This is a genomic window from Streptomyces sp. NPDC096079 (assembly GCF_040303145.1).
Taxonomy (GTDB): domain Bacteria; phylum Actinomycetota; class Actinomycetes; order Streptomycetales; family Streptomycetaceae; genus Streptomyces.
In genome coordinates this window covers 185476-300818 of the sequence record NZ_JBEOST010000004.1, presented here as the reverse complement: position 1 = coordinate 300818, position 115343 = coordinate 185476, and the positions used below count along the sequence as shown (strand labels likewise).

The window sequence follows — 115343 nt, the reverse complement described above, 5'->3', positions numbered from 1 at the left end:
GCGGCGGACATCTTCTCGCCCGCGACCTTCGGGTCCCACTCGCCGGAGGCCTCGTAGGCGATCTTGCCGACCTTGCCGTCGAGGGCGGTGTGGGCGCCCTTCTTGAAGAGGGCGGCGTTCGGGTCCTTCTCGTCGCCGTTGATCATCACGACGTTGGCGGTGGCGGCCTTCGCGCCGAGCGCGATCAGCAGGGCCTGGCCCTGGAGCTCGCCGACCTTGTTGTTGTCGTGGCTGACGTAGGCGTCGGCACCCGGGACGGCGCGGTCGTACGCGACGACCTTGACGCCCTTGGCCTTCGCGTCCTTGACCCAGCCCTCGGCCTTGGCGGCGTCGACCGGGTCGAGGGCGATGACCTTCACGCCGTCGGCGATCAGCTGGTCGAACTGCTGCTTCTGCTTCACGACGTCGGAGACCGCGTTGTTGTAGACGATCTCGCAGTCGGAGCAGGCGGCCTTGACGGCCTTCTCGAACTGGGGCTTGTCCAGGGCCTCGTAGCGCGAGGTCTTGTTCTCCGGCAGGAGCAGACCGATCTTGGTCGAGCTGCCCTTGTCGCCGCTGTCGTCGCCGCCGGCCTTACCGCAGGCGGCGAGCGAGAGGGCCATCGAGACCGCGGCCGTGGCTATGACGGCGCGGCGCGTCACTGCGTTCATGTGGGGTTGCCTCCCTGACGAGGCCGCGACGTTGCGGCCGAGGTGGCACGAAGTCAACTCGGCTGCAACGTTGACGTCAAGAAGTAAATTCTTAACGAGATGACAACGACGGTGTTCGTTATCTAAGTGAAGGCAAGACGGGAGGTCGGCGCCGCAGCGGGCAGCGCACTCTCCAACAGGGTCGAATCGCCCATTTCGCTCAGTACGAGGGCGAGCGCGCCGAGCACCTCGGCGCGGCCGCCGAGGGCCCCCTGGGCCAGCGAGAGCTGACGGGCGGCGCTGGGGATCGCGTACCGCGAGACGGAGTCCCTGATGGGTGCGAGGACCAGCTCACCGGCCTCGGCGAGGTCGCCGCCGAGCACCACCCTGCTGGGGTTGAGGAGGTTGCAGAGGTTGGCGACGCCGCTGCCGATGTGCCGTCCGACGTCGGCGATCACCCGGCGGCAGCCGGGGTCGCCCTCGCGGGCCAGCTGGACGACCCGCTCCATGGTCAGATCGGGGCCGTGGCTCGGCTGGAGCAGCGGCAGGACGTAGCGCGCGGCCGTGAAGGTCTCCAGGCAGCCGCGGTTGCCGCAGCGGCAGACCGGGCCCGACTCGTCCAGCGTGATGTGCCCGATCTCGCCCGCGGTGCCGCCGGGCCCCCGGTAGACCCGCCCGTCGATGACGAGCCCGGCGCCGACGCCGCTGGCCACCTTGATGTAGGCCAGGTCCTTGACGCCCCGGCCGCTGCCCCAGACGAGCTCGCCGAGCGCGCCGAGGTTGGCGTCGTTGTCCACGTGCACCGGGACGCCGAGCCGCCCGGAGAGCTCGTCGGCGGGGTTGATGCCGCTCCAGCCCGGCAGGATCGAGGTCGACCCGAGCGTCCCGGAGGAGACGTCGATCGGGCCCGGCACGCCGAGGCCGACGCCGATCACCTTGTCGTAGCCGATGCCGGTGGCCCGGATCAGCCGTTTGACCAGCTGCTCGGCCCGGTCGAAGCCCTCGGCCGCAGAGGCGTCCACGTCGAGCGGTTCGGCCTCCTCGGCCAGCACCTGGTGGGCGAGGTTCCCGACGGCGACCCGGAGGTGGGTGTGGCCGAAGTCCACGCCGATCACGATGCCGGCGTCGCCGGAGAGCGAGACGCTGCGGGCCCGGCGGCCGCCCGCGGAGGTGGGCGTGACCTCGACGGTGCCGCCGTCCTTCAACTCCCGCACGATGTTGGAGACCGTCGCGGCGGAGAGGCCCGTCGTCCGGGCGATCTCCGCCTGGGTGAGCGACCCGGCCATGCGTACGGCCCGGACGACCCGTTCGAGATTGGCCCTGTGCAGAGACGTCTGCGACCCCGGAGTCTCCATCGACTCACTCACTCCCACCGTTTTCTCCAACATGTGAACTCTAAGGGGACGCTTTCGCCTTGGTCCCCGTCAAGACCTTGAGTGTCGGACGGTGAGTGTCACACGACGCGGCGGGCCCCCGCCGCGGCTGCGGCGGGGGCCCGGAGAACGCGGGAGCGGGGCTACTTCACGGCGCCGGCGGTCAGGCCGGCCACCACCTGCCGCTGGAAGATGATGTACGCGGCGAGGACCGGGAGCATCGCCATCACGAGGCCGGCGAAGAGCCCTGACCAGTCGCCCTTGTAGCCCTGGCTGACGGCGAGCTGGACGAGGCCCTGCGAGAGCACCTTCCGGTCCGGCTCGGTGTTGAGCACGGTCGGCAGCAGGTACTGGTTCCACTGGCCGAGGAAGTTGAAGATGCCGACGCTGATGAGGCCCGGCTTGGCCATCGGCAGCATCACCTGGAAGAAGGTCCGGGTGTGCGAGGCGCCGTCGACGAAGGCCGCTTCCGCCACCGAGGTCGGCAGGGTGCGGAAGAAGGCCGTGAGGAAGAAGACGGTGAAGGGCAGCGAGTACGCGATGTAGACCAGGATCAGGCCGTGCAGCGTGTTGAGCAGGGCCATGTTCTGCATCACGTAGAACAGCGGCACGAGCGCCAGGATGATCGGGAAGCTCATCCCTCCGATGAAGAGGAAGTAGATGAAGCGGTTGCCCGGGAACTCGAAGCGTGCCAGGACGTACGCCGCCATCGATCCGAAGAGGAGCGTGCCGAGGAGCGAGCCGCCGACCACCAGCAGGGTGTTCAGGAAGTAGTCGCTCATGTGCGCCTCGGTCCAGGCGCGCGACCAGTTCTCGAAGTGCAGTCCGTCGGGCAGCGACCACGGCGAGGTGAAGATCGCCTTGTCGGTCTTGAAGGAGGTCATGACCGCCCAGAGCAGCGGCATGACGACCATGATCGCCCAGATGATCAGGACGCCGTGCGAGAAGACGTTGAGGGTGGCGCCCTCGGCCTTGGCGGTCCTGCGCGGGGAGGACGGCGCCGTCCTGGTCGCCGCGGGGCCCGGTCCCGCCGGGGAGCCGGGGGTCTCGACGCCGGTGGAGGCGGTGTCGGTCGTCTTCATCAGAACTCCAGCCGCTCGCGTCGGCCCAGCTTCATCACGACGGCCGCGAAGGCGAGCGTGACGACGAGGAGCGCGACACCGATGGTCGTTGCGTAGGCGGCCTGACCGTCCCGGAACGCCTTCTGGTACACGTACAGCGGAAGGACGATGGTGGAGAAGTCCGGCCCGCCGCCGTTGGGGCCGACGGTCATGATCTGCACGACGGCGAAGGACTCCGCGCCGAGCGCGAGGATGCCCATGTAGATCCAGCCCGACTGCACGGTGTCCCAGAGCAGTGGCAGGGTGATCTTGAAGAAGGTCGTGAAGCGGTTCGCGCCGTCGAGCAGGGCCGCCTCGTAGAAGTCCCTCGGAATGGACGCCATGCCCGCCGAGAAGAGGACGACGAAGAAACCGACCGTGGACCAGACGAGGACCGCCATCACGCAGATCAGGGCGAGGTCCGGGTCACCGAGCCAGTCCGGCTGGACGCTGCCGAGGCCGACGCCCTTCAATACGGAATTGATGGCTCCGCTGTTCGGGTTGTACGCGAACTGGAACAGCAGCGCGACGATCGCGATCGACAGCACCTGCGGGAAGAAATAGACGATCTTGTAGAACGAGGACCCGCGCACACCCGAGATCGCGGCGCCCTTGCGACTCCGTCCGCCGACATTCAGCATGAACGCGAAGAAAAGCGCAAGCCCGACGGTCACGAGCGGCAGCACCACCGCGAAGATCAGGCTGTGCTGGAGCGATTTCCAGAAGATCTCGTCGTCCAGCATGCGGCTGTAGTTGTCGAATCCGACCATCCCGAATTCGGGACTCAGCCCGGTCCAGTCCGTGAACGAGTAGTAGATGGCCTGGATGAACGGCCAGATCACGAACAGCGCGTAGAGCGCGAGGGGGACCACCAGGAACCCCACGATGAAACGGTACTTGCCGTGTTGCATTCCTACCGACCCCGATCTTTCCCGCGCCAGGCGCGCCGCGGGTGCCGCGCGCGAAGGAGCCGGGGCCCGCTCCCGGTCGGCGGGAAGGGGCCCCGGCGCTGTGCGTCAGTGCTTGTAGTGCTTGATGCTCGAGTCCTTGGCGGCCTCGTCGGCGTACTTCTGGATCTTCTTGATCGTCTCGGCCGGGGTCGCGCGGCCGGCCATCATCTCGCCGAGGCCGGCGACGCCGATCTTCTCCTTCTGGAGGGCGACGTACCAGTCCTGGAGGCGCGGGTTGACGACGTTCTGGCCGGCCTTCTCCAGGGCGGCGACACCGGACTTGAGGCCCGGGGTCAGCTCGATGCCGTCGGTGCCGCCGTTGAAGGCCGTCAGGGACTTCACGGACTGCGTGAAGTTCTTGGACGAGGCCTCGCTGAGCATGATGCGCAGCTGCTCCAGGCCGCCCTCCGGGTTCTTCGCCTTCGCCGGGACGATGAAGGGCTCGCCGCCGGAGGCCCAGATGGTGCCGAAGGGCAGCTTGTCGGAGGAGTCGATGCCGGTCGGGGCCGAGACGGCCAGGTTGAAGTCGGCCGGCATGGTCTTCGCGGCCTCGTTCTCGACCCAGGAGCCGTTCGGGATGAACAGCGCCTTGCCCTCGGTCCAGGCGGTCTGCGACTGGATGTGGTCGAGGCCGGGGGTGCCCTGGAGGATGTACCCCTTCTTCACCAGCTCGTAGTAGGCCTCGAAACAGGCCTTGACCGCGGGGTGCTCCCAGGCTTTCGGCTCCAGGTTGTCGATGGCGTCGAGGACCTCGCGGCCGCCGACCTTGCCGATCATCGGGTAGAGCGAGAAGGGGACGTAGTACGGGTACTTGCCGGCGTACGTCCAGCCCGCGATGCCCTTCTTCTTGGCCTTCTCGCAGACGGCCAGCATCTCGTCCCAGGTCTCGGGGTACTTGGCATCGAGGGAGTCGAGCAGCTTCTGCGAGTACCAGACGCCGTAGACCGTGTACGCGTAGTACATGATCCACACCGGGTCGCCCTCGAACTGGCCCATCTCGATGATGCCGGGCCGCAGGGTTTCGCGGACCTTCTTGGCGGGGTCGTCGATGGACGGCGCGTCCAGGAGCGGGGTGAGGTCCATCAGCTGCTTCTGGCCGACGAGGACACCCATGTCCATCTGCTCGGCGCCGGAGTTGTCGATGAGGTCCGGCGGGGTGCCGCCGTTGAAGCGCGGCTGCAGCGTGGTGGTGATCTTCTGGGTCGGGGTGAACTTGACCTTCGCCTTGGGGTAATTGGTCTCGTAGACCTTGATCGCGTCCTTGGCGTACTGCTGGCCGAATCCGCCGTCGAAGAGGACGAACTCCATCGGGGCCGAGTCGTTCACCCCGAGCGGGTTCTTGTCGGACTTCGTGCCCTTTTCGACCTTCTCGTTGCCGCCGTCACCGCTGCTCGCGCAGGCCGACAGGAAGCTCATCGTCGGTACGGAGATCAGACCGATAGCGGCGGAACGCTTGATCAGATCGCGACGGCCGAGGCCCTCACCGTTGTGTGCGGAGGTGGATCCCATGCTCAAGTCCTCGCCTTCATTCAGGACTCAGGCGGTGTACCGGTCGCCCGTTTCTCACTCGCCACAGGCGAAGGGCCCCGCCACCGCGGTCATTTGCAGCCGGGTCGTGCACGCGTCGGGCCGTCGTCGGATTGCTCCGACTGGCTGGACGCCGACAGGTATAGTCCACTTCCCTTCACGGGAGCAAGATCGAAACCAGGTTTGCACGACCATCTTTCCCGAGTTGAGACCTCCGGGATAAGCACGCTGGATCTGCGGCGTTTCGTCCAACCATTCGCCACGCAACACCCTTGACAGAACATCAGCCTCACCCCTTCTCGCGGGCGGGCGACGGAGGCGCGCGAAGGCCCACAGGAGGGAAAGGGCAAAGCGGACAAATGATCGAGATCGAAACAGTTGTGTCACAAACCAGTTGCCCGGTGAAGATCTCGTGAGAAGGATCCTGGATCATAGAGATCCCGCCGCCCCTGCCCCCGGCACGCGTGCGCGGTGGGACCTGCCCTATTCCACACGGATCTGGAGTACTACGTGGCCAACTCTTCTGGCCTGAACCGCACGGGCGTCCTGTCCCGTGTCACGGTCGCGGCGATAACGGCCGCCCTCGTCGGCACCACGACCGCCGCGGTCGCCGCTGACGCTCCGCAGGGCGCCACCGCCGCCCGCTCGACCCTCAGCGCCCCGTCCGCCTCCGCGGCGAGCGCCTTCGCGGCCTCCTCGGCCGTGGAGCACCGCACCCTGCAGGGTGTCGACGGCCAGTACCTGTACTGGTACAAGCCGAACGGCTCCGGCGGCTACGAGGGCCGCCAGTACGACAACAGCACCTGGGGCAGCGTCAAGTACGCCCAGCAGGCGGACAACGACGGAGACGGCTACGCCGACGACGCCTGGGTCTGGTACACCAACGGTGTCCTCGGCTACGTCGCCAGCGAGTCGCCCTCCAGCACGTTCGTGAACGTCGGCAGCGGCTGGAACGCATACAACAAGGTGCTCTCGCCGGGCTCGCTCGGTGGCGCCGCCGCCGCGGACATCATCGCCCGCGACGCCTCCGGCAACCTGTGGCTGTACCTCGGCTACGGGAACGGCAAGCTCGCGACGCGCGTCAAGGTCGGCACCGGCTGGAACGCCTACGGTCAGATCGCCGGCGTCGGCGATCTGAGCGGCGACGGCAAGGCCGACATCGTCGCCCGCGACGGCAGTGGCATCCTGTGGCTCTACAAGGGCACGGGCGACTACAAGAAGCCCTTCGCCGGCCGCGTCAAGATCGGCACCAACTGGGGCTCTTACAACCTCCTCCTGGGTGTCGGCGACCTCGACTGGGACGGCAACAGCGACCTGCTCGCGCGGGACACCGCCGGCAGGCTGTACCGCTACAGCGGCACCGGCAACGCGGCCTCGCCGTTCAAGCAGCGCGCCCTCATCGGCACCAGCGGCTGGAACACCTACCGCATCATGTTCTGATCGCCCACGGGCAGCACAAGGGCCCCGCTCCTCTTCCGAGGAGCGGGGCCCTTGCCGTTCAGCAGGTGTGTCAGCCGCGGATCAGGTTGCGGAGCACGTACTGCATGATGCCGCCGTTGCGGTAGTAGTCCGCCTCACCGGGGGTGTCGATGCGGACGACCGCGTCGAACTCGACACCGGTGTCGGTGGTGACCTTGACCGTGCTCGGCGTGGTGCCCTCGTTCAGCTCCGTGACGCCGGTGATGGAGAAGGTCTCCTCGCCGGTCAGGCCGAGCGAGTCGGCCGACTGGCCGGCCGGGAACTGGAGCGGGAGGACGCCCATGCCGATGAGGTTCGAGCGGTGGATGCGCTCGTACGACTCGGTGATGACGGCCTTGACGCCGAGGAGCGCGGTGCCCTTGGCGGCCCAGTCGCGGGACGAACCGGAGCCGTACTCCTTGCCGCCCAGGATGACCAGCGGGGTGCCGGCGGCCTGGTAGTTCTGCGAGGCGTCGTAGATGAACGACACGGGCGCGCCCTCGACGGTGAAGTCGCGGGTGTAGCCGCCCTCGGTGCCCGGCGCGATCTGGTTGCGCAGGCGGATGTTGGCGAAGGTGCCGCGGATCATGACCTCGTGGTTGCCTCGGCGCGAGCCGTAGGAGTTGAAGTCACGACGCTCCACACCGTGCTCGGTGAGGTACTTGCCGGCCGGGGTGTCGGCCTTGATGGCGCCGGCCGGGGAGATGTGGTCGGTGGTGACCGAGTCGCCCAGCTTGGCCAGGACGCGGGCGCCGGTGATGTCGGTGACCGGGGTGGTCTCCATCGTCATGCCCTCGAAGTACGGGGGCTTCCGGACGTAGGTGGACTCGGCGTCCCACTCGAAGGTGCTGCCGGTCGGGATCGACAGCGCCTGCCACTGGGCGTCACCCGCGAAGACGTCCTGGTAGGACTTGCTGAACATGTCCTCGCCGATGGCACCGGCGACGACGTCGTTGACCTCGGCCTCCGACGGCCAGATGTCGGCCAGGTAGACGGGCTTGCCGTCCTGGTCGACGCCGAGGGCGTCCTTGGTGATGTCCACCTTCATGGAACCCGCGAGGGCGTACGCGACGACCAGCGGCGGGGAGGCCAGGTAGTTCATCTTGACGTCGGGGTTGATGCGACCCTCGAAGTTGCGGTTGCCCGAGAGCACCGAGGTCACGGCCAGGTCGTGCTCGTTGACGGCCTTGGAGACCTCCTCCGGCAGCGGGCCGGAGTTGCCGATGCAGGTGGTGCAGCCGTAGCCGACGAGGTTGAAGCCGACCTTGTCGAGGTACGGGGTGAGGCCCGCCTTGTCGAAGTAGTCGGTGACGACCTTCGAGCCCGGGGCGAGGGTGGTCTTGACCCACGGCTTGCGGGTCAGGCCCTTCTCGACGGCCTTCTTCGCGACGAGCGCGGCGGCGACCATCACGTACGGGTTCGACGTGTTGGTGCAGGAGGTGATCGCGGCGACGGTGACGGCGCCGTGGTCGAGGGTGTAGGTGGAGCCGTCGGGGGCGGTCACCTCGACCGGGTTCGACGGGACGCCGTTGCTGACGGCCGGGGCGTCGGAGGCCGGGAAGGACTCCTCGCCCGCCTCGTCGGCGGTGGCGACGTAGTTGCGGACGTCCTGGGCGAACTGCGCGGCGGCGTTCGCGAGGACGATGCGGTCCTGCGGGCGCTTCGGGCCGGCGATGGACGGGACGACCGTGGAGAGGTCGAGCTCCAGCTTCTCGGAGAAGTCGGGCTCGGCGGCCGGGTCGAGCCAGAGGCCCTGCTCCTTGGCGTACGCCTCGACGAGCGCGACCTGCTCCTCGGAGCGGCCGGTGAGCTTGAGGTAGTTCAGGGTCTCGCCGTCGATCGGGAAGACCGCGGCGGTGGAGCCGAACTCCGGCGACATGTTGCCGATGGTGGCGCGGTTCGCGAGGGAGGTGGCGGCGACGCCCTCACCGTAGAACTCGACGAACTTGCCGACGACACCGTGCTTGCGCAGCATCTCGGTGATGGTCAGCACCAGGTCGGTGGCGGTGGTGCCGGTGGGCAGCTCGCCGGTCAGCTTGAAGCCGACGACGCGCGGGATGAGCATGGAGACCGGCTGGCCGAGCATGGCGGCCTCGGCCTCGATGCCGCCGACGCCCCAGCCGAGCACACCGAGGCCGTTGACCATGGTGGTGTGCGAGTCGGTGCCGACGAGGGTGTCGGGGTACGCCTGGCCGTTGCGGACCATGACCGTGCGGGCCAGGTGCTCGATGTTCACCTGGTGGACGATGCCGGTGCCCGGCGGGACGACCTTGAAGTCGTCGAAGGCGGTCTGGCCCCAGCGCAGGAACTGGTAGCGCTCCTTGTTGCGGCCGTACTCCAGCTCGACGTTCTGCGCGAAGGCGTCGTTGGTGCCGAACTTGTCGGCGATGACGGAGTGGTCGATGACCATCTCGGCCGGGGACAGCGGGTTGATCTTCGCCGGGTCGCCGCCGAGCGCGGCGACGGCCTCACGCATGGTGGCGAGGTCGACGACGCAGGGCACGCCGGTGAAGTCCTGCATGATCACGCGCGCCGGCGTGAACTGGATCTCCTGGCTCGGCTGGGCCTGCGAGTCCCAGCTGCCGAGGGCCCGGATGTGGTCGGCGGTGATGTTCGCGCCGTCCTCGGTGCGGAGCAGGTTCTCCAGAAGGACCTTCAGGCTGTAAGGGAGGCGCGCGGAGCCCTCGACCTTGTCCAGCTTGAAGATCTCGTACGACTTGTCGCCCACGCGCAGCGTGCTGCGGGCGTCGAAGCTGTTCGCCGACACGACAGTCTCCTTCATATATGTGCGCGTTTCACCACATCCTGCCGCCACGTACACGTCGTCGATCCGCTAAGGTAAGGCTAAGTTAGGTATCCCTTACCAGGGTGGCGGCAGCGGTGCGCCTCGGCAGATATCTCGATGTCGAGATAACTCTAGTACATCACCGCCGCTCGGTCATGCCTGGCATGCCCCGAAGCCTGTGGACGTTCGCCGCCGCCAGGACGGCGCGCACACGGTCCACGTCGGCGGGGTCCGCGGCGCCGCGCTTGGGCAGGACGAAGTAGATGCGCATGCGCCTGGGCATGAAGACGAACAGCTCGTCGGTCTCGATGCACCGGGGGAACGCCCGCCAGTCGATGGTGCTGGTCAGACCGCCACCGGTGGTGGTCATCCCGTCGTCGCCGACGACGGTCGTACAGGTTCCGTAATCCGCCATTCCGGAGTACTGCTCGCGCGCGACGCGCGCCAGGATCCGAGGGAGGATCACACCCAGGGCGACCAGTGCACAGGCACCCACCACGGCCGATGTGGCGGGCGAGAAGCCCTTGCGCCACGCATAGAAACACGCGATCAGGAGACCTACGGCCACCGGGACGAGCACGCCCGCGAGTCCGGACGGCGTCCCGAACGAATAGCGCCGCACGGCCGACCGGTAGTCGGCCTCGGTCGGCGTGTAGACGAAGGCGACGGCGCCGTCCTGCGCGGCCGCGTCCTGCATGTGATCCCCACCCGTGTACATGGCGGCAGATCCTAGCCAGGGCCGACCGCACCCCGTACGGACGCCTCCCGATTGCCGTGCTCGGCAGGTCGGACGACGATCGGGGCATGTTCAGCGGCGCGCATGTGATCCTCTACTCCCGGGACGCGGAGGCCGACCGGGCCTTCCTCAGGGACGTCGTCGGCTTCGAGCACGTGGACGCCGGGGGCGGCTGGCTCATCTTCAGGCTGCCGCCCGCCGAGATCGCGGTGCACCCGACGGAGGGCGAACCGAAGCACGAGGTGTACCTCATGTGCGACGACCTCGCGCAGACCCTGACAAGCCTGGACAAGAAGGGCGCCGACATCTCACGGGCCATCACCGAGGAGCGCTGGGGCCTCCTTGCGGCCGTCCGGCTGCCGAGCGGCACCGAACTCGCCCTGTACGAACCGCGCCACCCGACCGCGCTCGGCCTCGGTTCACCCTGACGGCCCACCCCGATGACACGTCACATCTCATATCTGAGATAACGTGACGCTCATGGCAGACGACTACCTCGTACGCATCGGCAAGCTCATCCGTGACGCCCGGCAGCACCGCGGCTGGACGCAGACGCAGCTCGCCGAAGCACTGGCCACGAGCCAGAGCGCCGTCAACCGGATCGAGCGCGGCAACCAGAACATCAGCCTTGAGATGATCGCCCGTATCGGCGAAGCCCTCGACAGCGAGATCGTCTCACTCGGCTACGCCGGCCCCATGCACCTCCGGGTCGTCGGCCGCCGTCGCCTCTCCGGCGCCATCGACGTCAAGACGAGCAAGAACGCCTGTGTCGCGCTGCTCTGCGCCTCGCTCCTCAACAAGGGCCGCACCGTCCTGCGCCGCGTCGCCCGCATCGAGGAGGTCTTCCGGCTCCTGGAGGTCCTGGGCTCCATCGGCGTCCGCACCCGCTGGATCAACGACGGCATGGACCTGGAGATCGTGCCGCCGGCCGAGCTGGACATGGAGTCCATCGACGCCGAGGCCGCGATCCGCACCCGCTCGATCATCATGTTCCTCGGCCCGCTGCTGCACCGCATGGACCGCTTCAAACTGCCGTACGCCGGCGGCTGCGACCTCGGTACGCGCACGATCGAGCCGCACATGATCGCGCTGCGCCGCTTCGGCCTTGAGGTCACGGCCACCGAAGGCATCTACCACGCCCAGGTCGAGCGCTCCGTCTCCCCCGACCGCCCGATCGTCCTGACCGAGCGCGGGGACACGGTCACCGAGAACGCGCTCCTCGCCGCCGCCCGGCACGACGGCGTGACCGTCATCCGCAACGCCTCCTCCAACTACATGGTCCAGGACCTGTGCTTCTTCCTGGAGGCCCTCGGCGTCCGGGTCGACGGCATCGGCACCACCACCCTGACCGTGCACGGCGTGCCGCAGATCGACGTGGACGTCGACTACTCCCCCTCCGAGGACCCGGTCGAGGCGATGAGCCTGGTCGCGGCAGCGGTGGTCACGGAGTCCGAGCTGACGATCCGCCGGGTCCCGATCGAGTTCATGGAGATCGAGCTCGCGGTCCTGGAGGAGATGGGCCTCGACCACGACCGCTCGGCGGAGTACGCCGCGGACAACGGCCGCACCCGCCTGGTCGACCTGACGGTCCGCCCCTCCAAGCTGGAGGCGCCGATCGACAAGATCCACCCGATGCCGTTCCCGGGCCTGAACATCGACAACGTCCCCTTCTTCGCGGCAATCGCGGCGACGGCCCAGGGCAAGACCCTCATCCACGACTGGGTCTACGACAACCGCGCCATCTACCTCACCGACCTCAACCGCCTCGGCGGCCGCCTCCAGCTCCTCGACCCCCACCGGGTCCTGGTGGAGGGCCCGACCCGCTGGCGCGCCGCCGAGATGATGTGCCCGCCGGCCCTGCGCCCTGCCGTGGTCGTCCTCCTCGCGATGATGGCGGCGGAGGGCACCTCGGTCCTCCGCAACGTCTACGTCATCAACCGCGGCTACGAGGACCTGGCGGAGCGCCTGAACTCGATCGGCGCGCAGATCGAGATCTTCCGGGACATCTGAGGACGTCACACGAGGTGAGCCGCCGGTCGACGGACTGACGGGTCGCCACATCGACCGAGGCCCCGCCACCCCGACACGGGGTGACGGGGCCTCCTTCGTCGGTTCCGGGGTCGGTCGCGCACGGGTTCAGGACGATCCCATGAAGTCCCACCGTGTAGCTGTGACACGGTTTGCCACCCACCTAGGCTGCGTGTGTCCGCCCACCGTCTCCCAGGAGTCACGCGTGTCCACGCCCCCGCACCAGCCCGGCCGCTCCAGCGATCCCGTGGTCAAGAAACACGTGAAGTTCATGGCGGTGCACTACGTCGAGGTCCACCGGCCGCGCGCACTGGCCCAGTTGCAGGCGTACGCGGCCATCGAGCCGTTCGCGCGGAGGGCCGCTGTCGTGGGCGGCGGCCACCTCCCGGACGGCGTGACGCTGCACGATCACCAGCGGCGGATCCCCGTACCGCCCAACGCGTTCCCCGACGCCCTGCCCCAGTGCTCGGAGCGCCTCGGGTCGCTGGCTCCGCACCTGGCGGCCGCGGAGACGTTCGAGCGGCTTCACTCCATGATCCGGCGGGCCACGAGCGGCGAGTTCGACATCCGCGGCATCGGCGACCTCTCGGTGTACGACTTCGCCCAACGCCTCGGCCATCCGCGGCTGCTGCCACAGGAGGTCTACCTCCACACCGGCGCGGCGGTGGGCGCGCGGCATCTGGCGACGGTCATGGGGCGGGACCCGTGGGAGGGCACGATCCCCATGAAGGAGCTGCCGAAGGTCTGGCAGAAGCGCCTGGACGCGGCGGACGTCGAGGACGTGCTGTGCCACTTCAAGGACGCCTTGCGGCAGCTCGCCGAGCACCACGTCCCCGTCTACGGCAAGAGCTGCGGCTGCCCGGGCGGGCCGGCGGCCAACGGTTACGACGTGCCCTGAGCCTTTCGCGCAGTGCTGTTTAGAATGCGCCTCTCGGATCCATTCGGAAGAGAGCGTCGTGAAGAAAGCGCGTATATGCCTCGTGGCCGCCTGCATGCTCATGGTCGCCGCATGCGGGGGAGAAAGTCCCACTGTCGACACTTCCCGGCTGACCGACCGCCAGAAGGAATGGGTCGAATTCTCCTACGCGCACGAGAAGAACCAGGACATCAAGGAGAAATGGGAGCGACTGCCGGCCGACGGCGTCAAGTCCTACCTCGATGAGCAGCTCCCCCTGCTGTGCGGCGACACCGCGGCGCTGATGGACAGCCTGCAGAAGGCGGGGCATTCGGCGGAGGAGATGCGGGACTACAAGCGGAAGACGTCCGAGCTCATCTGCTGACGCACGGCGAAGGTCCCCGCCGGTGACGGCGGGGACCTTCGTGTTCCGGGGCGCGGGGGCTATGCCGCCGCGCCGCCGAGGATCCTCAGCGAGTACGTGCCGTAGGCCCGGTGCAGGACCATCACCACGGGGCCCGAGGTGAGGACTCCGCTGACGACGTACTCCTTCTTGTTGCCGGTCTGGGCGACCTTCTTCTCGTACAGGGAATCGGTCTCCTTCCTCGCCTGTACGAGCCAGGAGGCGGCCTTGGCGTGGTCGACTCCCGTGACGTCGAGCCGGGTGCAGGCCGTGAGGAAGGCGAAGTCCCCGGAGCGGTTCGCGTCCGTACGGCACAGGAGTGACGACATGTTCTCGTGATCGGCGTATCCGGCCGATATCGATATGCCGTTTCCGCCGGTTCCGTTGACGTACGTCTTCTTCTTCCCGTCGGGCATCTCCTGCTCGACGGGCTCACCCAGTTTCAGCTTCCAGTCGGCCGAGAGCCCGGTGAGGAATTCCCTGCCGGTGTATCCGGCGGCCATCGTGCCCGCGGCCCCGAAGGCGGGCCGCTCCTCGCCGGCCACCGCGTGCCGCGGCAGGTCGGCGGCGCGCGGAACCGCCCGCGTCGTGGGGGACGGAGCGGGCCGCGTGGCCGTCGCCGCAGCCGTGGTCCTCGGACGCTCGGGCGCCGCCGTCGTGGCGGTGCCGTCCGCGCCGCAGGCGGCGGCTCCCGCCGTGCCGACGACGAGCGTCGTCAGCACGACGGGAACGCGGAAGGCGGCGCGGATCACAGGCCACCGTCGACGAGACCGCACGGACCGGGCTCGGCGTAGTTGTACGGGACGAACGCGATGGCGTCGAACACCACGTTCTTGTCGCCGGTGCCGTCCTTCTGGATGTTGTCCATCTCGATCCGTCCCCCCTTCCAGAAGCTGAAGGTGCCCATCTCGAACCAGGTGTCCTTGCCCGCGGCGCGGGTGCCCTGGTTCACGTTGCAGTAGTCGGGCTTGGCGCCCGCCGTGTTGTCGCCGGGGATGAAGTCGTACCGGACGGTCGCCTCCGCGCCGTGGCTGGGCAGGTGGAGGTAGATCTTGTACCGCTGTCCGGGCTGGTCGCCGGACGGCAGCTTCCTCTGGTTGACCTGCCACCGGCCGGTGACCTTGTGGAACGGCTCGGTGTACGGGTAGCTGTGCGTGAAGTAGACGTGGTGGTCGTACCCCGCGCCGAGCTGGTGCAGGTCGAGCCCGGCGATGTACGGGGTGGCGCGCCAGGTGCCGTCCTCCCGCGACATGGTGACGTTGTCGCCGAGCTGGAGGGTGAACTTGCCGTCGTCGGCGCCCTCGAAGTCCCCGCAGTCGTACGTGTCCTCGTGCTCTCCGAGGTCGTCGACGATGATGGCGTTGGTGTAGACGCTCGGGTGGTTGATGCACGGGCCGTGGCCGTACTTGCTCTGGAGCGCCGGTTCTCCCGATCCGAGCGAGTAGCTGAGGTGCTCGGTGGTGGAGTTCGAGCTGCTCTGCCCGCCCATCCAGTCCGCGCTGCCGCTCCAGCGGCACTGCTCGTTCCAGCTCGGGCACGGGTCGGCCGCGGCCGGGTCGCACGCGTTGTTGGACGGGGAGCAGAACAGGGTCCGCGGCGGGATCTTGATGACGCCCATCGGCATGTTCGGCTCGGCGTACGACTCCGTGGCGTTCCAGGTCAGCTGGGGCGTCTCCGCCCAGCCGAGGATCTTCTCCGAGTAGTTCCACTCGCCGGGACGCGAGGCGTCGTTGTAGCTGTAGCGGAGGAACGGCTGCCGGTCGGCCGGGTAGCTCGGGTTGATCGGGTTGTTGAAGAAGCCGAGGCCGACGGTGCCGGAGGTGTAGACGCCGGAGTTGTAGCCCCAGAGCGCCATGTACCAGTTCTCGATGTAGGCCGGGTTGCCCGAGTTGGCCTGCATGCCGAGGGCCTTGAGCTGGTTCCACTTCTCGGCCAGGATGCCGAGACCGGCGGCGATGTTCGCGGCGTAGTCCGTGGTGACCGCTCCGGCGCGCAGCGGGTCGAGCTGCGTGTCGTGCTTCTCCGACATGCCGGTCGTCACCTGCGCGATGCCGTAGCCGCAGTCGGCCTTCTCACGGTCGGGGTAGCCGTGGATGCCGTTCAGGTTGCCGAACCAGTCGGACCGGGTCACGTTGCCCGAGTCGCCGTTCATGGAGTGCCAGGAGGCCTGCTTGAAGTTGGACTCCTGGGCGAGGATGCCGAGCATGACCTGCGCGGGGATCTCGCCGCCGCCGGTCAGCGCCGGCTTGGGGAACAGGCCCTGCGGGGTGTAGGCGGCGAGGCCGGTGTCGTGCCAGTTCTGCGGCCGCGACACGTACAGCTGGCCGTGGACGGCCTGGTCGACCGCCCACTCGACCTGGTTCGCGCTGGCCTGGAGCGCCTGGCGCTTGGGGTCGTTGCGCCGGACGATGCAGGGCGTCTCCATCGTGCCGACCTTGCCCCAGACGGGCACGCCGGAGCCGGAGAGGCACTTCGTCTCGACGTCGCCCTCACCGCAGTTGCGCGGATCGTCGTCGTCGTCCATGGGCAGGGCGAACGCGGCCGGGCCCATCGGCAGCGAGGAGTCCTGCTTCGGCCGCTTGCGGTCGGCGTCCACGAGCTTCGTGGCCTTGGCGCCGGTCCTGAGCGCGGTGGCCTGGACGGTCAGCGACCCGGCGCCCTCGGCGGAGGCCGCGCCGATCCGCGTGGTGACGCCCTTCATCTGCTCGGAGAACACCGAGTGGGTCACCAGGTGCCCGTGCCGGGAGATGCCCGCCACGCGGCCGGTCACCGCGTGCTTGGCGAGCCCCGGGGCCTTGCGGGTGTCGATCCCCTTCACGTCGCCGACCACCGCGGCGCCGTCGGCGACGGGAAGCAGCTTGACGTTGCCCTTCGGGGCGCGGCCCAGCTCGGTGAAGCCCTTGCCGTCGAAGTGGGAGATGACGCTCTTCTCGCCGTCGACCGTGCCGACGTCCACGCCGTCCTTCGAGGCGGTCAGCGCGAACATCGGGCCGGGCACGGCGGCGAGCTTGGCCGCGGTCAGCTTCCTGCCGTTGCCCTTCAGGTCCACGAGGTTGCCGTCGAGCACGCCGACGGACCCCTTCTGCGTGGGCGTGACGTGCGTCAGGTAGCCGTCGACCGTGCGGCGGGAGGAGACCGATCCGGTGGCCGCGTCGACGGAGATCACCGTCGTCGTGCCGACGTTCGTGTCGGTGGCCGAGCTGGAGGTGAAGGCCACCTCGTCGCCCGTTCCGCACCCCGGCGTGAAGTAGGCCAGCTTGACCCGGTCGGGAAGCTCGGTGACCTTGCCGTCGGAGAGCCGGACGACCGCGGCGAAGGCGCCGCGCTCGTAGGCCCCGGGCTGGTTGGACCAGACCGAGGGGGCGTAGACGGCTGCCGCGTAGTTGCCCGAACCGGTGGTGCAGACGTAGCCCGTCCACGGACCGATGTCGGACAGTTCCTTGCGGTTGAGGCGGGCGATCTCGTAGAAGGAGAACCCGTCGTTCTCCTTGGCCGCGAGGATGTGCAGTCCCTCGGCGTCGCCGGTGGCCTGCACGATCGCGTCCGACGAGGCCGCGTAGTCCGCTCCCAGGTCCTTGCCGGGGGTGGCGAAGAGGCGGGGCGTCGTGGTGTCCGCCGCGGCGGGGGCGACCGGGGTGTCCGTGGAGGCCAGGGGAACGAGGGCCGCGGACGCGGCCAGCACGCTCATGACGACCAGCGGGTTGGTGGCGAAGTATCGTCCAAGGCGTCGCTTGCGCATGGTCATCCCTACATCCAGTCCGTGCAGCTGCCGTGGAGCGGCGGGAGGCTCACGTCGACCGGCTTGTCCCCGCTGGCCGTGGGGTCCTGGATGACGTACTTCATCGGCTCGGGGTCGTACTGGGCGTTGACGTCGTTCCAGCACGCCTTCGCGGTCGTCTTCTTCCAGTTCCGCATCACCGTGTAGGCGCCCGCCACACCGGTTCCGAGCTTGCCCGCCGTGTCGTACGTCTGGACGCCGCCGTCGGGGTCACCGGTCGACCACAGCGTCAGGTACACGTAGTCCGGCGAGGTGTCGAGGTCGCGCGACACCTTCGCCCAGACCGCCTGGCACTGGGGGGACCACATCAGCCGCACCGCGACCGACTGGTCCGGCTCGGTCACCTGCTGAAGGATCTCCGCGTCGGCGTCACACCCCATCTGGATGGGGTCCTTGTCCGTACAGGAGGCCCGCCAGCACCCGGCCGCGGAAGCCGGAGTCGCCTGCATTCCCTGAAAGAATCCCGCCAGCAGCGTCAGAGCGACCGCTGCCGGCCCCCATCTACGTATGCTGCGCACTCACATCACCTTCACAATTCTTCGCGACGCTCTTTCGAAGGCGCCGCGAATGGCTTGATCAACACGGTGACGATACGCCAACAACCGTGTCTTCAAACCGGTTTGATCGGCCCTTGAACAGCAGCGATACCGAAGGCGGACATGTCGTGGCAGTGCATCCCATCAGTGGTGCTGAGCCCCAGAGCGGGATGTGTCCGGCGGCTTTTCCGCAGCGCGGAAAAGGGAAATTTGCCCGCCGCTTCGGCCATTCAGAGCGGCGTGGAAGAATTGCTCCACGAAGGGCGATTCCCTTTCACCGGCGGCCGGCACACGACTGTTCGGCGCCGGGGGCGGCGACTACGATCCGGCCGTGGACTCGTACGCGTACGCCCCGCCCCCGCCCCCGCTGCCTCCCCGGGCGGCTCCTCGGCGCTGGTGGCGGCATCCGGGGGTCGTCGTCGGGGCGTTGGTCGTGTTGCCGCCCGTCGGGATCGCTCTCGCGTGGGTGAGCCCCTGGGGCCGGAAGCGGAGGATCCTCGCCACCGTGCTCGCCGCCGTCTGGTTCGTCCTGCCCTTCCTCGGCGGGGGTTCGCCGCAGGAGAAGCCGGCGGTACGGGACGACGCGCGGGCCCCGAAGGCCGGCGGCCCGGTCTCCCCGTCCGCGTCCCCCTCGCCCTCCGGGCCTCCCGCGCTCGTGGGGAAGGGTCTCAAGGAGGCGAAGGGGGCCGCCTCCGCCGCCGGGTTCGACGTCGTGTCCCACGACGCCTCCGACCAGGACGCCGGGCAGTGGGACGCGGACGACTGGAAGGTGTGCTTCCAGACTGCCGCCGGGCAGCGGAACGGGGGCAGGCCCTCACTCGATCTCGGCGTGGTCCGTGTCGAGGCCCCCTGCCCCGCCGCCGACGGCGAGGCGATCCCCTGGCCGAGGATGCCCGCCGTCACCGGCATGACCTTCGCGCGGGCCGGGGAGGCCCTGAAGCCCATCGGTTTCAGGAAGGTCGAGCCGGAGAGCGCGTACTCCGATGTGACGCCGCCCGGCGTCCCCGACCCCTGGAAGGTCTGCTTCCAGGACCCCCGGCCCGGCGAGGAGGTCGAGAACCCGCAGTACGGGACCGTCTACCTCAAGCTCGCCCCGCCCGACGCGCCCTGCCCGGAGCGGCCGTACGACCGGCTGCGCCCCGAACCGACGCAGGCCCCCGCCCCCGCGCCGAAGCGCACGCCGGTCCCCGGGCCGACGCCCGACCGGGAGACCGAGGGCGGCAGCTGACCCGATCGCCTGCGGCACGTGACCCGCACCGGGAGCGCTCAGGCTCCTGGCATCACGCCGCCGCCCTTGAGGCGTTCGAGGTCCGAGGCGCGGACCTGGATCACGAAGAGGGCGACGAGCGCGCCGACGACGGCGAAGATCGCCGCGGTGACGAAGCCGGCGGAGACGCCGGAGGTGAGGACCTGGTCGCCCCAGGGGGGCGGAAGCTGTCCGGTCCTCGCGAACTGGGCCTTCTCCAGCGGCCCGGCCTGCGAGAGGAAGGCCGGGACCTGCTTCTCCGCCTCGTTGCGGCTGGCCGTGCCGAAGACCGTCACCAGGATCGACAGGCCCAGTGAACCGCCCACCTGCTGCATGGCGTTGAGCAGGCCGGACGCGGCGCCCGACTCCTGCTGCGGGACGTTCGACAGCGCCATGATGGTGAGCGAGACGAACATCAGGCCCATGCCCATGCCGAAGACGAGGATCGGTCCGAGGATGCTGCCCGCGTAGGTGGAGTTCACATCGGTGAGCGTCAGCCAGGACAGGCCGGCCGCGGCGAGCACCGATCCCACCACCATGAAGGGCTTCGGGCCGTACCGGGGCAGCAGGTTGGACGTGAGGCCGGCACCGACCGCGATGATCGCGCTGACCGGCAGGAACGCGAGGCCCGTCGTCAGGGGACTGAAGCCCAGTACCTGCTGCACGAACAGGGTGAGGAAGAAGAACATCCCGAAGATGGCCGCCGCCAGGCAGAGCATGATGACGTAGGTGCCCGAGCGGTTGCGGTCGGCGAACATGTGCAGCGGCGTGATGGGTTGCTGGGAGCGCCGCTCGATGAGGATGAACGTGGCCAGGAGGACGACCGCGGCGACGAACGAGGCGATCGTGTAGGGGTCGCTCCAGCCTTCCTGCGCGGCGCGGATGAATCCGTACACCAGCGCCACCATGCCGAGCGTCGAGGTCAGCGCTCCGGCGAGGTCGAAGTGGCCCGGGTGCCGCTCGGACTCCTTGACGTGCCGGGGCGTGAGCAGGGCGATCACCACGGCGATCGGGACGTTGACGAAGAAGATCCAGCGCCAGTCGAGCCATTGGACGAGCATGCCTCCGGCCACCAGGCCGATCGCGCCGCCGCCGGCCGAGACGCCGGCGAAGACGCCGAACGCCCGGTTGCGTTCCGGGCCTTCGTCGAACGTGGTGGTGATGAGGGAGAGCGAGGTCGGCGAGGCGATCGCGCCGCCGACGCCCTGCAGCGACCGGGCCGCGAGCAGCTGCCACTCGGTCTGCGCCAGTCCGCAGAAGAGGGAGGCGAGTCCGAAGAGCAGCACACCGAAGATGAAGACCCGTCGTCGGCCCAGGATGTCACCGGTGCGGCCGCCGAGGAGCAGCAGGCCTCCGAAGGTGAGCGTGTAGGCGTTGACGACCCAGGACAGGCTGGTGGTCGAGAAGTCCAGCGCGGTCTGGATGTGCGGGAGCGCGATGTTGACGATCGTGATGTCGAGCACGACCATCAGCTGGCAGGAGGCGATCACGAACAGGGCGATGCCCTTGCCGTCGCCACCCTTCTTCGCGGGGGCGGTCGGTACGGGGGTCGTCGGCTTGGGTGTACTCATGGGGCGCCTCGTGCCTCGCCTTGCGAGTGATCCGTGGGCCGGTCAGTCCACCTTTCGACACTAAGCCCGGCCTACCGGGGTGACCAGTTGATCAAGTGGTCACGCGTGCGCCGGCTCGTCGAGGACCGCGAAGCCGTCGAGCTCCACCAGGGCCTGCTCGTCCCAGAGCCGTACGACTCCGATGACCGCCATCGCCGGGTAGTCGCGGCCCGCCAAGCGCCGCCAGATCCGGCCCAGTTCATGGGCGTGCTCGCGGTAGCCGGGGACGTCGGTGGTGTAGACGGTGACGCGGGCGAGGTCGGCGGGGGTGCCGCCGGCGTGCCGGAGGGCGGTGAGCAGATTGCCGAGGGCGAGGCCGAACTGCTCGGTGAGGTCCTCCCCCACGACCTTCCCCTCGGTGTCGAGCGCGGTCTGCCCGGCGAGGAAGACGAGCCGGGATCCGGTGGCGGTGACGGCGTGCGAGAAGCCGGTGGGCGGGGAGAGTTCAGCGGGGTTGTGGCGGTGCAGGCTCATGGGGTCGGCTCCTTCGTCGTCTCGTCCGCGGGCGGCACCTTCGCGTACAGCTCCTTCGCGATGATCGTGCGCTGGACCTCCGTCGCGCCCTCGTAGATCCGGGGTGCGCGGACCTCGCGGTAGAGGTGCTCCAGGAGGTGGCCCCGCTGGAGCGCGAGGGCGCCGTGCAGCTGGACCGCGGCGTCGACGACGTACTGGGCGGTCTCGGTGGCGAGGAGCTTGGCCATGGCGGAGCGCCGGGGGACGTCCGGGTCGCCCTCGTCGTACGCCACGGCCGCCGCGTACACGAGCAGACGGGCGGCCTCGGTGCGGGTGGCCATCTCGGCGACGCGGTGCGAGACGGCCTGGAGGTCGGCGAGGACCCCGCCGAAGGCGGGGCGGGCGGCGGTGTGGGCGAGGGCCGCGTCGAGGGCGGCTTGGGCCATGCCGACGGCGAAGGCGCCGACGCTGGGCCGGAAGAGGTTGAGGGTGTTCATGGCGACGCGGAAGCCGCGGTCGGGTTCCCCGAGCAGGTCCTCCGGGCCGACGGGGACGCCGTCGAAGGTGAGGGTGCCGAGGGCGTGCGGGGCGAGCATGTCGAGGGGCTCCCCGCCGAGGCCGGGCCGGTCGGCGGGGACGAGGAAGGCGGTGACGCCGCGTGCTCCCGCGCCCGGGGTGGTGCGGGCGAAGACGGTGGCGAAGTCGGCCTCGGGGGCGTTGGAGATCCAGCGTTTCTCGCCGTGCAGGCGCCAGCCTCCGCGTCCGTCGGGGACGGCTTCCAGGGCGAGCGCGGCGGCGTCCGAGCCGGCGTCCGGCTCGGAGAGGGCGAAGGCGGCGACGGCCCGTCCGGCGGTGGCCTCGGGGAGCCAGCGGGCGCGCTGGGCGGGAGTGCCGAAGGCGGCGACCGGGTGGGTGCCGAGGCCCTGCAGGGCGAGGGCGGTCTCGGCTTCGGTGCAGGTCCGGGCGAGGGATTCGCGCAGCAGGCAGAGGTCGAGGGCGCCGGCCTCGAAGAGGCGGGCGAGGAGGCCGAGCTCGCCGAGGGCGGCGACGAGCGGCCGGTTGACCCGGCCGGGTTCGCCCCGGTCGGCGAGGGGCTTCAGGCGTTCGGCGGCGAGCGCGCTGAGCTGCGCACACCAGGTGGTCTGTGCCGGATCGAGCGAGAATGCGGGCATGTGGGCCCTCTCTGACGCCCTCGGGCGTCTTCGTCCCTGCGCCGTCGGGCGCGCCGTCCCGCGCACCGGCCGGCGGCCTGGTCACCGGGTCGGGCGGCGGCGTGTTCCGTGTGCCCGACGGCACCCTTGTCGCGAACCGTTGACTGCCGTCACCAACACGATACGCTCGTGGAGCGATGGACGACCCCACCACGACAAGGGGACGTACTCATGGAGCTGACGCCCTCGGCCCACCTCGACACGTTCGCCCGTGACGGGCTGCCCCCGCCCGACCGGTGGCCGCGTCTCGTCTTCGACCTCCCCGAGCTGGCCTACCCCGACCGGCTCAACTGCGGCACCGAACTCCTCGACCGCACCCTGGAGCGGTTCGGCGCCGACCGGCCCGCCTTCCACGACGGCGAGGGGGCGATCTGGAGCTACGGGGAGCTCCGCGAGCGGGTCGACCGCATCGCCCACGTCCTCACCGCCGACCTGCGGGTCCGGCCCGGCAACCGGGTCCTCCTGCGCGGCCCGACCACCCCGTGGCTCGCCGCCTGCTGGCTCGCCGTGATGAAGGCCGGCGCCGTCGCCGTCACCGTCCTGGCCCAGCAGCGCGCCCCCGAGCTGGCCGTGATGGCCGAGGCCGCACAGTGCTCCCACGCGCTCTGCGACGCCCGTGTCCTCGACGAGCTCCTCGCGGCCCGGATACCCGGCCTCCGGATCACCCCCTTCGGCGGGGACGGCCCCGAGGACCTGCTGGCCCTGGCGGAGCGCCACCCCGGCCGGTACGAGGCGGTGCCCACCGCCGCCGACGACGTGGCCCTGATCGCCTTCACCTCCGGCACCACCGGGCGGCCCAAGGGCTGCGTCCACTTCCACCGGGACGTCCTGGCCGTCGCCGACACCTTCTCCGCGCACGTCCTGCGCCCGCTGCCCGACGACGTCTTCGCCGGGTCGCCGCCGCTCGCCTTCACCTTCGGTCTCGGCGGACTCGTCGTCTTCCCCCTGCGGGCCGGGGCGAGCGCGGTCCTCCTCGAACAGGCCGGTCCCAAACAGCTGCTGGCGGCGATCGAGCGCCACCGGGTGACGGTGCTCTTCACCGCTCCGACGGCCTACCGGGTGATGCTCGACGAACTGACCCAGGGCATCGCGCCCGAGGTGGCCTCGCTGCGCCGCTGCGTCTCGGCCGGCGAGAACCTGCCCGAGGCGACCTGGAAGGCCTGGTACGCCCGGACCGGGCTGCGCCTGATCAACGGCATCGGGGCGACCGAGCTGCTGCACATCTTCATCTCCGCCGCCGACGGCGACATACGCCCCGGCACCACCGGGCGCCCGGTGCCCGGCTGGCAGGCCAGGATCGTCGACCGCGAGGGCAACGGCGTCCCGGACGGCGAGGAGGGGTTGCTCGCGGTGCGCGGCCCGGTCGGCTGCCGCTATCTGGCCGACCCCCGCCAGGAGGAGTACGTCCGGAACGGCTGGAACGTCACGGGCGACACGTACGTCCGCGAACCCGACGGCTGGTTCCGCTACGTCTCCCGGGCCGACGACATGATCATCTCGGCCGGCTACAACATCGCGGGACCCCAGGTCGAGGAGGTGCTCATGGACCACCCCGACGTCGTGGAGACGGCGGTGGTGGGCCGCCCCGACGAACTGCGCGGCCAGGTCGTGGTGGCCTACGCGGTGGTACGGGACGGGGTGCCGCGCGACGCGGGCACCGCCGCCGCGCTGCGGGCCTTCGTGCGCGCCCGCATCGCCCCGTACAAGTCGCCGCGGGAGATCGTGTTCCTCGACGCGCTGCCACGCACGGCGACGGGCAAGCTCCAGCGCTTCCTGCTGCGCGACCCGGCGTGACCGGCCCGATCGACAAGACACCCCCTAGAGTGATCACGTGGCCGAGCAGCACACCCCCCGATCCCTGATCGTCTCCTTCTACGGCGCGTACGGCCGTGCGCCCGACGAGTCGCCGGTGCCGGTGGCCGCGCTGATCCGGCTGCTCGGCGTGCTCGGCGTGGACGCGCCGTCGGTGCGGTCCTCGGTGTCGCGCCTGAAGCGGCGCGGACTGCTGCTGCCGGGCCGCACGGCCGGTGGCGCCGCCGGGTACGCCCTCTCGGAGGACGCCCGGCGGCTCCTGGACGACGGCGACCGCCGGATCTACGCCCGCACGGAGCCGAAGCTGTCCGAGGGCTGGGTCCTGGCGGTCTTCTCGGTGCCCGAGGCGGAGCGGCACAAGCGGCACCTGCTGCGGTCCCGGCTCGCCCGGCTCGGCTTCGGCACGGCGGCGCCGGGCGTCTGGATCGCGCCCGCCCGGCTGTACGAGGAGACCCGGAACGCCCTGGAGCGCCTTGAGCTCTCCCCGTACGTGGACCTCTTCCGCGGCGACCACCTGGGGTACACGGCGACGGCCGGGGCGGTCGCCCGCTGGTGGGACCTGCCGGCGATCGCGGGGCTCCACGAGGAGTTCCTCGCGGCCCACGAGCCGGTCCTGCGGTCCTGGCGGACGGCCCCGGCGGGCGCCGAGGACGCCTACCGGGACTATCTCCTCGCCCTGGACTCCTGGCGGCGGCTCCCCTACGCGGACCCGGTGCTTCCGGCGGAGCTCCTGCCGGACGACTGGCCGGGCCGCCGCTCGGCGGAGGTCTTCGCGGCCCTGCACGAGCTGCTGCGCGACCGGGGCGCGGAGTACGTCGTCCCGTTCCTGGCGGGCGACTAGGGGGTGTTTCGAAAGTCCTGTGCGGTGCCCGCGGTGTCCGGTGCGTGCCCTCGGCGTGCCGGGCGCCGCAGGTGCTGTGCGGGACTTTCGAAACACCCCCTAGTGCCGGGCGTCGCGACCCGGTGAACCCTTCCGGTCACAGCACCAGCGCCGTACGGACAGGGCCCGGAGGAGGCAGATCAGGCCGGCGGTGCTCAGGACCGCGCGGACGATGTTCCACGCCACCCACGGGCCCTCGAAGGCGGCCCGGGCGGCGACCGGGTCCTTAGCCGCCGCGAGGGCGTCGTTGAGGGGGACGTTCACCGCCGAGGTGACCACGAGCACCGCCATGCCGAGGACGAACCCGGCGAGCGTCCAGAGCCGCGCCCGGCCCGCCCGGTGCTGCCAGGCGGCGACCGCGGTGAGGATCGGCACCCCGAAGAACGGGGTGAAGAACACCGGGTTCTGGATCACGTCGTTGATGTTCCGCATCACCTCGACGTAGACCCGGTCGTCGCTGCGCGCCAGCGCCGGCATCACCGAGCAGACGTACGCGAACCACACCCCCGCGAGCAGTCCCGTCGCCACCGTCGCCGCGCCGAGGACCAGCCCGGCGCCCTTCTTTCCGCCCCTGTTTTCTGTCATGCCCTCATTCAAGAGCAGGGGGTGGTGCGGGAGACATGGTTCCGCGTCGCAGGCGCATACGCGAGCGTCCACCGCCGTCGTGGGCCGCCGTCCGGGCCGTCAGTCCCGGCGGCCGGTGGGCGGGCGGCGGCTGCCCGCGCGGTACGGGGCGGGCCAGGGGGCCGCCGGGCCCTGGTACTCCTGCTCGGCCGCCGCGTGCAGGGTCCAGTGCGGGTCGTAGAGGTGGGGGCGGGCCAGGGCACAGAGGTCGGCGCGGCCCGCGAGGAGCAGGGAGTTGACGTCGTCCCAGGAGGAGATCGCGCCGACGGCGATCACGGGGACGCCGAGCTCGTTGCGGATGCGGTCGGCGTAGGGCGTCTGGTACGAGCGCCCGTAGGCGGGCTCCTCGTCGGGGACGACCTGGCCGGTGGAGACGTCGATGGCGTCGGCGCCGTGGTCGGCGAAGGCGCGGGCGATCGTGACGGCGTCCCCGGCGGTGGTGCCGCCGTCGGCCCAGTCGGTGGCGGAGACGCGGACGGTCATGGGCCGGTCGTCCGGCCAGGCCTCCCGGACGGCGTCGAAGACTTCGAGGGGGTAGCGCAGCCGGGCCGTGAGGTCGCCGCCGTAGGCGTCGGTGCGGTGGTTGGTGAGCGGGGACAGGAAGCCGGAGAGGAGGTAGCCGTGGGCGCAGTGGAGTTCGAGGAGGTCGAAGCCGCTGCGGGCGGCGCGGCGGGCGGCGGCGGCGAACTGCTCGCGCACGGCGGTGAGTCCGGAGCGGTCGAGGGCGGCCGGGGCCTGGTTGACGCCGGCCCGGTACGGGAGGGGCGAGGCGGCGACGAGCGGCCAGTTGTCCTCGGGGAGGGGCTGGTCGATGCCCTCCCACATGCGGCGGGTGGACCCCTTGCGGCCGGAGTGGCCGAGCTGGACGCCGAGCGCGGTGCCGGGCGCGGAGCGGTGGACGAAGTCGGTGATCCGGGTCCAGGCGGCGGCCTGCTCGTCGGTCCACAGGCCGGTGCAGCCGGGGGTGATGCGGCCCTCGGGGCTGACGCAGACCATCTCGGTCATGACGAGGCCGGCACCGCCGAGGGCGCGGGAGCCGAGGTGGACGAGGTGGAAGTCGCCGGGGACGCCGTCCTCGGCGACGTACAGGTCCATGGGTGAGACGACGATCCTGTTGCGCAGGGTCAGTCCGCGCAGCCGGAAGGGGGTGAACATGGGCGGGGTGCCGGGCGGGCAGCCGAAGTCCGCCTCGACGGCGGCGGTGAAGGCGGGGTCGCGCAGCCGCAGGTTGGCGTGGGTGACGCGGCGGCTGCGGGTGAGCAGGTCGAAGGCGAAGCGGCGGGGCGGCCGGTCGACGTGTCCGGCGAGCTCCTCGAACCAGCTCAGGCTGGCGCCGGCCGCGCGCTGGGTGGACTCGACGACGGGGCGGCGCTCGGTCTCGTACGCGGTGAGGGCCTCGCCGAGGTCGGGGTGGGTGCCGAGGGCGGCGGCCAGGGCGACGGCGTCCTCGACGGCCAGTTTGGTGCCGGAGCCGATGGAGAAGTGCGCGGTGTGGGCGGCGTCGCCGATGAGCACGGTGTTGCCGTGCGACCAGCGGGCGTTGGAGACGGTACGGAAAGCGGTCCAGGCGGAGTTGTTCGCGCGCAGCTCCCGGCCGCCGAGCGCCTCGGCGAAGACCTTGGCGCAGCGGGCGGTCGACTCGGTCTCGTCGAGCTCGTCGAAGCCCGCGGCCCGCCAGACCTCCTCGCGCATCTCCACGATGACGGTGGAGGAGTCGCCGGAGAAGGGGTAGGCGTGGAGCTGCATCACGCCGTGCTCGGTCTCGGCGATCTCGAAGCGGAAGGCCTCGAAGGGGAAGTCGGCGGCGAGCCAGATGTAGCGGCAGCGGTGGGTGCCGATCCGGGGCCGGAAGTGCGCGGCGTGGGTCTCGCGGGTGCGGCTGTGGACGCCGTCGGCGGCGACGACCAGGTCGTGCTCGGCGGCGAGGGCGGCGGCCGGCGGGGCCTCGGTGCGGAAGCGGAGCCGTACGCCGAGCTCGGCGCAGCGGGCGTGCAGGATCTCCAGGAGCCGGCGGCGGCCGAGGGCGGCGAAGCCGTGGCCGGTGGAGGTGGTGCGGTGGCCCCGGTGGACGACGTCGATGTCGTCCCAGCGGACGAGTTCGCGGCGCAGCGCCTCGTACACGACGGGGTCGGCGTCCCGGATGCCGCCGAGGGTCTCGTCGGAGAGGACGACGCCGAAGCCGAAGGTGTCGGAGGGCGCGTTCCGCTCCCAGACGGTGATCTCGCGGGCCGGGTCCTGCCGCAGCAGCAGCGCGGCGGCGTAGAGGCCACCCGGCCCGCCCCCTATGACGGCGACGCTCCGGGGGCCCCGCGCGGCGGGGGTCGTCACCGGCCCCGCCCCTTCGGCGGGGGTCGTCACCGGCCCCGCCATTTCGGCGGGCGTTTCTCGGTGAAGGCCGCGTGGAACTCGGCGTAGTCCTCGCCGTTCATCAGGAGCGCCTGGGTGGCCGCGTCGAGCTCGACGGCCGCGGCGAGCGGCATGTCGAGTTCGGCGGTGAGCAGGGCCTTGGTCTGGGCGAGGGCGAGGGCGGGGCCTTCCGCGAGGCGCTGCGCGAGCGCGGCGGCGCGCTCCCCCGCCGCGCCCTCCTCGGTGAGCTCGCTGAGGAGGCCGATGCGCTCGGCCTCGGCGGCGTGGACGGGCTCGCCGAGCATGAGGAGGCGGGTGGCGTGGCCGAGTCCGACGACCCGGGGCAGCAGGTAGGCGGCGCCCATGTCGCCGCCCGAGAGGCCGACCCGGGTGAAGAGGAAGGAGAAGCGGGTGGTGGGGTCGGCGATCCGGAAGTCGGCGGCGAGGGCGAGGACGGCCCCGGCGCCGGCGGCGACGCCGTGGAGGGCGGCGACGACCGGGAAGGGGCATTCGCGCAGGGCACGGACGACCTGGCCGGTCATCCGGTTGAAGTCGAGGAGGCGGGCGGTGTCGAGGGCGAGGGTGGCGCCGATGATCTCGTCGACGTCGCCGCCGGAGCAGAAGCCGCGTCCCTCGCCGCCGAGGACGAGGGCGCGGACGGCGCGCTCGCGGGAGAGCTCGGCGAGGAGGTCGCGCAGGTCGGCGTAGGCGCCGAAGGTGAGGGCGTTGAGTTTCGCGGGGCGGGCCAGGGTGACGGTGGCGACGCCCTGGTCGATGTCGAGGCGAAGGTGTTGCCAGCGTGACGTGCGGGGCGCGGAGCCGGTAAAGGGGCTCATCCGAGGGGCCTCCTTCCTCCGCGAAGAGGGTATCACTCTGCTGTGACTGTCGTCACGAGTACGCGATAAGGAAGACGCGCCCCTCCGGCACACCGGCCCCCTCAAGGTCCCGACCCCCGGTGACCGAGGTCCCCTCCGCCCAGGGCGGGGGTGCCCTGGGATGCGGATTTTGCACCTCGTAAGGTTGAAACCAGGACGTCTCGGGATGCCCCCACCCCACACGCCCCACGCGAAGGGAGCCCGACCCTCATGCCCGAAGACACGGGACCCGCTGCCACCGGAGCCGCGTTCCCCGCAGCCGCGTTCCCCGGATCCCGGACCGAAGCGACCGGACCCGCCGAGTCCTGGCGCGTCCGCCTGCCCCACACCACGGCCGCCGTGCCGATCGCCCGCGCCCTCATCCGTACCGCGCTCACCGACCTCATCCCCGGGGCCGCCGACCGCCCCGACAGCGACACGGCGGAGCTCCTCACCGCGGAGCTCGTCGCCAACGCCGTCGAGCACACCGCCGGCACGGGCCCCATCGAGCTGGTCGTCGAGCTGCTGTCGGCGCCCGGCGGCTGCCAGATCGAGGTCCACGACTCCCAGCCGGCCGGCCCGGGCGAGCTGCCCTGCCCGGACCCGCAGGCCGAGGTCGACCCCTGGCAGGAGCACGGCCGCGGCCTGCTGCTCATCCGCGCGCTCAGCAGCGACTGCGGACACCGGCCCACCCCGCACGGCAAGGCGGTCTGGTTCACGCTCCCGGGGATACCGGCTCAGCGGCGACACCCGTAGAAGGTGCGCACCGGGGCGCCGGAGGCCAGGAAGACAGCACCGCGCAGGCTCCCCCGAGCGGGCACGGAACTACGCCTGCGCGCCTCCCGCCAGGGTGGCGACGAGCACCGCCTTGATGGTGTGCATCCGGTTCTCGGCCTCGTCGAAGACGACCGAGTGCGCCGACTCGAAGACCTCGTCGGAGACCTCCAGCTCGGTCAGGCCGTGCCGGGCGTGGATGTCCCGCCCGACGGCCGTGCCCAGGTCGTGGAAGGCGGGCAGGCAGTGCAGGAACTTGACGTCCGGGTTCCCGGTGGCGCGCAGCACGTCCATGGTCACGGAGTACGGCGCGAGGGCGGCGATCCGCTCGTCCCAGACCTCCTTGGGCTCACCCATGGAGACCCACACGTCGGTGACGACGAAGTCGGCGCCGGAGACGCCCTCGGGCACGTCCTCGGTGAGCGTGATCGTGGCGCCGCTCGTCTCGGCGAGCGCGCGGGCCGCGGTGACGACCTCCTCGGACGGCCAGTAGGACTTCGGGGCGACGATCCGGACGTCCATGCCGAGCAGGGCGCCGGTGACCAGGTAGGAGTTGCCCATGTTGAAGCGGGCGTCGCCGAGGTAGGCGAAGGCGATCCCGTCGAGCGGCTTGTCCACGTGCTCGGTCATGGTGAGCACGTCGGCCAGCATCTGGGTGGGGTGCCAGTCGTCGGTGAGGCCGTTGAAGACGGGCACGCCCGCGTAGGCGGCGAGCTCCTCGACCGCGGCCTGGCTGTCGCCCCGGTACTCGATGCCGTCGAACATCCGGCCGAGGACGCGGGCGGTGTCCTTGACCGACTCCTTGTGGCCGATCTGGGAGCCCGAGGGGTCGAGGTAGGTGGTGGAGGCGCCCTGGTCGGCGGCGGCGACCTCGAAGGCGCAGCGGGTGCGGGTCGAGGTCTTCTCGAAGATCAGGGCGACGTTCCGGCCGCGCAGCCGCTGCACCTCGGTGCCCGCCTTCTTGGCGGCCTTCAGCTCGGCGGCGAGCGCGATCAGGCCGCGGAACTCCTCGGCGGTGAAGTCCAGCTCCTTGAGGAAGTGGCGGCCGATGAGGTCTGTGGCCATGGGACGCGCTCCTGGGGGTACGGGGTCGGGAGGACGGCGGTCGGGACTCTGGAAGTGTATACGCAGTTCAACATTTATATACAGCCCCCCGTGCGGCCTCCCGCACAGCCCCCGGTCAGCCGTCGGAGAGCCCCCGGTTCCAAGGACCCGAAACCGGCCTCAGGCGGCGTCCCGCTCCACCGGACAGCTCATGCAGCGCGGGCCGCCCCTCCCCCGGCCCAGCTCACTGCCGGGGATCTCGATCACCTCGATGCCCTGCTTCCGCAGATGCGTGTTCGTCGTCACGTTCCGCTCGTACGCGACGACCACCCCCGGCTCCACCGCCAGCACGTTGCACCCGTCGTCCCACTGCTCCCGCTCGGCCGCGTGCACGTCCTGGGTCGCCGTGAGCACCCGGATGTCCTGGAGCCCGAGGGCCGCCGCGATGGCGCTGTGCATCTGCTCCGGCGGATGGTCCGTCACCCGCAGGGACTGCCCCGCGTCCCCCGGTTCGATCGTGTACGAGCGGAGCATGCCGAGCCCCGCGTACTGCGTGAACGTGTCCTGGTCGACCATCGTCATCACCGTGTCCAGGTGCATGAACGCCCGCCGCTTCGGCATGTCCAGGGCGATGATCGTGCGCGCCGAACCGGCCGCGAACATCCCCCGGGCCAGCATCTCCACCGCCTGCGGCGTCGTCCGCTCGCTCATCCCGATCAGCACCGCGCCGTTGCCGATGACGAGCACGTCCCCGCCCTCGATCGTCGACGGATAGTCCGCCTGCCCCTCCGACCAGTGGTGGAAGGAACCCGCCTCCGCACCCGTGAACAGCGGATGGTGCTTGTAGATCGCCTCGAAGTGCACCGTCTCCCGCTGCCGGGCCGGCCAGCGCATGGCGTTGATCGAGACGCCGTCGTAGATCCACGCCGAGGTGTCCCGGGTGAAGAGGTGGTTCGGCAGCGGGCCGAGGACGAAGTCGTCCAGGTCCAGGGCGTGGAAGCGGACCGACGTCGGCTCCCGGTGCGCCGCCAGGAACTCCCGCTTCGTCATCCCGCCGACGAGCGCCTCGCCGAGCGCGGCCGCGTCCAGCGAGTCGAAGGAGGCGCGGAGGTGGTCGGCGGCGAGCGGCCCGTACTCCTTCTCGTCGAAGACCCGGTCCAGGACCAGCGCGCGGGCCGCCGGCACCTCCAGGGACTCGCGCAGCAGGTCCCCGAAGAGGTGCACCTCCACCCCCCGGTCGCGCAGCACGTCGGCGAAGCCGTCGTGCTCCTGCCGCGCCCGCCGCACCCACAGCACGTCGTCGAAGAGCAGGGCGTCCTTGTTGGTCGGGGTCAGCCGCTTCAGCTCCAGATCGGGCCGATGCAGGATGACGCGGCGCAGCCGCCCGGTCTCGGAGTCGACGTGGAATCCCATGGGCCCATCCTGACGGAGCCGGGCGGCCCTGGCCCGTCTTTCGACACGGCCGGTCCCCACACGGTCACGTGGCCCACTGGACGACGCCGATCAGGAGGATCGCGACCAGCAGAACGCCGATCAGAAGCCCGGCACGGCGCAGGAACCGGCGCGTGTAGCCGTTGCCGAGGTCGTCCTCGGGACCGGAGGGCGCGGGCCCCGGCGGGCCCGTCCGGTGCGCGGCGCGCGGCATCCCGTACGCCTCCTTCAGGAGCGTCAGCCAGACCGCGTCCGGCAGCCCCGGGCGCTCGCCGTCGACGATCAGCCAGAACGCCTCCCGGGCGGACGGCACCGGGCTCGTCCTCAGCCGCGAGAGCAGCTCGGCGACCGTGCCGACCGGGGCGTCGCCGCCGCCGAGCAGCGGGCGGACCGCCCAGCGGTGCAGCTCGGCGGCGTTGGCGGCGCGCTGCTCCTCGGCCGGCTCGGACGGGTCGTCCCGCGCGGCGGGCGGGGCCACCGCCCACAGCTCCCGGCCGATGGCCACCTCGCAGAGCTCCCGGCGCAGCGCGTGCTCCCAGGACGGCAGGCGCCGGGCGATCTCCCGGAGGAGGACGGTGACCACGGCGTACGCCTGGGGCCTGCGCAGCGCGTCCAGGAGTTCCCGGCTGCCACCCCGCCCGACGAGCTCCCGCGCCTCCTCCACGCTGCGCACGGTCGGCAGCTTGTGCACCAGCGAGGTCACGGCCTCCCGCTCCCGCGCCCGTGCCCGCAGCCGGCGCGAGCCCTTGGCGGGACCGGTCCACTGCGGCCCGACGAGCGGCAGGACGGGACGGGGGTGGGCCCCGACGACGACCGGCCCCCCGTCCGACCGCCGGGGGGCCGGCGGTTCCGCAGCGGGTGGTACGGAGGGGGGCGGGGGTACGGACACGGGCGCGGGGTCGGCCCGGGGGGCCGGTGCGGGGTCGTTCCGGCGGGTCGGTGCGGGGTCGTTCCGGCGGGTCGGTGCGGGGTCGTTCCGGGGCGCCGGTACGGGGTCGGCCCGGGGGGTCGGTGCGGGGTCGGCCCGGGGCGCCGGTACGGGGTCGGAGGGCGGCTCGGGATCGGGCGCCGACCGGGGCGCGGGGGGCCGCCCGGGCGCGGGTCCGTCCGGGGCGCCGGGCCGGTCGTGGTCCCACCGGTCCCCGGTGGCCGGCCCCGGACGCTCGGGCGCGCCACCGGTGCGCGCCACCGGGTCGGGGCCGGGAGCCGGAGCGGACCCGGACCCACCGGACCAGGGCCCCGGGGGGCTCGGGTACGCCGCCCCCGACGCCTCGGACCGCTCACCATGCGGGGGACCGTCCTGCCGACGGGAACCCGACGGGTCGCCGTACCGGTCGCCGGGGTCGACGCCGTACCGAGGCTCCCGGTCGCCTCCCCGGCGAGGGCCAGGAGCCCCGTGCGGCCGGTCGGCCGGCGCGTCCTCGTACCAGGGGTCCGGGTCGTCCCGGCGGACGTCAGGGCTCCCGTGCCGCCCGTCGGCCGGCGCGTCCTCGTACCAGGGGTCCGGGGCGTCCCGGCGGACGTCAGGGGTCCCGTGCCGCCCGTCGGCCGGCGCCTCCTCGTACCAGAGATCCGGGTCGTCCCGGCGGACGTCAGGGGTCCCGTGCCGCCCGTCGGCCGACGCGTCCTCGTACCAGGGGTCCGGGGCGTCCCGGCGGACGTCAGGGGTCCCGTGCCGCCCGTCGCCCGGCGCGTCCTCGTACCAGGGGTCCGGGTGGCGCGGGGGCCGGGGGGCGGTCTGCCTCCGGGCCTGGGCCTGCCGGGGGGCGGGGCGGCGGGACGCGCCGTCCAGGGCGTCCACGGCGCGGGCCGCCGTCTCCAGGAGCGGGGCCCGGCGCGCGGCCGCGGCGGCGTGGAGCGCGCTGCCGACCGCGTACTCGCCGCCGGCCGCCTCCGCGACCCCCCTCAGGTGGTGCCGGACGAGCCGGTCGGCGATCTCCTCCGCGCGGTCGCCGCACCGCTCGCGCGGGTCGACGCGGCGGCGGTCGGTGTTGCGGCTCGCCGCGCCGGACCAGCGGCCGACGAACGCGAAGCGGATCGCGGGCAGTTCGACGGTGTCGTGGGTCGCGAAGGTCCAGCGCCGGTCGATCAGCGCCCCGAACATGCTGTGCAGCCCCCAGAGCACGGCACAGGCGGTGTCGCCGCGTTCGTCGAGGACGGTGAACCGGTCGTCGGGACGGCGCAGCAACTCGGCCACGGCCCCGACGAGTTCCTCCTGCGCGTACGGCAGGGTGTCGTCCAGCTCCCCCTGGCCCCGGCCGGTCGCCGGGACGAGGACCTCCTCCGGCACCACGGGGAGGCGGCCCCGCACCCCGGCGAGGTCCACGGCGGCGGCGCCCTCCCAGGTCCAGGCGTGCAGCCCGAGACAGACGGCGGGGTCGAGGAGGGCGGGCGAGCCGACGAGGGCGTGGCAGAGCACGGACGTCCCGCCGTCGGCCTCCTTGAACGGGAGGCGCCGGATGAGGACGACCCCCGCGCGCTTGTGCAGCCGGATCAGGGCCGGCCGGGTCTCGTCCCCGCTGGCCCGCAGGACGGGGCCGGAGACCTGGAAGAGGTTCTCGGCCTCGTCGCGGGGCCCTGACCAGGCGACGGGCCCGAAGCCGGTGTTGCCGGTGAGGTTCTCGCTGTCCCAGCGGAAGACGATCTGGTCGACCTCGTTCTCCGTCCGTGTCATCGGACGATCCCCTCCGTAGGTTCCGCCCCGGGCAGCAGCCCGCAGTGGGCGAAGAGCGACAGCAGCGGCGCGAGGACCCGGCGCGGCCGGGCCCCGTGCGGAAATCGGTCGCCGCGCGCCTGCCCGCCGGTCGCGGCGACGAAATGCAGGGTGCAGTCGGCGCAGTCGTCGAAGGGCTTGAGCCAGGCGGAGCCGGCGTGGTGCGCGAGGAAGGCGTACGCGTCCCTGCTCTCCGCCCGGACCGCGCCGGGGTCGTGGCGGCCGGGCAGCGCCCGGCCGAGCCAGCGGTCGACGACGGGTTCGAAGCGGACGAGGTCGCTCTTGTTGACGGCGAGCGCGGCGGGCGCGGCGATGAGCCCGCCGCGCTGCCGGGGGATGCGGTTGAGCACGGTGCTGAAGGCCTCGTCGCCGAGCTCGCGCCGCCGCAGTCCGCTCTGTTCGCGCACCGGGTCGAGGCCGGGCAGTCGCAGGGCGCGCAGCGGGTCCACGACGAAGACGAAGGCGTCGACGCCCATGAGGAAGCGGCCGACCTCGCCGTCCTGCGCGAGGTCCTCGCCCGCGAGGTCGAAGAAGACGACGGGCCGGGGCTGCGCGGCGCCCGCCTGGACGAGCAGGCCGTCGGCGAACCGCGCGAAGGTCTGCTGACCGGTACGGCCGAGCTGCCGGCCGTCCTTGAGGCTCTGGACCCGCTCGCGCAGATAGGCGCGGTGCGCTTCGGGGTTGAGCGGCCGGCATTTGAGTCCGTACGGTTCGAGGCCGCCGAGTTCGACCTCGCCGAGCATGGCGGCGAGCAGGTGGGTCTTGCCGACGGAGGAGCTGCCGACGAGGGCGACGGAGAGCGGTTGGCCGTTGGTGAGGTAGGGGACGGGGAGTTCGTGTTCCTCGTCGCCGTCCACGGTGTGCGGGCACAGGTGGTAGGCCTTGCGCAGGGCGTCCGCGACGTGCCCGGGGCGGCGTTCGGCCCTGAGGTCGAGCGGGATCCGGTTGCCCTTGGCGTCGATGGTGACGAGCAGCCGTTCGTCGTACTCGACGGGGAGCAGGCAGTGCGGGCACATCCGGCTCCGCGACGGCGGCAGCGGCACCGGCTCGGGCGGCGCGGCGGGCGTGAAGGACACCGTGGGCCGGAGGGAGTCGCCGCCGAAGATCCGGTCGCGGAGCGAGGGGCGGGCCGGTCGCGGGGTCCGCGGGGGCGGTTCCGCCGCCTCGTGGAGGGCTTCGGTGCCGGGCGGTGCGCCGCCGGCGGCCGCGCGCTTCCTGGCGATCTGCTGGTCGTACGCGGCGCGCCAGCGGTCGAGCGGGTCGGCCGCCCCCACGCCCGTGGCGAGCGGGTCGGGGACGTGCAGCAGCCGCATGAGGTCGCCCGGGTGGGGCCGGTCCGCCGCGTGGGCGGCGAAGAGCCCGCTCTGCCCGAGGGCGGCGAGCCGCCGGTAGTCGGCGAGGTCGGCCGGGGGCCCCTCACCCCGGTCGGGGCGGCCGGCGAGCAGGTAGTAGGCGAGCTCGGCGACGGACCACAGGTCGTCGCGCGGGTCGGCGGAGCCTTCGCCCGCGCGCTGCTCGGGCGAGGCCCAGGGGGCTGCGCCGAAGGGCTCGCGGGCCTCGCCGGCCCGCACGGCCGCGTACGGCTCGCAGAGCCGGATCCGGGCGCCGTCCCACCGTACGGTGTCGGGGGCGATGGCCCGGTGCACCAGGCCGGCCTCGCCCAGGAGCCGTACGGCCATGGCGAGTTGACCGGTGATCCGCTCCTGGTCCTCGGCGCCGATGCGGCCCGCCCAGTCGGACAGCGGGCGGCCCGCCGGCGGCCGGTACAGCACGAAGGGTTCGGCGGCGGTCAGGTCGAAGCCGACGATCCGGGCGAAGACGGCGGCGAACTTCGCGCCGCCGTAGCGCCGTTCGAGCGCGACGGCGGCCGCCACCTCCCGCTCCAGGAGGCCGTACGCGGCGGGGTCGCCCTGCGCGGACGACACCAGCCGGTACTGGAGGACGGGCGAGCCCGCGCCCAGGGTGACCCGGCGCGCGAGGACGCCGGGGCGGCCGGACGGCCGTCGGTCCTCGCCGTACCGGACGGCGAAGCGGACCGGCACCTCCCGGTGGGTGAGGAACTCCAGCTCCTGGTAGTACGGATGGGACGCCGGGACCGGCTCCCGCAGGTGGTCGGGGTGGTCGGGTCCGATCGGCTGGTGCGGGTCGGTGGGGTGGCCGGGGTCGCCCGTCCGCTGCGGATCGCCCGGCGGGTTCGGGTCGCCCGGTGGGTGCGGGTGGTTCGAGCGGTACGGGTGGTTCGGGTGGTTCGGGTCGGTCACGGTTCTCCCGCCTCCTCGGCGCGGACGGTGTGCACGACGTCCGCGCGCAGCGGTACGAGACGGAGGATGCCGGCGTGCCGTCCCGCGCCGGTCCACACCACGTCCTCGGCGGTGCCCCGCCAGATGTCGTCCCCGGAGGCCCCGCGCCGCATGGCCTCGGGCACGAACCGGACCTGCCGGGCGGCGAGCGGATCGTGGGAGAGCAGTCGCAGGTGTTCCGGCCCGCACAGCGCGACCGTCCGGCCGGGGTCGTCCTCCGCCAGGAGCAGCCGGGCGACCGCGTCGGCGGCGACCCCGGTGAGGCGGGCCGCGTCGGGCCGGTCGGAGCGGTCCGTGAAGGCCGCGAGGGAGGTGAGCGCGTCGGGGTCGCCGAGACCCTCGTACCGGGGCGGCGGCGAGGCCGCCACGTCCCGCTCCAGGCGCAGCAGGGTCTCGTCGAGGAGCTCCGTGAGCCGTCCCTCGTGACCGGCGCGCGGGAGAGCGCCGGGGTCGCGCTCGATCCCCGCCCAGCAGCGGTCGAGGATCAGGACGGTGCCGGCGACCAGGTCGCCGACGAGGGTGTCGACGAGCGCGGGGCCCCCGTCCCCGTACCGCCGCTCCAGCCAGCCGGGAGCGGGGACGGGAACGGCCCGTGACCCGTCTCCGGAGGACGGGCCCCGGGGCGCGGCGGGCCCGGCCGCCGCGCGTCTCCCTTCGGTGCCGCCCCAGGGGCTGTCGCCCGAACCGTCCGCACCGGGCCACGTGCCGTCGCCGTCACCGTCCGCGCCCCGCCAGGACCCGCCGTCCGGGCCCTCCGCGCCCGGCCACGAGCCGTCGGCCGCACCGTCCCCGCGACGCCACGAGCCGTCGGCCGCACCGTCCGCCCAGGCCTCCGGTGCGTCCGTCCAGTCCCCCGGTCCCTCACCCCAGTCGTCCGCGTCGTCCCTCCAGTCCTCCCAGCTCCAGGACGCCGCACCGGTCTCCCTCACCGGGGGCGGTGCGGCCTCCGTCCGGTCGGGCTTCCGTGACGCCTGCGGCCGTCCGTGCCCGTCGGCGGTCTCCGCGAGGCCCCGGAGCAGCCCGGCCACGGCTCCCGCCCCGGCGGAGCAGTGGTGCCGGACCTCCGCGAAGAGCCAGTCGTGCACGGCGGTCGTGACCACCAGGGCCTGGACCTCCCGCAGGATCCGCCAGGCCTCCTCCGGTTCGGCGCGCGCCCACCAGTCGTCCACGGCCCGGGTCCAGTCGCGCAGCGCGAGCAGCACCACGGCCGCCACGGCCACGACGGCCGCCAGAGCCCCCGCCCACACGGGCAGGTCGAGGACGTGGCCGAGGCCCGCACCGACGAGACCGCCGAGCAACCCGCCGAAGAGCCGGGGCGCCGCGCCCGTCGCGCCACCGCCGTCGATGCGCCCGTCGGGCGACCGGTTGGGTCTGCGGCGCAGCATCAGGTGGGCGAGCCCGGCGGCGAGGACCCCGACGGCCGGGCCGAGGACCCAGCCGAGCAGCGGCCAGAGGCCGGCGAGCAGCGCGAGGAACCCGGTCACGGCGAAGGCCACCGGGCGTGATCCGCCGGCCGTGAAGGGGTGCAGGCCGGCGAGCCGGCGCAGCTGCCCGGGACCGCAGAGGGCGTCGAGCCGGGCGAGCCGGGCGGCGCTGCCCACGGGCGCGGTGCGGGCGGACAGCGCGGAGAGCCGCGCCGCCACCGACCGCAGGGGCAGCCCCTTGGCGATGAGGTCGTGGGTCAGGTCGCGCAGCGCCGGGACGATCCCCGCCCGGGAGATCTCCCGCGGCAGCTCCGGCAGTTCGACCCCCCGCTCGCGCAGCACTCCCCGGTGCTCGGCGGTGAGCCGGGTGCCGCCCGCCGCGCCGAACGCGTCCGCGACGGCCGTACGGAACCGCTGGAGCTCGGCCGTCACCCGCTCGGCGTCCGCCGGCAGGTCGGTGTTCCTGCCCGCCCCGGTGAGGAGACCGGCCGGGCCCCTGACGCGGTGGTAGCCGTCGACGGCCTCGCCGACCGCCGCGTCGCACGCGGCGAGAGCGGCCCCCGCCCGGCCGTGCGGCGGCAGCCACTGGTGGCCGGACAGCGAGCGCGGGACGCCCTCGCCGAGCAGGAGCGCGAGCGCGCCCGGCACCTGCTCGGCCGAGACGGTCCCGGCCGGGACGTCCGGGCCCGTCAGCCCCTCCACGGCCTGCCGCCAGGCGCGGGCCCTGGCCTCGTCGGTGAGGTCGTGCTCCAGGACCCGCACGGCGGGCACGGCGACGCCGTGCACCACCTCGCCGAGGGCGCGCAGGACGGCGTCGAAGACCTCGGGCGTGGACAGGACGTCGACGAGCGGGCGCAGCACGGCCTCGCCGGGGACGCCGTCCTCGGTGGAGTCGAAGAGCCACAGGACCCCGGCGGCGGGCGGGCGGAGGGTGAGGGAGCGGCTCAGCGTCCGCTCGCCCCGGGCGCCGACCGCCAGGCAGACGACGTGTGCGGGCCCGTAGGAGGAGAGGCGTTCGTAGAGCAGCTGGTGGGCGACGAGCCGGTCGGCCTCGTCGACGACCAGGAAGCGCCGCTCACCGCCGGGCTGCGGGACGTCCAGGGCCGCGCGGACGTCGGCGTCGGGGTCGTACGCCCCCTCCGTCGGGATCCGCAGGTCGACGCAGACGGCGTGGCCCGGCAGCGGCCGATCGGGCAGGACGGGACGGACACGTGGGCTCACTCCGTCTCACCGCCCCGGTCGCGTCGCCGCGGCTGGTCGTCGCCGTACCCGACGTCGGATCCGTGGCGCGTTTCGCGGTGCGAATCGTGGCGCGGTTCGCGGTGCTGTTCGCGGTGCGGGCCGTCGTCCGGTTCGTACGGGCCGTAGCGCGGTTCGCGGTGCGAATCGTGGCGCGGTTCGCGGTGCTGTTCGCGGTGCGGGCCGTTGTCCGGTTCGTGCGGGCCGTGGCGCGGTTCGCGGTGCGGGCCGCGGTCCGGTTCGTACGGGCCGTGGTCGGGGCCGTACTCCGGCTCGTCACCCTCCTCGTCGGGCCCGAAGTCCGGCTCGGGCTCCAGCTCCCAGTCGCCCTCGTAGACGGACGGCGCCGGAGCGGCCTGCCGGTTCGCGTAGGCGGATCGCGGGTCGCGCCGGACACCGTTCTCGCGCCCCGCCCCGTCCTCGTACCCGTCACGGTCGTCCCGCTGCGGCCGGGGCGCGTACCCGCCACCGTCCTCGTACGGGTCACCGTCGTCCCACCGGGGCCGGGGCGCGTACCCGGGGCGCGGCCGGTGTTCCTCGCGGGCCCGGGGGACGGGAGCGGCCCGCCGGCCCTGTGGGCGCCCGGGCGCCTGGTCCCGTCCCTGCCGCGGGGCGTGACGGTCGTACAGGGCGCGGAGGCTCGCGCGGGTCGCGCGGGCGGCGCTCGGGAAGCGCATGTCGAGGGCGCCCGGGTAGGTGACCTCCCAGAAGTGCCGGAGCGGGGCGAGCCATTCGCTGTCCGCCGCGCCGTACTCGGCGGCGATCTCGTCGATCAGGGCGAGCTGGCGCGGGGCGACGTTCTCCATGAAGTGGGTGAAGAGCGGCGACGGGGGCACCGGGACCTGGGCGAGACCCTTGGGCAGCGCGCGCATGAGCCGCTCGCAGAACTGCTCGATGATCTGGCCCTCGTCGAGCAGCGCCCAGCGTTCGTACGCGCGGAGCAGCCCCGCCCAGCTGGAGAGCGAGCCGTCGAAGCCCTCCAGGCGCAGCGACATGGTCGCGGACTCGCCTTCCTGGAGGCGGATCCGGACGAGGTGGGGCGAGCCGGCCGGGCCTTCGGCGGCGATGTGGCCGTTCCACATGGCGCAGAGCAGCCGGTGGAGGATGCGCTGCCGGTCGGCCTCGGTGGAGACGAGCCAGTCGTCCTGGTAGCCGAGCCGCTGGCGCCAGTGCAGGAAGTCGTCCTCGCCGCCGGAGTCGCGGGCCTCGGACCAGAGGCTGAGGACGCTGCGGACCTCGGAGATGTCGGTGAGGTTCATGCCGCTGCGGAAGAAGACGACGGTGATGGAGTCGGTGTCGACGGCCCGGCACTCGGGGAACACCCGGGAGGGCAGGTTGAGTTCCTGCGCGAGGAAGCCGGCGGCCCGGCCGTCGGACTCGCTCGCCGGGTGCACGATGAGGATCTTGAGCGGGCCGCTGCCGTCCGGGATGAAACCGACGGGGAGGAGCCCGGCGAGCCGGGAGCGGAACTGGTCGAGCCAGCGCGGGTCGACCTTCGCCTCGGCGGTCTCGTCGCCGGCGGCGGCCCGCAGGAGCAGCTCCATGGAGGGCAGCAGGGGGCGGGCGAAGGCGTCCTCGTTGGCCTCGCCGAAGAGGCGCTTGACCCGCCGCTCGACGACCTGCTTGATCTCCTTCACGGCCGCCCCGGAGGAGCGGCGGACCGCGTCGAGGGCGCGCCGCCAGTCGTCGGGCCCGACGAGCCGGTCGAGGAGCGTCGCGGCGTCGGTGGTCTCGGGCAGGCCCTCGCTCTGGGCGAGGCGGTCGACGACGTCGTCGTAGAAGGCGCGCAGGGTGTTCTGCGGGGGCAGCAGGTAGGCGATGCCCGCGCGGTCGTCGCGGTAGAGCTCCCGGCGGCGGTCGGCGAAGGACTTCGCCTCGTCCTGTTCGTGGGCGCGCAGCACCTTGGTCAGTTCGGCGACCTCGTTGGTGACGCGGTGGAGCGAGGGCCGCCACTGGTTCTCGCCGGCCTGCCAGCCACGGTGCCACAGGACGCGGGCCCGCCACTGGTACCAGGCCTGCTGCGCGGCGAGGGTGTCCTGGACGTCGGGGTCGGTCCAGCGGGCGGGGACGACGCCGGCGACGCTGCGCTTGATGTGGGGGATGTTGGGGGCGGCGGTCTGGACGTTCGGGGGCCGTTCGGGGTCGTTGCGCCGGTTGTCGAGCATGCCGGTGAAGCCCTCCCTGGCCACCCGGTCGGGGTGGCCGGCCAGGCCGGCGAGGACGGTCTCCAGCTGGAACGGGCCGATGAGACCGAGGAGTTCACGGGCTCCGGATCCCGGCCGGAAGTCCTCCGTGAGGCGGGGGATCTCCCGGGAGAGGTGGATGTCGAGGCGCTGGAGGGACTCCTCCATGTCCTGCAGGCGCCGCCGGAGCTCCTGGGTGATGTCCTTGCTTCCCCGGGGCAGCTGCTCGGGCAGCGGCACGTCCGGCGCCTCGCGGCTCCAGAGCCGGCCGATGCCGGACCGGGTGAACAGCTCACGGACCGTGTCCTGCCCGTCACGGGCGGGCCGCCTGGCCCGTTCGGACATGCCGCGCACGGCCTGGGCGAGGAGCCGGGCGGCGACGATCTCGGCGAGGTCGTCGACGGGGACGGTGAGGGAGGCGGCGAGGCTGGTGGACATGCCGCGGTAGCCGATGCCGGTACGGGCCGGGGTGGAGCGCTCCACGCTCTTGTTGATGAAGCTGGCGGCGAAGGACTGGTAGTCGTCGTCGGCGCGGTTCGCCGCGCCGCTGTCCTCGCCGAGTTCGGTGCCGATCAGCGACATCACCATGGCGGTGATGGAGCGGCGCAGGTCCTCGGTGCCGATGACGGCCGGCTTGGAGAAGAGGAAGGCGGTCTGCATGGTGGCCGGCCGCAGGGCGACGACGCCGTCGCCGGGGTAGGTGACGCTGAGCCGGCCGCGTTCCTCGACGTCGCCGACGGTGTCGAGGGCGTCGGGCACGTTCTGGTCGTCGACGAGCCGGGAGAGGTCCACGAGGGCGCGGGCGGCGTTGAGTTCGGCCTCGCGCCCGCCGCCCGCCTCGGGCGGGAAGGCGGAGGGCATCACGACGAGCGGGTAGATCTTGACGCCGGGCACCTTGGCGTTGCGGAACTCGTGCCCGATGAGGTGGATGAAGTCGTAGAAGATGCCGGCGCCGGTGCCGCCCGCGACGGAGAAGGCCACGAAGACGTCGCAGCCCCGGATGCGGCCGCCGCCGACGCGCTTGAGGTCGCCCGCCGCCTGCCCGATGGCGCCGATGGCCTCGCGGAGCTGCCGCAGGACCGGTTCGAGCCCGGAGCGGAGGGTCGCGAAGAGCGCCGCCCGCCCGACGGTCGGCAGTTGCCCGGCGCCGTTGTTGAGGGGGGCGACGCGCGGCTGGCGGGCCTGCGGCGGCAACCAGCCCCGGGTCTCCTCGTGGAGCGAGACCCGCAGCATGCGGGCCACCTCGGGCGAGGTGTCGAAGTCGGTGGGCAGCAGGTCGCGGACCATCCGGGAGGTACGGGCGAAGGCGGCGCCCTCGGCTCCCTTGGCCCGGAACTGCGGCTGGTTGAGCAGCTCGCCCTCGCTGAAGTCGGCGTAGACGAACTGGAGGCAGTCGGGCAGCTGGAAGGGCAGCCGGCGGCCGCCGTCGACGAGGTCGGTGCCGTCGGGTCCGCACAGCTCCCGGCGGAGCTGCCGTTCGAGTTCGCTGCCGATGCGTCCGCCGGTGCCGCCGAGTCCGACGAAGAGCATGGGCTGGTAGATCTTCATGGCGTCTCTCCTCGGTGCCCGTTCAGAAGTTCACGTCGTAGGTGTCGGGCCCGCCGGCGGAGCCGGCCGCCCCGGAGCCGGGACCGGCTCCGGTCGCCGTGCCCGGGTCCCTGCCGGTGCCGGTCCCGGTGTCCCCGCCCGGCCCGGAACCGGTGCGCCGGGGGGTGCGGGGGCCGCGCGGGCGCCGGGACCACGGGAGGTCGCCGCCGCGCCGGGTGGTGGTGCGCCCGCCCCGTACGACGAGCTCGTGCTCGCCGAGACCGACCGGCTCGCCGGGCCGCACCGGGACCTGGCCGCCGCCCCGGGGCCGCAGCAGCAGCTCGCCGGAGCCGGTGCGGCGCAGGGCGTGGGCGGTGGAGGCGGCGGAGCCGCGGACGCTGCGGAGCATCGGCGCCCCGCCGTACGGCTCGTCGACGGTGAAGGAGAACGTCCCGCCGGCGCTCTGCCCCTTGCGGACGGTCAGCGCGTGCAGCGACCGTCCGTCCTCGTGCAGTTCGAGGGTGATTCCGGTGAGGTCGCGGCGGCGGCGCCGGGCGAGCAGCCGGATGCCGATGACGACGCCCAGGACGAGGACGGCGGCGGCGCCGCCGGTGACGGCCTTCCACCAGCGGTCCCACCAGGTGGGCGGTGCCACCACGAGGACGTCGAGGAACGCGGTGTCGAGGACGGTGTCGCCGTCTCCGGTGTCCACGACCGCGATCTTGCCGCCCAGTTCGCCGAGGGCCGTGCCGGCGGCGAGGGTCAGGGTGAAGGGGACGCGGGTGCTGTGGCCCGCGGGCGCGGTGACCGGGGTCGGGGCGACGGTGAGCTCCGCGCCGGGCGTCTGGTCCTGGAGGGCGAACCGCAGGGTGTGCGGCGTGGAGTCGTTGTTGGTGACGTCGAGGGTGCCGTGCACGGTGCCGCCCGGGTGCACGGTGACGCGGTCGACGGCGAGGCCTGCGGTCAGCACCGGTACGTCGGGGCCGCGGCGGGCGTGCACCGGGCGCTTGTCGGAGGTGATGCCGGGCGCCGCCATGCGCGTCACGAGCTCCAGGTCGCCGGTGGCCGCGGCGGGCAGGGTGAACGTGCCCGTGAAGCGGACGTCCCCGGCCTTCGCGTCGGGGGCCCGGCCGTCGTCGGCGAGCTTGAAGGAGAAGGGGGCGAAGCCCGCTCCGGAGACCTCGGCGGAGGCCGTGAGGCCGGCCAGCTGCTCCGGGTCGGTGATGACGACACCGCGCCGGGTCTGCATCCGCACCTGCACGGCGACCTTCTCGCCCGCGCGGGGGGACGCCGGGTCGAGGGTGACGTCGGAGCGGAGACGGCCCTGCCAGATGGCCCGGACGGCGACCTCCCGGTCGCGGTGGCCCTCCGGCGCCTCGATGTGCACGCGCCAGCGGCCGGGCAGCGGGTCCTTCACGCGCAGCGCCTCGACGGGCCCGTCCTGTCCGCTCACCTCGAAAGTGGAGCCGTCGAACTCGCCCCGTACGGGCACCTTGCGGCCCGCCGGGTCGTAGTAGGTGACCCGCACCTTGGGGTCGTGCTTGGCGACGGTGAGGGAGCCGTCGGTGGCGATGGGCGGGATGGTCACCGTCAGGTCGGCGGGCGGCTTCCCGACGGTGCCCTGGGCGATCCGGGCGCAGCGGGCGGCGGCGAAGGTCTCCTGGAGCGCCTTGTCGATCTCGGCGGAGCTGCCGACGACCCGCATGCGGGGGACGGAGCCGGGGACGTCGGAGCAGGCGCCCCGGTAGCCGCCCTCGGCCATGGCGGTGAGCGCGGACCGGTCGATCTCGCTGCCGAAGCCGAGCGGCCAGATCTGCACGCCGGCGACCCGGGCGCGGGCGAGTTCCTCGGTGAGCCGCCGGGCGCCGTTGGCCTGGCGGGTGTCGCGGTCGGTGCCGTACTCGGGGCTGTCGGCGACGTCCAGCTTGCCGTCGGTGAGCAGGAAGACGACCTTGGGCACGGCCGGGGTCCTCGCCCCGCCCTCGGTGAGGCGCGTGACGGCCTGCCGGACGGCGGCCGGGAAGTCGGTGCCGGGTCCGATGCGGGCTTCGTCGCGAACGCCCAGCTGCTGGACGCACTTGCTGAGCCGCTCGCGGCCCGCCGCGTCGGCGACGATGAGCGGGCAGACCTCGCTCACGGGCGACTGGCCGGACTTCTCGGAGCTGCCGAAGCCGATGATCGTGGCCCGGGAGCGCTCCGATATCTCGCCCTGGCTGAGCAGTGCGGCCGCCTCCGTCTCACGCGCCAGGTCCTTGTCGGCGAGGCTCTTCGACTGGTCGACGACGACGGCGAAGTCGAGCGGGTCGGGGCCTTCGGCGGGGTCGGCGGCCGTACGGGAGGCGCCCGGGGACCCTGCGGCGGTGAGGGCCGTGCGGGACGGGCCCGCCGCCCCGGCGGCCGGGGTGCCGAGCGGGCCGGAGAGCCCGAGGAGCACCCCGGCGAGGAGCAGGGCGCTCCCCTTGTTGGTCCACTGCATCTTCTCTCTCACCACAGTTCGCTGAAGAGGGCCAGGAGGGCGCCGAGCACGAGCGAGAACACGCCCAGGCGCAGCCACCGGTACTTCGCCGCGAGCACGAGTCCGTGCACGCCGGCCTGTTCGAGGAGCCAGTCGGTGGCGTCCGTGCCGGACGCGCCGAGCCGTTCCCGCAGCGCGGGTGCGGACGGACCGGCCGTCAGCTCGCGCAGCAGCGTGCGGTCCGCGCCGATCCGGGTGCGCGGCAGGACCACCGAGACGAGCATCAGGACCCCGGCGGTCCACAGCGCCCCGGCCGCGAGGAGGAACGCGAGTCCGGTGCCGGCCGTCGGCAGCGGGGCGCGGTCCCCGGAGAACACGACGGCGAGGAAGGCGAGGGCGCCGGAGAGCAGGATGGCGGCCTTGGTGTCGGCCCTGCCGATGTCCTCCCGGACGGTGCCGAGGACCCGCTCGGCCATGAACCGCATCTCCTCGGCCGGCACGGGAGCGGGGGCCGGGTCCGGTGACGTCCGGTGGGGTACGGGAACAGGGGCGGGTGCCGGGTCCGGTGACGTCCGGTCGGGTACGGGCGCGGGGGCCGGGTCCGGGGTGGTCATTCGTCGTCCCAGTCGTCGAAGTCGGCGCTGGGCCGCGCGGGCGGACGAGGCCGGTCGCGGCCCGCCCGGTCGTAGGGGTCGTCCCGGTCGTACCGGTCGCTCCGCTCGTACGCGTCCGGCTCGTACCGGTCACGCCCGTCGTCGAACCCCTCGTCGTGGCGGCCCCGCGACCGCCCCCGCCCCTGCTCCCGCTCCCGTTCGCGTTCCCGCTCGGAGCCCGATTCGACCCGGGTCGGTTCGTAGACCCGGGGGTCGCGGGGAGCCTCGCCGTGCTCCGATTCCGGTGCCTCCGGCTCCTCCTCGTCCCAGTCGGGGTCGCTCGGCTCCGGCGCGGCCTCCTCCAGGGCGCGCCGCCGCCTCGGGGAGTCGCCCGAGGGGTTGAGGACCCGGTCGGTGATGCCGCCGAGGACGCTGCCGGTCTGGGACCGCAGGTACATGAGCACCTGGTACATCTGCTCGCCGATGTCGTGCCGTTCCAGGACGCCCGTGTCCAGGAGCCGGCTGAAGACGCGCAGGTAGTCGTCCTGGCCCTCGCGCCGCTCCTGCTGGAGCTGGGTGCGGATCTCCCACTGCTTGTCGGGGTGCATCGCCATGTGGTGGGCGATCTGCGCGAGGTCGCCGCGCCGGAAGAGGTCCTCCAGTTCGCGGGCGCGCTCGGCGACCAGGGCGCGTTGCGCCGCCTCCCTGCGCCGCGCCGCCTGCGCCTCGCGCTCGTCGGCGGCCATGGTGACGTCGACGATGTCCCGGCGGGAGACCTCGGCCTTGACGGAGTCGTCGAGGTCGATGAAGACGAGGACCCGGGTGCGCAGCCCGATGTCACGGCCGAAGCTGAGGCGTCCGGCGGCGAGTTCCTCGCGGACGGCCTCGTCGGCGCGGTGCGCGTCGGTGATCCGGAAGCGCCGGGAGAGCCTGCGCAGGCCGTCGAGCAGTTCGTCGTGGAGCAGCTCGGCGACGTCCTCGACCTGCTCCTGGACGACGAGGTGCGGATCGGTGACGACCCACTGGACCTTGGCGACGGCGTCGAAGAAGACGCCGTCGCCGGCGGCCGGCAGCTGGAGCCGGAACTCGGTGACGTTGCGGCCCAGCTGGACCTCGAAGACGGTGTACGGGGAGCCGAACAGGGGTTTGTTGACGTCCTCCGTGCGGTCCGGCCAGATCACCCGGTGCCCGCCGTTGCGGTAGAGGAGGACGGCGGCGACCCGGCCGCTGCGGCGGCGGTACGGGGGCGCGTACTCGGCGATGAGGGGGCCGCGCGGCCGCCCGGAGGCCGCGGGGCCCCCGGTGGCCGCCCCGTGCGGTCGTGCCCGGCCGCGCACCTGGTCGGCCTCCGCGTCCTCCGCGCGGTCGAGGTCGAGGTCCGGGTCCTCGTCCGGTTCGCGGCCGCCGGGGTGCTGTCCGCCGTTCTGCCCCTCGTACGGCTGCCGTTCGTACCGCTCCTCGTACGGCTGCCGCTCGCGCCGGTCCTGTCCGTCGTACCGCTCGCGCCCGTCGCGTCCCTGGTACCGCGGCCGCTCCCGTCCGTCGTACCGGCGGCGCTCGTCCCGGTCCCGCTCGTCCGGCCGCGCGTTCCTGTTCTGCTCGGGCCCGGTCATCGGTTCGCTCCTTCCGTCACGGCGTCCCACATCCGGCGCGCCGCGCTCCTGTCCAGGGGCCGGTCACGGTCCCGGACCAGTTCGTTCAGCAGTCCCCTGAGCCGGTCACGGTCGCGGCGGTCCACCGCGAGGCGCGGCAGGAACGCGCGGACGTGACCGAGCGCCCCGGGGTCCTTCGCGGCGCGCCGGAGCATGCCGCCGAGTGCTTCGAGGGCCGCCTCTCCGGAGCGGGCCGTGGCGAGCGTGTGCCGGAGCAGCCGCGCGAGTTCGGGGGCGAGGCCGGGCCGGGTGGCGAGCAGCGCGACGAGCAGGGGGCGGGCCGCGTGCGCGTCGAGTTCGGGCACCTCGCGCAGTCCCCACAGGTGGGTGGTCCGGGTGCTCAGGGTCCGGATGACGGCGAGGTGGACCAGGTTGGCGAGGTTGAGGCGGCCGTCGTCGAGCCACTGGTGGAGCCGGTGCAGGACGGGCTCCGGTTCGCCGGAGGCGAGCAGCCGGGCCACGCTGAAGGAGGCGGGCACGAGCACGTCGACGTCGCTCGGCTCGCGGTTCCGGACGACCCGGGCGAGGGCGTCGAGGGAGCCGGGGACGTGTCCGGCGGCCAGGACGTAGCCGTGGGCGAGCAGCGCCGTCCTGAGGAGCGTGTCCTCACCGGAACCGGCCCAGTCCTTGAGCACGGCGGCGACCGCGGGCCGGACGCGCGGGTCGCGGGCGGCCTCGGCGAGCGCCGTGGCGGCGGCCATCCGCGCCCTCGGCTCGTCCGTCACGGCCAGCGGCACCACCAGCTCGCGGAAGCCGTGGATCCAGTCCCAGGAGCAGAGCACTCCGGCGGCGACGGAGGCCCGCACCCACACCTCGGGCCGGGCGTCGTCGCACAGGGCGCGCAGCCACCGGGCCACCGGACCGCGGGCGTTGTGGTAGCCGTGCCAGATCTCGCCGAGGACGGCGCCGGCGAGCGCCTCGCCCTGGAAGCGGACGGCCCGCACCGGCACCTTGGCGGGCCCCAGGTCCAGCTCGCCGTCCTCCAGGACCGCCCTGGCCTGTACGGGGCGGTGCTCGGCGTGCGTCCCGAACAGGCGCCGTCCGGGGGCGTGTTCGGGGTCGAGGGTGACGGCGAGTTCCCAGGCGAGGAGCTCGGCGGCCTCGGCGGCCAGGCTGTAGGCGGAGCCGTCGAAGACGGCGACGGCGACGCGGAACGCGCCGGCGCTCAGGGCGGGCAGCGCCTCCGGGAGCGCGCCGGGCCGGTCGGCGCCCGCGAACCACTCGCGGGCCTGGGAGCGGACGAAGCTGGCGCATTCCGCGAGGAGTTCCTCGTCGGTCATCTCGCCCCGCCAGTGCCGGGCGAGGTGGTCGGCGAGCCGGGCGGCCTCGCGCGGCCGCAGTTCCTCCAGGCCGAGGGCCCTCAGGACGTCCGGGCGCCGGGCACGCGCGCGTGCGGCGCCGAGCGCCTCGTCGGGCTCGGTGCGCAGCAGGTGCCACAGGTGGCGGTGGAGGACCTCGTCGGCGGGCGGGGGCGGGCAGTACATCCCGTACCGTCCGCGCAGCAGCCGGTCGGCGAGCTCCCCGTTCTCGACGAGGACGACCCCGTAGGCCTCCCGGCCGCGCAGCAGTTCGCCGAAGCGGTCGAGGTGCAGCTCGGAGAGGCGGGTGGCGGGGCGCCGGGCGCCGGTGGTGTGCTCGCCGCGGCCGGAGCGTGCGGGACGCGGCTCGCTCTCGGTGCGGACGTCCTCGGTGAGCAGCTCCAGGAGGTGGCCGCCGCTCTCCTGGAGGACGTCCTCGGTGATCTCGTCGACGCCGTGCCGGGGGTCGAGGCGGAACACCTTGCCGCCGGTGAGCTCGTCGAGGAGGGCGAGCGCGGTGGCCTTGCGTCCGCTGCCGGGTTCGCCGCACAGGACGAGGACCCGGTGGTCGCGGAGGCGGTCCCGCATCCGGGCGTAGCCGGCGGTCGCGCAGTACACCCGGCCGAGGTGGTCGAGGGTCTCGGGCGGGACGGGGCCCTGGACGAAGAGGGAGCGGTCGGAGCCGTAGAGGGCGAAGATCTGGTTGCCCTCGAAGACGGTCCCGTCGCCGTGGATGGTCGTCAGGCGGTCGGCGGCGGCGCCCGCCCAGGTGCGGACGGCGCGGAGCGCGGTGGCGGCGCCGCCGGTGTCGCTCTCGCCGCCGAGGGGTCCCCGGTCGGCGGTGGCGAAGACGCTCGGCTCGCGCGACTGCTCCCCGACGCGGTCGCCGTCTCGGTCCCGGCCGCGGTCGCGGTCGCGGTCGCCGCGCTCACGGTCGCGGTCCCGGTCGCCGCGATCGCCGCTCCGGCCGCCCCGGTCACTGCGGTCACTGCGGTCACCCCGGTCACCGCCGCGGTCGCTCCGGTCTCCGCCGCGGTCGTGCGCGTCGTCCCGGTCGGGACCGGAGTCGGGGGTGTCGTGGCCGGAGCCCGAGGCGTCGTCGTCGCTCACCGCGGTTCACCCGCCCCCGCGCCCGGCCCCTTGCGGATGCCCGTGAAGTCCCCGTGGAACGTGTTGCCGTGGACGTCGAGCAGGTCTCCCTCGACCTGGTACGTACGGTTCCCGCCCCCGGTCCGGGGCGTTGGGCCGTCCCCCCGCGACGGCCCAACGCCGGTCCGTGAACCCCCCGTCGGCGCCCGCTCCCCCTCGGACGCCGCCCGTTCCGCCTCCGCGCCCGTCAGCGGCGGGGCGGAGCTGCGCGGCACGTGGAACCACGCCGTCTCGTCGGTCTCCTTGGACCGGACGCGGGCCGGCCGGTAGTGGGTCGGCTCGACGTACCGCCCGCCCTCGGCGACCACGTTCCCGTACAGCCAGTCGGAGACGACGACCAGGAGGTCGACCTCCTGGCTCTCCGCCATGATCCGTTTGGCCGGCGCGCTGTCGCAGAGCCGGGCGGCGAGGTCCACCGCCCGCCCGACGAGCCCGTGCGCGTCCTGGGCGACGAGCCCCGCGTTCATGCCGATCCTGAGCCGCAGGCGGGGGCTGCGGCCCCTGTTGTGCGCGCGCAGGCTCTCGTAGAGCGTGTCGATCCACCGTCCGACCATGAGGATCGGCGGCACGTCGGGGCGCAGGGCGGCGAGGATGCCGTCCCCCCGGTCCTCCTGGTGGTAGGTGCCGGGCTCGACGCCGACGGAGCCGTACGCCTCGTCGAAGGCGGCGTACATCGCGGCCCGGTGCAGTTCCTTCTCGGCCATGTCCAGGGTCCCGGAGCCGCAGATGTCGCCGAAGACGACGAACCGGTGGATCCCGCCCGCTACCCCGTTCACTCCCGCACTGCTCACTCTCGGACTCCCTGTGTGTGGTGCCGTGGTGGTGCGCGTTCCAGACTGGCCGCGCGGCGCGGCCGGCGATGTAGCCGTTTACACACCCGGCGGAGATTCGTCCGCCGGGTTTCCGCCGGGGCGCGCGCGCCCCTGCGCGAGCAGCACCAGGACCGGCATGTCGAGGACGACGACCGTGCGGTTCGCGGTGCGCACCACGTCCTGCTCGCGGAGCAGGCGCAGTGCTTTGGCCACCGCCTCCCGAGTCGCTCCGATGGCCGCCGCCAGATCGTGCTGGGGCAGCGGAAGGTCCAGTACGGTGCCGCCGTCGGCCCGGCGTCCGGCGCGCTCGGCCAGCTCGACCAGGCGGGCGGCGAGGCGCTGGAGGACGGTCTCGGAGGCGAGCGCGCGGCGTTCGACGTCGGCGCTGCGCAGCCGGGTGGCGAGCTGGCGCATGATCAGCGCGGTGGCGTGCGGGCGGGCGGCGAGAAAGCGTCGGAAGCGGTCGCCGGAGACGGCCACCGCCTCGACCGTGCCGAGGGCGGTGACGGTGGCGCTGCGCGGGCCCCGGTCGACGGCGGCGAGGTCGCCGACGACCTCGCCCGCGCCGCGCAGGGCGAGGATGAGCCGGGATCCGCGCTCGGTGCCGACGGAGACGACGGACCAGCCGGAGAGCAGCGCGAGGACGTAGGCGCTGGTGTCGCGTTCGCGGATCATCACCTCCCCGGGTTCGTAGACGCGCCGGGCGCCTTCGGCGAGCAGCGACCGCCGGTCGGCCGCGGGGAGGGCGTGGAGGAAGGAACGGTCCTGACCGAAGAGACTCACCGCCGCTCACCCCCGTACCGTCCGCGGGCCCTCCGGGGAAGACCGTCCGCCGGCGGCCGACCGGCGCTTTCGCGTGTGTTTTCCCACCTCATGTGGCCTACTGCGCCACACTATTGACGCTGCGTCACGTCATGGGGTGAAGAACGCTAGAGGGTGCGGAAGAAACGCGTCAACGAGCACGGGGGGCGCAGGGGAGCGCCACCGTCGGCACCTCTGCGCCCCCGTGGGAGCAGCCCGGGAGTGTCCGCGAAGCCTTCGTGAAGCCTTCGCGAACGCCTCCCGGAATCCCCGCTTCGAGCCGGTGGCCGCGCCCCGGACGCCCCAGACGCCGACCCGGCGGGCCCGGCGCCCGCCGCCGAGGCCGGGGCCGGGGCCGAAGCCGGGGCCGGGGCCGGGGCCGAGGCCGGGGCCGAAGCCGGGGCCGAGGGCGGGGCCGGGGCCGGGGCCGGGGCCGAGGCCGGGGCCGGGGCCGAGGCCGAGGGCGGGGCCGAAGCCGAGGGCGGGGCCGGGGCCGAGGGCGGGGCCGGGGCCGAGGGCGGGGCCGAGGGCGGGGCCGGGGCCGAGGGCGGGGCCGGGGCCGAGGCGGGGCGAGCGGGGCCGACGTCCGCCGCCGGGGGCCCAGCGGGCAGCCCGCCACTCGCTCGGCCAAGGCCGAGCGGGCGGGCCGACACCTGGCAGCCGAGCCGAGGCGCGAGCCGGACGCCCGGCGGCCAGGCGCCGACCCGGCGGGCCCGGCGCCCGGCGTACACGCCGCGCGCGCCCGGCGTGCTGCGGCCGTCCTCCGCGCCCGGCCTGAGGCCGGTGCCGGCCCCGGGTCCCTCCGGGCGCCGCCTCGCGCCTCAGAGTCTCGGGTCGACCGGTTCCGACTCCAGGGCCAGGACCGCGAAGACGGCCTCGTGGACCCGCCAGAGCGGTTCGCCCGCGGCGAGCCGGTCGAGCGCCTCCAGGCCCAGCGCGTACTCGCGCAGCGCGAGCGACCGCTTGTGTCCGAGGAAGCGCTGCCGCAGCCGCTCCAGGTTCTCCGGACGGGTGTACTCGGGGCCGTAGATGATCCGCAGGTACTCCCGGCCGCGCACCTTGACGCCCGGCTGCCCGAGCCGCCCCTTGGCGTCGCGGACGAGCGCGGCCAGCGGCTTGACGACCATGCCCTCGCCGCCCGCCCCGGTCAGCTCCAGCCACCAGTCGGTGCCCGCGCGGACCGAGGCCTCGTCGCCGGTGTCGACGACGAGCCGGCGGGTGACCTGGAGCAGCCCGGTCGGGTCGTGCTCGACGAGCCGGTCGAGCCAGGACAGCTGCACGTCGTGCGGCACGTCCGCGAGCGAGCGGCCGTGTGCCCCGAGCAGCTGGAAGGGCGCGAACCGCACGCCCTCCAGGCCCTCGGTCGGCCAGCAGTACCGGCGGTAGGCCTCGGTGAACGCCTCCGCGTCCACCGCCCGCTCGCGCTGCCGGGCGAGCAGCCCGTCGACGCCGTCGACCCCCCGTCCCACGGCCCGCTCCAGGGCGTCGATCGCCCCGGGCAGGACGGCGCCGGAGGCCGCGCCGACCGCCGCGTACTGCGCGCGGAGCAGCCCGGCCGACTTGAGCGACCACGGCATCAGCTCACCGTCGAGCAGCAGCCAGTCCGTGTCCAGCTCGTCCCACAGCCCGGCGGCGCCGATCGCGGTCCGCAGCCGGCCGATGACCTCCTCCGTGACGTCCCGGTCGTCGAAGAAGGGCCGTCCGGTACGGGTGTGCAGGGCGCCGGTCACCCCCGTGACGCCGAAGCGCCCGTGTGCCGCGCCGGCGTCCCGGCAGACCAGGGCCACGGCCCGGGAGCCCATGTGCTTCTCCTCGCACACGACCCGCTCGACGCCGTCCGCCCGGTACTGGGCGAAGGCCTCGGCCGGGTGCTCCAGGTAGCCCTCCTCCTTCGAGGTGGCCGTGGGCGCCATGGTCGGCGGCAGGTACGCGAGCAGCCGCGGGTCGACCGCGAACCGGCTCATGACCTCCAGGGCCGCCGCGGCGTTCTCCTCGCGCACGGCGACGTTCCCCAGGTGGCGGGTCTCCACGATCCGCCGTCCGTGCACGTCGGCAAGGTCCAGGGGGCGTCCCTGGTGCCCGCCGGGCGCCTCGGTGGCGAGCGGCCGCGCCGGCTCGTACCAGACGCGCTCCGCCGGTACGTCGACGAGTTCACGCTCCGGCCAGCGCAGCGCGGTCATCTTCCCGCCGAACACGGCCCCGGTGTCGAGGCACAGGGTGTTGTTGATCCAGGAGGTGTTCGGGACGGGCGTGTGCCCGTACACGACGGTGGCCCGGCCCCGGTAGTCCTCCGCCCACGGGTAGCGCACCGGCAGCCCGAACTCGTCGGTCTCGCCCGTGGTGTCCCCGTACAGCGCGTGCGACCGCACCCGCCCGGACGTCCTGCCGTGGTACTTCTCCGGCAGACCGGCGTGGCAGACGACCAGGTTCCCGCCGTCGAGCACGTAGTGGCTGACGAGCCCCTCGATGAACCGCCCGACCTCCGCCCGGAACTCCTCGCTCTCGCGCCCCAGCTGCTCGATGGTCTCGGCCAGGCCGTGGGTCTCCTGCACCTTCCGGCCCTTGAGCCAGCGGCCGAGCTTGTTCTCGTGGTTGCCGGGGACGCACAGGGCGTCCCCGGCGGCGACCATCGCCATGACGCGGCGCAGGACGCCCGGCGAGTCCGGGCCCCGGTCGACGAGGTCGCCGACGAAGACGGCCGTCCGCCCCTCGGGGTGGTGGCCGTCGACGTAGCCGAGCTTCGCGAGCAGGCTCTCCAGCTCGGAACGGCAGCCGTGGACGTCTCCGATGACGTCGAACGGCCCGGTGAGGTGCCTCAGGTCGTTGAAGCGGCGCTCCAGGACGACCTCGGCGGCCTCGACCTCCTCCACGGACCGCAGCACGTGCACCTTGCGGAAGCCCTCGCGCTCCAGACCGCGCAGCGAACGGCGCAGCTCGCGCCGGTGGCGCTGGATGACGTGCGCGGGCATGTCGGCCCGGTCGGGGCGAGCGGCGTTCCTGGTGCGGCAGACCTCCTCGGGCAGATCGAGGACGATGGCGATCGGCAGCACGTCATGGGTCCTGGCCAGCTGCACGAGCTGGCGCCGGGCCTCCTGCTGCACGTTGGTGGCGTCGACGACGGTCAGCCGGCCCGCCGCGAGGCGCTTGCCCGCGATGTAGTGGAGGACGTCGAACGCGTCCCGGCTCGCCGACTGGTCGTTCTCGTCGTCGGCGACGAGCCCCCGGCAGAAGTCGGAGGAGATGACCTCGGTCGCCTTGAAGTGGCGCCGCGCGAAGGTGGACTTGCCGGAGCCGGTGGCGCCGACGAGCACCACGAGGGACAGGTCGGTGACGGGCAGGGTACGGGTCTCGGTCTCGGTGGTCATCGCGGTCCCTCCTTCTCGGTGTCGGTACGGCTGAAGACGGCCATCTGGGTCGGCGGCCCGACCTCCGGGTCGTCCGGGCCCACGGGGACGAACCCGGCCTCGTACCCGTACTGCGCGGCGACCCCGGCCGCCCACTCCCGGAACTCCTCACGCGTCCATTCGAAACGGTGGTCGCCGTGCCGGACGTGCCCCGCGGGGAGCGACTCCCAGCGCACGTTGTACTCGACGTTCGGCGTGGTCACGACGACCGTACGAGGCCGGGCCGAGCCGAACACCGCGTACTCCAGGGCCGGCAGCCTCGGCAGGTCCAGGTGCTCGATCACCTCGCTGAGCACGGCCGCGTCGTAGCCGGCCAGCCTCTTGTCGGTGTACGCGAGGGAGCCCTGCGTCAGCTTCACCCGGGCGGCCTGCCGCTCCCCCATCCGGTCCAGCCGCAGCCGGCGCGCGGCGATGCCCAGGGCCCGCGCGGACACGTCGACCCCGACGATCTCCGTGAAGCGCGGGTCCTTGAGCAGGGCCTGCACCAACTGCCCCTGACCGCAGCCCAGGTCGAGCACCCGGCTCGCGCCCGCCGCCGTGAGGGCGCCGAGGATCGCCTCCCGCCGCCGCTCGGCGAGCGGCACCGGACGCTCCTCCGTGTCGGTCGTCTCGTCGACGGCGTTGTCGACGTCCTCGACGTCCAGGCCCTCGGCCTCGGCGAGCCGGACCAGTTCGAGCCGCTCCGTCGCCTCACGGGCGAGACCCCAGCGGCGCGAGAGGTAGCGGGCGGTGATCAGCTTCCGCTCGGGGTGGCCGGCCAGCCAGCCGTCCCCGGCCCGCAGCAGCTTGTCGACCTCGTCGGGGGCCACCCAGTAGTGCTTGGCGTCGTCGAGGACGGGCAGCAGGACGTACAGGTGGTTGAGGGCGTCCGCGAGCCGCAGCTCGCCCTCCAGCACCAGCCGCACGTACCGCGAGTCGCCCCACTCCGGGAACTCCCGGTCGAGCACCACCGGTTCGGCATCGACCGTGGACCAGCCCAGCGGCCCGAACAGCGCCCGCACCAGCTCCGCGCCGCCCCGGGCGGGGAGCGCGGGGACCTCGACGCGCAGCGGCAGCGGCGCCGCCGCCCGCTCGGGCATCGCCTTGCACTCGCCGTGCAGCGCGGTCTTGAAGACCTTCGCGAGCGCGACCGCGAGCAGCGAGGACGCCGCGTAGGGACGGTCGTTCACGTACTGCGCGAGCGCCGAGTCGGGGGCGCCGCCCCGTCCCTTGCCCTTGCCGCGGCGCACCAGCGCCACGGGGTCCACCTCCAGGAGGAGTGCCGCGGTGCACCGCTCGGCGCTCGCCTCGGGATAGAGGACGTGCGCCGTGCCGTGCGAGGTCGAGAACGCCTGCGCCCGCTCGGGATGCTTGTGCAGCAGGAAGCCGAGATCGGTCGCGGGTCGCTCCGGATTGCCGGTCGTACTGATCGTCAGGAACACACCTTCGAGTATGGTTCGCCCCTCCCCTCCTCACCAGGCATTTTCCGCCCGACCGGGCCCTGGGGCGCGACCTCAGCCGGTACGGTCACCGCCCTCCGCCGCCAGGGCGCCGGCGAGCGCGCCGATGGTGGCCGGACCGACCCGGCAGCAGCCGCCGACCAGCCGGGCGCCCTTCTCCGCCCAGCCGACCGCCCACGCCGGGTCGAAGGCCATGTCCCCGCTCCAGCCCCGCGCCCGGGCGTCCCACCGCTCCCCGCTGTTGGGGTAGACGACGGCCGGCTTCCCGGTCACGGCCACGGCGAGCTCCACCGCGTCCGCCGCCTCGGCGGGGTCGCAGCAGTTCACCCCGACCGCCACGACCTGCTCGTTCCCCGCGGCGACCGCGAAGGCCTCCGCCAGGTCCTGCCCGGCCCGGGTCCGGCCGCCCTCGACCGTGTACGAGAGCCACACCGGCACCCCGCACCCGTCGGCCGCCCGCAGCAGCGCCTCGGCCTCCTCCGCGTCCGGCACCGTCTCCAGGGCCAGGACGTCCGGCGCGGCCTGCGCGAGCACCTCGATCCGGGGCCGGTGGAAGCCCTCCAGCGCCCCCACGCTCAGCCCGTACCGTCCCCGGTACTCACTGCCGTCCGCGAGCATCGCCCCGTACGGCCCGACGGACGCGGCGACCCACACCTCCTCCCCGACGGCCCCCGCCGCCGTCCTCGCCAGCTCCACGCTCCGCGCGAGCAGCCCCGCCGCCGCCTCCGGGCCCGCGCCCCGACGGGCGAAGCCCTCGAACGTGGCCTGGTAGCTGGAGGTGATCAGCACCCGCGCCCCGGCCCGCACGTACGCCGCGTGGGCCGCCTCGATCTGCTCGGGCCCGTCGGCGAGGAGCCGCGCCGACCAGAGCGCGTCCGAGAGGTCGCAGCCCTGCGCCTCCAGCTGGTTGGACAGCCCGCCGTCGAGGACGAGCACCCCCTCGCCGAGGGCTTCGGCGAGCGTACGGTCCGGTCTCATCGCGCCACCCCGCTCATGCCAGCTGCGACTGGACCCGCGCGGAGATCAGCTCCAGGTGGTCGAGGTCCTCCAGGTCCAGGACCTGGAGGTAGACCCGGGAGGAGCCGATCTCCGCGTACCGCCCGATCTTGTCGACGACCTCGGCGGGCGAGCCCGCGAGCCCGTTCGCCTTGAGCTCGTCGACGTCCCGGCCGATGGCGGCGGCCCGCCGGGCCACCTCGGCGTCGTCCTTGCCGACGCAGACCACCAGCGCGTTCGAGTACACCAGGTCACCGGCCGGCCGCCCGGCCGCCTCGGCCGCGGCCCGGACCCGCCCGAACTGCCGCTCGCTGTCCTCGACGGACGCGAACGGGATGTTGAACTCGTCCGCGTACCGCGCGGCGAGGCGCGGCGTGCGGCTCGCGCCGTGCCCGCCGACGAGCACCGGGACCCGGGACTGGGCCGGCTTCGGCAGCGCGGGCGAGTCGGTGAGCCGGTAATACTCCCCGTGATGACTGAAGGTCTTCCCGACCTCCGTCTCCCACAGTCCGGTCACGATCGCCAACTGCTCCTCCAGGCGGCCGAACCTCTCCTTCGGGAAGGGGATGCCGTAAGCCTGGTGCTCCTGCTCGAACCACCCCGCGCCCAGACCCAGTTCGACCCGCCCGCCGGACATCCGGTCCACCTGGGCCACCTGGATGGCGAGGACGCCGGGGAGCCGGAACGTCCCGGCCGTCATCAGCGTGCCGAGCCGGATCCGCTTCGTCTCCCGGGCCAGACCGGCCAGGGTGATCCAGGCGTCCGTCGGCCCGGGGAGCCCGTCGGCGGACCCCATGCTGAGGTAGTGGTCCGAGCGGAAGAAGGCGTCGAATCCGAGCTCCTCGGTGGCCCGGGCCACCGTGAGGAGGGTGTCGTAGTCGGCCCCCTGCTGGGGTTCGGTGAAGATGCGGAGATCCATACCTCCATCCTGCACCCACGGGTGCGTGTCAACGTCGTCGTCAGCTCCCCGTCCGCACCGGCTCGGTCGGGTGAATATCCGGCCCCCTGGCGGGGCGCGTCCGCCCTGGCCAGTGACCGGGGCCCGGCACCGTCGTTGGCTCGGGCGGAGCCGGACCGCCCGGCCCGCGTGCCGGCGGCCGCTGCCGGTGCGTCTCTCTCACGGCCCCGTCCTCGGCGGCGGGGCCCGGGCCGAGGAGGCCGCCATGTCCCAGGAAGCCGCGCCGGAGCGGGCCGTGCCCGAGCAGGCGGTGTCGCAGCCGCTTCCCGAGCAGCAGGGCGCCGGCGCCCCCAAGGGCCTGCTCCAGCAGATGGAGGAGCTGATGGCGGCGCTCTCCGCCGACCTCTCCCAGCTGGACGCCGACCTCCAGTCCACCTCGGACCGCCTCACCCCGGACCAGCAGCCGGAGCCCCACCGGGAGCAGGACCACTCCCCCCACCAGAACCCCGACCACCACTGACACCACCGCCGAAGCCCAGGGCCCCACGCCCCCGAGCGCCAGGGCCCCCCTCAGCACCGCCCCCACCCCGACCACCGGGGCCACCGGGGCCACCGGGGCCACCGGGACCACCGACGCCACGGGCCCGGCGAGCGTGGCCCTCGGCACGAGTGGCGTCGGCGACGCAGCCCCGGCAGCCGACGTCCCGGGCATCGAGGTCGTCGCCCGCGCCGCAAGCCCAGCGGGCAGGGCCCCAGGTGGCGCCGTCGGCGTCAGGACGGGCGTGCCTACCACGACGGGCTTCGGTCCGGGCCTGCTCGGCCTCGGGCGGGGTCGGGCGGGCGGGCGCGCTCCCCGTCACGCACCGCGAGGCGCCGCAGCATCCCGCGCACCCGGTCGCTCGACTCGTCGGCGGCGTCGATGGCCTCGATGCACTGCCAGTACAGCCCCTCCTCGTCCGTCGCGCAGGCCACCCCGACGAGCGCGATCCCCACCTCCCCCAACAGCTCCCCGAGCGCCGTCAACGCTCCCCAGGGGTACGTCACTTCGGTCAGCTGGGCCGCACGCGGCCCGCCGGCCCCCCAGGTCGGGTACTCGCCGATCTCACTCAGCCCCCGCGCCTCCCCCCGCAGCTCCATCGGTCCACAGAGCGCGAGGTGACTCCCTATCGCCTGGGCGAGCGCCTGCGCCTGCCAGGCCTCCGCCACGATGTCCTGCGCCGTCCCGCTCTCCGCCAGCGCCTGCCGACCGAGCGTGATCAGTCGCTCCGCCTCCATCAACACCGCCCCCGTTCGTACGACTTACTGCCCACTCACTCCACTACCCAGAGTGAGGCCGCCTGAGCCCCGACACCAGAGGAATTCGGAAATCTGTGGACAGGAAGCCGGACGGGGAAAAGTCGATCACTCCGAAGAGTGACGATCTTCGCCCGGGGACCCGTTCGCGGACCCGTTCGCGGACCCATTCGCGGACCCGTTCACGGACCCGTCCGTGGATCCTTCCGGGGCCCCGCCCCCGACCGGTCCGCGACTCCACCCCGCCTCCGCGCGGGGAACCGGACCTCGTTCCGGTCGATCTTGGCCGCGAGCGCCTCCAGCGGATCCACCCCGAGCACCTGGCAGAACTGGAGGAGGTAGGCGAGCACGTCCGCCACCTCGTCGGCGACCCGGTGCGCCGCCTCCGGGTCGTCCATCACCCGCTCCGCCTGCTCCGGCGTCAACCACTGGAAGATCTCCAGGAGTTCGGCCGCCTCCACACTGAGGGCCGCCGCCAGGTTCTTGGGCGTGTGGAAGGGCTGCCAGTCGCGGGCCGCCGCGAACTCCGCCAGCCTGCGCTGCAACCCCGCCACATCGTTGTCGTCGTTCGTCACCCGCCCAGGTCTACCACCGTCACCCCGGGCGTCCGGCGCGCCTCCCCCACCGCCCGTTCCCCGACCGTGCCGGCCACCCGGATGTGCCCGTCAGCGGCGATGTCCGTCGCGAGCCGCAGCAGTTCGCCCAGCTGACGCCCGTCCAGCCCCCGGTCCAGGCCGTCGGCGAGCAGGGTCAGGCTCTGCAGGGCGTCCGGCACCTCGGCGATCCGGTCCATCTCCAGGACGCCGGGACCCGTGAGCAGCGTGAGCGCGAGGGCCAGGTAGCGGAGTTCGCCGTCCCCGAGACGTCCGAGCGGGGTCGCCGGCAGGCCGCCGCGTTCCAGGACCGCCCGGACGGTTCCCTCCGGGAGCTCCTGCACGCCGAGGCCCGTGACCGGTCCCGTACAGCCCGCTCCGGCGACCGCCGCGAGGCGGTGGTGACGGCGGGGGCAGTCCGTGTGAGTGCGGTGCAGGACCTCGGCGAGGTTTCCGCAGCCGCGCCGGAGCCGCCCCTCGCCCGGCGGCACGGGAGCCCGCATCCGCTCGGGCCTCGGATCACAGGCGAAGGCGGACCTCAGCCCGATGACCACCTGTTCGGCGGCGGCCAGGACCTCCAGCTGCCCCCGCGTCTTGCCCGCGACCCGCAGCGGCAGCAGAGCCGTGCCGAGCAGGTCGTCGGGGAGCGGGGCACGGGTCACGGGGGTGGCGCCCGCCGTGTGCCACTCGGCCTGGACGGCGTTCCGGCCCGGGTCGCGCAGTGCGGTGGCGAGGAGGGTGCGGCCGCCCCGGCCGGTGAGCCGCTCGCCGACGATCCGGAGCCGGGGTTCGGCCTGGACGGCGAGGTCCAGGTGCACGGGGCCCTCGGGCCCGTCGACCGTGCACCCGATCCGGAAGCCCCGCCTGCCCTGGGCGTCGGGCCGTGCGCGTTCGGGGACGCAGTCCGCGGCGTCGGGGAACACCTCGTCGAGCGCGTCGCCCGCCCCGAGCCGGGCCAGGGCTTCGTACGCCCGCAGGGTGGTGGATTTGCCGCTGCCGCTGGGGCCGGCGAAGAGGGTGACCGGCCCGAGCGCGTGCACGGCGGAACGGTGGCCGGCGAACGCGGACAGCCGCAGCTCGGTGACGGCGGGCCGGGCGATGCGGGGCCCGCCCCCGGCCCCGCCGCCGCGCTCCAGGGCGACCGGGCCCCGCGCCTCGGGGACGGAGACACGGGCCCCGGGGACGGAGACTCGGGCCCCGGGGACACGCGGCCGGGATGCTCGCGAACCGGAAGCCCCGGAAGCCCGGGTTCCCGCCAGCCCGGAAGCCCCGGAAGCCGCCAGCCCGGAAGACCCGGCAGGCCCGGAAGCCCCAGTACCCGCCAGCTCGGAAGACCCGGCAGGCCCGGAAGCCCCAGTACCCGCCAGCTCGGAAGGCCCGGCAGGCCCGGAAGCCCCAGTACCCGCCAGCTCGGAAGGCCCGGCAGGCCCGGAGCGCCCGGAACCCCTGGCAGGCCCGGATGCGCGACCGACGGAAGTAGGCGACGCAGCCGAGACGGCGGCCCCGCCGGAGGAACCGGCCGACGGGGAACCGGCCACGGGCGAACCACCCGAAGGCGCACCACCCGAAAGCGCACCCCTCGAAGGCGAACCGGCCGAAGGCGCACCACCCGTAGGCGAACCACCCAAAGGCGCACCACCCGAAGGCGCACCCCCCGGAGCCGAACCGGCAGGAGATGCGTCGACAGGAACAGGAGCAGACCCAACGGCTTGAGCGCCGTCGGCGGAAGGGCGGGGGCCAGGGCGAGCCGAGGAAGGAACGACGTCGGAGGAGCGAGGGGCGTCTGACGTGCGGGCGAGCGTGGAGCCGCCGGTGAGGTCCATGCCCGGACCGTACGCAGATCATTCCCTGGCGAACCGTTACGGCGAGATGACCTTCCTACGATCGGGGGACGCCGGCGCCCACGCCCTCCTCGTCCTCACCCTCCGCGCCCTCGACCTCCGTGCCGGCCGGGGCCAGCAGGAAGACGTTCCGGTCGACGCGGTGCATCCCGCTGCCGAGGCCGAAGACGACGCCGCTGCTGAAGTCGAGGATGCGCTTGGCGACCTCGGTGTCGGCGCTCGTCAGATCGAGGAGCACCGGGATCTGGGCGATGAGGTACTCGGCGACCTCTCGGGCGTCGGCGAAGACCTGCACGCGGAGCACGACCATGCGGCGCTGCTCGGCGGACTCGTACTGCTCGGGGATCGTGCGGTGGTCGACCCTGGACGGCCATTCGTCACGGCCGCGCAGGGGCACGACCTGCGCGAGGCCCTCCCACTGCTCGTCGGTGACGTCGTACCTCTCGTACCTACTCATGGGTCCATCCTCCCGCCCCTCACCCGTTCGGCCCAACAACGACACGAGGTGATGGCCCGGGAGCGGTTCGGCGTGCGGCCCGGTGTCAGCCTGTTCCCTGACCTGCGGCGGTGGGCGGGACGGAGTACGTGACGGTGGCGGAGGCCGCCAGGTCGCCCGCCTCGTCCCTGAGTTCGGCGAGGACGACGCAGAGACGGCGGCCGAACTTGGCCATGCGCGCGTGCGTGCGGAGCAGTCCCGGACGGGGGCGGTTGAGGTAGCTGATCTGGAGCGAGGTGGTGAGCGCCATCGGCGTGGGGCGGCCGAGCCGGGCGTTGATCAGGAGGAAGGCGGCGAGGTCGACGAGCCCGGCCTGTTCGGGCCCGGAGATCGTTCCGCCGGGCCGGGTGCGGAGCCGGGCCCCGTCCGCCTCCATGAGCAGGTGCGTCCCGCTCGCGTCGGTGACCCGGCAGGCCGCGTAGTCCGGGAACTGCCGCTGGACGAGCGCGTTGAGCTCGCCCGGCGACAGCGTGCGGGCCGCCGGGCCGTCCGTACGCGCTGACGGCGTCGGGCTCCCGGCGTCCCTCATCGGACGAAGCTCTTCGCCAGGCGGCGGAGCCCCTCCCTGATCTCGTCGGCCGAGTGCGTCGTGAAGGACAGCCGCATCGCGCCCGGGTCCGGCTCGCCGCAGAAGAACGGCGCCCCCGGCACGTACGCCACCTCATGGGCGACGGCGGTCCGCAGGAGGGCCGTGGCGTCGTGGCCCTCGGGCAGGGTCACCCAGATGAACATGCCGCCCTCCGGCCTGTTCCACCGGCTGCCCTCGGGCAGCGCGGCCGGCAGGCCGTCGAGCATCGCGTCCCGGCGCTCCTGGTAGGCGGCGCGCATCACCGCGACGTGTGCGTCGAGGTCGCTGTCGCGCAGATAGCGGGCGGCGGCGGCCTGGTCGATCGTCGAGGTGTGCAGGTCGGCGGCCTGCTTGGCGATCACGCAGGCGCGGCGCAGCCCGGCGGGTGCGCGCAGGTAGCCGAGCCGGAGGCCCGGGGCCATGACCTTGGAGAAGGAGCCGAGCAGGACGGTGCGGTCGGCCACCAGGGGGTCGGAGGCGAGGGCGGGGACGCGCTCGCCGTCGTAGCGCAGCTCGCCGTACGGGTCGTCCTCGACGATCCAGAACCCGTGCCGGGCAGCCGCCGCGGCGACGGCGTGGCGGCGCTCTGCGGGGAGCGTGCGGCCCGTGGGGTTCTGGAAGGTGGGGACGATGTAGAGCAGGGTGGCCTTCTCGCGGACCGCGATCTCCTCCAGGGCCTCCGGGAGGATTCCCTGGTCGTCGGTGGGCACGGGGACGACCCGGGCGCCCGCGAAGCCGAAGGTCTGCAGGGCGGCGAGGTAGCAGGGGTTCTCGACGAGGACCACGCTGCCCGGTTCGACGAGGGCCGTGGTGAGGAGCGTGAGCGCCTGCTGCGAGCCGGTGGTGATGAGCAGGTCGTCGGCGTCCGTGGGCAGTTCGCGCGCGGTGAGCCGGGCGGCGATGGCGGTGCGCAGCTCCGGGTCGCCCTCGGTCGTGGAGTACTGGAGGGCCTGCTGCGGGTTCTCCGCCAGGACGCGGTCGTACGCGGCCCGGATGCCGTCGATGTCGAACAGTTCGGGCGCGGGCAGGCCTCCGGCGAACGAGATCACCTCGGGTCGTGCCGTGAGCGCCAGGATCTCCCGTACCGGCGAGGAACCGACGTTGGCCAGCCGGGAAGCGGTGGCCGGCGCGGGCACGGAGGGGAGGGAGGGGGTGGCGTTCGTGGGCGCGGAGGCAGCAGAAAGCATGGCGCCAGCATATAGACATTCATGACGGTGTCCAGGTCGTTCGATTCCCTGTGGGCGTGGGCGAGTTGACGCCACCGAACCCGCCTCGGGGAGCGAATTCCGGTCCTGATCCGGCCACACTGTGGGCCGTGGAAATCCGGCCGCGGAAGCCGAATTCGGAGGGTTCGGCTCCCGCGGTATTTCCCGCTGGTCGCCCCTGGAGCGGACGTGCGGGGCGATCTTCGTTCGCCCTGTCCGACGCGCCGCAATCGCTCTTCGGTCCGGTTCTCCGCAGGCCGTGGACGACTCGGGGAAATCGGCCATTCCGGTCTTCGGTCTCATTGATGGACGGATGCGCCCTGGATAGCGTTCGACCGCGCCGACACCGCGATGTCCGCGGTCTGGGCCGCACTGCCGGCGGTCTTCCGGGTCGAAGTCGAACCAGCGAGACGAGTGGATCACCATGACATCTTCCGTTCCCGTCGACGAGGCCGTCGTCGTCCGCACCCCCGAGGAATTCCTCGCCATGCCCGAGGACTACCGCGAGATCGCCGTCCGGGGAATGATCGTCAACACCGAGGGCGAACTGTCGGGCGCCGACGACTACATCCAGGTGTTCCTCCCGCTCGCGCCGAACGCCGAGGAACGGCAGGTGTGCGCCGAACGCGCCGTCGAGGAGTACGACCACTACAAGATCGGCAAGAGGATCCTCGCCGACATCGGCGTGGACACCGGGTACATGGAACAGCAGCGGCTCGTGGACCGCGATCTCTTCACGGGTCACGAATTTCACACCTGCACCACCTGGGCCGAGCGCGGCATCTTCTCGTACATCGGCGAGGAGACCGCGATGGTGATGATCTCCGAATTCGCGCAGAGCAGTTACAAGCCGTGGGCCGAGGCGGTGCGCACGATCATTCTCGACGAGAAGGTGCACATCGCGCACGGCGCGCGGGTCTGCCGGAATCTCGCTCGCACCGAGGAGGGCCGTGAGGAACTCCAGCAGGGCCTGGACCGGTTGTGGCCGGGATTCAACCGGATCTTCGGAAGCGCCCGTTCGGAGAGGTCGAAGCTCGCGGTCCGTTTCGGTCTGCGTCAGACCACCAACGGTGAGGCGCGCGACATCTGGCGGTCGAAGGTCACCCCGCGCATCGAGAACCTCGGCCTGAAGGTCCCGGAGTAGCGCGATCCCCGAGAACCTCGGCCTCAAGGTCCCCGACCAGCCCGGGCCGGCCGGTACGGCGCAACGGCACCACAGACACACCGAGCAGCAGTCCGACCGAGGAGTCCGCACGCCCATGGCCACCCCTCTCACCCTCACCCCACGTCCGCTCGGCCGCCGCGAGGCCAAGGAGCGCACCGCCGCGCTGCTCGCCGAGCGTCCCGATCTCGCCGAGCGCCTCCACCGGCTGCGCCGTCTCGGCCGGGAGGTGCGCTCCTGCGAGGTCCACCTCACCAACACCTGCAACATCCGCTGCAAGGGCTGCTGGTACTTCGAGGGCGGCTTCGACACCGCCGTGCGGGAGCTCTCCGACCTCGACAAGATCCGTTCCTTCGCCCGCCGGCTGCGGGACGAGGGAGTCAACCAGGCCACCCTCATCGGCGGTGAGCCGACGCTGGTGCTGCGCCGGGTGGAGGCCTTCGTCGAGGAACTGCCGTACATCACCATCTCGACCAACGGTCTGCGCCCGATGCCCGTGCAGGGCTTCGAGCACATCGCCGTGGCCGTCAGCATCTTCGGCGGCGGGCCGCTCGACGACGACCTGCGGGCCATCCGGGTCAACGGCTCCAAGTTCACGGGCCTGTTCGACACGGCGCTCTCGCACTACCGGGACGATCCGCGGGTCCTGTTCATCTTCGCGCTCTCCGAGGACGGGCTGCCGCACCTCGAACCGACGGTGCGCAAGATCGCCGAGAACGGCAACATCGTCACCTTCAACTTCTACAGCGAGCACGGCACGGACAACCCGCTGCGGATCGCGAACGAGCGGCGCGTCCTCGACGAGGCCCTGCGGGTCAAGGAGGCGTACCCGGAGGCCGTGGTCAGCCACCCGTACTTCATCCGCAGCCTCATCACCGGCACCTCGCACTGGGGGGCGCGCTTCGGCTACGACGTCTGCCCGAGCCTCAGCGTCGACCACCCGGACCACGAGGAGCGGGTGGCCAACGGCAATCCGGTGATCCCGGGCTTCGCCGCGTGGGGCGCCGACTACGAGTCGCTGCAGTTCTGCTGCACGTCAGGGGAGTGCGGCGGCTGCCGGGACAGCCAGGCCGTCTACAGCTGGCTGGTGGTGAGCGCCTCCCGGTTCCTGGACAGCGCCGCGCGCCTGGAGGAGTGGGTGGACATCGCGGAGAGCTACTGGCGCCAGTGGCACTGGTCCCCGCACCACGCCTCGAAGCTCACCTCCTGACGGAGAACTTCCCCATCCGGCCGTCCGCACACCGCACACCGCACGGGAGAGTCATGTCCGAGACAACGGAAACAACCCAGTCGACCGAGCCGACCCAGGCGACCCAGGCGACCGCGATCTCCGCGATCTCCGAGACGCTGGACCGCGACACCATCGAGCGGTTCATCACCGACGCCCTCGTCGAGCTCGGCGTCGACCCCGAGGACGTCCTGCCCGGGGCCGCGCTCGACGACCTGGAGATCGACTCGCTCGACATGGTCGAGCTGGCGCAGTCCGTCAAGCGGGACCTCGGCGTGCCGGTCCGCACGAAGGACTTCGACGGCATCGACACCGTGGGCCAGATCCTCGAACTGTGCTACGAGAAGGCCGGAGTTGAGTGATCCGCGGCGGGGCGGGGAGATCGTCGTCACCGGTTTCGGCGCGGTCACGCCGCTCGGTGTCGGCGCCGGAGTGCTCCACGAGCGCGCCGTCGCCGGGGACACGGCGGCTCCCGGCCCCCATCCGGCGGTCCGGCCGGCGGACTTCACGGCGACCGACCACCTGCCACGGAACCTGGTGCGCCGCACCGACCGGTTCACCCAGCTGGCCCTGGTGGCGGCCGAGGAGGCCCTGACGCGGGCCGGACACCGGGCCGACGGACGGGCCTGGCCGCCCGAGCGGGTCGCCTGCGTCATCGGCTGCGGTCTCGGCGGCACCGCCTCGTTCGAGACGCAGCGGGAGGTGTACGAGAGGGAGGGCGCCGGCTTCGTCTCGCCGCTGATGGTCCCGCAGATGATGGCCAACGCGGCGGCCGCCCACCTCTCCATGCGGCACGGTTTCCGCGGCGAGAGCCTCTGCGTCGCGTCCGCGTGCAGCAGCGGCGCGCAGGCCGTCGGCACGGGGATGCGGCTGCTGGCCGCCGGGGCGGCCGACGCCGTGGTCGTGGGCGGCGCGGAGGCCGCGTCGTCGGACCTGGTGGCGGCCGCCTTCGCGAACGCCGGCGCCCTGTCCCCGAGCGGCACCGCCCGCCCCTTCGACCGGGACCGCGACGGCTTCGTGATCGGCGAGGGCGCCGGGATCCTCGTCCTGGAGACGGCGGCGGGTGCGGCGCGGCGCGGCGCCGAGGTCCTCGGAGTCGTACGGGGGTACGGGGCGACCTCCGACGCCCATCACGTGACGGCGCCCGATCCCACCGGGGGCCCCGCGGCGCGGGCGGTCGCGCTGGCCCTGCGGGAGGCCTCGGTGGCGCCCGGCGAGCTGGCGTACGTCAACGCCCACGGGACCGGGACCGCCCTCAACGACCGTCTGGAGTGCGACGCCCTGCGGCAGGCCCTCGGGGCCGAGGTCCTCGCGGAGCTGCCCCTCTCCTCCGGCAAGGGCGCACTCGGGCACCTCTTCGGCGCGGCGGGCGCGGTCGAGGCCGTCGCCACCCTCCAGGCGCTGCGGCACGGGGTCGCTCCGCCCACGGCGGGGCTGCGGCGTCCGGACCCGGCGCTCGGTCCGCTCGACCTCGTCCGTACGGCGCGGAAGCTCACCCCGCGCGCGCGTACGGGCCGGTTGTTCGGGCTCTCCACCTCCTTCGGTTTCGGCGGACACAACGCGGCCCTGGTCCTGGCCGTGGAAGGGCGGCCCTGATGCGCGCGTCACGCGACCCCCACGGCATCCCCGACCTGCTCGGCTTCTCCGGTCGCCGCTATCTGGTGACCGGGGTCCTCAACGACGACTCGATCGCCTGGCACACGGCGCGGGCGCTCCAGGAGGCGGGCGCCGAGGTCCTGTTGACGGGCTTCGGGCGGACCCGGCGGATCACGGAGGCGGCGGCGTCCGGCCTCCCGTACCCGACCGACGTCCTGGAACTCGACGTGACGCGCCCCGAGGACCTCGACGCGCTCACGAAGGAGCTGGAGCGCCGCTGGGGCGCCGTCGACGGCGTCCTGCACGCGATCGCGGCCGCCCCGCAGTCCGCGCTCAGCGGCAACTTCCTCACCACGCCCGTCGAGAGCGCGACGCTCGCCCTGCGCACGGCGGCGTTCTCGCTGCACTCGCTGACCACGGCGCTCGCGCCGCTGCTGCGCGAGGGCGGGGGCGCCGGCGCGGTGCGGGGCAGCGTCGTCGGGCTCGACTTCGACTCGTCCGGGGCATGGCCGGGGTACGACTGGATGGGGGTCGGGAAGGCGACGCTCGGCGCGGTCTGCCGCTATCTGGCGCTCTATCTGGGCCACTCCGGGATCCGCGTCAACCTCGTCGCCGCGGGCCCGGTCGAGACGGTGGCGGGGCGTGCCGTCAGCACCTTCGACCGGATCGCCGACCGCTGGGAGCAGGAGGCGCCGCTCGGCTGGAGCCGTGCCGACCCGGCCCGGCTCGTCGGCCCGGTCCTGTTCCTGCTCTCGGACCTGGCGGCCACCGTCACCGGGGAGATCGTGCACGCGGACGGCGGCATGCACGCCGTCCGCATGGGAGCCGGCGCCGTCGGCGAGCCCCCGGGCTTCGGCGCCCCGCCCCGCGCCGGCAAGGAGGACCGCGCATGACCGCGGCGATCGTCGGTGTCGGCTCCGCGCTGCCCGAACGGGCCGTGCCCAACAGTCACTTCGCCGCCATCGGCTCCTCCGACGCGTGGATCGTCAAACGGACCGGCATCCGGCAGCGCCACTTCCTGCCGGAGGACGGTCACCTGGCCGATCTCGCCCTGGCCGCCTCCCGGACGGCCCTGGCCCAGTCGGGGCGCACCGCGCGCGAGGTGGGGCACGTCGTCGTGGCGACCACGACGCCCGACCGGACCACCCCGGGCCTCGCCGTGGAGGTGGCCGCCCGGCTCGGGGCCGACCGGGCCGCCGCGTTCGACCTGCACGCGGCCTGCGCCGGGTTCGTGTACGCCCTGGACCATGCCGTCGCCCTCATCGAGTCGGGACGGACGTCCACGGTCCTGGTCTGCGGAGCCGAGGCGCTGTCCCGGATCACCGACCACGAGGACCGGTCCACGGCCGTGCTGCTCGGCGACGGCGCCGGGGCGGTGGTCGTGGCGGACGTGGACCCGGGCCCGTCCGTCGAGCCCGCCTTCCGGCTGGGCTCGGACGGCGACCAGATCCCCCTGCTCTACGCCGACCGGTACGACCGCAAGCTCCGGATGGACGGGCCCGAGATCTTCGTGCAGGCGGTGGAGCGGATGAGCGAGGCGGCCCGGGACGTCCTCGCGCGGCGGGAGCTGACCGCCGACGACGTCGACCTGTTCGTCGCCCACCAGGCCAACGCGCGCATCGTACGGGCGGTGGGGAAGGAGCTGGGCGTCGCGCCGGAGCGGCTGTACCTGAACGTCGAGCGGGTCGCCAACACCTCTTCCGCGTCCATCCCCCTCGCCCTCCACCAGGCCTGGCAGGAGGGCCGGCTCGGCCCGACGGGGCTGCTCGGGGTGGCCGGGTTCGGCGCCGGTGTCACCTGGGGCGCGGGCGTGATCGGCTGGCAACTGTCGGACCCGGAGGCCGATCCCGTGGCGGCGGGATGAAGACGTCCCCGTTCCCCGTGCTCGCCGAGCTGACCGCCCCCGACGGAGCGGTGCTCGTGGTCCGGGTCCTCGCCCGCCCCGAGCCCACCGCCCCGGTCGTGGTCGTCCTCCCCGCGATGGGTACCGCCGCCCGCCACTACACCCCGCTGGCGCGGGCCTTGCACCGGCGCGGCGCGACCGTGGTGACGACGGACCCCCGGGGCCACGGCGAGAGCACCCCGGTCGCGGCGCGCGGGGTCCGCTTCGGATACCGGGAGCTCGTCGAGCACGACATCGGCGCGGTCCTCGACGCGGTCGAGGGCGCGTTCCCCGGGGCGCCCCGGCTGATCCTGGGGCACAGTCTCGGCGGCCAGCTCGGTCTGGTGCACTGCGGTCTGTACCGGCCCCGGCTGGCGGGGGTCGTCCTGGTCGCGAGCGGTTCGGCCTGGTGGCGGACGCTGGGTGAGGGGGCGGATCCCCGACCGGGTGTGCGGTGGCTGGCCCGGAGCCTGCTGTGCGTCGCCGGTGCGGAGCTGATCGGGTACTGGCCGGGGCACCGGTTCGGCTTCGGCGGGCGGGAGTCGGTGGGCGTGATGCGGGACTGGGCCCGTCAGATGCGGACGGGGCGGTACGGGGCCAGGGGCGCCGCCGCCGACTACGAGGAGGCGCTGCGGGGCGTCGAACTGCCCGTGCTCGCCGTCGACGTCGAGGGGGACGCGCTCGCGCCGTCCCGGGCCGTGGACCACCTGTGCGCGAAGCTTCCCCGGGCGGTCGTCCAGCGCTGGCGGTACCGGGCGTCGGACGCCGGGGGGCGGGGGCTCGACCACTTCCGCTGGATCCGGCACCACGCGGGTCTGGTCGAACGGATCGCGACGTGGGCGGAGTTCCCGCCGGTGGACGAGCGGGGCGGGCAGCACGGCAGCACGCCCTCGGGCGCCCGCGCGTGACGGCCCGGGGCGCGCGGGCGCCCGGCCGGACGGCCGGTCCGCGAGGCGCGGAGACGACGCTGCCGCCCTGGCCCGCCGAGCCGGAGACGACGCTGCTCCGCCTCCTGCTGCCCCCTCGGGTGCACGTGGCCGAGGTGGCGGGGGCGGGCGGGGAGCCCAGGTGGCGCTCGCCGAGGTGGCGGCGGCGGGCGGGGAGCCCAGGTGGCGCTTCCCCGAGGAGGAGGCCCTGATGGCGCGTGCCGTGCGTACAGAGCGTTCCCTGGCGGCAGCCGGTCGTTTCCGGGCGCGTCTCCTGGCCGGCGGGCGGCTGCAGGATGACCGCCGGGCGCGCCCGTGCCCCTTCCCGCGCGTGCTGCACGGTCGCCGGCTCGTCCGCGAGGGCCCGCTGGTGACCGCCGTCGCCGTCCCCCGTCCCGTACCGCCTCCCCACCGCGAGGCACCGAAGGAGCACCTGTGATGAGCGTCGACGACGGCACCGTGCCCGCCCTCCTGGCCAGGAGCGCGGCCGTGTGCCCCGAGGGGACCGCGCTGCGGCTCGGCACCGACGCGCTGACGTACGGCGCGCTCGACGAGCTCGCGGACCGGGCCGCCGCGCTGCTCCACGCGCGCGGGGTGGCGCCGGGCGACCGGGTCGCGCTGATGCTGCCGAACAGCACGCAGTTCGCGGTGCTGTACTACGGCGTACTGCGCGCGGGGGCGATCGTCGTCCCGCTCAATCCGCTGCTGCGGGCCGGCGAGGTCCGTCACTGTCTGGCGGACGCCGGGGCGGCGCTGCTCGTGGCGTGGCACCGGGACGGCGAGGAGGCGGCCGAGGGGGCGCGGCTGGCGGGTACCCGGTACCTCGCGGTCGAACCGGCCTCCTTCGCGGAGCTGTTGGCGGGGCACGCGCGCGTGGCGGGTGCCGGGTCCCGTGCGCCCGGGGACACGGCGGTCGTGCTCTACACCTCCGGGACGACGGGCTCGCCGAAGGGCGCCGAGCTCACGCACCGCAACATCCGGCGCAACGTCGAGGAAGGGGTGCGGGTCCTGGGGCTCGGTCCTTCGGACGTGGTCTTCGGCGGGCTGCCGCTCTTCCACTCGTTCGGTCAGGTGATGGGCCTCAACTGCGCGGTCTCCGTGGGCGCCTGCCTGACCCTGATGGCCCGCTTCGACCCGGAGGGGGCGCTCGCGCTCGTCGCCCGGGACCGGGTCACCGTCTTCCTCGGCGTGCCCACCATGTACGGCCTGCTGCTGCGGCACCCGGACCGCGCCCTCCACGACGTCTCCTCGCTGCGGGTCTGTCTGTGCGGCGGTTCGCCCCTGCCGGTGGCGGTGCTGACCGGCTTCGAGTCCGCGTTCGGCTGCGCGGTCCTGGAGGGGTACGGCCTGTCCGAGTCGTCCCCGCTGGCGTGTGTGAACCGGATCGACCGGCCGCGCTTCCCCGGCACGATCGGCGTTCCCGTCGAGGGCGTGGAGATGCGGGTGGTGGACCGGGACGGCAAGGAGGTCCCCGACGGGGAGGTCGGCGAGCTCGTCATCCGGGGCCACAACGTCATGAAGGGGTACTGGCGTCGCCCCGAGGCCACCGCCGAGGCGGTACGGGGCGGCTGGCTGCACACCGGCGACCTCGGCACCCGGGACGCGTCCGGGGACTTCCGGGTGGTCGACCGTCTCAAGGACGTGGTGATCCGGGGCGGGTTCAACGTGTATCCGAGGGAGGTGGAGGAGGTCCTCCACCTGCACCCGTGCGTGGCGGAGGCCGCCGTCCTCGGCGTCCCCCACCCGGTGCACGGACAGGAGGTCGCCGCCGCGGTCGTCCTGCGGCCGGGCAGCCGGGTCTCCCCCGCCGAGCTGCGCGCCCACGTGCGGGAGCGGCTCGCCCCGTACAAGTACCCGCGTCGGATCTGGCTCACGGACGCCCTGCCGAAGGGCCCGACGGGGAAGGTCCTCAAGCGGGCGATCGTCCCGCCGGAAGGGGGGTGACCCGGCGGGGGCTCAGGCCCGGTGCTCGTCGGAGTCGGCCTCGGCGTCCGCCCACAGGGAGCGGACGTGGCCGAGGTGCCGGAGCATGCACGCCTCGGCGCCGGGCGCGTCCCCGGCGATCATGAGGTCGAGGAGTTCGACGTGCTCCTCGGCGGAGGAGACGAGCTTGCCGGCCTCGTCGAGACCGGTCAGACCGTAGAGCCGGGAGCGCTTGCGCAGGTCGCCGACGGTCTCGACGAGCCGCTCGTTCCCGGAGAGGGCGAGCAGCGCGAGGTGGAAGCGGCGGTCCGCCTCCAGATAGCCGATGAGGTCGTGCTCGCGGGCGCGCGAGACGATCTCCTCCGCGACCGGGCGCAGCGCCTCCAGCTGCTCCCGGGTGGCCCGGCGGGTGACCCGGGCGATGGTGGGGACCTCGATGAGGGTGCGGAGTTCGGTGTACTGGTCGAGGTCCCGCTCGCTGACCTCCGTGATGCGGAAGCCCTTGTTGCGGACGGGCTCGACCAGGCCTTCCCGGGCCAGGTCGAGCATGGCCTCGCGGACCGGGGTCGCGGAGACGCCGAGGTCGCTCGCGAGCCCGGGGGCCGAGTAGACCTGGCCGGGGCGCAGCTCTCCGGCGATCAGGGCGGCGCGAAGGGCGTGGCCGACCTGGTCGCGGAGCCGTTCCTGCGCCCTGACGAGACCGTACTGTTTCAGGTCACCCATCGTGCGTCCTCCGAGAAGTCACGGGGGAGCATCGTACAATGTCACGTTTCCCCGGCTGTCCCCTTCGCGGGGTGATCAGAGCAGGAATCCGGCGGGGAACGGGTCGTCGGGGTCGAGGAAGTACTGGGCGGTGCCGGTGATCCAGGCGCGGCCGGTGACGGTCGGGACGATGGCGGGCCGTCCTCCCACGACGGTCTCGCCGACGATCCGCCCGGTGAACTCGGTCCCGATGAAGGACTCGTTGACGAAGTCGGTGTGCGGGGCGAGCAGCCCGCGCGCGTGGAGCTGGGCCAGGCGGGCGCTGGTGCCGGTGCCGCACGGGGAGCGATCGAACCAGCCGGGGTGGATGGCCATGGCGTGGCGGGAGCGGGTGGCGTCGGAGCCGGGGGCGGCGAGGTAGACGTGCTTGACGCCCGCGAACGCGGGGTTCTCGGGGTGGACGGGCCGGTCGGGTCCCGCGTTGATCGCGTCCATGACGGCGAGCCCGGCGGCGAGCAGCTCCTCCTTGTGGGCGCGGTCGAAGGGCAGGCCCAGGGAGTCGAGGTCGACGAAGGCGTAGAAGTTTCCGCCGTACGCGAGGTCGTAGGTGACCGTTCCGTACCCGGGCACGTCCGCCTTGAGGTCGAGGCCGACGGAGAAGGCGGGCACGTTGGTGAGGGTGACGGAGCGGGCCCGGCCGTCCTCGACCCGGACGTCGACGCTGACGAGCCCCGCGGGGGTGTCGAGGCGGACGGTGGTGACCGGCTCGACGACCGGCACCATGCCCGTCTCCACGAGGACGGTGGCGACGCCGATGGTGCCGTGGCCGCACATCGGCAGCAGGCCGGACACCTCGATGTAGAGGACGCCGTAGTCGGCGTCGGGCCGGGTGGGCGGCTGGAGGATCGCGCCGCTCATCGCCGCGTGGCCCCGCGGCTCGTACATGAGGAGGGTGCGGACGTGGTCGAGGTGCTCGGCGAAGTGGAGCCGCCGCTCGGCCATGGTGGCGCCGGGGATGATCCCGAAACCGCCGGTGATGACCCGGGTGGGCATGCCTTCGGTGTGGGAGTCCACCGCGTGGTAGACGTGGCGGGTGCGCATGGGGGTGCCCTTCTGGTGAGTGGGTGACGGGCGCTACGCGAGGCCCTCGGCGAGGGCCTTCTCCGTGGCGGCGCGCACGACGGCGTCCTGTTCGGGCGTCAGCGGGAGGCGGGGCGGCCGGGTGGCGCCGCCCGGGTGTCCGGCGAGGTCCATGGAGAGCTTGATCGCCTGGACGAACTCGATCCTGGAGTCCCAGCGGAAGAGCGGGTGGAGCGAGCGGTAGAGCGGCAGCGCGACGGCGAGGTCACCGGCGACGGCGGCCCGGTAGAGCGTGGCGCACGCGCGCGGGAGGGCGTTGGGGAAGCCGGCGATCCAGCCGACCGCGCCGGCGAGGGCCAGTTCGAGGAGCACGTCGTCGGCGCCGACGAGCAGGTCGAGGCCGGGGGCGAGCTCGGCGAGCTGGTACGCGCGGCGGACGTCGCCGCTGAACTCCTTCACCGCGACGATGCTGCCCTCGGCGTACAGACGGGCGAGGAGCTCGGGGGTGAGGTCGACCTTGGTGTCGAAGGGGTTGTTGTACGCGACGACGGGCAGCCCGGCCCGGGCGACCTCGGCGTAGTGGGCGCGCACGGACCGCTCGTCGGCCCGGTAGGCGTTGGGCGGCAGGAGGAGGACGGAGCCGGCGCCGGCCTCGGCGGCCTGCTCGGCCCAGCGGCGGGCCTCGGCGCTGCCGTACGCGGAGACCCCCGGCATGACCCTGGCCCCGTCTCCGGCCGCTTCGACGGCGGTCCGCACGACCCGCGCGCGCTCGTCGTCGGTGAGGGTCTGGTACTCGCCGAGAGAGCCGTTCGGGACGACGCCGTCGCAGCCGTCGGCGATCAGCCGGGCCACGTGCCGGGCGTAGGCGTCGTGGTCGACGGAGCCGTCCTCGCGGAAGGGGAGGGCGGTGGCGACCATGATCCCGTGCCAGGGGTGGGCGCGGCGCGTGGGGGGCGCGGGGTTGTGCGCGTGGGCCATGAAGGACTCCCTTGTATGGTGTGTGACATTTTATTGATGGGGGCGGGGTCCACAAGAGTCCCGCGAAAGCTCAGTTCTGACGAACGATCAGAGTGCCCGCGCGAGACGACAGGACCCCGGGGAAGATCGCCCCCGCGCCGACACGGATGATCGAACGCATGCTCGCCCCTGCCGTCTCCGTGCTCGCCCTGGTCCTGGTCCTCGCCGGTGCCGTCGCCCGCCCCTTCCGCCTGCCCGAGGCGGCCTTCGCCGTCCCCGCCGCCGGCGCCGTCCTGGCGGTGGGCGCCCTCACGCCCGAGGCCGTGCGCGAGGAGGCCGAGCGCCTCGGACCGGTGATCGGCTTCCTCGCGGCGGTCCTGGTCCTCGCCAGGCTCTGCGACGACGAGGGGCTCTTCCACGCCTGCGGCACCTGGATGGCCCGCTGGGCCCGCCGCCGCCCCCGGCGCCTGCTCGGCGCCGTCTTCGGGCTGGCCTCGCTGATCACCGCGGCCCTGAGCCTGGACGCCACGGTCGTCCTGCTGACCCCGGTCGTCTTCGCGACCGCCGCCCGGATGGGAGCGCGGCCCGGCCCCCACGCCTACGCGAGCGCGCACCTGTCCAACACGGCCTCGCTGCTGCTGCCGGTCTCGAACCTCACCAACCTGCTCGCGTTCACCGCCACCGGGCTCGGCTTCACCCGGTTCGCGCTCCTGATGCTGCTCCCCTGGCTCGCCGCCATCGCCGTCGAGTACGGGATCTTCCGCCGCTTCTTCGCCCGTGACCTCGCTGCCCCGACCGACCCCGTCGAACCGCCGGAGCCCGTCGCCCCGCCGCTGTTCGCCCTGTGCACGGTGGCCGCGACGCTCGCCGGTTTCGGCCTCGCCTCGGCGACCGGCCTGGACCCGGCGTGGGCGGCCGCGGCGGGCGCGACGGTCCTGGCCGTACGCGCCCTGGCCCGCCGCCGTACGACTCCGCGGGCGCTCGTCCGCTCGGCGGCGCTGCCGTTCCTGGCGTTCGTCCTGGCCCTCGGGGTGGTCGTCCGTGCCGTCGTCGACCAGGGCCTGGGCGCGGCGCTCTCCCACGTCCTCCCGGACGGCACCTCACTCCCGGCGCTGCTGGGCACCGCCGTGCTCGCGGCGGTGCTGGCCAACCTGATCAACAACCTGCCCGCGACCCTGGCCCTGGTGCCGCCGGCGGCGGGCTCGGGACCGGGCGCGGTGCTCGCGGTGCTGATCGGCGTGAACATCGGCCCCAACCTCACGTACGCCGGCTCGCTCGCCACCCTGCTGTGGCGCCGCATCGCCCAGGACCACGACCACCCCGTCGCCCTGGGCGAGTTCACCCGCCTCGGCCTGCTCACCGTCCCCGCCGCCCTGGTGGCGTCGACGGTGGCGCTGTGGGCCTCGCTCCAGCTGCTGGGCGGGTGAGCCCCGGCGGACGGGCGGCCCGGCGCGACCCGACCCGACATCTTCCGTACACCGGGAACCCCGGGCTCCGCTGCTACGTTCTACAAGTCCGTAGAAGCAACCGGCCGGGCCACCGGCCGGGACGAGCGACGTATGGAGCACTCATGGCCCTGTGGGACCGCATCAAGGAATCCGCATCGACGATGCAGACCCAGCTGGTGGCGAAGAAGAACGACCTGAAGAGCGGTGCCTTCAGGGACGCGAGCATGGCCATGTGCGCACTGGTCGCCGCGGCCGACGGCACGATCGACCCCGCCGAGCGGCGCCGCGTCGCCCAGCTCATCGCGACCAACGAGGTGCTGCAGAACTTCGACGCGATCGACCTCCAGCGCCGCTTCGACGCGAACCTGGACAAGCTCACCGCCGACTTCGACTTCGGCAAGGTGAGCGTGCTCCAGGAGATCGCCAAGGCGAAGAAGAAGCCGGCCGAGGCCCGCGCCGTCGTCCAGATCGGCATCGTCATCGGCGGCGCCGACGGCGACTTCGACAAGACGGAGCAGGCCGTCGTCCGCGAGGCCTGCTTCACCCTCGACCTGCCGCCGCACGAGTTCGACCTCTAGGGGGTGTTTCGAAAGACAGGCCCTAGTCGGTGCGGGAGGGCTCGCCCCGCACGGGCACACCCTCGTGGCGCGCGGGAGGGGCGGACCGCGGGGGCGCCGCCCCGTCCCGGTCCGCGTCCCTCCGCCGCCACCGCGTCACCGCCGCGGCGACCGGCTCGGTGAAGCGGGCGGTGAGCGGACCGACGACGACGAGGATGAGCACGTACGCCGTGGCGAACGGGCCCATCTGCGGCTGCACTCCGGCGGTCACGGCCAGCCCGGCGATGACGATCGAGAACTCCCCGCGCGCCACCAGCGTGCCGCCCGCCCGCCACCGCCCCTTGACCCCGATCCCGGCCCTGCGGGCTGCCCAGTGACCGGTGGCGATCTTGGTCAGCGCGGTGACGACGGCCAGGGCGAAGGCGGGAAGGATGACCGGCGGAATGCTGGCCGGGTCGGTGTGCAGACCGAAGAAGACGAAGAAGACCGCGGCGAACAGGTCGCGGAGCGGGCTCAGCAGGGCGTGGGCGCCCTCGGCGACCTCACCGGAGAGGGCGATGCCGACGAGGAACGCGCCGACGGCCGCGGACACCTGGAGCTGCTGGGCGACACCGGCGACCAGCAGGGTCAGGCCGAGGACGACGAGGAGCAGCTTCTCCGGGTCGTCGCTGGAGACGAAACGGGAGATCAGGCGCCCGTAGCGGACGGCGACGAACAGGACGGCCCCGGCCACGCCCAGGGCGATCGCGAGCGTCGCGCTGCCCGCGGCGAGACCGACGCCGGCGAGCAGCGCCGTGATGATGGGCAGGTACACGGCCATCGCCAGGTCCTCCAGGACCAGGATGCTGAGGATGACCGGGGTCTCCCGGTTGCCCAGACGGCCCAGGTCGCCGAGGACCTTGGCGATGACACCGGACGAGGAGATCCAGGTGACGCCGGCCAGGACCACGGCGGCCACCGGCCCCCAGCCCAGCAGCAGCGCGGCCGCCGCGCCGGGCAGGGCGTTGAGGGCGAAGTCGACGAGCCCGGCGGGGTACTGGGTCTTGAGGTTGGAGACGAGGTCGCTCGCCGTGTACTCCAGGCCGAGCATGAGCAGCAGGAGTATCACCCCGATCTCGGCGCCGATGGCGACGAACTCCTCGCTCGCGCCGAGCGGCAGCAGCCCGCCTTTGCCGAAGGCCAGGCCGGCGAGCAGGTAGAGCGGGATCGGGGAGAACCGGAAGCGGCCGGCCAACCGCCCGAGCAGGCCGAGGCCGAGGATGATGGCGCCGAATTCGATCAGGAAGACCGCGGAATGCATCCGCCTCACTCCTGTCCGAGGATCGCGGCGGCCGCGTCGACGCCCTCGCGGGTGCCGATGACGATGAGGGTGTCACCGCCGGCCAGCCGGAAGGCCGGCGTCGGGGACGGTATCGCCCCCGAGCGGCGCAGTACGGCGACGACGGAGGCACCGGCCTCGGTGCGCATCCGCGTCTCGCCGAGCACGCGGCCGTTCCAGTACGAGTGGGCGGAGAGCTCGATCCGCTCGGCGACCAGGCCCAGGTCCGTGGTGTGCAGGACGTTCGGGCTGTGGTGGGCGGGCATCAGCGCGTCGATCAGCGAGGCGGTCTCCGACTCGGTGAGGTGCAGGGACTGGGCGCAGGCGTCGGGGTCGTCGGCCCGGTAGACGTTCACCGTCCGGGTCCCGTCGCGGTGGGCGATGACCGAGAGGTGACGGTGCTCCCGCGTGGTGAAGTCGTACTGGACTCCGATGCCGGGCAGGGGGGTCGTTCTCGTCCGCGGAGCAGGCACAGGCCCGTCCCTCCAGGGGTGTCGTGGTGGGTGGTGTCGAGGCATCGTGCCATCCGCGCGGAGCCTCGGAACATGGGTGTCGGCACGGATGGACAGGGCCCCGGGAGACGGGTGAGGATGAGCCGGGGACATGGGTCCCGCCGCAGGTCAGAGGCGATGAGGAAGGGGAGCGAGTGTCGCTGTACTGGCGCCTGTTCCTGCTCAACGCCTCGGTTCTGGTCGTCGCCGTGCTGCTGCTGTTCGGTCCCGTGACGGTCTCCACCCCCGTCCTGCTCGGCGAGGCGCTCGTCCTCCTGGCCGGCCTGCTCGTGCTGCTCGTCGCCAACGCCGTCCTGCTCCGCGTCGGCCTCGCACCCCTCCAGCGCCTCACCCGGGCGATGCGCACGGCGGACCTGCTGCGGCCGGGCCGGCGCGCGGCGGTGACGGGGCACGGCGAGCTCGCCGACCTGACCCGTACCTTCAACACGATGCTCGACCGGCTCGAAGCCGAGCGGGCCGCGAGCACCGCGCGGGCCCTGTCCGCGCAGGAGGCGGAGCGGCGGCGGATCGCGCAGGAGCTGCACGACGAGGTCGGCCAGACCCTCACCGCCGTACTGCTCCAGCTGAAGCACGCCGCGGACCACGCCCCCGCGGAACTGCGGCCGGAGCTCCACCAGGCGCAGGAGACCACCCGGGCCGGCCTGGACGAGATCCGCCGCATCGCGCGACGCCTGCGGCCGGGCGTCCTGGAGGAGCTGGGCCTGCACAGCGCGCTGAGGTCCCTGGCCGCCGAGTTCTCGACCGGTGGGACGACCGTGCGGCCGCACATCGAGGCGGGCCTGCCGACGCTCGGCCCGGAGACGGAGCTCGTGCTCTACCGGGTCGCCCAGGAGGGCCTGACGAACACGGCCCGCCACGCGGACGCGACCCGGGTCGAGCTGCGGCTGCGGGCGCTGCCGCACGGCGGGGTGGGTCTGCTCGTACGGGACGACGGCCGCGGCATCGGCACGGCACCGGAGGGCGCGGGCCTCCGGGGGATGCGGGAGCGCGCGCTGCTGATCGGCGCGGAACTGACGGTCGGCGGGGGCGCGGACGGAGGGACGGAGATCCGCCTGAACACGAGGACGACGCCATGACCACCCCGGACACCGGGCAGGACGCGCACCCGGCTCCCGCCTTGGGCACTGAGCAGGACGCGCACCCGGCTCCCGCCCCGGACACCGGGCAGGACGCGCACCCGGCTCCCGCCCCGGACGCGAGCCCGGACCCCAAGCCGTACCCGACCCGCATCCTGCTCGCCGACGACCACGCGCTGGTACGGGGCGGGGTGCGGCTCATCCTCGACGCCGAACCGGACCTGACGGTCGTCGCCGAGGCGGCGGACGGGGCGCAGGCCGTGGCCCTGGCCCGCTCGACGGACGTCGACCTGGCCGTCCTCGACATCTCCATGCCGTTGCGGACCGGGCTCCAGGCGGCCCGCGAACTCAGCCGCGCCCGGCCGGAGCTGAGGATCCTGATCCTCACGATGTACGACAACGAGCAGTACTTCTTCGAAGCCCTGAAGGCGGGGGCGAGCGGCTACGTCCTGAAGTCCGTGGCCGACCGGGACCTGGTGGAGGCGTGCCGGGCGGCGGTACGGGACGAGCCGTTCATCTGCCCGGGTGCCGAGAAGGCCCTGATCCGCACCTACCTCGACCGCGCGGAGCAGGGCAGGCCGCTGCCGGACAGGGCCGTGACGGAGCGCGAGGAGGAGATCCTGAAGCTCGTCGCCGAGGGACACAGCTCCAAGGAGATCGGCGAGCTGCTCGTCATCAGCCCGAAGACGGTCGAGCGCCACCGGGCCAACCTCCTCCAGAAGCTGGGCATGCGCGACCGCCTGGAACTCACGCGGTACGCGATCCGCGTCGGCCTGATCGAACCGTAGAACGGTCAGGGCCTGCCGTCGGCGCGCGACCGCTCGGGGCCACGGCCGGGGCGGGCGGAGGGGTCGGCCCGGCCGCCCGCCTTGCCCGGGCGGGGCTCGACGGAGGGCTCGCCGGCGGCGTCGGCGTCCGTCCGGCAGTACGCGGGGACGAGGTCCTCGCCCCCGGCGGCGGCCACCAGCCGCTGCCACGCGACGGACTTCGACGCCCGGCCGTCCTTCTTCGCGAAGGCACGGCAGAGGGCCTCACGGCTCCTGCCGCCGAGGTCCGCGGGGTCCTTCTCGGGCCGCGAGGGGGCGGTCGTGCCGGGCGCGGGGGTGCGGGAGGCGGTCGCCTTCGCGTCCTCGCCCACCGTGGCACCTGCCGTCGACGGTACGGGGGCCGGGGCGGTCGTGGAGCGGCCGGGCCGCGGCTCACCCGGGTCGGGGGTGCCGGTGAAGACCTCGGGGAGGCCGCCGACGGCCAGGGCGACTCCGCCCAGCGTCACGCTCGCGACCAGCGAGGCCAGAACGGCCTTCAGGGGAAGCCGGGAGCGCCGGCGTACGGGACCCGGGGTCCAGTCGTCGAGGTCGCGGGTGGGCAGCGCGCCGTGCAGGCCCGCGTCACGGGCGGCGCGGAAGGCGGCGAGTGCGGTGGCCTCTCCGGGGTCGGCGACGTCACCACCACCGCTCGCGCTCCCGCTGTCCCGCTCGGCGCTCAGCGCGCCCCGCAGCAGCTCTCCCAGGTCGCTGTCGCGCGGCTCGTCAGGCATCCGTCACCTCCCTCTCCCCGTGAGCTGATGCGCAAGTCGCTTCAATCCCCTATGTGCGGCGGACCGTACCGCACCGGGACGCTTGCCCAGCACTCGGGCGGCCGAGGGCCCGTCGAGACCGACGACGACCCGCAGCAGCACGGCCTCGGCCTGGTCCCGCGGAAGGCCCGCGATGAGGGCGAGCGCCCGCTCGGTCGACAGCGCGTCCAGCGCCTCGCCGGCCGCGTCCCCGGCGGCCGGGAGCTCGGAGAGGTCCTGTTCGAACCGGGCGGGACGGGGCCGCGACCGGGAGCGGCGGAGGTGGTCGAGGGCCCGGTGGCGGGCGATGGTCGCGGTCCAGCCGCGGAAGCCCGCGCCGTCCCCGCGGAAGCGGCCGAGGTCCCGGGCTATCTCCAGCCAGGCGTCGGAGGCCACGTCCTCGGCGTCGTCGGCGACGATGCCCCGCAGATAGCCGAGGAGGCCGGGGTGGACGATCCGGTAGGCCTCGGCGAAGGCCTCCTCGTCCCCGCGTCGGGCCCGCTCGACGGCCGCGCCGAGCAGGACGTCGCGAGCGGCCCCGGTCTCCTCGGGGGACGGCTCCTGGCCGTGCGTGGGCGCGTGCCCCGTTCCCTCGCCCACCCGACCTCTTCACACCCCGTACACCCACGAACTCCGGACCCCACGCGCCAACCGGAGCACGCCCATCCTGTCAGACCGTCAACAGGCCCTTCCCGACGCGCCGTCCGGGATGCGGGGCAGGGGACGGCGCGCGCGGGCGGAGCGCCGCCCGTGCAGGGTGAGGAAGTAGAGGTGCAGGGACTCCTTGGGCCCGATCTCGAAACGGTTCACGGTCCGGCCGAGCGGATTCCACAGGCGTCCGTCGGGCATGCGTACCGCGACGGGGTACCGGAAGACAGGTCTCAGGAGGTGTCCGTCCGGCAGGTCCACCCACACGGCCCCGGCCTGCCGCACCAGCACCTGCCCCACATAGGCCCCGAGCCCGAACAGGGCGCCGGCGACGTCCTCCCGGCCGCCGCCGCCCTGCCGCAGCCCGTCGACGATCCGGTCGACGACCCGCAGGCTCCCCACGGAGTAGTCCAGGGGCAGCCGGGCCCCCACGCCCTCCACGAACTCCGCGGCACGCCCCGCCATATCGGCCGCGCACGACGCCAGGCTCTCGCAGTCCACTGATGACCACCCTTCCCATCGAAGCGACGGAACCCACCGAACGACCCAGCGCGCCGCCCCGGGGAAACATCACGGACAGGCGGAGTGACCCTGGTCACAGCTGCCATCGCCTACCATCACGGCCGAAGGCCACGGCCACACCCCTCTCACCCCCAGGAACACCGATGCGGAACAAGGCATCCCTCCGTTCGGGTCGGACCGTCCCGAACGCCGAGAGCGCGGCGTCATGACTGCCCCACGCCAGGACCCCCTGCGCGATCCGCACTTCTTCACCGACCCGTACCCCACGTACGACAGGCTGCGCGAAGGCTGCCCGGTCCAACGGATCCCCACCGGCTCCGGCGGGCACCACGCGTACCTGATCACCGGTCATCCGGAGGCCCGCGAGGCCTTCGCCGACACCCGCCTGTCCAAGGACACCGCCCGCTTCTTCGCCGGCCGGGCGTCGCACCGCGACCTGCACCCGGCGTTCGCCCGCAACATGCTGGCGAGCGACCCACCGGCGCACACCCGCCACCGGAGGGTGGCGACGCCGTTGTTCACGACCGGCCGCGTCCGGAAGCTGCGCCCGTACATCACCCGGGTCGTCGACGACCTGACGGCCGCGTGGCGACCGGGCGCGGACGTCGACCTCGTCGCGGACCTGGCGGTCCCTCTGCCGGTCGCCGTCATCTGCGAGTTGCTGGGGGTGCCGGAAACCGATCGCGGCATGCTCGCCGACTGGTCCCACGACCTCTTCGACGCGGCCGACACCGACCGCGTCGACGCCGCGTCACACCGGATCGGCGACTACCTGACCGGTCTCGCCGACCGGTCCCGCGCCGGCTCGGACGACGGCCCGCTCCAGTCGCTCCTGGACGACGGCGAGGAAGGCGGCCTCGACCGGGACGAGACCGTCTCCCTGGCCGCCCTCCTCCTGGTGGCCGGGCACGAGACGACCACCCACTTCATCGGCAACGCCACCCTGGCCCTGCTCCGGCACCCGGAGGCGTACGACCGGCTGCGGAGGAGTCCCGACCTGATCCCCGGCGCCCTGGACGAACTGCTCCGCTACGACTCGCCGGTGAGCGTGGCCACGTTCCGCCACAGCACGGAGGACCTGCACGTCGGCGGGACCGACATCCCGGCGGGCTTCCCGGTGCTCATCGCCCCCGGGGCCGCGAACCGCGACCCGGCGGCGTTCCCGGACCCGCACCGTCTCGACCTCGACCGCGACGCGGCCGGCCACCTCTCGTTCGGCCACGGCATCCACCGCTGCCCGGGCGCTCCCCTGGCCCGGGCGGAGGCGGAAATCGCCCTGCGTGCCGTGCTGACCCGCTTCCCGAACACGCGCCTGTCCGTCCCCGCAGACCACCTCACCTGGCGCCGGACCCGCCTGACCCGAGGCCTGGAGACCCTCCCGCTCACCCTCGCCTGACGCGCCCCGACAGGGCGGGCCCCGCCCGGAATGGGCGCGGGCCCATGGACGCCCCATGCCTCCATGGCGTGCTCGGCTACTCTGTCGCCCTCATGGACGCGCGGCAGACGAACGGCACGAACGACACGACCCCCCTGCTGCGTCTGCACCTTTTGGGCGGGTTCCGGGCGACCCGTGACACGGGCCCCTCGACAGCGGAACGTTGGCCCCGCCCCGGCGCCCGGACCTTGGTGAAGCTGCTCGCCGTCACGCCCGGCCACCGGCTCCACCGCGAACAGGCCATGGGGATCTGCTGGCCCGACGCCGACGCACAGGCCGCGCTGCGCAGTCTGCGCGTCGCCCTGCACGCGGCTCGCCACGCCCTCGAACCGGAGCTCGTCCCGCGCGCCACCTCCTCCTACCTGGTCTCCGACGGCTCGCTGCTGCTGCTCGATCCGCGGACCGTGTGGATCGACGCCGACCACGCCGAGGAGGCGGCGCTGGCCGCGCTCGCCGCCGGCGACATCGCCGTACTCTCCGCGGCGGCACGGCGGTTCACCGGCGAGCTGCTGCCGGAAGACCGGTACGCGCAGTGGGCCCAGACCCGCCGTGACCGGCTCGCGGGACTCGGAGAGCAGGTGCTGCTCGCGCTCGCGACGGCCCAGCTCACGGCGGAGGCACACGCGGAGGCCACGGCCACGGTCGAGCAGGTGCTCGCGGCCAACCCGGCCGAGGAGGCCGCGCACCGGATCCTGATGGAGTCGTATCTGCGCCGGGGGCTGCGGCGGCTCGCGGTGCGCCAGTACCACCTGTGCCGGGAGGCCCTCGATGCCGAGCTGGGGATACGGCCGGGGTCCGAGACGGAACGGCTGCACCGTCAGGCGCTCACCGACGCGCCCGCTCCGGCCCTCTCCGCGCCGTCGCTGCCCGGGCCGCTGCGGGCAGCGCCCGTGGCGCCGCTGCGGGGCCGCGACGAGGCGCTCGCCCGGCTCCTCGTGGCCGACAGGCCGCCGGTGACGCTGCTCACCGGCGAGGCGGGCGTCGGCAAGACCAGCCTGGCCCGGGAGGCGGCGCGGCGGGCCGCCCGGGGCGGGACGGCCGTGCTGTGGGGCGGTGGCCACGACGCGGAGGGGCACACGCCGTACGGCGCGTTCGCCGAGGCGATGGACGGCTGGCTGGCCGAACGGGACGCCGGGGAGCGCGCGAGGATCGGTGCCGAGCATCCCGAGCTGGCCGCGTTCCTCCCGTCGCTGGGACGCGTAGGCGCGGAGAGCGACCGCAGCCCCGAGGAGGAACGGGACCGGTTGTTCCGGGCGAGTGCGGCGCTGCTCGGCGACCTGGCCGCGGCGCGCCCGGTGCTGGTGGTCCTCGACGACCTGCATGCCGCCGACACCGGCTCGTACCAGCTGCTCGGCCATCTGGCCCGGCGGGCCGTGGAGCGGAACGCGACCCTACGGTTCCTGGTCACGTACCGGGAGGAGGAACTGCCCGAGGGCGATCCGCGACGCTCGGTCATGGCGTCCCTGCTGCGCCAGCGTCTCGCCGTGCGCGAGGGAGTGGAGCGACTCGGCAGGGAGGCCTGCCTCGATGTCGTGCGTGACGCCTCCGGGGACGCGACGCGCGGCGACCGCGCCCAGCGCGTGTGGGAACTCTCCCTCGGGAACCCGCTGTTCGCCCTCGAACTCGCCCGCGGCCTGATGGACGCGAGCGACTCTGACAACGTTGCCCCGGAGGGTGTGCGAGAGCTGGTGTCCGACCGCCTCCTCCGGCTCGACGCGGACGCGCGCCGCGTCGTCGAGGCGCTGTCCGCGGCCGGCGGCGAAGCCGCGCTGACCGAGCTGCTCGACGTGGCCGAACACGGGCTGCACCCGCCCCTGTCCGGCGCCGCCGCGGCCGACGCCCTGGAGCGGGCCATCGCCGCCTCGCTCGTCGACGAGCGGCAGGTGGTGGTGGCCGGGCGGGCCGAGGCGGGGGTGGCGTTCCGGCACCCGCTGGTCCGTCTCACCTGCTACGAGCAGCTGTCCGCGATCCGCCGCCGCGGCCTGCACGCCGCGTTCGCGCAGGCGGTCCTGCGCCGCCGCCCGGACGCCGTCGACGCCCTCGCTTCGCATTTCGCGCGGGCGGACGACCCGCGCGCGGCGGCGTACCTGCGCCGCGCCGCCGAGCGCGCCGCCGCCCTGTACGCCAACGACACCGCCGACCGCTACTACCGCGATCTCGTCGCGCGGCTCGACGTCGACGCCGCCCGCGCCCGTCTCGCGCACAGTCATGTCCTGCGCAGAATGGGCCACTTCGAGGAGGCGGCGGAGGCGCTGCGACTCGCCCTGGCCGAGTTCGAGCGGCGGGGCGACCACGACGACACGGTCCTCGCGGCGGCGCTGCTCGCCGAGGCCCTGGCCAAGACCCGCGCCCCCGCGTCCGGCCGCCGTACGCTGTGCGCGCACCCGGTGACCGCGGACACCGCGCCGGAACCCACCGCCAGTCACTTCATCGCCCTGGCCGTCGTGCGCTGCGTCCAGGGGCAGTACGCGGCGGGAGCGGAGGCCGCCCGGCGTGCGCTGGCGGCCGCGCGGAACGTGCCCGGGACACCGGGGCTGGGGCTGACCGCCCGCGCCTTCGCCCTGCAGGCCGCCAGTCTCGGGCTCGCCGGCCGGCTCGACCAGGCGCGCGCGGCGGGCGACCAGGCCCTGGCACCGGCCGAGGCGTACGGGGATCCGACCCTGCTCGGCTCGGTCCTCTCGACGCTCCGCGAGAACGCGCGGAGGGCCGGCCGGCTTCGCGAGGCCGTCCGGATCGGGGATCGGGCACTGGCCCTGGCCGAGCGGTCCGGCGATCCGATCGCCGCCGCGTTCGAGCGGGCGAACCTCGCCGAACTGCGACTCCTGCTCGAAGAGCCCGAGCCGGCCCGGGCCCTCGCGGAGCGTGCCGTGTCGGGCGCGGAGGCGTACGACGCCTGGTGCCTTCCGCACGCTCTCGCGACGATGGCGCGCGTATGGGCGTTCCTCGGCGAGACGACGAAGGCCGGCGCCATCGTGGACCGCGCCGAAGTGGTCGCCACCGCGCTCGGCGACCGGCAGGCGGAGCACGAGGCGCGCACGGCCCGCGCCGAACTGGCCCTGTACGCACATCGCCCGGACGAGGCGCTGCGCGCCCTGGACGGGCACGCCGACGACGCACCGGTCCTGGTGGCCTGGGCGGAACTCCAGTCGGGCCGGGCCGAGACCGCCCTGCGGCTGGCGCGGGCGGAGGTGGCGCGATCCGAGCGCACCGGGGAACGGCTCGCCGAAGTCGAGTCGCGGATCGCCCAGGGGGCGGCGCTGACCCGACTCGGCCGGACGCCGGAGGGCACGCGGGAGCTGACCCGCGCCGAGGCCTTGGCCGAGACGTTGCCGTATCCGGCCGGGACGCGCCGGGCGACGTGGGCGCGAGGCCTGCTGCGCGAGGCGCGCCGACGGTGACGACGCTCCGCGCGCGGACGCGGGGAAAGAGATGGCTGACGTCCCTGCCCGGCCCACCGCGCCCTCGGCACCCGTCCCGCGGAGGCCGGAGCACCTGGGCAGCCGAGCGCTGTAATGCCCGAGTAACGGCGTCTCTCTAGCGTCCGAGCTCCCCCGTCAATGTCCCGGAGGAGCACCCCCGATGCACCTGTCCCACCCACGGCGCAGATCCGCCGCGTGGACGGCGGTCGCGGTCACCGCGGCCGCCCTGCTCACCGCGCCGCTCGCCGCGGCCGCGTCTCCCCTCCCGTCCGGCTCGGCCGGACCGTCCGCCACGGTCGACCCGGCCCTCTCCTCGGCCGTGGCCGACGGCGGCGAGGCGACGTTCTTCGTCGTCCTGAAGGACCGGGCCGACCTCTCGGCGCCCAAGGGCAGGCGTGGCCACGCCGCCAAGGCGAAAGCCGCGTTCACGGAGCTCCGCGCGCACGCCGCGAACAGTCAGAAGTCGCTGACCTCCTTCCTCGACAAGGAGAAGGTGGGGCACAAGGACTTCTGGATCGCCAACGCCGTCGAGATCAAGGGTGACGCGGCCCTCGTCGCGAAGCTCGCGAAGCGCTCCGACGTCGCGAGGATCGTCAAGGAGCAGCACTACGAGCTGGACGACGTCGAGGCCTCGGGAGGCAAGGTCGAGGCGGCCACGGCGGACGACGCCGACGCCGCCGCAGAGTGGGGCATCAGCGACATCCAGGCCGACAAGGTCTGGTCGCAGTACGAGGACCGTGGCGAGGGCATCGTCATCGCCAACGTCGACTCGGGGGTGCAGTACGACCACCCGGACCTGGTGGCGAACTACCGCGGCAACAACGGCGACGGCTCCTTCACGCACGACTACAACTGGTACGACCCGACCGGCCAGTGCGGCACCGAGGGCGTCCCCTGCGACAACAACGGCCACGGCACCCACACGATGGGCACGATGGCCGGCGCGAACGGCATCGGCGTCGCCCCCGGCGCCACGTGGATAGCGGCCAAGGGCTGCGAGTCGCGGTCCTGCTCCGACGGCGCCCTGCTCGCCGCCGGCCAGTGGATCCTCGCGCCGACCGACCACACCGGCCGGAACCCGCGTCCGGAACTCGCCCCGAACATCGTCAACAACTCCTGGGGCGGCGGAAGGACGACCTTCTACCAGGACATCGTCGAGGCCTGGAACTCGGCCGGCATCTTCGAGGCGTTCGCCGCGGGCAACGCCGGCAACGGCACGACGTGCTCCACCACCGAGGCTCCGGGCGCACAGGCCCCCGCGTACGGTGTCGGTGCCTACGACTCCACCGGCAGGATCGCCTCGTTCTCCGGCTTCGGTCCGTCCCCCGTCGACGGCTCCATGAAGCCGAACATCTCGGCCCCCGGCGTCAACGTCCGTTCCGCGTGGCCTGGTTCGTCGTACAACACCATCAACGGTACGTCGATGGCGACGCCGCACGTCGCGGGCGCCGTGGCGCTGCTGTGGGCGGCCTCCCCCTCGCTGATCGGTGACATCGCCAAGACCCGCGCGCTGCTCGACCAAGGTGCCCGGAACGTCGACGACACCCACTGCGGCGGCACCGTCGAAGCGAACAACGTCTGGGGCGAGGGCAGGCTCGACATCCTGGCCTCGGTGCAGAGGGCTCCGCAGGAGGCCGCCAACGTGACCGGCAAGGTCACCGCCGGGTCGACCGGTGAGGCGCTCACCGACATCACCGTCAAGGTGACCAACGGCTCCGACACCCGGACCGTGACCACCGGCTCGGACGGCGGCTACCGGTTGGCGCTGCTCCCGGGCACCTACACCTTCGCGTTCTCCGGTTACGGCTACCGCGACTCCGAACTGACCGGCGTCGGCCTGGTCGACGGCCAGACGCTGACGCAGGACGTCGCCCTGACCGCTGTCCCGCAGCACGCCGTGACCGGCACGGTCCTGGACGTCACCGGCAAGCCGCTCGCCAGGGCCACCGTCGCGGTCACCGGCACCCCGGTCGCCGCGGTCACCTCCCGCGCCGACGGCACGTTCACGCTGCCGAAGGTCGCCGAGGGCAGCTACACCCTGGACGTGACGCCCACCGCCCCGGTGCTGTGCAACGGCATCGCCGCCGCGCCGCTGACGGTCGACGGCGACGAGGTCACCACGGTCCGGCTCCCCGAGCGCACCGACACGTTCGGCAACGGCTGCGCCCCGACCGCGTACTCCTGGGTCAAGGGCGTCGACAAGGTCGCCCTGAGCGGTGACGAGGACGCCACGACGATCTCGCTGCCCTTCTGGGTCAGCCTGTACGGCGTCGACTACAACAGCGCCTCCGTCACCACCAACGGCCTGATCAACTTCATGGCCCCGCGCCTGGGCGACTACGAGAACACCGCGCTGCCCGCCGCCGACGAGCCCGACGGCATCGCCGCCCCGTTCTGGGACGACTTGACCCTCGACAACAGGTCGAGCGTGCAGACGGCCACCACCGGCAAGGCCGGCAAGCGCCGGTTCGCGATCGTCTGGAACAACGCCGCACTGGTGTCCGACAACAGCCGAGTCACCTTCGAGGCGGTCTTCGACGAGGCCACCGGCGACATGACCTTCCAGTACAAGTCCGTGCCCGGGAAGGGCTCCGGCGCCACCGTCGGCATCGAGAACCAGACCGGCAGCGACGCCCTCCCCTACTCCTTCGACCAGGCCGTCCTGACCGACGGTTCGGCGATCCGCATCACGCAGGGAGCCAAGTGATGAGAACCACCCACACCTCCAGGCAGGCCCTGCGCCTCGCCTCCGCCCTGGTCGCCACGGGACTCGCGCTGACCAGCGCGCCGCACGCGCTGGCGGCCGACGACGCCTCGGTCATGACGCTGTCGACCGCCGAGGCGGAGCGGCTCGGCGACCACATGGGTGTCGACGTGTACGGCGACCGGCTGACCGAGGACTCCACCGGCGAGGACACCGCCACGCGGGAGAGCTCCGGCGAGGCCTCCGCCGTCGACCCCGGCACCCCGGTCACCTTCAACGCGAAGTCCACACTGGAAGGCGTACGCGGCGTCGGCGCCACCGTGCCGGCGGCCGACGGCCAGTACTTCACCGTGCACAGCCTCGGCAACATCCAGCTGCACGAGGCCGACGGCTCCACCACGTGGGCGCGCACCAACGCCTCGCTGTACGCGGACTGGAAGGTCAAGAACATCCGGCCGTGGCAGACCGAGCCCTACCCGGCGCGGATCCTGATGGGCTACAACGCCATCAGCCCGTTCTCGCCCACCTCGGACCAGGGCTACGACACCGGTGACCTGACCGGCGACGGCACACCGGACCTCGTCTTCACCGCGTCCGTCGGCAGCGTGCCCTACCGGGCCTTCACCTCACCGGGCTCCTCGCTGTACACCGGCACGTTCGTGACGGTCCTCGACGGCAGGACCGGCAAGACCCTGTGGTCGAAGCTGTACGCGTACGCCTCGATGGTCAAGATCGTCGACGGCACCCTGCTCGTCGCCGACGCGCCGCGCCTGAACGACGGCGGTGCCCCGACGACGGCCACGGCCACCCTCAGCGGGCTGCGTTTCGCCTACGCCGACGGCGCCCTGACCCCGTCGGCGACGTGGACGTACGACACCGGGGAAGCGCGTCCCGCCACCTGGGGCGGCATCGAGGCCGTCGGCGACGGCAAGGTCGCCGTCTCCTGGAACCTGCGCAGGACCACCGCCGTCGCCGCACACGGCACCACCCTCGTCCTCGACACCGCCGACGGCGCGGTGGCCTGGAGGACGGGCAGCGAACTCTACGGCCGCCGACTCCACCTGGACGCCGGACGGGACCGCGTGGTCGCCCTGGAGCAGGCGGACGTCAACGACGCGGTGAAGTACGAGGTCGTCTCCTACGACCTGGCGAGCGGCGAGCGCACCACCCTCGACACGCGGATCAACGCGCTGCCCACCGCCATGACCGTCGGCGACGTCACCGGCGCGGCCGGTGCCGAGTACGCGGTCAGCGAGTCGACGCTCACGTCCTCGTACTCCATCAACGCCAGTACGATCCGCGTCCTCAAGGGCGCGGACGGGTCGTCCGTCGAGTGGTCCCACACGACCAAGCGCGGTGCCGACAACGCCCGGGACGGCGCCAGCACCTGGGATCTGGACGTCGTCGGCGGCAAGCTGGTCGCCTCGGCGCAGGACGACCGGGACATGCAGAACGCCAAGAACACCGGCGGCCTGGCCTACGGCTCGTTGACGGCGTTCAACTCCAAGGGCAAGGCCGTCTGGCGCCACGAGGGCCTGGACGCCTCGCCGCTGGTCCACCAGGTGTTCCGCTCGGGCGGCAACGACTACGTGCGCGTCGTCGACCAGTCCCAGAACATCCACGCGTACCAGCTCGGCAACGGCAAGGAGAAGAACCTCACCCCGCTCCAGGGCGACATGAACTACGGGGCGACCGCCGACCTGGACGGCGACCGGAAGCCGGACGTCATCGCGGGCGGCAGCTCACGCGGCGTCTGGGCCTGGTCCGGCCCGTCGCTCGTCAAGGGCGGCGAGCCGAAGCAGCTGTGGCGGGCCACCGTGCCCGGCACCGTGCGCGCCGTCGCGACCGGTGACGTCAACGGCGACGGAAGGCCCGAGGTCGTCGTCGCCGCGGACTCCGCCACGGTCGTCCTCGACGGCACCACCGGCAACGTGCTGACGACCATCGACGGCGCCGGGAAGTTCGTCCGCTCGGTCACCGTCGCCGACGTCAACGGCGACGGGAAGGCCGAGATCCTCGTCCCGACCGACGCGCTGCGCGCCTACAACGCCCGCGGCACACTGCTGTGGACCTACTCCGCTCCCACCGACCGGGCCGACGTCGTCTTCTCCGACACCAGCGTCGGGGACGGCCGGGTGTACGCCCAGTACACCACCGAGAACGCGTTCTGGGACGGCGAGGCGGTCGTCGGCGGCGTGGCCCTCGACGGCGCCACCGGCACGGTGAAGTGGAACGCCGCCCCCGAGGCCCCGGCCAGGGCGGTGGACGGCAAGCTGCACGGCGCCGTCCTCGACCACGGCACCTTCGCCTCGCCGAACATCCCGTACGCGGACGGACACGCGGTCGTCAACACCTGGATCGTGATGGCCGACCCGACGGTCGCCGGTGACCTGAGCACGGCGTCCCCGCGGGTCGTCGTCGAGATCCGCGACGGCCGCACCGGTGCGTTGCTGCACCAGACGGCGACCGGCAGCCCCTGGTCGCACGGCAACTTCTTCGTCGACGGCAGGAACGACGCGCTCTACTCGGTCAGTTTCGGCTCGATCTACGGCTACCCGGCCGACGGCGACGACACGCGCGCCTCGGTGATCGCCAGCCTGCGCACCGCCGGCTTCGCCACCGGCCCCGGCGGCCGCAAGCTGGTGATCGGCGGCACCGAAGCCGGCCTGGCCGCGTACGACCCGTCGCAGCTGACCTACGACGGGGCCTTCCAGTCCAGCCGGGGCGGAGCCACCCTGATGGGCGCGCGCAGCTACCTCACCGCCGACCTCGACGGCGACGGCGTGGACGATGCCGTCTCCCTCAACTACGACGACTTCGGCGTCAACCGCGCGGCCGAACTGCTGGGCGGCGGCGTCCTGTCCCTGAACAACGCCATCCACCAGGTGACGACCTACACCCTGTCCTGACCCCCACGCCACCGAAACCCCCTGGGCCTCGCCCAGGGGGTCCTCAGCATACGCACCGACCCCGCGCACCCCCGAAGCACCGGAGCCCGCAGCTCACGCGTCCTTCTTCACCGGCTCCAGGATCGCGACGCACTCCACGTGGTGGGTCATCGTTTACACGTCGCAAGGGTGCCTCTCCAATAAGGGAGCTGGACAGAGGCTGTTTACCAGATCCCACGCGGCCTCCTTGGGGCCCCGAGCGTCACGAACTCACCACCATTTCTCTATGTCGGTCACAGCGCTCGCCGTCAACTGAGTCTGCTGCCGAACGGAGGGCCGACGGTCTCCGTTCGCCAGGCGACTGATGCTCTTCTCGACCTGTCTGCGCAAGGTCCCCGATCCCGTTGAATGGGAGCCATGAGCAACACCCTGGGATTCGGAAGGGACGATCTGCGCCGACTGGCTGGGGCCCGGTCGTTCGAGCGCGGCATCGGATACCTGTCCTGCGTGTCCGCCCTGGAGATCGGAGAGAGGACGATCACCGCAACAGTCGACGGCACCGACGTCTACGAGGTCGAGCTGACGGAGCACGAGGACGGCCTCACCGGATGCTGCGACTGCCCCTACGGGCAGGAAGTAACTTCTGCAAGCACTGCGTGGCAGTGGGCCTGGCCATCCTGCAGCAATCGGAGTCGGTACCGAAGCACCGTGCTGCCGCCGCATCCCGCGGCCGGCAGCTGAGCACCTGGCTGGAGACCCGCAGCCGGGTCGAACTCATGGCCCTGGTGAAGGAGCACATCTCGGCCGACCGCGACCTGCGCCATCGGCTGGAGCTCCGAGCGTCCGCCGCCAGCGGCGATCCCATGGCTCTACGGGAGCGCATCCTGGCTCTGCTCGACACACGGCCCTTCGCTCGGTACGGCTACGTCGAGTACGCGGACGCCCGCGCCTACGGACTCCAGGCCGCGGAGGCGGTATCCGCTCTGCGCACGCTGACGGAGACCGGGAGGGCGACGGAGGCCGTGGAAGTGGCACGGGACGCAATCGAAGCCCTCGCCCGGGCGTACGGCGAGATCGACGACTCGGACGGCACCATCGGCGACGTGGCTAACGGACTGGCCGCAGCCCATCTGGAGGCCTGTCTGGTGTCCCACCCCGATCCGGAGCAGACCGCCGACTGGCTGGTGGATCACCACCTGAGTGACCTGAGGCACGCCACGGACATCCGCTTGTCCGATAACGCGGACGTCCTGAACGCTGCGGGCTTGGCACGAGCACACGATCGGGCCGCGGGGGTCCTGCGCGAGAACCCCAAGGACTGGGCCGCGAAAGACCTCATGGAACAACTCCTGCGCATGGAGCGCAGTGTGGACGCGCTGATCGCCCTCCACGCAGCGGACCTGGCCCCGTCGGGCGCCACTCAGCTGCTGATCGCCCAGGAGCTGGAACGGGCGGGCCGCCCGGCCGAAGCCCTGGAGTGGGCGGAGCGCCGCCTGCGTGAGGCCGACCCGGACCACGGCCCGGAGACCCGCCTCGTGGACTTCGCATGCGAACGCTACATCCGGGCCGGACGCCTGACCGATGTGGTGCGGATCCGCCGTGAGGTGCTGCTCTACCACCGATCCCTGGCCGCCTACCAGCACCTGCGTACGGCAGCCCGCGCAGCCAGCTGCTGGGACGAGACCGAGCGAACCCGGGCACTGGACGCGCTCCGCGCAGATACCCGGCCCCGCAAGAGCCTCGGACGCCCAGGCTCTGCCCTGATCGACGCCTTGCTGGATGACGGCGACCACGACGCGGCCTGGGATGCGGCCACCGAAGGCTACGCCGACGGCGGACAATGGCTCGCCCTCGCCGACCGCAGCCGCGAACACCGCCCCGCCGAGGCCCTTCGGCGCTAACCTCGACCTACCTCTCCGGGCTCCGGAGTGAGCGTCTTCACGCACCGGGAAAGGGCGCTGTTTCAGCCATCTGCCGAGCCGCCACAGAAGTACCTGATCCAGTGCGCCCCCCTTCCGGAATGCCGTAAGCAACCCTGAGCCCTCGGTCCAGATCGTGATTTTCGGCCTGGCTGCCTGATCACGCACTGTCCTAAGATGGCAAGAACGATCTCAGCGGCCCGCCGGGCTTCCGCTCCACCTCACGTGGAACCGAAGGACATGCCCCCACCCGCACGAGCTACTCCGTGCTGCCTGGGGGCGATTTCTTGCTGTTCCGTGAGTCCGCGGCGTCCTTGGCCAACCGCACCCGCCTCGAAGGCCGGCTAGCGGAACTCCTGAGCGAGAACTTCCTGCACAGGCACGGCCACAAGCCGCACGCTGCGGAGGTTCGCTCCTGGGAGCGGAGCATCCCCGCGCTCACCCACGCTCTGATCGAAGCAGGTCTCGGTGAGGTCGAGATGCTGCTGGAGTACGGGCTGCCGCTGACGAGCAAGCGCGCGGACGTGATACTGGCCGGCGTCCATCCGGTGTCCGGCGAGCCGTCGTACGTCATCGTGGAACTCAAGCAGTGGAGCGAGGCCCACCCGGTGGATGAAGATCCACTGCGGTGCAGTGTGCCCTCCTACCGCGAGCCCGTACTGAACCCCATCGAGCAGGTTCGCGGTTACTGCGACTACCTTGTCTCATTCAACGCGGCTCTCGAACAGAATCCCGACTCCGTCACTGGAGTGGCCTTCCTGCACAACGCGACCGAGTTCGGGGTCGCCGGGCTGCGTGAGGTCGAGGAGGACCGCCGCGGTCGCATGTTCACCGGCGATCAGCGTGGCGCGTTCCTCGACTACCTGCGTTCGAGGCTGGCCGCAAAGCCTGGCGCTGCCGCCGCCGACGACCTCTTGCAGGCCAGGGTCCGGCCGTCCAGGCAGCTGATGGCCGTGGCCGCCGACGAGGTCCGCGACCGGGAGCAGTTCGTACTGCTGGACGAGCAGCGGCTCGCCTACGAGACGGTGATGGCGGCGGTCCGCAAGGCCCGCCGCTCCAACCGCAAGCAGGTGATTGTCGTGACGGGCGGGCCCGGATCCGGCAAGAGCGTGATCGCCCTGTCCGTGCTCGGCGACCTGTACCGGCGCGGCGTGCCTGCCCTCCACGCCACCGGTTCGCAGTCGTTCACGAAGACCATGCGCAAGGTAGCGGGGGCCCGCAAGCCCGAGGTCCAGCGCCTGTTCCGCTACTTCAACAGCTTCATGGAGGCCGAGCCCAACGACATCGACGTGCTCGTCTGCGACGAGGCCCACCGGCTCCGCAAGACCTCCGCCAACCGCTACACCAAGGCCGCCCTGCGTACCGGACGTCCGCAGGTGGCAGAACTGATCGGCGCGGCCCGGGTGCCGGTGTTCCTCCTCGACCAGCACCAGGTGGTGCGTCCCGGCGAGATGGGTACCGTCGAACAGATCAGGCAGGCCGCGGCCGACCAGGAAGTGGATTTCACGCTGGTAGAGCTGGACAGCCAGTTCCGTTGCGGAGGCAGCGACGCCTACTTGCTTTGGGTGACCAGTCTCCTGGGCCTGGAGGGCGAGGGACCGATCGAGTGGGAGCCGGACGGCAAGGTGCAGTTGCTGACGGTGGACAGCCCACAGGAATTGGAGGACTTCCTCAGCGAGAAGCGTGCCCAGGGGTACGGCGCCCGGCTTTCCGCCGGCTACTGCTGGAAGTGGACCACTAAGATCACTCCGGCGATGACGAGGCTACCCACGGACGTGGTCATCGACGACTGGTCAAAGCCGTGGAACCTGTACGGGGACCGATCACTATTGGGCGCACCACCGGCTCCACTCTGGGCCACTGATCCCGCGGGCTTCGGCCAGGTCGGCTGTGTCTACACCGCCCAGGGCTTCGAGTACGACTGGTCGGGCGTGATCATGGGCCCGGACCTGGTCTGGCGGACAGACCGCTGGGTGGTCGACCGCACCGCCTCGAAGGACCCCTCCTTCACGAAGGCGACGCCTGACGAGGACATCGACCGCCTGATCCGCAACACGTACAAGGTGCTCCTGACCCGCGGCATGATCGGAACAGTCGTCTACTCGACGGACCGGGAGACCCGCATGAAACTCCGCTCACTGATTCCCTGAGCCACGGGCGCGGTCGACGGATAGCATGATCTCGCTGCGCACCTTCCCGGAGGGTACGAGGCTGTGGTTGATGTACGAGGCCGAACAGGCTGTGAATGAAGGATGGTTGTGCCCGTCGTGTGGCAACACACGACGTGAGCGTGGCCGACATCGAGCGCCTCGCCTACGTGATGAACGGGTTCGTCCCCGACGAGCAGTAACACCAGCCCCAGGCACCTGAACCCGTAGCACCGGTCGACCCGACAGCAGGCTGGCCTGGGAACCTCGCACAACACGAACGGCAGCCGGGATCATCCGCGGCTGCCGTTCGTGTCGGAGGCACCCGCCCAGGGCACCGATCAGCTGGTGGGTGTCGCCCGTAATGCGAGTGAGGCGGACGTGCGGGAAGGCATCTCCATCTGGTCCTTCAGGGCCTGTCTGCCCTGTCGGCGGCCAGGAAGCTCGCAGCCTCTTCGGCGCAGCCCCACGAGAGCGTGACGCCGGCGCCTCCGTGCCCGTAGTTGTGCACCACCACAGTGCCGTCCTCCGCCCACTCCGCCTCCACGCGCACCATGGCCCGGGTCGGCCGGGCGCCGAGCCGGTGCTCCAGGACACGGGCCTTGGCGAGACGGGGTTCGACCTCGACACAGCGAGCGAGGATTCCGACTGCCGCCTTCTCGTCGGGGGCAAGGCTGCCTTCGCCGTCGAGAGCGGTGCCGCCCAGGACGACGGTGTCGCCGTGGGGGTAGAAGCACAGCAGGTCTTGTGAGAGGCCGGTGTCCTCGGAGAAGAACTCGGTCAGCCCCGGGTTGGTGACGACGACGTGCTGGCCGCGGATGGGCCGTAGGTCATGGTCCGGGACCAGTTCCTGGGCTCCCAGGCCCGTGCAGTTGACGATCAAGGCAGCGGGGCCAGCGTCCGCAAGCGAGACCAGGCGCCGCCGCTCGACCGTTCCTCCAGCGGCGTCGAGCCGGCGCAGGAGGTAGGCGAGGTAGGTGGGCATGTCGATCAGCGGCACCGTGAACCGGTAGCCGGCCGAAAACCCGGCTGGCAGTTCGGCCGGCTCGCACGGCCGGAAGCCGGGCAGGGTGGTGGCCCACTCCGGTGGTGCCTCGGCCGTACGAGACGCCTCGATGCCGCTGGTGAGCCGGACACCCGTGGACGGGTCCTCCGCCAGCTTGCGGAAGATCTCCAGGGACCGCTGCCCCCACTGATCGACCTTGTCCTTCGGCTCGACCAGGTACGGCCCCCACACCGCCCCGGCCGCCAGCGAGGTGACGCCTGGCACCTGCTCGGCGATCACGTACACCAAGGCTCCGACCTCGGCCAGGACGACAGCGGTGGTGAGCCCTGCCACTCCAGCCCCGACAACGACAACGCGCACCTCGCGCTTCAAGGACGCGACGGAGCTCACGAGAGCAGAGCCTCATCGAGGTAGTTCTGCACCGGCCCGAACAACCCGTACGGCACGTACTGCGGGAGCTCGCCGTGCGTGGCCCAGGCCAGGCCGGCCACCTCATCAGCACTCGCCACGACCGCCTGGCCGCCGACGGGGCGGCATGCAATGTAGTGGATCTCCCGGCCTGTCATGGGGTGCACCCGTTGTCCCAGCACACTCTGGGGCACCACCAGGAGTCCGGTCTCTTCCTCGGTCTCACGTGCTGCGGCTTCCCCGGGAGTCTCCTCGGGTTCGATCTTCCCTGCCGGGAACTGCCATGAGAGCGTCCCTTCCGCCACACGTCGCCGCACGAGCAGGACTCGCTCGCCCCGCACGACGACGGCAGCGGCAACTGCTCTCTGGGCCTCGGTGGTCACAGAGATCCCCTACCGTCGCACCTGGATCAGCGCGTGCGTTCCACTCGTACGCCAGGCAGCCCCAGACCGTTCGAGCCCGTCCAGCACTTCCTGCTCCAAACCGACGATGACGTCGGACTTCAGGGTCCGGAGCGCTGCGACGGCCCCCGGGAAGTACGCGGTGAGATCGGCGAAGGACGCCTTGGCGTCCCACAGCCGGTCGCCCACCAGGCGCCGGTAGTTGAGGTCGCCCTTCAAGATGGTGAGCGTGGCGCTCTCGAACTCGCCGCGGAGGTCCTCGGGCATGTCCTCGTACGGCAGCGGAGCGCAGAAGAACGGGTGGGTGCGGACCTCCAGGCCCCCTGCCGCCATCGCCTTCCACAGCCGGCCTCCGATCGCACTGGCTTCGCCGGGTGCCTCGGTGAGGCGGCGGAGGCAGTCGACGACGTCGGCCGTCATCGCGTCGGAGACGTAGTAGGGGTATGGCTTGAGGTGCAGCACGACCTGTTCGGCATGCCGCTGTTTGAGGAGGTGATCGATGAGGATCAGGTCCGGAATCAGCTCTCGTCCTGCGTTGTCCGCCACAACAGCAACGGTCGAGGAACCCCCGACGGGCAGCAGCTGCCAAAGCAGGGCGCTGTCGTCGGCCACCAGCGCGGAGGCAGCGGCGTCACCGGCCGCCGGCTCCCCCGCCGAGACGCGGAAGCCGAGGTCCGCCCGGTTGCCCCAGAGCGACGCGTGGAGCAGGGCAGCAGCCCGCTCGTCCGCCGGAACGCTCGCGAGCGCGTCCAGGGCCCGTAGTTCCTCCTCCACGGCCTCACCGCGCAGCTCGGCCCGCTTGAACGGCGCGAACGGATCGACTCCCTGCCACGGCCCGGTGCCGAAGTAGCCGACCGCGCCGAGGAGCCTGCGGTAGAAGTAGCTCTCCGCCCACAGGAACGGGGCGTCGTACCAGGAGCGCCCGAAGTGCTCCTGCCCCCAGTCCGCCCAGCGCTCACGGTCGTGCTCTCCAGGGGCGAGCGGCTCGATGACGCCATTGGTGATCCCGTCCAGCAGGGCGTCGAGGGCCTCGTGCTGCCGGCGGCCATACGGGAAGGCGTCTCGTACCTGCTGGATGAGGGCAGGGTGGCGCTTGGCCAGCACGCCCCAGGAGAACGAGCCGGGCTCGTTGCTCAGGATGACCGGCGCTCCAGCCGCATCGCCCGAGTCGTGGGAGGTCTTCTCTGTCATCGTGTCCAAAGCCCTTCGCATGTCGCTCACGTGTCCATGATCCCCAGGGCCACGACGCCAGCCGCGCTCCCGACCAGCACCTCACCCGTCGCCGGCTCGAAGGCCGCGCAGTGCAGTGAGGCGTCCACTCGGACCTCGGCGATCTGCCGCTGCTCGTCGAGCGACCACACGCGCACCGTCCCGTCCGCCGCAGCTGACACGAGGCGGTCCTCGTCGCGCATGAAGCCCAGCATGAGGATGCGGCCCGTGTGACCGGAGAGGTGGGAGGTAAACCGGTCCGTCCCCAGATGTCGTACCGCGATGTCTCCGGTTCCCGACCCGACCGCCACGCGGTCGCCCGGACCGTCCACGGTGACGGCACGGGCCCACCCGCTGGGGCTGCTGAACCGGCTCCTGAAATCCCCTGTAGGCGCGTGCCACACGCGCACCGAGCCGTCACCACCGCAGGCAACCAGGACGTCTCCGCTGTCGTCGAACGAGAGCGACCGCAGCCGACCGGCGTGCACGTCCTGAGTCCACAACAGCGTCCCCGTGGGGAGATCCCAGCACCGGATGTGTCCGTCACCCGTGCTCGCAGCGATACGAGGCGTCGAACGGGCCATCGCCACAGCCCACGTTCGCGGAGTGTCCTGGTTCAGGGTGAGCGACCAGGCCGGGTCAGGCAGTGACCAGACCCTGACCGCCCCGTCGCCGCAAGCCGCGGCGACGTGCTCCTCGCCGCAGGCCAGGGACCAGACGCGTCCATGGGCGGCGGGCAGCCGCCGGCCGACCGCCGCCGTCGCTGTGTCGACGACGGCGACGCCGCCGTCCCCGTCACCGACCACAGCGGTACGTCCGCCGGCCGCGAACTGCGTGGACCACACGGTGTTCGAGCCACCGACCAGGGTCCTGAGCCTGCCCTTTCCCACGGCCCAGACACGGACAGCGCCGTCCTCGCACCCGGCGACCACGGTGCCGTCACCCGTTCTGGCGAGTGAGCGCACCCAGTCGACGCCCCGCGGGAGCTGCGTTTCACCTACGGGCGTCTCCGCCGAGAACGCCTGGATCCTCGGCTCCTCGGTCGCGGCGACGAGGACGTCGTCATGCGGGGACAAGGCGACGGCGCGCACGCGCGCCTTGAGGCTGGTGATCCGGCGGACGAGCGCGAGTTTTCCGTCGGCCGTGTCCCACAAAGCTGCGGAACGGTCACCAGACCCCGAGGCCAAGAGGGAGGAGCCGGGGGCGAAGGACACGGAACGGACCCAATCCTGGTGTTCCGCACGTTCGTCGAGGAGGCGGCCGGTGCGCAGGTCGAAGAGCCGGACGAACTCGTCCTCTCCGGCCACGGCCACGAGCGAGTCGGAGTCCCCGCCGATCGCCACGGACCAGACGGGGGTGCCGGCGGCCCGCATCGTACGCAGGAGCACCAGCCGCTCCAGGTCCCACGCGCATACGGCTCCGTCCTCGGCACCGGAGACGAGGACCGGGTCGGCTGAGGAGAAGGCGAGGCTGCGGATGCGGCGGTTGTGCCCGGGCAGCACCCCGACGGGTTCGCCGGTGTCCGTGCGCCACAGGCGGATCGCTCCGTCGTCCCCCGCTGAGGCGAGAACCATCCCGTCCCCAGAGAGCGCAGTTGCGAACACCCATCCGGTATGGGCTTCGTGGGCTCGGAGGAGCCTGCCCGTGTTCAGGTTCCACAGCCTGACCACCCCGTCCTCGCCGCCTGATGCCACGAGGTCGCGGACGGCGGAAACGCTTACGACCGCACCGATGTGGCCGCGCTCCGTCACCGCCTCGGAGCTCACCTCAGGGGGCGGCAACAGCCACCGCGGGGCGAGCACCGTTCCCTCCCCCGCAGCGCCTTCCAAGGTTCGGGGGGCCTCGGGTGTGGATGCCCGCCGCAGCACGATCGAGAGGGTCGAGGCGATGTCGGCCGGGCTCTCCAGCCCGTTCAGCAGATACCCGGCACCGGTCAGGGCCCGGGCGGTGGCCCACACCTGGTGCTGCGGGTGGCCGGCATCGTGGCGCTCGGGCATGGCGTCGAGCACGGCGGCGTCCGCGGTCAACGACTGGTGCCCGACCAGCGCGACCTTGCGCATGACGTACGTCGGCGAGGCCAGCAGGCTGACGAGCTCGGCGTCGAGGCTCGCCTCACGCAGGTGGTAGGGGAGGTGACGCCACAGGTATCCCTCGCTATCAGCGAGCGTTTCCCAGGCACCGTCCGTGCTCTGCCGGTACGCCTCGATCAGGGACCGGTGAAGGGTCGCCCACTGGTCGCCGATCAGATGGCGCAGATAGGACCGGAACACGTCGTGCAGCACGATGGCGTTCCGGTCGGCGAGGTAGGCGCCGATCAGGGACCGGTCGGACAGCACCCGGCAGAACTGGCGCACCACGTGAGGGGCCCACCCGTTCGCGGTGCCCCACCAGTGGGTGAGGACCGACATGGGGATCGGCACCGATGGAGGAAACACCGCCAGGGACAGGTACCGGTCTCGCAGGTCTGTGCGGCCGGCGATCGAGACGCTCTCCGCGAGACTGCGGAGGCTGGATTCGAGCGCCTGCCCGATGGCGTTCTTGCGCTGGTCGGAGTCCCAGACGTCGAAAGCCTGCGGGCCGTACGCGCGGATCGCCGCGTTCGTCTCCGTGACGGCGCGATCGGCCGGGGCGCCGAAACCGACCTCCTGAGAGACGTTCGCGCCGACGATCGACGCGAGGAGCGGCCAGCCCCCGCACACGCCTGCGAGGCGCGCGGCCTCGGCATCGCCGAGGGCACCGACGTTGCGGACGAGCAGCTCGCGGATCTCCCCCGGGGCCATGGGCCCCAGGCGCACGACTCGGGCGGAGCTGGGGCAGACGCGCACGTTCCGCGTGGTCACGAGCCGTACACAGTCCTCGCCGCCGAGCAGGAAGGGGCCGAGGTCAGTGGCGGACCAGACGTTGTCGACGACGAGGAGCGCACGTCGTCCCTGGAGCAGGCGGGCGAGGTGGAAGCCGGCTTGTTCCGGATCGGCAAGCGATGGACGGTTGCCGTCGAGGTGGACGCACAGGTCGGAGATCAGCTCGACGACCCTGGCGGCCGTGCATCCCTCGCCGGTCTCCACCCAGAGGATCTCCGAGAAGGAGTCCCGTACACGCGGGTCGTGGCACACCTGCGTGGCCAGCGTCGTCTTTCCGAACCCGCCGGGGCCGCACAGAGCGACCGTGGCGACGGTGTCGTCCTGCGCCGCCTCACGGAGTACGGAGACGAGTCCTTCGAGATCTTCGGACCTGTGCACCAAGCCGGGCTCCGGAACGGGTATGGGGCGGTATTCGTCCGGCGCCGGCGCGACCTCGGGCGTCGGAGCACCGACGGAGTCCCAGAAGCGCTGCCGCACCTCCCCGTCGCTCCGTTCCAACGCCGTGTCGAGTAACGCCTGGGAGTCCGGTGCGACGACGATCTCCTCGCCCCGGGCCTCCCAGTTGGACACCGTCCGGTCGCTGACGCCGAGGTAGGACGCGAAGCCACGCACGCTCCGCCGCGTCGCGAGCCGCAGAGCACGCGCCTCCCGTCCGGTCCAGCGCTGCACCGTGGCCACCTGAGCTCCTTCGACCGACACCGACGACGGTAACAGGGTAGGGCGGCCTGACCAGCGGCGTAGGGCCTTCGCTGCGACGGGAGTTCAGCACGGATGCAGCACCCGGGCCATTCCGGCCAGGTCCGACCGAGGCACACCCGTCGCCCCGGACAGCGGCGGCGCTGCACCGCGGGTGCGACACCACGACAGCCCGCTGACCAGCGCCGCTCGGCAGTCTTCTCGGCACGGAGCACCACGGCTCCGTGGGCAGTCGAGAGGGGTGGTCACAGCGTGACCGGAACGGAAGAACGACAGGGTGATCCGGGCGACTGGTCCGGAGGGCAGATCGCCTACTACAGGGCGCGAGCCGATGAGTACGACGCCACGTACGGCACCCGCATGGACATGCCGCGGCTCGCGAAGGCCCTGGACTCGCTGCCGATCGGCGGTGACGTCCTGGAGATCGCCTGCGGCACGGGCCAGTGGACCCGGCTGCTCTCGGACCGGGCCCGCAGCCTGACCGCGCTCGACGCGGCGCCGGAGATGCTCAGCCGGGCCCGCGACCGTATGCGAGGAACCGAGACCCGCTTCATCGAAGCCAACGTCTTCGGCTGGGAGCCGGACCGCCAGTACGACACGGTGTTCTTCGCGTTCTGGCTCAGCCACGTGCCGCCGGTGGAGATGGAAGCGTTCTGGAACCTGCTCAGGTGGGCACTGGTGCCCGGCGGTCGCGTGGTGTTCCTCGACGACTCGCCGGCGAAGGCGGAGATCGAGGACCGGGTGGAAGCGGCGCCCGTGCCGACGGTCCATCGCACCCTCTCCGACGGCTCCCGTCACATGGCCGTGAAGGTGCTCCGAGACTCCACCGAGCTCACCTCCCAGCTGAGCGGTCTGAGTTGGGACGCCCGCGTCGAGGCGATCGACCCGTTCCACCTCGCCGGCGTGGCCCGCGCCAAGGAGGGCTCGTGACCCCCGTCAACGGCTACGCGGCCCGGCCCAGCGTCCGGGCCGGCGAGGTGGTGCGCCTGCACATCTCCGTCACCGCGCCCCGCTTCCACGTCGACTTCTACCGCTGGGGAGCCGAACCGCAGCACGCGGGGCACGTCGAGTGGCCCGGCCGTGCCGCGTCTCCTGGACGTTTCGACACGGACTGGCAGTGGCCCGCATACGAGTTCCTCGTGCCCCCGGAGTGGCGGTCCGGTGTCTACGTCGCGGTGCTGAGCACGGAGCGCGGTTCCGGCATACCGCCGTTGGACGCCCGCGAGGCACGCATCCTCCTGGTCGTCACCCCCTCCGCGCCCTCCGGCCGCAGGATCCTGTACAAGATCCCGACCTTCACCTACCAGGCGTACAACACGGCGGGCGGCGGCAGCCTCTACAGCGCCGCCCAGGTCACGACGCGCCGTCCCGGGGGTGGTGTCGGCGGGCCCGTGAAGGGCCTGCCGGACGCGTACGACCCGTCATCGCCCCGGCAGACGTTCGCCCACTGGGACGCCCCCTTCATCGCCTGGATGGAGCGGAACCGGATCGAGGCCGACTACTGCACCGACCTGGACCTCCACGAGGGACTGTTCCTGCGCGACGGATACCGCCTCCTGGTCGCCGCCGGTCACGACGAGTACTGGAGCACCGACCTCCGACGCCACGTGACCGCCTTCCGGGACGCCGGCGGCCACATCGCCAACTTCGGGGCCAACACCTGCTGGTGGCGCGTCGGCGTCACCCCGGACGGGACGAGGCTGTCCTGCGACAAGTTCCCGCCCGGAGCGCCCGCCGGCACCGATCCGGACAGCTCGTACGGGTGCCCGGACCACTGGTGGGAGTCGGAGCCGGAGAACACCCTCCTGGGCGTGAGCTACCGCAACGGCGGGGGCCACTGGGAAGGCACCCGCGCTTCCCAGGGCTTCGTCGTCACCGACGCCGGCCACTGGGCCTTCGCCGGCACGGAGCTCAGGACCGGAGACTGTCTGGGACGCGGAGGGGCACTGATCGGCTACGAGTGCGACGGCGCGGCGTTCGAGTACGACGCCGTCGGCCGACCGCGCCCCACCGGCCAGGACGGGACGCCGAAGGACTTCGAGATCCTGGGCATCGCCGAGCTCCCCCCGGACTGGAACTTCGCCGCCCGGGAGCCGATGCCCGGCCCCCGGGCCGCCACGCTCGGCGTCTTCACCGCCGGCGGCACGGTCTTCACGGCCGCCACCACCGACTGGGCGCGCCTCCTGGCGACCGACCCCCAGGTCGCCGCAGTCACCCGCAACGTCATCACCCGGCTCTCCTGACCGAAGGGATGGGATCGTCGTGCCCGGAAACGGAACCAGCAACGTACGACCGCTCGACGTCGTCATCGGTGTCAACGGCATCGGTATGGGACACACCGTCCGACAGAGCGTGGTCGCCCAGTACCTCCGCGACCGCGGACATCGGGTCCGGATCGTCACCAACGGCCAGGGCAGGGTCGAGTATTTCCGGGACCTCGGCTTCCCCGCCTGGGACGCCTGGATGCCGACGCTGCTCGCGCGCGACGACCGGATCCACACCCGCGACGCCGTACGCGCGAACATCCGGCAGGCGCCCGGAGGTCTCCTCCGTCACCTCCGGCTGCGCAGGGCCGTCAGGAACAGCGGCGTCCCGGACGTGTTCGTCACCGACTACGAGCCCAACACGCCACGTCTCGCCTACCACTTCGGTCGACCGCTCGTCTCCATCGACCAGCAGAGCAAGTACCGGCACCTCGACCTCCCCACCGTCGGCCGGTACGCCCGAACGGCCGACGAACAGCGACTGCGGTACTTCGCGCCGCGCGTGGACCGGTCCTTCATCTGCTCCTACGTCCCGCTGGACGCCGAGGACCGCGGACTGGAGTTCATCGCCCCGGTCGTTCCCGACCTCGTCAGGTCAGCGCCGGTCACCACCGAGCCCCTCGCCACGGCCTACTTCTCCCGCTACTTCGACCACGGCCCGGAGGAGTCCGTCCGCCAACTGGCCTCGGTCTTCCGCCAGTCCGTGCCGGACCGCACGCTGCGGATCTACGCACAGCCGACGGAGCTGAGGTCCCTGCGTGGGTACGCCGACACCCGGATCGAGATACGCGCCTTCGACCGCGAGGCGTTCATCGCGGACATGGCCCGTTCCGAGGCCGTCTTCTCCAACGCGGGCTTCAACCTGATCAGCGAGGCCCTCGTCCTCGGCAAACCGGTCCATCTGATCCCGTTGCCGACCTACGACCAGCACTGGTGCGCCAAGGTCGTCCACGAGGCCGGGCTGGGCACTGCGGCCCCTCGCGTCGAACGGCGAGCCGTCCTCGACTTCCTCGCGAGGGGGCCGGTGCTCCGCGACAACGTAGTACGCCACCGCGACCTGCACCTCGCAGCCGATCCCCGGGAACGGATCGCCTCGTACCTGGAGAGCCTGCCTGCCGTCGACCGGCCGATGCCTGCGTCGATCGCGGGGTAGCCGAGATGCCGACTCCCCCGGTTCCTTCCTACGCGGCGACTGCGGCGGTCGTAGCGGCCGTGGTGGCCTGCTACCGATTCGGGGTCTCCCCTGCGGTACAGGCTCTCGCCCGGCACCCCACGCCACTGGCGATGGGGGCGGCCGTCGCGGTCGTCGCCTCCTTGGCCCTCCGCCCGCCGCCCCTCCCCGAACAGCTGCGCTGGTTCGTCGTCTCAGTGATCGCCCTCCTCACCTGGCGCGGCGCCACGAGCGACTACGACGTCACGCTGCCCATCGGTCCCCAGCGCCGGAACAAGCTGCTCCTCTTGTTCCTCGCCGCCGCGTCCTGCCTCTGGGCTCCCGCCCTGCTCGCGTGGATCACCGTCTTCTGCGGCAGGCTGCGTGGCTGGCAGCACCACGCGATGATGCCGGTGAGACTGTTGAAGGCGTACCTCGCCTGGTTCCTCGTGACCGCGGTCCTCGCCCCGCCCCCGTCCGACTCCACGGCGGGTCTGGTGCTGGTGCTCGGCTGTGTCTCGCTGTCCCACTACGTCAAGCCGGCCTGGAGCAAGGCACGTCTGGGGCCGCGCCCCTGGTCCTGGGCCTGGCACAACCGCACGCACTACCTCATGGCCTCGGCGTACTCCTGGGGCTGGGCGCGCTTCCTCCCGTCCGGGAAGGTGTCTCAGCTTCTGTGCCGGGCGAGAGTCGTGGACCGCCCCATCAACATCCTCACGATGGTCGTGGAGGCCGCCGGGCTAGTCGCCTTCCTCGACCGTCGGCTGCTGATCGCGATCCTGGTGGCGACGGCGCTCTTCAACCTCGTCGTCGCCCTCGCCTCCGGCATCCTCTTCTGGGAGAACATCGCCGCCAACATCGCCCTCGCGACGGCCCTCGGGGTGCTTCCCGGCTGGGGGTACGACACGGCCTTCGGGTGGCCCGCCGCGCTGGTCGCGCTCACCGTGATCCTGCTCAGCACCGCCGACCTGCTGTGGCAGCCCTGGCACCTGGGGTGGTGGGACTCGCCGTTCACCGCCCGGGTCCACTGGCAGGTGGAGACCGTCTCCGGCGCGACGCGGGGTCTCTACAACGACTACATGTGCCCGTACGAGCGCGAGTTCGGCCGCGTAGAGGGCTACTTCCTGACGGACGAGCCCGTTATCCACGGCCACCTCGGCATCGTCTGGAACCGGTGGCTCCGGGACCTCCTCGTCCAGGCGGGTGGGGACCCCGACCGGCTGGACGCGCTCAAGCAGAGCTACGGCCGGAACCACAGGGACGAAGAACGGTCGGCCGAGCACGTCGCCTTCCTGTCCGCCATGTTCACCCGCCTCAACGCCGGCACCCGGAAGAGCCCCCTGCCCCGATGGCTCCGCCGACTCAAGGCTCCCGGGGGCCAGCTCTATCGGTGGGGCGATCTGCCCGCCTACCAGGGCGAGGAGCCCGTCCGCCGCATCACCATCCGCTACGAGGAGCGCTGCTTCCTCCCCGAGACCGGCGACTTCGTACTGCTCGCCGATCGTGTCGTACGGGAGATCAACCTCCGCACTCCGATGACCGACCAGGAGGACAGCACCTCATGCGCAAGATCTTCGTCGACTGCGGCGCCAACCTCGGAATCGTGCTGAAGCGCTTCATGCACGAGCTCCCGGACCACGACTTCTACGCCTTCGAGCCCAACGCGGCCCTGCTCCCGTCCATCCGCGCGAACGTGGAGCGGGCCCGGCACGCCGGCCTGGTCGAGGTCTCCCCCAGAGCGGTGTGGACCGAGGACGGGACGATCGGCCTCTTCCTCGGCCACCACGAGAGCTCCACCGTGATGCCCGGCAAGCGGGTCCCGCCCATGTACGACCAGCAGATCGACTACGGCTCGCCCGTCGCCGTACCCGCGGTGGACTTCAGCGCCTGGCTCCGCCGGACGGTCACGCCGGCCGACCACGTCGTCGTGAAGATGGACATCGAGGGTGCCGAGTACCCCGTACTCAGGAAGCTGCTCGCCGACGGGACGATCGACCTCGTCTCCGTCCTCTACGTCGAGTGGCACCACGACCGCTTCCCCGCCATGAACCAGGCCGAGCACGACCAGGTCGTCGCCGCCGTGTCCGCACGCGTCGACGTCCGCCACTGGGACTGACCGGAGTGAGGGGACACGACGCCATGAGCACCCAGCACGTCTACCTGATCAAGCACGCCGAGACGGAGGAGAACCTCCAGGGCATCCACCAGGGCCGCGCCGTCGGCGGCCGGCTCAGCGAGCGCGGTCGCGCCGACATACGGTTGGTCGGCGCCTGCCTCGCGGCGGCCGGGGTCGCCGTGGACCAGATGCTCGTCAGCCCGATGTCCCGTTGCTGGGAGTCGGCGGAGCTCCTCACCGCCGCGCTCGCCCCTGTCGATGTCCGCGTCGACGAGCGTCTGGCCGCCAAGGACAGCGGTCACCTCGGGGGCCGACCGAGGGAGCTCGCCGCCTCCGAGGCCGCTCGCCACGGGATGCCGATCCACCAACTCCGCACGCCGGGCGGCGAGTCGTCGGAGGACGTCCAGGCCCGTTACGTGGGTCTCTGGGACGAGGTCTGCTCCGGGCCACGGCGAACGACCGTACTCGTCGGGCACGGTGGGGGCATCGCCTGCCTGCTGCTGTGGCTCACCGGGAACGGCTTCGACCGATACCTCCAGCACGTGCCCGGGTCCGCCGGCGTCACCTGCGTGGAGATCAGCGGCCCGACTCCGCGGGTGCGGCTCATGAACGTCTCGCCCACGGACCTGCCCGCCGTCCTCGACGCCCGTACCGCCCGATGAGAGTCGGGACGGTACGGGTCCGAGGATGCCTCTCAGGCTTCCGGGGTGCCGCCGAAGCGCTCACGGTAGGACTCCAGGTCCTCCTCCGTAATCTTCGCGAAGAGCACCGGCGGGACGGTGAACGCGGTGCCGGCCGGGACGGCGTCCAGGGACTTGGCCTGGTCTGCGGTCGCCCAGGTCGCGGTGTCGTCCACCAGGGCGAAGGCACCGCGCATGGCAGCGGCCGTGGTCGGGATGAACGGCTCGGAGACGACCGCGTACAGGTGGATCAGGTTCATCGCGGTGCGCAGGGTCAGCGCGGCGCCGTCCGGGTCGGTCTTGATCTCCGTCCAGGGGGCCTTCTCCTCCAGGTAGGAGTTGCCCGCGGACCACAGGGCGCGCAGGGCGGCGGCGGCCTTGCGGAACTGGAGCGCGTCCATCTGCTCCTCGTACTCGGCAAGCAGCCGCGCGATCTCCTCGCCCAGCTTCGCCTCCACCTCGCCGGCGGCACGTCCCGCCGGGGCCTCGTCGCCGAACCGCTTGCGGGAGAAGGACAGCACGCGGTTGACGAAGTTGCCGAGGGTGTCGGCCAGGTCCTTGTTCACCGTGGCGGTGAAATGCTCCCAAGTGAAGGAGGAGTCGTCCGACTCGGGGGCGTTGGCGATGAGGAAGTAGCGCCAGTAGTCGGCGGGGAGGATCTCCAGGGCCGCGTCGGTGAAGACGCCGCGCTTCTGGGAGGTGGAAAACTTCCCGCCGTAGAACGTCAGCCAGTTGAAGCCCTTGACGACGTCGACCTTCTTCCAGGGCTCGCGCACGCCGAGCTCGGTGGCCGGGAACATCACCGTGTGGAAGGGGACGTTGTCCTTGGCCATGAACTGCGTGTACCGGACGGCGTCGTCGGCCTCGTACCACCACGACTTCCAGTCGCGGGTCTCACCGTCGGAGGCGGCGTCCGCCCACTCCTTCGTCGCGCCGATGTACTCGATCGGGGCGTCGAACCAGACGTAGAAGACCTTGCCCTCGGCCGCGAGCTCCGGCCAGGTGTCGGCCGGCACCGGGACGCCCCAGTCCAGGTCTCGGGTGATGGCGCGGTCGTTCAGGCCCTCGGTCAGCCACTTGCGGGCGATGGACGTGGACAGGTGCGGCCACTGGTCGCTGACGGTGGCGATCCACTCCTCGACCTCGTGCTGGAGCTTGGACTGCAGCAGGAAGAGGTGCTTGGTCTCGCGGACCTCCAGGTCCGTGGAACCGCTGATCGCCGAGCGCGGGTTGATCAGGTCGGTCGGGTCGAGCACGCGGGTGCAGTTCTCGCACTGGTCGCCGCGGGCCTTGTCGTAGCCGCAGTGCGGGCAGGTGCCCTCGACGTACCGGTCCGGCAGGAAGCGGCCGTCGACCGGCGAGTACACCTGGCGGATCGCCCGCTCCTCGATGAAGCCGTTCTCGTTCAGCTTCCGCGCGAAGTGCTGGGTGATCTCGACGTTCTGCTGCGAGGAGCTACGCCCGAAGTAGTCGAAGGCCAGCTCGAACCCGTCGTACACGACCTTCTGCGCGTCGTGGGCCTGCGCGCAGAACTCGGCGACCGTCAGCCCGGCCTCCTTGGCGGCCAGCTCGGCCGGCGTGCCGTGCTCGTCGGTGGCGCAGATGTAGAGGACGTCGTGACCGCGCTGGCGGAGGTACCGGGAGTACACGTCCGCGGGAAGCATCGACCCGACCATGTTGCCCAGGTGCTTGATCCCGTTGATGTAGGGAAGCGCGCTGGTTACCAGGTGTCGAGCCATCCTTGGATGCTCCATTTCGTACGTACGGCGCCGGTGGCGCTGCCACGGCGGGCCCAGGTCGGGAGGCCGCAGCCGACGCGATCACTCCGATCGCACGTCAGCGTCACTCTTGGTGACGGAACGGGACTGCAAGCCACCGTCATCGTATCGAACCGGGGGTGGGGCCAGCCGGTGGGTTTTCCCGCCTCTCCTTGCCACGCCCGAAAAGCACTCGGCCGTCCGAGACAGGCGGCCAAGCGAGTCCCGGACGGCCGAGGCGGTCCCCATCTTACGGCCACCGCCCACGACAGATCTCGCGCCGCGGGTACGTCCCCGCCACCCGAACCCCAACCCCGAACCGCAGCGAGGTGGACCGCATGATCAGGAACCACGAGCCCCGTCGACTCCGCGTCGTCATCGTCGGGCAGGGGTACGTCGGGCTCCCGCTCGCGGTGCGAGCTGCCGAGATGGGGCACAGCGTCGTCGGCCTCGACGTTGACGCCGGCCGGATCAAGCGGCTCGTGCTCGGCGAGTCGTACGTCGAGGACGTCTCGGACAAGCGGCTGGCACCGCTCCTCGCCGCCGGCGTCTACCGGCCGACCGTCGACCCTGCCGACTGCGCCGGGTTCGACGTGGCGGTCGTCACCGTCCCGACGCCACTGCACGACGGCGCGCCGGACCTGTCGCACGTCGAGGATGCGGCACGGACGCTCAGCCGTCACCTCACCCGTGGAGCGACCGTCGTCCTGGAGTCGACCACGTACCCCGGGACGACCGAGGAGGTGTTCCGCCCGCTCCTGGAACGAGGCTCCGGTCTGACCGCCGGCCGGGACTTCCACCTCGGGTACAGCCCGGAGCGCATCGACCCCGGGAATCCCACCTGGAGGCTGGAGAACACGCCCAAGGTCGTCTCCGGCATCACCCCGTCCTCCTTGGAGTCGGTCCGCGACTTCTACGCCTCCCTCGTGGACACGGTCGTGCCCGTGGCCAGTTGCAAGGAAGCGGAGCTGACCAAGCTCCTTGAGAACACCTTCCGGCACGTGAACATCGCCCTCGCCAACGAGCTGGCGATCTTCGCCCACGAGCTGGGCATCGACGTCTGGGCAGCCATCGACGCCGCGTCGACCAAACCCTTCGGGTTCATGCGCTTCGCCCCCGGCCCCGGGGTCGGAGGCCACTGCCTGCCCGTCGACCCCTCCTACCTCTCGTGGCGGGTCGAACGGACCCTGGGACAGAACTTCCGCTTCGTCGAGCTGGCGAACGACGTGAACAACCACATGCCCGACTACGTGGTGCGGCGTCTCGTGGCGGGCCTCAACGAACACGGGAAGCCGCTCAAGGACTCCCGGATCCTGCTGCTCGGCCTGGCGTACAAGGCCAACACCGGGGACGCCCGCGAGACGCCGGCGGCCCGCATCGCCGAACTCCTCACCGGTATGGGCGCCGAGGTCCAGGCCGCCGACCCCCACGTCCTGGACGACGCCCACCCCCGCGCCGCCGGTCTGGAGGGCCTCCGGCGGGTCGAGGTGACCTCCGACCTGCTCGCGACGACCGACGCCGTAGTCCTTCTCGCGGACCACGACGCCTTCGACTATCCCCTGATCAGCGCGCACTCCCCGTACATCCTCGACTGCCGCCGCCGGCTCACCGGCGCCCACGTCGACTCTCTCTGATCTCTCCGAAGGGAACCATCGTGAAGATCGTGATCACCGGCGGCGCCGGATTCATCGGCAGCAACCTCGTCCGCGCCCTGACCGAACAGCCCCAGGTCTCCCGACTCCGGGTCGTCGACAACCTCTCCACCGGGGACAAGGCGAACCTCGCCGGCCTCGACGTGGAGTTCTTCGAGGGCGACGTCCAGGACGCCG

At 72.6% G+C, this 115343-nt stretch carries 89 protein-coding genes (2 of these 89 only partly in view); 38 read left to right on the top strand and 51 right to left on the bottom strand.

Annotated elements, in window-relative coordinates; genetic code table 11:
- From ABTY59_RS11695 to ngcE, 5 genes are all read right to left on the bottom strand, one after another.
- Nucleotides 1-650, bottom strand: the 5' portion of a protein-coding gene (locus ABTY59_RS11695) for a sugar ABC transporter substrate-binding protein (RefSeq protein ID WP_352018729.1). It extends 415 nt beyond the left edge of the window; 650 of the gene's 1065 nt are visible here — the first part of the coding sequence; it begins with the start codon at nt 648-650; its stop codon lies beyond the left edge, outside the window.
- A gap of 122 nt (nt 651-772) precedes the next feature.
- Nucleotides 773-1984 (bottom strand): ROK family transcriptional regulator, encoded by a 1212-nt coding sequence (locus ABTY59_RS11690; protein ID WP_352018728.1) that lies wholly within the window; start codon nt 1982-1984, stop codon nt 773-775.
- Between the two features lie 161 nt (nt 1985-2145).
- Nucleotides 2146-3084 (bottom strand): carbohydrate ABC transporter permease, encoded by a 939-nt coding sequence (locus ABTY59_RS11685; RefSeq protein WP_352018727.1) that lies wholly within the window; start codon nt 3082-3084, stop codon nt 2146-2148.
- Nucleotides 3084-4013, bottom strand: coding sequence for a carbohydrate ABC transporter permease (locus ABTY59_RS11680; protein ID WP_352018726.1), 930 nt, complete (start codon nt 4011-4013; stop codon nt 3084-3086). The genes ABTY59_RS11685 and ABTY59_RS11680 overlap by 1 nt, the downstream gene beginning before the upstream one ends.
- Nucleotides 4014-4118: 105 nt before the next feature.
- Nucleotides 4119-5561, bottom strand: coding sequence for an N-acetylglucosamine/diacetylchitobiose ABC transporter substrate-binding protein (ngcE, locus tag ABTY59_RS11675; protein WP_352018725.1), 1443 nt, complete (start codon nt 5559-5561; stop codon nt 4119-4121).
- A 528-nt stretch (nt 5562-6089) separates the two neighbouring features.
- Here ngcE and ABTY59_RS11670 point away from each other — a divergent pair.
- On the top strand, nt 6090-7019 hold the full coding sequence (locus ABTY59_RS11670; protein WP_352018724.1) for an FG-GAP repeat domain-containing protein: 930 nt from the start codon (nt 6090-6092) through the stop codon (nt 7017-7019).
- A 70-nt stretch (nt 7020-7089) separates the two neighbouring features.
- Here the strand turns inward: ABTY59_RS11670 and acnA are convergent, their stop codons facing one another.
- Entirely contained in the window at nt 7090-9819 is a 2730-nt protein-coding gene (acnA, locus tag ABTY59_RS11665; protein ID WP_403537655.1) for an aconitate hydratase AcnA, read from the bottom strand.
- Between the two features lie 142 nt (nt 9820-9961).
- Entirely contained in the window at nt 9962-10519 is a 558-nt protein-coding gene (locus ABTY59_RS11660; RefSeq protein WP_352018722.1) for a YcxB family protein, read from the bottom strand.
- Nucleotides 10520-10626: 107 nt separating this feature from the next.
- Here ABTY59_RS11660 and ABTY59_RS11655 point away from each other — a divergent pair, with 107 nt between their 5' ends.
- The 4 genes from ABTY59_RS11655 to ABTY59_RS11640 all read left to right on the top strand — a co-directional run bounded on the left by ABTY59_RS11655 (nt 10627) and on the right by ABTY59_RS11640 (nt 13866).
- Nucleotides 10627-10986 carry a VOC family protein gene (locus ABTY59_RS11655; RefSeq protein WP_352018721.1) on the top strand — a complete coding sequence of 120 codons (360 nt, stop codon included), beginning with the start codon at nt 10627-10629 and terminating at the stop codon, nt 10984-10986.
- Nucleotides 10987-11038: 52 nt separating this feature from the next.
- A complete protein-coding gene (locus tag ABTY59_RS11650) occupies nt 11039-12568 on the top strand; it encodes a helix-turn-helix domain-containing protein (RefSeq protein ID WP_352018720.1) in 1530 nt (509 codons plus the stop codon).
- A gap of 223 nt (nt 12569-12791) precedes the next feature.
- Nucleotides 12792-13484 carry a hypothetical protein gene (locus ABTY59_RS11645; RefSeq protein WP_352018719.1) on the top strand — a complete coding sequence of 231 codons (693 nt, stop codon included), beginning with the start codon at nt 12792-12794 and terminating at the stop codon, nt 13482-13484.
- 58 nt (nt 13485-13542) lie between these two features.
- Nucleotides 13543-13866 carry a hypothetical protein gene (locus tag ABTY59_RS11640; protein ID WP_352018718.1) on the top strand — a complete coding sequence of 108 codons (324 nt, stop codon included), beginning with the start codon at nt 13543-13545 and terminating at the stop codon, nt 13864-13866.
- A 59-nt stretch (nt 13867-13925) separates the two neighbouring features.
- Here the strand turns inward: ABTY59_RS11640 and ABTY59_RS11635 are convergent, their stop codons facing one another.
- Genes ABTY59_RS11635 through ABTY59_RS11625 form a run of 3 tightly spaced genes read right to left on the bottom strand, consistent with a single transcriptional unit; the run spans nt 13926 to nt 18111 of the window.
- Nucleotides 13926-14606 carry a hypothetical protein gene (locus tag ABTY59_RS11635; protein ID WP_352018717.1) on the bottom strand — a complete coding sequence of 227 codons (681 nt, stop codon included), beginning with the start codon at nt 14604-14606 and terminating at the stop codon, nt 13926-13928.
- A 26-nt stretch (nt 14607-14632) separates the two neighbouring features.
- The gene (locus tag ABTY59_RS11630; RefSeq protein ID WP_352018716.1) at nt 14633-17623 is read right to left on the bottom strand and encodes a carbohydrate-binding protein; all 2991 of its coding nucleotides are present in this window, start codon (nt 17621-17623) and stop codon (nt 14633-14635) included.
- 8 nt (nt 17624-17631) lie between these two features.
- Nucleotides 17632-18111, bottom strand: a complete 480-nt coding sequence (locus ABTY59_RS11625; protein ID WP_352018715.1) for a DUF2690 domain-containing protein — start codon at nt 18109-18111, stop codon at nt 17632-17634.
- A gap of 418 nt (nt 18112-18529) precedes the next feature.
- Between ABTY59_RS11625 and ABTY59_RS11620 the strand changes: the two genes are divergently transcribed.
- Nucleotides 18530-19426 (top strand): Stk1 family PASTA domain-containing Ser/Thr kinase, encoded by an 897-nt coding sequence (locus ABTY59_RS11620; RefSeq protein ID WP_352018714.1) that lies wholly within the window; start codon nt 18530-18532, stop codon nt 19424-19426.
- A gap of 38 nt (nt 19427-19464) precedes the next feature.
- Here ABTY59_RS11620 and ABTY59_RS11615 read toward each other — a convergent pair whose 3' ends face one another.
- The 3 genes from ABTY59_RS11615 to ABTY59_RS11605 form a co-directional block, all read right to left on the bottom strand.
- Nucleotides 19465-21015, bottom strand: coding sequence for an MFS transporter (locus ABTY59_RS11615; protein ID WP_352018713.1), 1551 nt, complete (start codon nt 21013-21015; stop codon nt 19465-19467).
- Nucleotides 21016-21114: 99 nt separating this feature from the next.
- Nucleotides 21115-21528: a RidA family protein gene (locus ABTY59_RS11610; RefSeq protein ID WP_352018712.1), complete on the bottom strand. Its 414-nt coding sequence runs from the start codon at nt 21526-21528 to the stop codon at nt 21115-21117.
- On the bottom strand, nt 21525-22679 hold the full coding sequence (locus ABTY59_RS11605) for an acyl-CoA dehydrogenase family protein (protein WP_352018711.1): 1155 nt from the start codon (nt 22677-22679) through the stop codon (nt 21525-21527). Before ABTY59_RS11605 ends, ABTY59_RS11610 begins: the two co-directional genes overlap by 4 nt.
- A gap of 210 nt (nt 22680-22889) precedes the next feature.
- On the opposite strand from ABTY59_RS11605, the gene ABTY59_RS11600 reads away from it, so the two are divergent.
- Together ABTY59_RS11600 and ABTY59_RS11595 are read left to right on the top strand one after the other, a co-directional pair.
- A complete protein-coding gene (locus tag ABTY59_RS11600; protein WP_352018710.1) occupies nt 22890-24512 on the top strand; it encodes an AMP-binding protein in 1623 nt (540 codons plus the stop codon).
- Nucleotides 24513-24549: 37 nt separating this feature from the next.
- Nucleotides 24550-25371: a PaaX family transcriptional regulator gene (locus ABTY59_RS11595; RefSeq protein WP_352018709.1), complete on the top strand. Its 822-nt coding sequence runs from the start codon at nt 24550-24552 to the stop codon at nt 25369-25371.
- A 99-nt stretch (nt 25372-25470) separates the two neighbouring features.
- Here ABTY59_RS11595 and ABTY59_RS11590 read toward each other — a convergent pair whose 3' ends face one another.
- The 3 genes from ABTY59_RS11590 to ABTY59_RS11580 all read right to left on the bottom strand — a co-directional run bounded on the left by ABTY59_RS11590 (nt 25471) and on the right by ABTY59_RS11580 (nt 29216).
- On the bottom strand, nt 25471-25995 hold the full coding sequence (locus ABTY59_RS11590; protein ID WP_352018708.1) for an anthrone oxygenase family protein: 525 nt from the start codon (nt 25993-25995) through the stop codon (nt 25471-25473).
- 99 nt (nt 25996-26094) lie between these two features.
- Entirely contained in the window at nt 26095-28404 is a 2310-nt protein-coding gene (locus ABTY59_RS11585) for a bifunctional salicylyl-CoA 5-hydroxylase/oxidoreductase (protein WP_352018707.1), read from the bottom strand.
- Complete coding sequence (locus tag ABTY59_RS11580; protein ID WP_352018706.1) at nt 28389-29216, bottom strand: enoyl-CoA hydratase family protein; 828 nt, start codon at nt 29214-29216, stop codon at nt 28389-28391. Before ABTY59_RS11580 ends, ABTY59_RS11585 begins: the two co-directional genes overlap by 16 nt.
- 249 nt (nt 29217-29465) lie before the next feature.
- On the opposite strand from ABTY59_RS11580, the gene ABTY59_RS11575 reads away from it, so the two are divergent.
- Nucleotides 29466-29990, top strand: a complete 525-nt coding sequence (locus ABTY59_RS11575) for an ATP-binding protein (RefSeq protein WP_352018705.1) — start codon at nt 29466-29468, stop codon at nt 29988-29990.
- Nucleotides 29991-30059: 69 nt separating this feature from the next.
- On the opposite strand, the gene argF is transcribed toward ABTY59_RS11575, so the two are convergent.
- From argF to ABTY59_RS11495, 16 genes are all read right to left on the bottom strand, one after another.
- Nucleotides 30060-31073: an ornithine carbamoyltransferase gene (gene argF, locus ABTY59_RS11570; RefSeq protein ID WP_352018704.1), complete on the bottom strand. Its 1014-nt coding sequence runs from the start codon at nt 31071-31073 to the stop codon at nt 30060-30062.
- Nucleotides 31074-31232: 159 nt separating this feature from the next.
- Nucleotides 31233-32465, bottom strand: coding sequence for an arginine deiminase (locus tag ABTY59_RS11565; RefSeq protein WP_352018703.1), 1233 nt, complete (start codon nt 32463-32465; stop codon nt 31233-31235).
- Between the two features lie 64 nt (nt 32466-32529).
- A complete protein-coding gene (locus ABTY59_RS11560) occupies nt 32530-35157 on the bottom strand; it encodes a hypothetical protein (RefSeq protein WP_352018702.1) in 2628 nt (875 codons plus the stop codon).
- The gene (locus ABTY59_RS11555; RefSeq protein WP_352018701.1) at nt 35154-37457 is read right to left on the bottom strand and encodes a protein kinase family protein; all 2304 of its coding nucleotides are present in this window, start codon (nt 37455-37457) and stop codon (nt 35154-35156) included. The genes ABTY59_RS11560 and ABTY59_RS11555 overlap by 4 nt, the downstream gene beginning before the upstream one ends.
- Nucleotides 37454-40141 carry a hypothetical protein gene (locus ABTY59_RS11550; RefSeq protein ID WP_352018700.1) on the bottom strand — a complete coding sequence of 896 codons (2688 nt, stop codon included), beginning with the start codon at nt 40139-40141 and terminating at the stop codon, nt 37454-37456. The genes ABTY59_RS11555 and ABTY59_RS11550 overlap by 4 nt, the downstream gene beginning before the upstream one ends.
- A complete protein-coding gene (locus ABTY59_RS11545) occupies nt 40138-43890 on the bottom strand; it encodes a tubulin-like doman-containing protein (RefSeq protein ID WP_352018699.1) in 3753 nt (1250 codons plus the stop codon). The genes ABTY59_RS11550 and ABTY59_RS11545 overlap by 4 nt, the downstream gene beginning before the upstream one ends.
- Before the next feature lie 22 nt (nt 43891-43912).
- Complete coding sequence (locus tag ABTY59_RS11540) at nt 43913-46345, bottom strand: VWA domain-containing protein (protein ID WP_352018698.1); 2433 nt, start codon at nt 46343-46345, stop codon at nt 43913-43915.
- An 8-nt stretch (nt 46346-46353) separates the two neighbouring features.
- Nucleotides 46354-46800: a Pycsar system effector family protein gene (locus ABTY59_RS11535; protein ID WP_352018697.1), complete on the bottom strand. Its 447-nt coding sequence runs from the start codon at nt 46798-46800 to the stop codon at nt 46354-46356.
- A 134-nt stretch (nt 46801-46934) separates the two neighbouring features.
- Nucleotides 46935-48530, bottom strand: a complete 1596-nt coding sequence (locus tag ABTY59_RS11530; protein WP_352018696.1) for a hypothetical protein — start codon at nt 48528-48530, stop codon at nt 46935-46937.
- The gene (locus tag ABTY59_RS11525) at nt 48527-50977 is read right to left on the bottom strand and encodes a hypothetical protein (RefSeq protein WP_352018695.1); all 2451 of its coding nucleotides are present in this window, start codon (nt 50975-50977) and stop codon (nt 48527-48529) included. The genes ABTY59_RS11530 and ABTY59_RS11525 overlap by 4 nt, the downstream gene beginning before the upstream one ends.
- Entirely contained in the window at nt 50974-51807 is an 834-nt protein-coding gene (locus ABTY59_RS11520) for a nucleotidyl cyclase domain-containing protein (RefSeq protein WP_352018694.1), read from the bottom strand. The genes ABTY59_RS11525 and ABTY59_RS11520 overlap by 4 nt, the downstream gene beginning before the upstream one ends.
- A 78-nt stretch (nt 51808-51885) precedes the next feature.
- Nucleotides 51886-52611 carry a Crp/Fnr family transcriptional regulator gene (locus ABTY59_RS11515; protein ID WP_352018693.1) on the bottom strand — a complete coding sequence of 242 codons (726 nt, stop codon included), beginning with the start codon at nt 52609-52611 and terminating at the stop codon, nt 51886-51888.
- A gap of 839 nt (nt 52612-53450) precedes the next feature.
- On the bottom strand, nt 53451-55994 hold the full coding sequence (locus tag ABTY59_RS11510; protein ID WP_352018692.1) for a polynucleotide kinase-phosphatase: 2544 nt from the start codon (nt 55992-55994) through the stop codon (nt 53451-53453).
- On the bottom strand, nt 55991-57454 hold the full coding sequence (locus ABTY59_RS11505) for a 3' terminal RNA ribose 2'-O-methyltransferase Hen1 (RefSeq protein WP_352018691.1): 1464 nt from the start codon (nt 57452-57454) through the stop codon (nt 55991-55993). Before ABTY59_RS11505 ends, ABTY59_RS11510 begins: the two co-directional genes overlap by 4 nt.
- Before the next feature lie 72 nt (nt 57455-57526).
- Nucleotides 57527-58450 (bottom strand): homocysteine S-methyltransferase, encoded by a 924-nt coding sequence (gene mmuM / locus ABTY59_RS11500; RefSeq protein WP_352018690.1) that lies wholly within the window; start codon nt 58448-58450, stop codon nt 57527-57529.
- A gap of 13 nt (nt 58451-58463) precedes the next feature.
- A complete protein-coding gene (locus ABTY59_RS11495) occupies nt 58464-59387 on the bottom strand; it encodes an LLM class F420-dependent oxidoreductase (protein WP_352018689.1) in 924 nt (307 codons plus the stop codon).
- Nucleotides 59388-59631: 244 nt separating this feature from the next.
- Between ABTY59_RS11495 and ABTY59_RS11490 the strand changes: the two genes are divergently transcribed.
- Nucleotides 59632-59886: a hypothetical protein gene (locus ABTY59_RS11490; RefSeq protein WP_352018688.1), complete on the top strand. Its 255-nt coding sequence runs from the start codon at nt 59632-59634 to the stop codon at nt 59884-59886.
- A 266-nt stretch (nt 59887-60152) separates the two neighbouring features.
- On the opposite strand, the gene ABTY59_RS11485 is transcribed toward ABTY59_RS11490, so the two are convergent.
- From ABTY59_RS11485 to ABTY59_RS11460, 6 genes are all read right to left on the bottom strand, one after another.
- Entirely contained in the window at nt 60153-60641 is a 489-nt protein-coding gene (locus tag ABTY59_RS11485) for a DUF6099 family protein (RefSeq protein WP_352018687.1), read from the bottom strand.
- Nucleotides 60642-60841: 200 nt separating this feature from the next.
- Entirely contained in the window at nt 60842-61234 is a 393-nt protein-coding gene (locus tag ABTY59_RS11480) for a nucleotide pyrophosphohydrolase (RefSeq protein ID WP_352018686.1), read from the bottom strand.
- Nucleotides 61231-62388 (bottom strand): AAA family ATPase, encoded by a 1158-nt coding sequence (locus ABTY59_RS11475; RefSeq protein ID WP_352018873.1) that lies wholly within the window; start codon nt 62386-62388, stop codon nt 61231-61233. Before ABTY59_RS11475 ends, ABTY59_RS11480 begins: the two co-directional genes overlap by 4 nt.
- 742 nt (nt 62389-63130) lie before the next feature.
- Nucleotides 63131-63550, bottom strand: a complete 420-nt coding sequence (locus ABTY59_RS11470) for a cell division protein SepF (RefSeq protein ID WP_352018685.1) — start codon at nt 63548-63550, stop codon at nt 63131-63133.
- A gap of 85 nt (nt 63551-63635) precedes the next feature.
- Nucleotides 63636-64118 carry a PaaI family thioesterase gene (locus ABTY59_RS11465; RefSeq protein ID WP_352018684.1) on the bottom strand — a complete coding sequence of 161 codons (483 nt, stop codon included), beginning with the start codon at nt 64116-64118 and terminating at the stop codon, nt 63636-63638.
- Nucleotides 64115-65344: an aminotransferase-like domain-containing protein gene (locus ABTY59_RS11460; RefSeq protein WP_352018683.1), complete on the bottom strand. Its 1230-nt coding sequence runs from the start codon at nt 65342-65344 to the stop codon at nt 64115-64117. Before ABTY59_RS11460 ends, ABTY59_RS11465 begins: the two co-directional genes overlap by 4 nt.
- Nucleotides 65345-65786: 442 nt before the next feature.
- Between ABTY59_RS11460 and ABTY59_RS11455 the strand changes: the two genes are divergently transcribed.
- The 9 genes from ABTY59_RS11455 (at nt 65787) to ABTY59_RS11415 (ending at nt 74100) form a co-directional block, all read left to right on the top strand.
- Nucleotides 65787-66506: a Phenylacetic acid catabolic protein gene (locus ABTY59_RS11455; protein ID WP_352018682.1), complete on the top strand. Its 720-nt coding sequence runs from the start codon at nt 65787-65789 to the stop codon at nt 66504-66506.
- Between the two features lie 115 nt (nt 66507-66621).
- A complete protein-coding gene (locus ABTY59_RS11450) occupies nt 66622-67734 on the top strand; it encodes a radical SAM protein (protein WP_352018681.1) in 1113 nt (370 codons plus the stop codon).
- Nucleotides 67735-67787: 53 nt separating this feature from the next.
- Entirely contained in the window at nt 67788-68114 is a 327-nt protein-coding gene (locus ABTY59_RS11445; protein ID WP_352018680.1) for an acyl carrier protein, read from the top strand.
- On the top strand, nt 68107-69348 hold the full coding sequence (locus ABTY59_RS11440; protein WP_352018679.1) for a beta-ketoacyl-[acyl-carrier-protein] synthase family protein: 1242 nt from the start codon (nt 68107-68109) through the stop codon (nt 69346-69348). The genes ABTY59_RS11445 and ABTY59_RS11440 overlap by 8 nt, the downstream gene beginning before the upstream one ends.
- Nucleotides 69348-70241 (top strand): enoyl-ACP reductase FabI, encoded by an 894-nt coding sequence (fabI, locus tag ABTY59_RS11435; protein WP_352018678.1) that lies wholly within the window; start codon nt 69348-69350, stop codon nt 70239-70241. The genes ABTY59_RS11440 and fabI overlap by 1 nt, the downstream gene beginning before the upstream one ends.
- Entirely contained in the window at nt 70238-71212 is a 975-nt protein-coding gene (locus tag ABTY59_RS11430; RefSeq protein WP_352018677.1) for a beta-ketoacyl-ACP synthase 3, read from the top strand. The genes fabI and ABTY59_RS11430 overlap by 4 nt, the downstream gene beginning before the upstream one ends.
- Nucleotides 71209-72138, top strand: coding sequence for an alpha/beta hydrolase family protein (locus ABTY59_RS11425; RefSeq protein WP_352018676.1), 930 nt, complete (start codon nt 71209-71211; stop codon nt 72136-72138). The genes ABTY59_RS11430 and ABTY59_RS11425 overlap by 4 nt, the downstream gene beginning before the upstream one ends.
- A 160-nt stretch (nt 72139-72298) precedes the next feature.
- Nucleotides 72299-72595 carry a hypothetical protein gene (locus ABTY59_RS11420; protein ID WP_352018675.1) on the top strand — a complete coding sequence of 99 codons (297 nt, stop codon included), beginning with the start codon at nt 72299-72301 and terminating at the stop codon, nt 72593-72595.
- Entirely contained in the window at nt 72595-74100 is a 1506-nt protein-coding gene (locus ABTY59_RS11415; protein WP_352018674.1) for a long-chain-fatty-acid--CoA ligase, read from the top strand. The genes ABTY59_RS11420 and ABTY59_RS11415 overlap by 1 nt, the downstream gene beginning before the upstream one ends.
- Nucleotides 74101-74112: 12 nt before the next feature.
- Here ABTY59_RS11415 and ABTY59_RS11410 read toward each other — a convergent pair whose 3' ends face one another.
- The 3 genes from ABTY59_RS11410 to ABTY59_RS11400 form a co-directional block, all read right to left on the bottom strand.
- Nucleotides 74113-74802, bottom strand: a complete 690-nt coding sequence (locus tag ABTY59_RS11410; RefSeq protein ID WP_352018673.1) for a GntR family transcriptional regulator — start codon at nt 74800-74802, stop codon at nt 74113-74115.
- Nucleotides 74803-74877: 75 nt separating this feature from the next.
- Nucleotides 74878-75882 carry a proline racemase family protein gene (locus ABTY59_RS11405; protein ID WP_352018672.1) on the bottom strand — a complete coding sequence of 335 codons (1005 nt, stop codon included), beginning with the start codon at nt 75880-75882 and terminating at the stop codon, nt 74878-74880.
- Between the two features lie 33 nt (nt 75883-75915).
- Nucleotides 75916-76839, bottom strand: coding sequence for a dihydrodipicolinate synthase family protein (locus ABTY59_RS11400; protein WP_352018671.1), 924 nt, complete (start codon nt 76837-76839; stop codon nt 75916-75918).
- Nucleotides 76840-76997: 158 nt separating this feature from the next.
- Here ABTY59_RS11400 and ABTY59_RS11395 point away from each other — a divergent pair, with 158 nt between their 5' ends.
- Both ABTY59_RS11395 and ABTY59_RS11390 read left to right on the top strand, forming a co-directional pair.
- Complete coding sequence (locus tag ABTY59_RS11395) at nt 76998-78245, top strand: SLC13 family permease (RefSeq protein ID WP_352018670.1); 1248 nt, start codon at nt 76998-77000, stop codon at nt 78243-78245.
- A 143-nt stretch (nt 78246-78388) separates the two neighbouring features.
- Entirely contained in the window at nt 78389-78844 is a 456-nt protein-coding gene (locus ABTY59_RS11390) for a tellurite resistance TerB family protein (RefSeq protein WP_189806106.1), read from the top strand.
- Between the two features lie 22 nt (nt 78845-78866).
- Here ABTY59_RS11390 and ABTY59_RS11385 read toward each other — a convergent pair whose 3' ends face one another.
- Nucleotides 78867-80123 (bottom strand): cation:proton antiporter, encoded by a 1257-nt coding sequence (locus ABTY59_RS11385; RefSeq protein ID WP_352018669.1) that lies wholly within the window; start codon nt 80121-80123, stop codon nt 78867-78869.
- A gap of 5 nt (nt 80124-80128) precedes the next feature.
- Nucleotides 80129-80614, bottom strand: a complete 486-nt coding sequence (locus ABTY59_RS11380; protein WP_352018668.1) for a cation:proton antiporter regulatory subunit — start codon at nt 80612-80614, stop codon at nt 80129-80131.
- Between the two features lie 173 nt (nt 80615-80787).
- Between ABTY59_RS11380 and ABTY59_RS11375 the strand changes: the two genes are divergently transcribed.
- Both ABTY59_RS11375 and ABTY59_RS11370 read left to right on the top strand, forming a co-directional pair.
- Nucleotides 80788-81729, top strand: a complete 942-nt coding sequence (locus ABTY59_RS11375; RefSeq protein WP_352018667.1) for a HAMP domain-containing sensor histidine kinase — start codon at nt 80788-80790, stop codon at nt 81727-81729.
- The gene (locus ABTY59_RS11370; RefSeq protein ID WP_352018666.1) at nt 81726-82517 is read left to right on the top strand and encodes a response regulator; all 792 of its coding nucleotides are present in this window, start codon (nt 81726-81728) and stop codon (nt 82515-82517) included. The genes ABTY59_RS11375 and ABTY59_RS11370 overlap by 4 nt, the downstream gene beginning before the upstream one ends.
- Before the next feature lie 5 nt (nt 82518-82522).
- Here ABTY59_RS11370 and ABTY59_RS11365 read toward each other — a convergent pair whose 3' ends face one another.
- The 3 genes from ABTY59_RS11365 to ABTY59_RS11355 form a co-directional block, all read right to left on the bottom strand.
- On the bottom strand, nt 82523-83266 hold the full coding sequence (locus ABTY59_RS11365; RefSeq protein ID WP_352018665.1) for a hypothetical protein: 744 nt from the start codon (nt 83264-83266) through the stop codon (nt 82523-82525).
- Nucleotides 83267-83269: 3 nt separating this feature from the next.
- The gene (locus tag ABTY59_RS11360) at nt 83270-83884 is read right to left on the bottom strand and encodes an RNA polymerase sigma factor (RefSeq protein ID WP_403540924.1); all 615 of its coding nucleotides are present in this window, start codon (nt 83882-83884) and stop codon (nt 83270-83272) included.
- A gap of 78 nt (nt 83885-83962) precedes the next feature.
- The gene (locus ABTY59_RS11355; RefSeq protein ID WP_352018664.1) at nt 83963-84433 is read right to left on the bottom strand and encodes a hypothetical protein; all 471 of its coding nucleotides are present in this window, start codon (nt 84431-84433) and stop codon (nt 83963-83965) included.
- Nucleotides 84434-84659: 226 nt separating this feature from the next.
- Here ABTY59_RS11355 and ABTY59_RS11350 point away from each other — a divergent pair, with 226 nt between their 5' ends.
- The 7 genes from ABTY59_RS11350 (at nt 84660) to ABTY59_RS11320 (ending at nt 98969) form a co-directional block, all read left to right on the top strand.
- Nucleotides 84660-85850, top strand: coding sequence for a cytochrome P450 family protein (locus tag ABTY59_RS11350; protein ID WP_352018663.1), 1191 nt, complete (start codon nt 84660-84662; stop codon nt 85848-85850).
- 68 nt (nt 85851-85918) lie between these two features.
- A complete protein-coding gene (locus ABTY59_RS11345) occupies nt 85919-89287 on the top strand; it encodes an ATP-binding protein (protein ID WP_352018662.1) in 3369 nt (1122 codons plus the stop codon).
- Between the two features lie 181 nt (nt 89288-89468).
- Entirely contained in the window at nt 89469-92015 is a 2547-nt protein-coding gene (locus ABTY59_RS11340; RefSeq protein WP_352018661.1) for a S8 family serine peptidase, read from the top strand.
- Entirely contained in the window at nt 92015-94921 is a 2907-nt protein-coding gene (locus tag ABTY59_RS11335; RefSeq protein ID WP_352018660.1) for an FG-GAP-like repeat-containing protein, read from the top strand. The genes ABTY59_RS11340 and ABTY59_RS11335 overlap by 1 nt, the downstream gene beginning before the upstream one ends.
- 396 nt (nt 94922-95317) lie before the next feature.
- Nucleotides 95318-95641: an SWIM zinc finger family protein gene (locus ABTY59_RS11330; RefSeq protein ID WP_352018659.1), complete on the top strand. Its 324-nt coding sequence runs from the start codon at nt 95318-95320 to the stop codon at nt 95639-95641.
- Between the two features lie 35 nt (nt 95642-95676).
- Entirely contained in the window at nt 95677-96801 is a 1125-nt protein-coding gene (locus ABTY59_RS11325; RefSeq protein WP_352018658.1) for a hypothetical protein, read from the top strand.
- A gap of 305 nt (nt 96802-97106) precedes the next feature.
- Nucleotides 97107-98969: a DNA/RNA helicase domain-containing protein gene (locus ABTY59_RS11320; protein ID WP_352018657.1), complete on the top strand. Its 1863-nt coding sequence runs from the start codon at nt 97107-97109 to the stop codon at nt 98967-98969.
- Between the two features lie 406 nt (nt 98970-99375).
- Here the strand turns inward: ABTY59_RS11320 and ABTY59_RS11315 are convergent, their stop codons facing one another.
- From ABTY59_RS11315 to ABTY59_RS11300, 4 genes are read right to left on the bottom strand one after another with little or no spacing between them, the layout of a single operon-like run.
- Nucleotides 99376-100344 (bottom strand): FAD-dependent oxidoreductase, encoded by a 969-nt coding sequence (locus ABTY59_RS11315; protein ID WP_352018871.1) that lies wholly within the window; start codon nt 100342-100344, stop codon nt 99376-99378.
- A gap of 14 nt (nt 100345-100358) precedes the next feature.
- Nucleotides 100359-100763 (bottom strand): NUDIX domain-containing protein, encoded by a 405-nt coding sequence (locus ABTY59_RS11310; RefSeq protein ID WP_229842904.1) that lies wholly within the window; start codon nt 100761-100763, stop codon nt 100359-100361.
- 9 nt (nt 100764-100772) lie between these two features.
- Nucleotides 100773-101972, bottom strand: coding sequence for a damage-control phosphatase ARMT1 family protein (locus ABTY59_RS11305; protein ID WP_189804598.1), 1200 nt, complete (start codon nt 101970-101972; stop codon nt 100773-100775).
- Between the two features lie 26 nt (nt 101973-101998).
- Nucleotides 101999-105529 (bottom strand): NB-ARC domain-containing protein, encoded by a 3531-nt coding sequence (locus tag ABTY59_RS11300; RefSeq protein WP_352018656.1) that lies wholly within the window; start codon nt 105527-105529, stop codon nt 101999-102001.
- Nucleotides 105530-105799: 270 nt separating this feature from the next.
- Here ABTY59_RS11300 and ABTY59_RS11295 point away from each other — a divergent pair, with 270 nt between their 5' ends.
- From ABTY59_RS11295 to ABTY59_RS11270, 6 genes are all read left to right on the top strand, one after another.
- Nucleotides 105800-106477: a class I SAM-dependent methyltransferase gene (locus ABTY59_RS11295; RefSeq protein ID WP_352018655.1), complete on the top strand. Its 678-nt coding sequence runs from the start codon at nt 105800-105802 to the stop codon at nt 106475-106477.
- Nucleotides 106474-107790, top strand: coding sequence for a N,N-dimethylformamidase beta subunit family domain-containing protein (locus ABTY59_RS11290; RefSeq protein WP_352018654.1), 1317 nt, complete (start codon nt 106474-106476; stop codon nt 107788-107790). Before ABTY59_RS11295 ends, ABTY59_RS11290 begins: the two co-directional genes overlap by 4 nt.
- A gap of 19 nt (nt 107791-107809) precedes the next feature.
- Complete coding sequence (locus ABTY59_RS11285; RefSeq protein WP_352018653.1) at nt 107810-108964, top strand: glycosyltransferase family protein; 1155 nt, start codon at nt 107810-107812, stop codon at nt 108962-108964.
- 131 nt (nt 108965-109095) lie between these two features.
- Nucleotides 109096-110571: a hypothetical protein gene (locus tag ABTY59_RS11280; RefSeq protein WP_352018652.1), complete on the top strand. Its 1476-nt coding sequence runs from the start codon at nt 109096-109098 to the stop codon at nt 110569-110571.
- The gene (locus tag ABTY59_RS11275; protein ID WP_352018651.1) at nt 110523-111077 is read left to right on the top strand and encodes an FkbM family methyltransferase; all 555 of its coding nucleotides are present in this window, start codon (nt 110523-110525) and stop codon (nt 111075-111077) included. The genes ABTY59_RS11280 and ABTY59_RS11275 overlap by 49 nt, the downstream gene beginning before the upstream one ends.
- Before the next feature lie 23 nt (nt 111078-111100).
- Nucleotides 111101-111739 (top strand): histidine phosphatase family protein, encoded by a 639-nt coding sequence (locus ABTY59_RS11270; RefSeq protein WP_352018650.1) that lies wholly within the window; start codon nt 111101-111103, stop codon nt 111737-111739.
- Nucleotides 111740-111771: 32 nt separating this feature from the next.
- Here the strand turns inward: ABTY59_RS11270 and metG are convergent, their stop codons facing one another.
- The gene (metG, locus tag ABTY59_RS11265) at nt 111772-113496 is read right to left on the bottom strand and encodes a methionine--tRNA ligase (protein WP_352018649.1); all 1725 of its coding nucleotides are present in this window, start codon (nt 113494-113496) and stop codon (nt 111772-111774) included.
- A gap of 356 nt (nt 113497-113852) precedes the next feature.
- Here metG and ABTY59_RS11260 point away from each other — a divergent pair, with 356 nt between their 5' ends.
- Together ABTY59_RS11260 and ABTY59_RS11255 are read left to right on the top strand one after the other, a co-directional pair.
- Nucleotides 113853-115148 (top strand): nucleotide sugar dehydrogenase, encoded by a 1296-nt coding sequence (locus ABTY59_RS11260; RefSeq protein WP_352018648.1) that lies wholly within the window; start codon nt 113853-113855, stop codon nt 115146-115148.
- Between the two features lie 20 nt (nt 115149-115168).
- A protein-coding gene (locus tag ABTY59_RS11255; protein WP_352018647.1) for an NAD-dependent epimerase/dehydratase family protein crosses the window boundary here: on the top strand, nt 115169-115343 show its start. It continues 776 nt past the right edge of the window; 175 of the gene's 951 nt are visible here — the first part of the coding sequence; it begins with the start codon at nt 115169-115171; the stop codon falls past the right edge of the window.

Coding starts and splice junctions, on each gene's coding strand:
- ABTY59_RS11690 (WP_352018728.1), bottom strand. CDS start 1,984: ATGGAGACTCCGGGGTCGCAGACGTCTCTGCACAGGGCCAATCTCGAA.
- ABTY59_RS11685 (WP_352018727.1), bottom strand. CDS start 3,084: ATGAAGACGACCGACACCGCCTCCACCGGCGTCGAGACCCCCGGCTCC.
- ABTY59_RS11680 (WP_352018726.1), bottom strand. CDS start 4,013: ATGCAACACGGCAAGTACCGTTTCATCGTGGGGTTCCTGGTGGTCCCC.
- ngcE (WP_352018725.1), bottom strand. CDS start 5,561: ATGGGATCCACCTCCGCACACAACGGTGAGGGCCTCGGCCGTCGCGAT.
- acnA (WP_403537655.1), bottom strand. CDS start 9,819: ATGAAGGAGACTGTCGTGTCGGCGAACAGCTTCGACGCCCGCAGCACG.
- ABTY59_RS11660 (WP_352018722.1), bottom strand. CDS start 10,519: ATGCAGGACGCGGCCGCGCAGGACGGCGCCGTCGCCTTCGTCTACACG.
- ABTY59_RS11655 (WP_352018721.1), top strand. CDS start 10,627: ATGTTCAGCGGCGCGCATGTGATCCTCTACTCCCGGGACGCGGAGGCC.
- ABTY59_RS11650 (WP_352018720.1), top strand. CDS start 11,039: ATGGCAGACGACTACCTCGTACGCATCGGCAAGCTCATCCGTGACGCC.
- ABTY59_RS11630 (WP_352018716.1), bottom strand. CDS start 17,623: ATGCGCAAGCGACGCCTTGGACGATACTTCGCCACCAACCCGCTGGTC.
- ABTY59_RS11625 (WP_352018715.1), bottom strand. CDS start 18,111: ATGCAGGCGACTCCGGCTTCCGCGGCCGGGTGCTGGCGGGCCTCCTGT.
- ABTY59_RS11615 (WP_352018713.1), bottom strand. CDS start 21,015: ATGAGTACACCCAAGCCGACGACCCCCGTACCGACCGCCCCCGCGAAG.
- ABTY59_RS11610 (WP_352018712.1), bottom strand. CDS start 21,528: ATGAGCCTGCACCGCCACAACCCCGCTGAACTCTCCCCGCCCACCGGC.
- ABTY59_RS11605 (WP_352018711.1), bottom strand. CDS start 22,679: ATGCCCGCATTCTCGCTCGATCCGGCACAGACCACCTGGTGTGCGCAG.
- ABTY59_RS11600 (WP_352018710.1), top strand. CDS start 22,890: ATGGAGCTGACGCCCTCGGCCCACCTCGACACGTTCGCCCGTGACGGG.
- ABTY59_RS11590 (WP_352018708.1), bottom strand. CDS start 25,995: ATGACAGAAAACAGGGGCGGAAAGAAGGGCGCCGGGCTGGTCCTCGGC.
- ABTY59_RS11585 (WP_352018707.1), bottom strand. CDS start 28,404: ATGGCGGGGCCGGTGACGACCCCCGCCGAAGGGGCGGGGCCGGTGACG.
- ABTY59_RS11580 (WP_352018706.1), bottom strand. CDS start 29,216: ATGAGCCCCTTTACCGGCTCCGCGCCCCGCACGTCACGCTGGCAACAC.
- ABTY59_RS11575 (WP_352018705.1), top strand. CDS start 29,466: ATGCCCGAAGACACGGGACCCGCTGCCACCGGAGCCGCGTTCCCCGCA.
- argF (WP_352018704.1), bottom strand. CDS start 31,073: ATGGCCACAGACCTCATCGGCCGCCACTTCCTCAAGGAGCTGGACTTC.
- ABTY59_RS11565 (WP_352018703.1), bottom strand. CDS start 32,465: ATGGGATTCCACGTCGACTCCGAGACCGGGCGGCTGCGCCGCGTCATC.
- ABTY59_RS11560 (WP_352018702.1), bottom strand. CDS start 35,157: ATGACACGGACGGAGAACGAGGTCGACCAGATCGTCTTCCGCTGGGAC.
- ABTY59_RS11545 (WP_352018699.1), bottom strand. CDS start 43,890: ATGAAGATCTACCAGCCCATGCTCTTCGTCGGACTCGGCGGCACCGGC.
- ABTY59_RS11540 (WP_352018698.1), bottom strand. CDS start 46,345: ATGCAGTGGACCAACAAGGGGAGCGCCCTGCTCCTCGCCGGGGTGCTC.
- ABTY59_RS11535 (WP_352018697.1), bottom strand. CDS start 46,800: ATGGCCGAGCGGGTCCTCGGCACCGTCCGGGAGGACATCGGCAGGGCC.
- ABTY59_RS11530 (WP_352018696.1), bottom strand. CDS start 48,530: ATGACCGGGCCCGAGCAGAACAGGAACGCGCGGCCGGACGAGCGGGAC.
- ABTY59_RS11510 (WP_352018692.1), bottom strand. CDS start 55,994: ATGACCACCGAGACCGAGACCCGTACCCTGCCCGTCACCGACCTGTCC.
- mmuM (WP_352018690.1), bottom strand. CDS start 58,450: ATGAGACCGGACCGTACGCTCGCCGAAGCCCTCGGCGAGGGGGTGCTC.
- ABTY59_RS11495 (WP_352018689.1), bottom strand. CDS start 59,387: ATGGATCTCCGCATCTTCACCGAACCCCAGCAGGGGGCCGACTACGAC.
- ABTY59_RS11490 (WP_352018688.1), top strand. CDS start 59,632: ATGTCCCAGGAAGCCGCGCCGGAGCGGGCCGTGCCCGAGCAGGCGGTG.
- ABTY59_RS11485 (WP_352018687.1), bottom strand. CDS start 60,641: ATGGAGGCGGAGCGACTGATCACGCTCGGTCGGCAGGCGCTGGCGGAG.
- ABTY59_RS11470 (WP_352018685.1), bottom strand. CDS start 63,550: ATGAGTAGGTACGAGAGGTACGACGTCACCGACGAGCAGTGGGAGGGC.
- ABTY59_RS11465 (WP_352018684.1), bottom strand. CDS start 64,118: ATGAGGGACGCCGGGAGCCCGACGCCGTCAGCGCGTACGGACGGCCCG.
- ABTY59_RS11460 (WP_352018683.1), bottom strand. CDS start 65,344: ATGCTTTCTGCTGCCTCCGCGCCCACGAACGCCACCCCCTCCCTCCCC.
- ABTY59_RS11455 (WP_352018682.1), top strand. CDS start 65,787: ATGACATCTTCCGTTCCCGTCGACGAGGCCGTCGTCGTCCGCACCCCC.
- ABTY59_RS11450 (WP_352018681.1), top strand. CDS start 66,622: ATGGCCACCCCTCTCACCCTCACCCCACGTCCGCTCGGCCGCCGCGAG.
- ABTY59_RS11445 (WP_352018680.1), top strand. CDS start 67,788: ATGTCCGAGACAACGGAAACAACCCAGTCGACCGAGCCGACCCAGGCG.
- fabI (WP_352018678.1), top strand. CDS start 69,348: ATGCGCGCGTCACGCGACCCCCACGGCATCCCCGACCTGCTCGGCTTC.
- ABTY59_RS11430 (WP_352018677.1), top strand. CDS start 70,238: ATGACCGCGGCGATCGTCGGTGTCGGCTCCGCGCTGCCCGAACGGGCC.
- ABTY59_RS11425 (WP_352018676.1), top strand. CDS start 71,209: ATGAAGACGTCCCCGTTCCCCGTGCTCGCCGAGCTGACCGCCCCCGAC.
- ABTY59_RS11415 (WP_352018674.1), top strand. CDS start 72,595: ATGAGCGTCGACGACGGCACCGTGCCCGCCCTCCTGGCCAGGAGCGCG.
- ABTY59_RS11410 (WP_352018673.1), bottom strand. CDS start 74,802: ATGGGTGACCTGAAACAGTACGGTCTCGTCAGGGCGCAGGAACGGCTC.
- ABTY59_RS11405 (WP_352018672.1), bottom strand. CDS start 75,882: ATGCGCACCCGCCACGTCTACCACGCGGTGGACTCCCACACCGAAGGC.
- ABTY59_RS11400 (WP_352018671.1), bottom strand. CDS start 76,839: ATGGCCCACGCGCACAACCCCGCGCCCCCCACGCGCCGCGCCCACCCC.
- ABTY59_RS11395 (WP_352018670.1), top strand. CDS start 76,998: ATGCTCGCCCCTGCCGTCTCCGTGCTCGCCCTGGTCCTGGTCCTCGCC.
- ABTY59_RS11390 (WP_189806106.1), top strand. CDS start 78,389: ATGGCCCTGTGGGACCGCATCAAGGAATCCGCATCGACGATGCAGACC.
- ABTY59_RS11385 (WP_352018669.1), bottom strand. CDS start 80,123: ATGCATTCCGCGGTCTTCCTGATCGAATTCGGCGCCATCATCCTCGGC.
- ABTY59_RS11370 (WP_352018666.1), top strand. CDS start 81,726: ATGACCACCCCGGACACCGGGCAGGACGCGCACCCGGCTCCCGCCTTG.
- ABTY59_RS11365 (WP_352018665.1), bottom strand. CDS start 83,266: ATGCCTGACGAGCCGCGCGACAGCGACCTGGGAGAGCTGCTGCGGGGC.
- ABTY59_RS11350 (WP_352018663.1), top strand. CDS start 84,660: ATGACTGCCCCACGCCAGGACCCCCTGCGCGATCCGCACTTCTTCACC.
- ABTY59_RS11340 (WP_352018661.1), top strand. CDS start 89,469: ATGCACCTGTCCCACCCACGGCGCAGATCCGCCGCGTGGACGGCGGTC.
- ABTY59_RS11335 (WP_352018660.1), top strand. CDS start 92,015: ATGAGAACCACCCACACCTCCAGGCAGGCCCTGCGCCTCGCCTCCGCC.
- ABTY59_RS11330 (WP_352018659.1), top strand. CDS start 95,318: ATGAGCAACACCCTGGGATTCGGAAGGGACGATCTGCGCCGACTGGCT.
- ABTY59_RS11325 (WP_352018658.1), top strand. CDS start 95,677: ATGGCCCTGGTGAAGGAGCACATCTCGGCCGACCGCGACCTGCGCCAT.
- ABTY59_RS11305 (WP_189804598.1), bottom strand. CDS start 101,972: ATGACAGAGAAGACCTCCCACGACTCGGGCGATGCGGCTGGAGCGCCG.
- ABTY59_RS11280 (WP_352018652.1), top strand. CDS start 109,096: ATGGGGGCGGCCGTCGCGGTCGTCGCCTCCTTGGCCCTCCGCCCGCCG.
- ABTY59_RS11275 (WP_352018651.1), top strand. CDS start 110,523: ATGCGCAAGATCTTCGTCGACTGCGGCGCCAACCTCGGAATCGTGCTG.
- ABTY59_RS11270 (WP_352018650.1), top strand. CDS start 111,101: ATGAGCACCCAGCACGTCTACCTGATCAAGCACGCCGAGACGGAGGAG.
- metG (WP_352018649.1), bottom strand. CDS start 113,496: ATGGCTCGACACCTGGTAACCAGCGCGCTTCCCTACATCAACGGGATC.
- ABTY59_RS11260 (WP_352018648.1), top strand. CDS start 113,853: ATGATCAGGAACCACGAGCCCCGTCGACTCCGCGTCGTCATCGTCGGG.